This window comes from Collinsella sp. OM04-5, from assembly GCF_003439125.1.
In the GTDB taxonomy this organism is placed as follows: domain Bacteria; phylum Actinomycetota; class Coriobacteriia; order Coriobacteriales; family Coriobacteriaceae; genus Collinsella.
The window spans coordinates 134,621-222,627 of the sequence record NZ_QSUU01000002.1 but is presented as its reverse complement, the minus strand read 5'-3'; the positions used below and the strand labels follow the sequence as shown (position 1 = coordinate 222,627).

Sequence of the window (88,007 nt, the reverse complement as noted above, 5' to 3'; positions counted from 1 at the left end):
ATACGGGTGCATCATCGACGTCTTCAATACAGAAGATATCAGTGCGGAATGTTCCGGAGGGAAGCCCCCGTCACGCCCCCGGATTCCCTGCGTTTACGGCCTTGAGGTCGGCGTGGGCGGAGGACTTGGTTGTTGGGAATACGTGTCCCGGTCGCTGTTTCGCGGCTTTGCCGCGAAAGGCGCGCCGCTTTGGGGCGAGTGGAGGATGTGGTTGTTGCAGTGGCTTGTCCCCTTCGCTGTTTCGCGCTTTGCGCGAAAGGCGCGCTACTTTGGGATGGGTGGGGAACGTGGTTGTTGTGGCAACTGATCCCCACCACAAATTACCCTCGGCATACTTGCGCGAACGATTGCTCGTGCTACACTTGCAAGTGCTGTTTCAGGGCGGGGTGGAATTCCCCACTGGCGGTAAATCGGGCGGTGCCAAAGGGGTGCCGCGGAGCAGGCGAGGCGTCTGCGACCGAGCCGATGAGTCCGCGACCCGAGCGTGTGTTGGTTCGCATGCCGGCTGAACTGGTGAGATTCCAGTACCAACGGTTAGAGTCCGGATGAAAGAGGCAGGTGATCTTATGTCTGAACAGTCGCAGCATATCCATTTTGAGAACACGAATAGGTGGAGCACCAAACAGCTCGTTACCATGGCGCTGATGTGCGCCTTGGGCGCCCTGTTTATGTACGTGCAGCTGCCCATTCTTCCCTCGGCGCCGTTTTTGACGTATGACCCGTCGCTGGTGCCGGCGATGGTGTGCGGTTTTGCGTATAGCCCTGGCGCCGGCACTGCTGTTGCCGCCATGGCGATCGTTATCCATGCGCTCACCACGGGTGACTGGGTCGGCGCGCTTATGAACCTGGTTGCCACGCTGGGCTACATTCTGCCCGCGGCTATCGTCTACCAGAAGATGCATACCTATAAGGGTGCCGTGATTGGCCTAGCGCTCGGCGTCATTGCCGCTACGGCGTTGTCTATGGTCGCAAACCTTACCATTGGTGTTTGGTTCTGGTATGGCTCGGTCGATGTGATCGCCCCGCTCATGATTCCCGCCGTGCTGCCGTTCAACCTTATCAAGACTGTCCTTAACTCGGTATTGACGCTTGCAGTGTACAAGGCGGTCTCCAACCTCATCACGCCTAAAAAGGACCAGGTCAAAGGCCGCGCATGATTGAGTGTCGGGGCGTTTCCTTTAGCTATGACGGTGCCGTACCGGCACTCGACGGCGTCGATCTGAACATCGAGGACGGGGAGTTTTTCTGCATCCTCGGTGGCAATGGATCGGGCAAGTCGACGTTTGCCAAGCATCTGAATGCACTGTTGCAGCCCGATGCGGGCACGGTACGCATCAACGGCATGGATGCGTCCGACCCCGAGCTGGTCTACGACATTCGTTCGACCGCGGGCATGGTATTCCAAAATCCAGATGACCAGCTGGTGGCAACGCTTGTCGAAGATGACGTTGCGTTTGGTCCCGAAAACCTTGGCGTGCCATCGGCACAAATTGCGCAGCGGGTACGCGAGGCGCTGAAGGGCGTGGGCCTGGTGGGCTTTGAGCGCCACGAGACCCATGCGCTTTCGGGCGGTCAAAAGCAGCGTGTGGCGCTTGCCGGTGTGCTCGCCATGGAACCGCGCGTGCTCATATTGGACGAGGCTTCTTCAATGCTCGATCCGCGTGGACGCAAGGGCCTCATGAAGGCTTGCCACGCGTTGCACGATCGCGGCATGACCATCGTGATGATTACGCACTTTATGGAAGAGGCCGCCGAGGCCGATCGTGTCGCGGTATTTCGGGCGGGGCGCGTTGCCATGCTCGGTACGCCCGAGGAAATCTTGACACGGGCGGACGAACTTGCGCAGCTCAACTTGGATATGCCGGCGTCGTGCTGCTTGGGCACGGCGCTTCGTGCGAAGGGCGTGCCCGTTCATGCGCAGGTGCGCGAGGTGGATATGGTCGCCGAGATTGCGCAGGCATATGCCGACCGGAGTGGGGAAGACACCGCAGGGCGGCCTTCTGCATCCGATTCTCGTGTGCTCGACAACGCCTCCTCTGCAACCGACGGGACAGCCGCGTCGGAGCCCGTCATCGAGATTTCGCACCTCTCGCATAGTTACTCGCTGAGCGCCCGCGAGCGCCGCCGCTGGCATAAGCGCTCGGCCACTGCGGGCAAATCGAACAAACAGGCCCTCTGGGGAAACGACCCCAGCAGCCCGTGGGCGCTGCGCGATGTATCGCTGGCGGTGCGTCGCGGCGAGTTCCTGGGCTTGGCAGGTCATACCGGTTCGGGTAAGTCGACGCTGGTCCAGCATCTCAACGGTTTGATTCGCCCCCAGGAGGGATCCGTTCGCGCGCTGGGGCTCGATCTGTCAAACAAGAAAGACGCCGCTACGGTTAAGGCCAAGGTTGGCGTGGTGTTTCAGTATCCCGAGCGCCAGCTATTTGCCGAAACCGTGGCGCAGGACGTGGCGTTTGGTCCGCACAACCTTGGCCTGCCACAAGACGAGGTCGCACGCCGTGTCGCATCATCGCTTACGCGCGTGGGCCTCGATCTTTCCACGGTCGGCGACAAGAGTCCCTTTGAGCTTTCGGGCGGTCAGCAACGGCGTGTGGCATTCGCCGGCGTGCTCGCCATGGAGCCCGAAGTCCTGGTGCTCGATGAACCCATGGCGGGGCTCGATCCGGCTGCGCGCAGGGATTTCCTTGAGCTTATCGATCGACTTCACCGCGATGGCCTGACCGTTGTCATGGTTTCGCACAGCATGGATGACCTGGCCAATTGCTGCGACCGTATCGTCGTAATGAACGAAGGCGCGGTGTTTGCCGAGGGAACCCCCGCGCAGGTGTTTGCGCGTGCCGATGAGCTCAAGTCGATCGGCTTGGGCGTTCCCGCCGCCCAGCGTATGGCGCTGGCGCTTACGGAGGCGGGCGTGCCGCTGCGTCGCGGTGGGCTCTATACGGTTGAGTCGTTGGCCGACGAGTTGGCAGATTTGCTGATCGGTCGCTCAGACGGTCCTTCTAACGTCGCGGACATTGCTAAATCCAAGACGGTCGCGCGAGAGGAGGGCTGCTAATGGAGGCGTTTTCGTTTGGCAGCTACTATCCCGGCGATAGTGCGATCCACCGCCTGGACCCGCGAACTAAGTTGCTCTTGGGCTTTGTGTTTCTGATCACGACGCTCACGGTCAGCAGCTTCCGCGGACTGGCCCCGGTCGCAATCTTCGTTGTCCTGATCTATACCGTGTCCCGGGTGCCGTTGCGCCGGGTCCTATCATCGATGGCACCATTGCTGGCGATTGTCGTGGTGGTCGCAGTGCTCAACCTGTTTTCCGACCAGAGCGGGCGCATTCTGTGGCAGCTTGGCTTTTTGCAGATAAGCGAGGGCTCGCTGCATTCCGCCGCCTTTATGGCGTGCCGCCTGAGCTTGATGATGGCCGGCATGAGCGCCATTACGCTCACCACGCCTACGCTCGACCTCACCGCGGGCTTTGAGCGTCTGCTCGCACCGTTTGCGCGCGTGGGGCTCCCTGCGCATGAGCTCGGCATGATCATGGGCATCGCGTTGCGCTTTATGCCGCAGTTTGCCACCGAGATGAAGCAGACGGCGGACGCGCAGGCAAGCCGCGGTGCACGCGTAACGGGTGGCCCGCTCGGCGGCGTGCGTATGCTCGGCAGTGTGGCGATTCCACTGTTCACGGGCGTGTTCCGTCATGCCGAGACGTTGTCTGCCGCCATGGATGCACGCTGCTATCACGGCGAGCAGGGCCGCACGCGTCTGCATGCACTTGCATTTCGCCGCGGGGATGCGCTGGCTGCGGTTGTGACGATGCTGCTGTTTGCGTGTGTCATCGTCGTCAACCTTCAACTTGTTTAGGCGCGATTCGAGCGCAAGAAAGGGGTCCCTATGACCGACAACGACCGCACGGCTCAGCTTGAGCGCGCCTGTTCGTATCTCAGGCGCATTCCGGCGTGGTATCTGGCCACGACCGATGTGACCGACGGGCATCAGCCTCGCGTGAGGCCGTTTTCGTTTGCCATGGTCGATGACGGTAAGCTGTGGTTTTGCACGTCGCGCGACAAGGATGTGTGGGCGGAGCTGAGTGCGAATCCCAAGTTTGAGCTCTCGGGCTGGAAGCCGGGGGAATGTTGGATCGTGTTGACCGGCGAGGCCGCACTTGAGGACGACGCGGTTGCGAGCGACAAGGTGCGTCAAGCGGGTTTTAAGCACATGGTGGGCATCGGCGAGGAACACGAGAGTGCCAACGACGGCCGCCTTGCTTTCTTTTCGGTCCGCAACATTGCCGCGCGCTTCTGTGATATCGACGGCAGCGAGGAGCGCCTGGAGCTCTAGAGCGTCTCAAATTAACTACCCGTTCCGAATTAGCTAGCGCCAGGAGGACACATGGACGGATTGAATACGGTGTTGGAGTATCTGACGTCGGTGCCGGCATGGTATTTGGCGACGAGCGTTGACGGACAGCCTCATGTGCGTCCGTTTTCGTTTGCGCAGATCCAGGACGGCAAGCTGTGGTTTGTAACAGCGCGCACCAAAGATGTGTGGCAAGAGCTGCTGCAAAACCAGCGCTTTGAGGCCACGAGTTGGTGGCCGGGCCATGGCTGGCTCATCTTGCGCGGGCGTGCCGGCTTGGATGACCGGGCTTTAGGCGAAATGCGCGAAGCTGGGTGGAAGCATCTAGAGCGCCTGGGCGAGCACTATGAGGGGCCTAACGATCCCACGCTCGTCTTCTTTAGCGTGGAGGAACCCGAGGCCTTTATCTGCAACCATGACGAATGGGTGCCGGTCGAGCTCTAAACGAGTCTCTCAGCAAGCTTCGACAATTCAAATTCTCGCATGTAGCGGGCCCCACATTGCAACGTCACCGCAAGGCGCACTGGGCAATATGGGGTCCGTGTTTATTTGTCAACTCCTTTGAGTGAATGTGTCGTGACTGTTTCAATGCATGAATATGCAAAAGATTTGCGTATAAATGCATCTTCTGGTGCTAAAGTTTCAACCTACTTCATAACGACGGCTGCAGGATGCGTATTGGTGCATAACTGCAGACAAGGAGTCTGATATGTCTGTAAAGGTTGGAATCGTCGGTGCGGCTGGATATGCCGGCGCCGAGCTCATTCACCTCGTCCTCGGTCATCCCGAGTTTGAACTTGTTGCCATTACGTCCAACGCCGATGCCGGCCAGCCGCTGTCTGCGGTGTACCCGAGCTTCACCGGCGTAAGCGATCTTGCCTTTACGACGCATGATGCCCCCGAGCTCAAGAACTGCGACGCGGTCTTTTTGGCCGTGCCGCACACGGCCGCCATGGCACAGGTGCCCGCCTTGCTTGCCGCGGGAGTCTCCTGCATTGACCTCTCGGCCGACTATCGCCTGAGCGATCCGGCCACCTTTGAGGCCTGGTATGCCGCCGAGCACACGAGCCCCGAGCTACTCAAGAGCCGCGCCTTTGGTCTGCCCGAGCTATTCTGCCAGGATTTGGAGACCGCTGCATCCGACCACGCCGACGGCAAGCCCGTACTGGTCGCCTGCGCCGGTTGCTATCCCACCGCAACGAGCCTTGCCGCCGCGCCTGCCGTGCGCGCCGGCTGGGTTGCCCAGAGCGGACCCGTGATCGTTGACGCTATCAGCGGTGTAACGGGTGCCGGTAAGTCCTGCAACGCCCGTACGCGTTTTTGCAGTGCAGACGAGAACCTGGAGGCCTATGGCGCAGGAAAACATCGCCATACGCCCGAGATCGAGCAGATTCTTGGCCTAGCCGACCACATCGTTTTCACCCCGCACCTGGCACCGCTCAAGCGCGGTCTGCTCTCTACGGTGACGATGCCGCTTACGCCGCAGGCTATCGATACCTTGACCCTTGAGGATGTCGTCGACCATTACAGACAGTTCTACGCCGGTCGCACCTTTGTGCGCGTGCTCGATGCCGGCGAGCAGCCCAAGACGGCCTCGGTCGTCGGCACCAATGCTGCCCAGATCGGCCTTGCACTCAACAAGCGCGCGGGCGTGCTGGTGGCGACGGGAGCGATCGACAATCTGTGCAAGGGTGCTGCCGGTCAGGCGGTCCAGTGCGCCAACATCGTCTTTGGTTTTGACGAGCGACGAGGCTTGCCCACAGTGGCGTGCCCGGTGTAGCACATTCGATTGTTAACGATTTGGTAGTCGGGCATCGAGTGGGGCGCCACTCTTAAGCTGGTCTCATGATTGTGGCTGGCATGGCGCACCAACCGATGCCCTTTTTTGTTTGACATAAGGAGTCATAAAGACGATGAATACCGAGCTGTTTGATATCAAGATTCGCGCCGTCGAGGGTGGCGTTACGGCTGCGGCTGGTTTTAAAGCTGCAGGCATCCACGCTGGGTTCCGCAAGAATCCCGAGCGCCTGGATTACGCGCTCGTCGTGCCCGATAAACCCTGTCCCGGTGCCGGCGTGTTTACCACCAATCGCTTTTGCGCGGCGCCCGTGCAGGTGAGCCGTGCCCACCTGGGCGGTGCCGACAAGGGCTACGGTATCATCGCCGGCGTTTCGGTCAACTCTGGCAATGCCAACGCCGCCACGGGTGAGACCGGTCTTGCCTGCGCGCGCGAGACCTGCAACATCGCCTCGCAGGTCATCGGCTGCGAGCCCCAGCAGATTCTGATTGCCTCCACGGGTGTGATTGGCCAGATTCTGCCGATCGACACGTTTGAGACCGCCATTCCTGCTGCCTACGAGGCGCTCTCCGCCCACGGTGGCGCCGATGCCGCTCGCGCCATCATGACGACCGACACGCACTCCAAGGAGTACGCCGTGTCCTACGTCAGTGAGGCTGCGGGTCATGCGAGCAATGTCTATACGGTAGGCGGAATGTGCAAGGGCTCGGGTATGATCATGCCCAACATGGCCACCATGATCGCAGCTATCACCACCGATGCCCCCGTCGAGCCGGCGGCACTTCATGCCCTGCTGCTCTCGACCGTCAAGCAGACCTTTAACAAGGTAACGGTCGATTCCGACACCTCGACCAACGACACCTGCATCATGCTTGCCTCCGGTGCCGCTGCCGCAGATGCCGAGCCTATCGTCGAGGGCTCCGATGCTTTTGACGAGTTGGCATTTGCCGTGCACGAGGTGTGCGAGAGCCTGGCGCGCAATATTGCCGCCGATGGTGAGGGCGCATCCAAGCTTGTTACAGTCAACGTTACCGGCGCCGTGAACGACGAGGAGGCCGATATCGCCGCCCGTGCCGTTGCCAACTCGCCGCTCGTTAAGACCTGCATCGCCGGCCACGACTGCAACTGGGGCCGCGTTGCTATGGCGCTTGGCAAGTGCGGCGTGAAGTTTAATCAGGAAGACGTTTCCATCGACATGATGGGCATGCCTGTCTGTCGCGACGGTCTGACTGTTCCCTTTGACGAGGACGAGGCTCTACGACGTTTCGAGGCGCCCGAGATCGTGATCTCGGCCGACCTGGGCGCAGGCGACGCGGCAACGACCGTGTGGACCTGCGACCTCACGCATGAGTACATCTCCATCAACGGCGACTACCGTTCCTAGATTCCGGGCACGCTGCGCATCTTGCCGCGATTGCGGACAGCGGAGCACGGCGCGATAACGATATGAAAGACGAGGCAGATTATGAAATTCGCACGCGATTGTCGTTCGAGCGAATCCAACGAAGCAACCGCGCAGCTGCTGTTCGAAGCGCTGCCGTGGATTAAGAACCTGACCGGCAAGACGGTTGTTATCAAATATGGCGGAGCCGCCATGGTTGATGAGCAGCTGCGCCGCGACGTGATGAGCGACATCGTTTTGCTCAAGATCATCGGTATGCGCCCCGTCATCGTGCACGGCGGCGGCAAGGCTATTAACGAGGCGCTGAGCCATTACGATATTCCCGTCGAGTTTAAGAACGGCCAGCGCGTGACCACGCCGGCGACGATGGATATCGTGCGCGAGGTGCTGGGCGGCAAGGTTAACCAGGAGCTGGTTGCTGCCATCAACCACCACGGCAACCTGGCCGTGGGCGTGTCGGGCAGCGATGCCGGCACGCTCATCGCCGAGCCGCTCGACCCCGAACTCGGCCGCGTAGGCAAGGTCACGCACGTTAACACCGACTATATCGAGCGCCTGCTCGATAGCGAGTACATCCCCGTCATCGCTACCGTCGCGGCGGGGGAGGACGGCGGTTTCTTCAACATCAACGCCGATACCGCCGCCGGTGCCGTTGCGGCGGCGCTGCATGCGCATAAGGCGATCTTTTTGACCGACGTCGACGGCCTGTACAAGGACTTTAGCGATAAAGACTCACTCATCTCCAACCTAACGCTCGACGAGGTTAACGAAATGCTCTACGGCGGCGAGGTCGATAAGGGCATGATTCCCAAGCTGCGTGCGGCCGTCGATGCGCTTGCCGGCGGCGTATTTCGCGCTCACATCATCAACGGCACCACGCCGCATTCGCTGCTGCTGGAGCTGCTGACCGATGCCGGCGTCGGTACCGTGATCCATTCCACCGAGACGGCTTACGAGTTCGATACGCATCCGCATCCGCTTTCGACGTTTGCTGCGCGTCTGACCGAGAACCTCGACGAGGTCGAGAAGCTTCAGACGGTCTAACTGACTCGCAGCCGCCCCATTCCTGCACCCATAGGCCTGCGCCGTCTGGCGCCCAACGAAAGGCATCCCATGTCACTTGCAGCTCAGCAATCGCTTGAATCCCATTACGTTATGCATACCTTTGGCCGCTCTCCGGTCGAGTTTGTCGAGGGTCACGGCATGAAGCTCACCGGCGACGATGGTCGTGAGTACCTCGACTTTCTTGCCGGCATCGGCGTGTGCAGCCTAGGTCATGGCGACCCGGCTGTGCTCTCGGCGCTCGAGGCACAGACCAAAAAGCTCATGCATGTCTCCAATTACTTCTACATCGAGCAGCGTGGACAGGTCGCGGCGCTGCTGTCCAAGCTTGCCAACGACGACTTAGATGGTGCACGCGTGCTTGCCGATGCCATTGCCGCCGGCGATGAGACCACGGCAGCTGCTCTTGGTGCCCCGGCTGCGGATGAGCAGGTTTGGGAGACCTTCTTTGCCAACTCCGGCGCCGAGGCCAACGAGGGCTCGATGAAGCTCGCGCGCCTGTACGCCAAGCGTGCCGGTAACGGCGGCAACACTATCGTGTGCATGCGCGGCGGCTTCCACGGCCGTACGCTCGAGACCATTGCCGCCACCATGCAGGATTGGCTGCAGGATAGTTTCCGCCCGCTGCCGGGTGGCTTTGTGGCCTGCACGCCCAACGATATCGATGAACTGCGTGCGATCTTTAAGCAGCTGGGGAGCGAAATTTGTGCCGTGATGCTCGAGCCGATCCAGGGCGAGAGCGGTGTGCACCCCATGACCGAGGAGTTTATGGCGGCAGCGCGCGACCTGGCACACGAAGTGGGCGCCGTGCTTATCGCCGACGAGGTCCAGTGCGGCATCTTCCGCTCCGGCAAGCCGTTTGCATTCCAAGCCTATGGCGTGGAACCCGACATCATGAGCCTTGCCAAGGGCATTGCTGATGGCGTGCCCATGGGTGCCGTCGTGGCAAAGAAGGAGATTGCCGACGTGTTTAAGCCGGGCGACCACGGCTCGACGTTTGGCGGTAGCTGCTTGGCCATCGCGGCGTGTGCCGCGACGCTCTCCGCACTCGTGCGCGGCGATTATGCCGACCACGCTGCCAAGGTAGGCGCCTATATGGAGGCAAAGCTCGCCAAGCTGCCGAACGTGACCGAGGTGCGTGGCCGCGGCTTGATGCTCGGCTGCGATCTGGACGATACTGCGGGTGATGCACACGACGTTGTGGCCCGTGCATTGGGGGCTGGTGCCGTGATTAACGCTACGGGTGCCCATACGCTGCGTTTCCTGCCGCCGCTCGTCTGCGAGGAATCCGACGTGGACAGTCTGATCGAGATCCTGTCGGACGTTTTGGCCTAACACAGCGAAATAACTTAACTTTGACCGGGTTCCGGACTGCGGACGTGCCCTATGTGGCATGATTCAGCGGTCTGGAGCCCGTTTTGCCTTAGATTTGCTAAGGCGGGGAGACCTGCTGGTCAAAAAACATCAAATATGAGTACTGTTATCGATTTGGTAGCAGCAATTTTGGACTAATAAGGCCAGATAGCTAGTCGAAATGGCGATGAATGTACGATTTTGATCCAATTATTAGTCCTTATAATGGACATATGTTGCGTAACTTAAGCAAATACTATCTTTTGATATGTTGTAAGCAAGGTAGCAGTACTCATTTTTGCCATTTTCTGGCCACGGCCTTTGTGACAGACGTGCTGGCGGGTTCGAATCCCATGCACTGGGCACAAAAAAGAAAGGCCTCCATCGCTGGAGGCCTAACAATTCAGTGGTGGGCGATGAGGGATGTCCGCGTGCGGCCGGCGCCGCCCGCGCCCCGCTTCGCCGCTCCGCTCCTCGCGTGCTGCGCTGGAAAACGCTTGCGCGTTTCCTCAGCTCCGCACCCTGGCGGGTTCGAACCCCATGCGCTGGGCCCAAAAAAGAAAGGCCCCCATAGCTGGGAGCCTATCAAATCAGTGGTGGGCGATGAGGGATGTCGCGTGCGGCTGACGCCGCCCGCTTTCGCTTCGGGCCTGCGGCCCTCGCGTGCTGCGCTGGAAAACGTTTCGCGTTTCCTCAGCTTCGCACCCTGTCGGGTTCGAATCCCATGCGCTGGGCCCAAACAAAAACGGTCCCCTTGCGAGGACCGTTTCCAATTCAATGGTGGGCGATGAGGGATTCGAACCCCCAGCCTTGTGCGTGTAAAGCACCTGCGCTAACCGTTGCGCCAATCGCCCGTGCGGAGAGAGTATAGCAAAACAATCGCCTCATTCACCTCATATCCATTAAAGGTAACCGACGCGTGTCACAGCGGAGCTGATTCAGTTGAGATTGCCTGAACATTCCGCCCCTCTTTACGCCCTCGGGTATACTCAAAAGCTACTGATTCGATTTGATGCCCAGCAACAGCAGAGGGGATAGTATATGTGCGGTTTTGTCGGTTTTGTCGGTGGGACGGATAACCAATCCGAGGTGCTCACCAAGATGATGGACCGCATCGTCCATCGTGGTCCCGACATGGGCGGTCAGTTTATCGACGGCCGCGTTGCCCTCGGCTTCCGCCGCTTGTCGATCCTCGACCTGACCGAGGCTGGCGCCCAACCTATGGCCAACGAGGACGGTAGCGTCGTCATTGTCTTCAACGGCGAGATCTACAACTTCCAAGAACTCCGTTCCGAGCTCGAGGCCAAGGGCTACAAGTTCCACTGCGGCGCCGACACCGAGAGCCTTCTGCACGGCTACGAGGAGTGGGGCGAGGCAGTACTCGATCGCTTGCGCGGTATGTACGCCTTCGTCATCTGGGACAAGAAGAAGAACAAGCTTTTTGGCGCCCGTGATATCTTTGGCATCAAGCCGCTCTACTACTATCCCATGGCCGATGCGGGCGACGGCGCTCCGGGCGTGCTCTTTGGTTCCGAGATCAAGAGCTTCCTGGACTACCCGCACTTCCACAAGGCGGTCAACAAAAAGGCCCTGCGTCCGTACATGACGCTGCAGTATTCGGCGACTGAGGAGACCTTCTTCGAGGGTGTCTACAAGCTGCCGCCGGCGCACTACTTTACCGTCGATATTCCGACCGGCAAGATGAACATCGAGCGCTACTGGGATTGCGATTACTCTGCCGTCGAGAAGCCGTTCGAGGAGTACGTCGACGAGCTGGACGAGGTCGTGCACGAGAGCGTCGAGGCCCATCGCATCGCCGACGTCAAGGTCGCGTCGTTCCTCTCCGGCGGCGTCGACTCCAGCTACATCGCCGCTTGCCTCATGCCCGACAAGACCTTCTCGGTGGGCTTTGACTACAAGAACTTCAACGAGACCAACTACGCCAAGGAACTTTCTGACAAGCTCGGCGTCGAGAATGTCCGCAAGATGATAACCGCCGACGAGTTCTTCGGTGCGCTCGAGGACATCCAGTATCACATGGACGAGCCGCAGTCCAACCTGTCTTCCGTGCCGCTGTGGTTCTTGGCCGAGATGGCCCGCAAGGACGTCACCGTCGTGCTTTCGGGCGAAGGCGCCGACGAACTCTTTGGCGGCTACGCCTACTACGAGGACACGGTCCCAGTCCGCAAGTACAAAAAGATGGTGCCGCTGCCCATCCGTCGCGCGCTCGGTAACCTGGCGCTGCATATGCCGTACTTCAAGGGACATAACTTCCTGGTCAAGGGTGCCGAGATCCCCGAGAAGTCGTTCCTGGGACAGGCTCTGGTATGGCCGGAGCGCGAGGTCGACGGCGTGCTCAAGCCCGAGTACAACACCGGCGATGGCGCCTTCGAGCTTGCCGCTCCCATCTATGCGCGCGTGAAAGGTCAGCCCGAGCTGGTCAAGAAGCAGTACCTGGACATGAACATGTGGCTCCCGGGCGACATTCTGCTCAAGGCCGACAAGATGTGCATGGCGCACTCGCTGGAGCTGCGCGTGCCCTTCCTGGACCGCAAAGTCATGGAGTTCGCCGAGCATATTCCCGACCGCTACCGCATCAACGAGAACGGCAACAAACAGGTACTCCGCCACGCTGCCAACAAGTCGCTGCCCGATGAGTGGGCCACCCGTCCCAAGGTGGGCTTCCCGGTGCCGATTGTCTACTGGCTGCGCGAGCAAAAGTGGTACGACTATGTCAAGGAGTACTTCACCGCGCCGTGGGCAAGCGAGTTCTTCGATACCGACGAGCTCATGCACCTGCTCGATCTGCACTTTGCGGGCAAGGGCGATTTCCAGCGCAAGATCTATACGCCGCTCGTGTTCCTGGTGTGGTACAAGCGCTTCTTTATCGACGAGGACCAGCCCGCTGTTCAGGCTGCCTAGCCTCGGCTTACGAACGCCTGCGCGTAACGGCTCCTCCGGGAGCCGTTTTTGCGTGGGTGCGTTTCAGTTACTATAAAAACCGTCCCTGCCAAATGGCTGAGAAAGGTGAAAGATGCACCATTCGGATTCCGCGACCGTGACCACGGTCGATACGCTTGCCAAGCTTCTCGATGTGTGCGGTGAGCTGCGCGCATCAGAGCAGGTTGACGAGCGTGCCGTGACCGGCTGCTCGTTTGATTCGCGCGCGGTCTCGGCAGGTGACGTGTTCTTTTGCAAAGGTGCTGCCTTTAAGCCCGCGTTTTTGAGCATGGCGCTCGATGCGGGCGCCGTCGCATTTGTGTGCGAGGAGTCGCTGGTCGAGTCTCTGGAGCCGCTGGCGCAGGAGAGCGGTGCTGCGATGCTGGTTGTTGATAGCGTTCGCACGGCCATGGCCCTGTTGCCGCCGGAGGTCTACGACCGTCCCGACCACGACGTCAAGATCGTGGGCATCACCGGTACCAAGGGAAAGACCACGGCCGCTTTTATGCTCCAGTCGATTATTAAAGCGGCGGGCGAGTCCTGCGGCATGATCGGCTCGGTGAGTACCGACGATGGCATCGAGTGCTACGAGAGCACCAATACCACGCCAGAGGCCCCCGAGGTCTGGCGCCATATCGCCAACTGCCGTGAGTCCGGTCGCCAGTCCATGGTCATGGAGGTCTCGAGCCAGGCGCTCAAGTACCAACGCGTCGAGAATCTGCCGTTTGACGTGGCGTGCTTCCTCAACATCGGGCGTGACCACATCTCGCCGATCGAACACCCCACGTTTGAGGATTATTTTGAGAGCAAACTCAGGATCTTTGACCAGGCAAAGACCGCCGTGGTGAACCTGGGCACCGAAGAGGTTGACCGTGTGTTGGAGGCAGCGTCGACGGCCGAGCGCTTGGTGACCGTTGGCGTCGAGCATCCCGAGGCAAGCCTGTGGGCGAGCGATGTGCGCATGGTCGGCTTTAACATCGAGTTTAACCTGCATGGCCTGTGTGCCGACGAGTCCGAGGCGGGGGAGAAGGTCCTGCTGGGCATCGCGGGCGACTTTAACGTGGAAAACGCGCTGGTCGCTATCGCCGCTGCGCGCGAGATCGGCATCGGTATCGAGGCTATCAAGAAGGGCCTCTCCAAACTGCGTGTGCCGGGCCGTATGGAGGTCGTGGAGTCGAAGGACGGCCGCGTGATCTGCGTCGTTGACTACGCTCACAACCAGCTTTCGTTCCGGTCGCTTTTCTCGTCGGTCAAGCGCGCGTTTCCCGCCAGCCCGGTCATCGCAGTATTTGGCGCTGCCGGCGGCAAGGCGCAGGAGCGCCGCGAGCAGCTTCCGCGCGAGGCCGCACCATATTCCGACCTGATGATCTTTGCCAACGAGGACCCGGCTCACGAGGACCCGATGAAGGTCTGTCGCGAGCTTGCCGAACATGTTCCCGACGATACGCCGAACAAGATCATCCTCGATCGCGAAGCCGCTGTGCATGCGGCGTTCAAGGCGGCGCGCGAGGAGTACGTTAACCCCGATGTTCCCACTATTGTCTTGCTGCTGGCAAAGGGTGACGAGGAGCTCATGCACGTGGGTGACGAGTTCGTGCCCATCGAGAGCGACCTTTCGTTGGCCAATTGCCTGATCGATGTTACCCAGTTTGACTAATGAACCATGATGGCGGCGGCGCCCTGAGTGCGCTGTCGCCATAAGCGTGTTCCCTCAATCAAAACATGCCGTCCAAGTCCAAACCCTTCTACGTAAACGGAGTAACCATGTCCCACAACACCTTGCCGACCGTTGCCGAGCTTTCGGGCGAGATGCGCGAGCGCTTGGCCAAGGTCAAGTACGTCTTTACCGACCTGGATGCCACGATGCTCGCGCCCGGCTCGTGCGTGCTGCGCGACAACGACGGCAACCCTTCGACCAAACTCGTCGAGGCCGTCGTGGCGCTCGCTCGCGTTGGCATTCAGGTGGTTCCCACCTCGGGCCGCAACCGTACCATGATCCACGAGGACGCGCGCGTGCTCGGCCTCAACTCCTACATTGGTGAGATGGGCGGCCTGGTCATGTACGACCTCAAAGCCAACGATTGGGAGTATCTGACTGGCGACATGCCTTACGACCCCGCCTGCGGCCTTACTCCGCACCAGGTGATCGAGCAGACCGGCGTGTGCGAGAAGATTCTTGCCCGCTGGCCGCACAAGATCGAGTATCACAACGACATGTCGACCGGCTACAAGTACCGCGAGGTCACCGTCGGCATGCGCGGCGATGTGCCCGACAATGAGGTCCAGGCCATCCTGGACGAGGCCGGCTGCGGCCTGGTGTGGGCCTGTAACGGTCACCTGACGCATCTGTCCAAGCCGACGACGCTCGAGCTCGATCGCGTCGAGGACGGTCGCGCGTTTAACATCAATCCCGCCGGCCTCAACAAGGGCATTGCCATCGCGCGCTTCTGCGAGCACCTGGGGATCGAGCGCGAGGAGACGTTGGCGCTCGGCGATTCCGAGTCCGACTTCTACATGGCCGATCACGTGGGCACGTTCTGCCTGGTCGAGAATGGCCTGACGAGCGCCGGCGCGCCCGAGTTCCTGGCTGCTTGCGAGAACGCTTTCGTTACGCGCGGCAAAATTGTCGACGGTTGGGCGGCGACGGCAGAGCTGCTGGTCGCGGCGCGTTCGTAGCGCGGCGTCGCCGCACTTGGACATGTCTTTTCGAGAGAGACTGGTGAGGTAATGTCCGATATCAAGAATCTGGCCGGGGACACGCGCCCTATTGGCGTATTCGACTCGGGTCTTGGTGGTCTGACGGTTGCGCGCGCCATCGCGACGGCGCTGCCGCACGAGTCCGTCTACTACTTCGGCGACACAAAACGCTGCCCCTACGGCACGCGCACCGAGGATGAGGTGCGCTCGTTTGCGTTGCAGGCGGGCCGTTGGCTGTCGAAGCACGACGTCAAGATTATGGTCATCGCCTGCAACACGGCGACCGCTGCGGCCTTGCGTCTGGCCCAGCAGGTGCTCGACGTTCCCGTCATCGGTGTGATCGCACCGGGCGCACGCGCGGCAATCAACAGCACTCGCACGCGCCGGGTGGGCGTGCTCGCCACCAACCTCACCATTCGCTCGGGCGCCTACACGCGCGCCATCCAGGATCTGGATGCCGGCGTCGACGTATACGGCTGCCCCGCCTCGAGCTTTGTCGAGGTTGTCGAACACGAGCTCGCCTCGGGTGCACATCTGCAGGAACAGTGGCTTGAGAACGAGGACATCTTCGATACGCCTGCCGTGCGTGCGCTGGTGGGTGCCACGGTTGAGCCGCTGCGCGACCACGGTATCGATACCGTGGTGCTCGGCTGTACGCATTTTCCGCTGTTGGTGGGACCTATCCGTCATGCGCTGGGGCCTGGGGTGCGCGTCGTGAGTTCCGCCGAGGAGACCACGCGCGAGCTGACCGATATCCTCACGCGCCGCGAGCAGCTGGCGGGCGACGCCGCCGAGCCGCAGCATCGTTTTGCCACGACGGCCGATAACATTGCCGAGTTTGCGGTGGCGGGCAGCTTTATCTTTGGTCAGCCGCTCAAGAGCATTGAGCATATCGATATCGATGAGCTGAAATAGATGTAAGGCCGCCGCCAAAGCCTTCGCCACATTTTTTGCCGAAAGGATCTTTCTATGGAGTACATGCAGGTCAACCGCGCCAACGGCCGCGCCGCCAACGAGTTGCGTCCCGTTAAGCTCACCCGTGGCGTCATGAAGCACGCCCACGGTTCGTGCCTGGCCGAGTTCGGCGACACGCGCGTGCTGTGCGCCGCCACTATCGAGGAGGGCGTGCCGGGCTGGCGAAAGGGAGCTAAGGCCGGCTGGGTGACCGCGGAATACGCCATGCTGCCGACGTCGACCGGCAAGCGCTGCAAGCGCGAGCACGCCAACCGCAAGGGCCGCTCCATGGAGATCGAGCGCCTCATTGGCCGCAGCCTGCGTACCGTCGTCAACATGAAGGCGCTCGGCGAGTACACCGTCACCGTCGACTGCGATGTGATTCAGGCCGATGGCGGCACGCGTACAGCGAGCATCACCGGCGCCTGGGTGGCGCTGCACGACGCCCTCGCCATGTGGGTCGAGGCGGGCAAGATCGAGCGCATCCCGCTTACCGGCCAGGTGGCTGCAATCTCCATGGGCGTTGTCGACGGCAATACGCTGCTTGACCTCGATTATTCCGAGGACAGCCATGCCGAAGTCGACATGAACCTCGTTGCCACCGACACCGGTGAGATGATCGAGCTCCAGGGCACTGGCGAGCAGGCGCCCTTTGACCGTAAGCGCCTCAACGCCCTGCTCGACTTGGGCGACAAAGGCATCGCCGAGCTCATCGAGCTTCAGCGCCAAGCCATCGCCTAACCTGCCAAAAAGGGACAGGTTTATTTTGGCAGGTTATATCTGGGAAAACGTCGAAGCATAAGACTGCCGTTGATTGAGAGGGGAGAGGCGGAGGCCCTCGTCGCCCTCGGCGCGGCATTGCTATAGAGACAAGGAGACCACTCATGGCACTTGAGAAGATCGACATCGACACCCTCGACCCGGCGGCGACCATCGTCGTGGCAACCGGAAACGCTCATAAGCTCACCGAGATCGAGGCCATTTTGGGCAAGGTCATGCCCGAGGTGCGCTTTGTGGCGCTCGGCCAGCTGGGCGATTTTGAGGACCCCGAGGAAAACGGCACGACGTTTTTGGAGAACGCCATCATCAAGGCGCAGGCTGCGGTCGAGGAGACGGGCCTTATGGCCATTGCCGACGATTCTGGCTTGGTCGTTGATGCCCTGGACGGCGAGCCGGGCGTGTATAGCGCGCGCTATGCGGGCGTGCATGGCGACGATGCCGCCAACAACGCCAAGCTGCTCGTTAACCTGGAAGGCGTGGCCGACGAGGACCGCACCGCGCGTTTTATGAGCGTCGTCGCGCTTATCGACACGGACGGCCTGGTCACTTATGGCGAGGGCGCCTGCGAGGGCGCTATCGCACACGAGGGCCGCGGCGATCATGGCTTTGGCTACGACCCACTGTTCCTGCCGGTCGACACGCCGGGCAAGACCATGGCCGAGCTGACGGCGGACGAGAAGAACGCCATCAGCCATCGATTCCATGCGCTCGAGCATCTGTCCGCCAAACTGACGGGCGAGGAGTAAGCCGTGCGTGCGGTGGTGCAGCGCGTACTCAACGCCGGCGTGACGGTCGACGGCGAGTGCGTGGGTAAAATTGGGCGCGGCTATCTGGTGCTGCTGGGCGTGGGCCACGGCGACACGCGCGCCGAGGCCGATAAACTGTGGGGCAAGCTCCGGGGCTTGCGCATTAACGAGGACGAGAACGGCAAGACCAACCTGGCACTTGCCGATGTCGACGGCGAGGTTCTCGTAGTGTCGCAGTTCACGCTGTTCGCCGATTGCCGTCACGGCCGCCGCCCATCGTTTACGGATGCCGGCGCCCCCGATGTCGCCAACGAGCTCTACGAGTACTTCCTGACGCTCGTTCGCCAAGATGTCGAACACGTGGCGCACGGCATCTTTGGCGCCGATATGAAAGTCGACTTGGTCAACGACGGCCCATTCACCATCGTCTTGGACACGGACAACCTTTAGGTTACGCGGTTTTACCAAACCGCGTAACAACTGGTCATGCGAGGTTGTCGTCTGGTACGTATTTGGGACGGGGTTTATTTAGCTACTTGCGTATGGCGGCAGCAGGGTGCTATAGTATTAGAGTTTTGTCTATCTTAGGGGTATTATCCCCTTTTTGAATTGCACCTTCTGGAGGCCCTGTTCATGGAAGAGATGGAAGTCAATCACGTCGACGACATCCACGAGAAGCTGACCGATATGGTGGGCGATCGCGTTAAGGTGAAGGCCAACATGGGCCGCACCCGCGTCGTCGAGCGCATGGGCACCATCAAGAGCGTCCACCCCGCCGTCTTTATCGTCGAGGTTGACGAACGTCGCGGGCGCAAGTCGCGTCAGTCCTACCAGTATATCGATGTCCTCACCGGTCAGGTCGAGCTGTTCGACCCCGAGAGCGGCGAGCATATCTTTACCCCGCTCGGCAATCAGCTCGAGGAGCACTAGCGGTGACCGATCGGTCCCTGACTCTTTCCGCGCCGGCAAAGATTAACCTCTACTTGGGGGTTCATACCGAGCGCGATGACCGCGGCTACCACAGGGTCGATTCCCTGATGGCAGCTGTCGGTCTTTCCGATACCGTGACGGTTACGCCGGCACAGGCGCTGACCGTCCAGACGGTTCCGGCATCAGATTTTCCCATGCAAAAGAATACGGCGTATCGGGCTGCGGTTGCTATGGCCGAGCATTATGGTCGCGAGGCAAGCATCTGCGTGACGATTGAGAAGCGCATTCCATTGTGCGCCGGCTTGGGCGGTCCCTCGACGGATGCGGCCGCGGTCATTGTCGCCTTGGCGGAGCTCTGGGGAATTGATCGCTCCGACCCCGCGCTCGACGACATTGCGCGGGGCATTGGTGCTGACGTCCCGTTCTTTTTGCACGCGAGCCCTTCGTTCTACGTAGGTGGGGGAGACGTGCTGGCAACTGAGTATCCCGTGCTGCCCGCAACACCCGTCGTGTTGGTCAAGCCGCGCGAGGCAAGCGTTTCGACAATTGAAGCCTATCGACGTTTTGACGAGGCCCCGGTGCCTGCGGACAAGCCCGGCGCGATAGCTTCTGCCTTGCGTGCCGGTGATGCCGAGACGGCATATGCACTCATCCATAACAACCTGGGCGTCATTTCCGCACAGATGGAGCCGCAGATTCAAACGGTTCTCGATTGGCTGCGTAAACAGGACGGCACGGTTGCTGTAGATGTGTGTGGATCGGGCGCCTGCTCGTTTGCCATTTGCGACACCGCCGCCACGGTCGAAAGGCTTGCCGACGCTGCCCTGCAAAACGGCTGGTGGTCCTGCGCGACGGAGCTCATTCCCAACACGGTTCGCATCGAAGTGCCAAAGAAGTAAAAATTTCTCTAGCACGCGACGGAAATCTTTGTTACTATAGTCGAGCTAACGGGTTGTGGCTCAGTTTGGTAGAGCACTGCGTTCGGGACGCAGGGGTCGCTGGTTCAAATCCAGTCAACCCGACCAGAGCATGAGGAGGGACCGCTTCTTGCGGTCCCTTTTTTTAGCTATTGTTGTGATACCGCGATACCCGCGGTATACTCATTCGAGCTTGTCTCGCTGTATTGTGGAGGTCTACATGTTTGGACTGAGGGCTCCTGAGCTCATCATTATTCTCGTCGTTGTCCTGATTATCTTCGGGCCCAAGAACCTGCCGAAGCTCGGCAAGTCCCTCGGCTCTACCGTCAAGAATATCCGCGAGGGTATGGAGGGCGACGATAAGGCCGAGACCAAGCAGGCCGAGGAGGTCGTGGTCGAGCAGTCCGAGGAGGACAAGGAGATCGCTGAGCTCGAGGCCAAGCTCGCTGCTGCCAAGAAGAAGCAGGCAGAGGACAGCGACGCGGACGCAGAGTAGTCCCATCCCTTTGGGGTGAGCACCTGACCGGCTTGCCCGCAGGCTAGCCGGTCTTTTTCGTTTTGTTGACAGTTGATTGTTTGATCAGAGTTGGGGAGATATCCGTATGGACGCAAGCCAGATCGTACTGACCGCTGAGGGCCGCCAGAAGCTCGTCGAGGAGCTCGCTTGGCGTGAGGGCGATTACGCCAAGGAGATCGTCGAGGACATCAAGGAAGCCCGCGCGTTCGGCGACCTTTCGGAGAACTCCGAGTACGACGCCGCTAAGGACAAGCAGGCCCAGAACGCCGCTCGTATTGCCGAGATCCAGGCCATCCTTGCCAACGCTCAGGTTGCTGCCACCACAGGTGATCTGACCGTCTCCATCGGTTCCACCGTTTCTCTGATTGATCCCAACGGTGAGGTCATGGAAGTCACGCTCGTCGGTACCACCGAGACCAACTCGCTCGAGCACAAGATTTCCAACGAGTCTCCGGTCGGTCACGCCATCATCGGTCACGGCGAGGGCGACTCCGTCGAGGTCGTTACGCCTTCCGGCAAGACTCGCGTCTACACCATCGCCAAGATTGCACGCTAGACCACGGTCCCGCGTAAAGGTATGTTTTCGCTCCCTGGGACCGAATCCTGGGGAGCGTTTTAGTTTGAGGAGTTAACTTATGGCAGAGAACCAGAACGCCGCAGATCAGGCATCGACGCTCAACGACGAGCGCGCCACCCGCCTGGCCAAGCGCGCCGCCCTGTTCGAGGCGGGCCAGAACCCCTATCCCGAGCACTCTGAGCTTGAGGACTACGTTGCCGATATCGAGGCTAAGTACGCCGAGCTTGCCGATGGCGAGGACACCGAGGACGTCGTGAAGATCGCCGGCCGTGTGGTCGCCAAGCGCGGTCAGGGCAAGATCATGTTCATCGTCGTACGCGATGCGACTGCCGAGATTCAGCTGTTCTGCCGCATCAACGACATGGACGAGGCTGCCTGGAATACGCTCAAGTCCCTCGACCTGGGCGACATCCTGGGCGTGACCGGCGTGGTTGTGCGCACCCAGCGCGGCCAGCTTTCCGTTGCCCCTAAGAGCGCGACCCTGCTTGCCAAGGCCGTTCGTCCGCTGCCCGAGAAGTTCCACGGTCTTTCCGACAAGGAGACCCGCTATCGCCAGCGCTATGTTGACCTGATCGCCAACGACGACGTTCGCGAGACGTTCCGTAAGCGTTCGCAGATTCTCTCCACCTTCCGTCGCTTTATGGAGTCCGACGGCTACATGGAGGTCGAGACCCCCATCCTGCAGACCATCCAGGGCGGCGCTACTGCCAAGCCGTTCATCACGCACTTCAACGCGCTCGATCAGGAGTGCTACCTGCGCATTGCTACCGAGCTGCACCTCAAGCGCTGCATCGTCGGCGGTTTTGAGCGCGTGTTCGAGATCGGCCGTATCTTCCGTAACGAGGGCATGGACCTTACCCACAACCCCGAGTTCACCACGATGGAGGCCTATCGTGCCTTCTCCGACCTCGAGGGCATGAAGGCGCTCGCCCAGGGTGTCATTAAGGCGGCTAACAAGGCCATCGGCAACCCCGAGGTCATCGAGTACCAGGGCCAGACCATCGACCTTTCTGGTGAGTGGGCCAGCCGTCCCATGACCGACATCGTTTCCGACGTGCTCGGCAAGCAGGTCACCATCGACACGCCGGTCGAGGAGCTTGCTGCCGCCGCGCGCGAGAAGGGCCTGGAGATTAAGCCCGAGTGGACCGCCGGCAAGATTATCGCCGAGATCTATGACGAGCTGGGCGAGGACACCATCGTCAACCCCACCTTCGTGTGCGATTACCCCATCGAGGTTAGCCCGCTTGCCAAGCGCTTTGAGCATGATCCGCGCCTGACCCATCGCTTTGAGCTGGTCATCGCCGGTCACGAGTACGCGAACGCGTTCTCCGAGCTCAACGACCCGGTCGACCAGGCCGAGCGCTTCGCTGCCCAGATGGCCGAGAAGGCCGGCGGCGACGATGAGGCCATGGAGTACGATGAGGATTACGTGCGTGCCCTCGAGTACGGTATGCCTCCCGCGGGCGGCATCGGCATCGGTATCGACCGCGTGGTCATGCTGCTCACCAACCAGGCTTCCATCCGCGACGTGCTGCTGTTCCCGCACATGAAGCCCGAGAAGGGTTTCCAGTCCGGTGCCGCTGCTGCCAAGGCCGCCGAGGCCGGCAACGCCGCGAGCCCCTTCGTCAAGCCGCTTAAGCCCACGGTTGATTATTCCAAGATTGCCGTTGAGCCGCTGTTTGAGGAGTTCGTCGACTTTGATACCTTCTCCAAGAGCGACTTCCGCGCCGTGAAGGTCAAGGCATGCGAGGCCGTCAAGAAGTCCAAGAAGCTGCTGAACTTTACGCTCGATGACGGCACCGGCACCGACCGCACCATCCTCTCCGGCATTCACGATTATTACGAGCCCGAGGACCTGGTCGGCAAGACCCTGCTCGCCATCACCAACCTGCCTCCGCGCAAGATGATGGGCATCCCCAGCTGTGGCATGCTCATCAGCGCCATCCACGAGGAGGAGGGCGAGGAGCGCCTCAACCTGATTCAGCTCGACGCTTCCATCCCTGCCGGCGCAAAGATGTACTAACTAGTTACGCGGTTCTACGAACCGCGTAACGGCTCGACGCTGCGCGGGCCGCATTTGGGCAATCTGACGTTCAACTTCAAGGGCGCGACCAGAAGGTCAGCGCCCTTTCGTTTCACGCCACCTTGCCTCAAATGCGACCCGCTCGCTGACTTATGCTCAACCTGCGGCGCCATTTTGCTTGAAGGCACCTTGCTCGCTCTGGCGGGCTTTCGCTGTCCGTCCTCTACCTGCGGCGTTGCCCTGGTTGGCACTTAGGGACGTTCCTCTTGTGCCGGCACTTGGGGACGGTCCTAGCCGCCTGGGGTCTACCGGTGCATTGGGGGTTTACGCCTTCCGTGCATGACAGTCGTCTCTTTTATGTTTCCTTTAGCCGTCGCTGCCTAGGATGGGGGTTAGTCGGTAGGAAGGGAGCGTCTGTATGGACGACGCGAGCGATCGTGCAATCGAAGAGGACATGCTCAATCAGTTCAACTATTTTGATGATGAGGACGAGGAGCCGATCGACCGTCGCGAGCCGGCATCGCTTGACTCATTTGACCTAGTGGGTGAAGGGGCTGATGAGGTTGAGAATGAATCGACGGAGCCCCCACAGTCTTCGCGCCTTGACTCGCTGCTTTCGAGAGCCCCCATGCACCACGGTGTTCGTGCCGGCGCACTCCATATGAAAACAGACTGGCACCAGATCGTGACGGCAGGCGATGAGCTTGCCGTCGATGCGCCGCTCACCGATAAGTCATCCATCATCTGCCGCACCGGTATGCTTATGCTCGCGAGCGGAACGGGTGCCTGGCGTGTACGCGATACCATGAATCGCGTTGCCGCCGTACTCGGTGTCACCGTCCACATTGACTTAAGTCTTCTGTCGTTTGAGTGCACCTGCATCGAAGATGGCCACTGCTTTAACGAGGTTGTCAGCCTGCCCACAACGGGAGTCAATACCCATCGCATTTGGATGATGGAGAGCTTCCTAAAGGAAATCGAGACGTATGGGCGCCGGTTTACCGTGCACGAATACCACGAGATGCTCAAGACCGTTGAGAGTTCAAAACCCGATTACTCTCCCTGGCAACAGGGCCTTGCGGCAGCTTGTGCTTGCGGCGCCTTCGTCTTTTTGCTCGGCGGCGGCCCTATCGAGATGGCCTGCGCATTCGTAGGCGCTGGTGTTGGCAACTTTGCTCGCTCTCATATTCTCAAGCAGGGTCTTGGCCAGTTTAGCGCGCTGACGATTGGCGTTGCGCTCGCTTGCGTTTCGTATCTGCTGGCATTGCTCGGCCTTGGCCAGGTCGTACCGGGGGCAATGTCGCACCAAGAAGGCTATATCGGCGCCATGCTCTTTGTGATTCCCGGCTTTCCCCTCATTACGGCAGGCCTCGACATCGCTAAGCTCGATATGCGAAGCGGCATTGAGCGTCTTTCGTATGCCGTGTCGATTATTGTGATGGCGACCCTTGTGGGCTGGATGGTTGCCGAGTGTGTGGGGCTGGCACCGGATGATTTTGCCCCGCTCGGCCTTTCGCCGCTTGCCCTTACGCTCCTGCGCGTGGTGATGAGCTTTGTTGGCGTATTCGGCTTCTCGGTGATGTTCAACAGCCCGGTAAAGATGGCCGCGGCAGCTGGGCTGATCGGCGCCGTGTCCAATACCTTGCGCCTTACGCTCGTCGATGCGCCGATGCTGTTTCCCTTTCTGGGCCTGAGCGTAGGTATGCCTCCCGAGGCGGCAGCGTTTATCGGCGCGCTGGTATCGGGGCTGCTCGCGAGCTTAGCCGAAATCAAGCTCACCTACCCACGTATCGCCCTCACGGTGCCATCGATTGTCATTATGGTGCCGGGCTTGTATCTGTATCGCTCGATGTATTACATGTGCACCTTCGACACGGTCAATATGCTCGGCTGGTTTGTGCGTGCAGTGCTCATCGTGGCGTTTCTGCCCGTTGGCCTGGGCGTGGCGCGTACACTCACCGACCCTCGCTGGCGCCACACCAGCTAATTGGCGCAAGTGAAACTGATCCGCATAACATGAACGTGGATAATCTCCCGTTTTTGGCCTGTTTACGGGCTCAAAACGGGAGATTATCCACGTTCATGGAATGGGTGTCCGAAAATCCACGCTCGTTGGGCCGATGCAGAAGCACCTGGCGATTCCTTTTTTGTAGACGTTGTCGCGCGGCTACGGGCAGGAAAGGTCCCAACGGTTAACATATACTCCATATGGGTAAAGAGACCAAAGCGCTGCCGCGGGGCGGCGCTTTGCGTTTGAAAAAACTAGCTCGTCTAAGAGGAACTAGCATGTTAGACCGTTTTACCGATCGCGCGCGCAAGGTCATGTCCATGGCCAAGCAAGAGGCGCTCGATCTTCATTCAAATAAGGTGGGTACCGAGCACCTGCTGCTCGCGCTTGCCAAGGAGGACGAGGGCATTGCCGCCGAGGCACTGCGTTCGCTCGACATCTCCTACGATGACATCATGGATACTCTCAAAGAGGTCCAGACCACGGTTCCCGAGCCCAGTGAGGAGACCGAGGCCGCTAAGCTCGCCTTTACGCCGCTCGTCATTAGCGTGATGGAGCGTTCATTCCGCGTGGCGCGTGAGAACAACCAGACCTACGTGTCGACCGAGCACTTGCTCATCGGCATCGTCGAAGAGGGCAACGGCATGGCCATGGACATCCTCATGCGCTTGGGTGTGTCGTCCGCCTCCATCAAAAAGGCTATCGAGAAACTCACCGCCAAGGACCAGGACAAGAAGCGTCCGCTCGCCGGCGCCGGTGCTGGTCGTCCCGGTGCGGGCCTGCCGTTCTTTAGCGGCTCGGATGCCTCTCAGCAAAAGGGGAGTGGCACCGATACGCTTAAGCAGTTCGCGACCAACCTCACGCAGAAGGCGCGCGACGGCGAGCTCGACCCTGTAATTGGTCGCGAAAAGGAAGTCCAGCGTATGATGGAAATTCTTTCGCGCCGCACCAAGAACAACCCACTTATCCTGGGCGACCCCGGCGTGGGCAAGACGGCCATCGTCGAGGGCCTGGCACGGCAGATCGCTGCCGGCAATGTGCCCGAGAACCTTATGAACCAGAACATCTGGACGCTTGACCTGCCGGGTCTTGTCGCGGGCGCCAAGTATCGCGGTGAGTTTGAGGAGCGCCTCAAGAACGTGATCCAGGAGGCGACCGAGGCCGACGACGTCATTCTGTTTATCGACGAGATGCACACCATCATCGGTGCCGGTTCTGCCGAGGGATCCATCGATGCAAGCTCCATGCTCAAGCCCGTGCTCGCGCGTGGTGCCTTCCAGATTATCGGCGCCACCACGGCCGAGGAATTCCGCAAGTACCTCACCAAGGACCCAGCCTTCGAGCGTCGCTTCCAGACCATCGATGTCGAGGAGCCGAGCGTCGAGGACACGGTCAAGATCCTGACTGCGCTCAAGCCGCGCTACGAGGAGCACCACCACGTGCGTTACACGCAGGGTGCCATCGAGGCCGCTGCGAACCTCTCCAACCGCTACATTCAGGATCGCTTCCTGCCCGATAAGGCCATCGACCTCATTGACGAGGCCGGTGCCCGTGCTCGCATCGCCGCGAATCGCGCACCCGAGCCGGTGCGCGAGGCCGAGCATCGCATCGAGGAACTCAAGGCTGCCGCACAGGAGGCTACCGAGAGCGACGACATGAACAAGGCCGCCGAGATCACCGAGCAGCAGAAGGCCGCCGAGATTGAACTCGCCGAAGCCAAGGCCGCCTGGACCGCCGAGCTCGACGCCAGCCCGCTCACCATCGACGTGAGTCAGATTGCCGACATCGTGTCCGTGACCTCTGGCGTGCCGGTTTCCTCGCTCACCGAGAGCGAGAGCCGTCGCCTGCTGCAGACCGAAAGCGTGCTCAAGACCCGCATTATCGGCCAGGACGAGGCCGTCGAGGCCGTCGCCAAGGCCGTGCGCCGCAGCCGCTCGCCGCTCAAGGACCCGCGTCGCCCCGGCGGCAGCTTTATCTTCCTGGGCCCCACCGGCACAGGCAAGACCGAGCTCGCCAAGACGCTCGCCGAGTACCTCTTTGGCAGCAAGGACGCGCTCATCAGCTTCGACATGTCGGAGTTCGGCAGCGAGTTCGAGGTCTCCAAGCTTATCGGTAGCCCTCCGGGTTACGTGGGTCACGACGAGGGCGGTCAGCTTACCAAGGCCGTTCGTCGTCACCCGTATTCGGTCGTGCTGTTCGACGAGATCGAGAAGGCGCACCCCGACATCTTCAACATCCTGCTGCAGGTGCTGGAGGAGGGCCGCCTGACTGATAGCCAGGGCAAGACGGTCGACTTCCGCAATACCGTGATCATCATGACGTCCAACGTGGGCGCCCGCGAGATTGCGCAGGATGCGAGCGTGGGCTTTGGCACCACCGGCGAGCAGGGTCTCACGTCGAGTGAGATCCGCGGCCGCGCGATGGGCGAGCTCAAGCGCCTGTTCCGCCCCGAGCTGCTCAACCGCATCGACGACATCGTGGTGTTCCAGAAGCTCTCGGGCGAGAACCTGACCAAGATCGCTCACCTGCTGGTGGACGATCTGCGCCAGCGCCTGATTGCCAACGGCATGAACATCAAGCTCACCGATGCGGCCTATGACAAGATCGTGGCCGAGGGCACCGACCTCACCAACGGTGCGCGTCCGCTGCGCCGTGCTATTCAAAAGCTCATCGAGGACCCGCTGTCCGAGGAGCTTCTGGCCGGCGAGTGGGGTGAGGGCGATACCGTCCTGTGCGACGTGGCCGATGGCAAGTTTGTCTTTAGCCATGGCACGGGCGAGATCCCGGCACCGCGTCCGGCGGGCACGCTCGGTGGCGATACCGCCCCGGCGGCACCGCACACCGGCAACGCCGCGCCCGTGAGCGGCGGCGTGACCTCGGGCCCCGGCGGTATGATGCAAGCCGGCTCTGGTGCGCTGTAGGGATTAAACATACCTTGTATAACGGGGGCGTTTCCGATAAGGAAGCGCCCTCATTTCTATTGAAATGCGCTTCAATCTGCCGTGCTATACTAAAATCGAGATTTAGTATAGCAAAGGAGCTGATATGCCTACGTCAATACTCGACACGCGGCCAGTTCAGATGAACGTGCGTATAGATCGCCAGCTCAAAGAGGCGGGAGACGCCGTCCTGACTCATATTGGCATGACGCCGTCACAAGCCGTTCGGACACTTTGGGAGTATCTGGTCGTTAACGGACGCATGCCCTCGAAGGGAGACGCGGCGGCTCCGGTTTCTGACGGAGTGGAGCCCCGGCGCATGGAGTCAAGGGCCGCGCAAGGCAGCCATATCGTTCGCGATTCGTGCCTCAAATACGGCATCCCCATCCCTGAGTTCTCGGGAGACTATGACGACCTCTATGAGGAGGCCATGGCGGAGCGCTATCCCGAGTGGGTGGAACTATGAGCACAGAAGGCGTCCTCAAGCTGTTAATCGATACCAACGTATGGATGGATTATTTTTCTGGCAGGTCCGACCGTACGGCAAATGTCGTCCATCTGATCGAGATTGCCGACGCCTCGGAGCGGATTGCCCTGTTTGCCTCGTCGCTTTCGGTCAAAGACGTGTCATATCTTGTCTCGGCGGCAATCAAGCAGGAGTGCCGAAGAAAGACTGGCTCACTGAGCGCTAACGCCATTGCGGCGGCAGACGAAACGGCTTGGGCATGCGTTCGACAGATGCGCGAGCTAGCCCTCATCGCCCCGGTCGGTGCAGACGAGGTCTTCGACTCCTTTGTGTTCAAGTACCACCACAATGACTTTGAGGACGACCTGATGCTGGGCGTCGCCAATCGCATTGATGCCGATTACGTTGTGACGGAGGACAAGAATCTTATTAAACATACCAATGGTGTATGCATTAATGTTCAACAGGCGTTGAGGTTGGTTGAAGGGTCCAACGTTCCTTCGGCGCGGCCCGTCTAACCTGCTTTACCTTAATAAAGTGGCGTCTCCCCACCGTTAGCCGATGATGCGAGAACGCTCGGCGTTTTCGACTGGTTTATGCAAACGAAGTCTGGGAATATACAAGTCGCATGTCTTATTGTCTAACCAGTTGCGCCAAGGAGGCACCATGGACTACAAGATCACCGGCTACGAGCCCGCCCAGCTGTTCCATTTCTTTGAGGAGGTCAGCGCGATTCCCCGCGGGTCTGGCAACGAGAAGGGCATCAGCGATTTCTTGGTTGCGTTTGCCAAGGAGCGCGGCCTCGATGTGTACCAGGACGAGGTCTACAACGTCATCATTCGCAAGTCCGCATCTGCCGGTGCCGAGAATGCCCCGACCGTGATGCTGCAGGGCCATATCGACATGGTGTGCGACAAGCTGGGCTCCGTTGAGCACGACTTTACGACCGATGGTATCGACCTGGTCGTCAAGGACGGCGTCCTCACCGCTAACGGCACCACCCTGGGCGCCGACAACGGTATCGCCGTCGCGCTTATGCTTACCGTGCTCAACGACGATTCGATTGCTCATCCGGCCCTCGAGTGCGTATTCACCACCGACGAGGAGACTGGCCTGGTCGGCGCCGAGACGCTCGACAAGTCCCAGATTAGCGCCCGCACCATGATTAACCTTGACTCCGAGGAAGAGGGCGTTGCCACCGTCAGCTGCGCCGGCGGCGTCGTCGTTACCTACACCTGCCCGATCGCGCGCGAGCATAAGACCGGTAGCACCCTCACGCTTGACATCTCCGGCCTGCTGGGCGGTCACTCCGGCAGTGATATCCACCTGGAGCGCGGCAACGGCAACCTCATCATGGCCCGCATCATCGACCGCCTGATGGTTGCCGGCGAGCCCGCCATCGTTAGCTTTAACGGTGGCACCAAGGACAACGCCATCAACCGTGAGTGCAAGGCCGAGCTGGTCTACGCCGACCACGCTGCCGCCGAGGCCGCGGCCCAGATCGCAAAGGGCATCATCGCCGACGTCACCGCCGAGCTCGAGGTCTTCGACCCCGGCTTTACCTGCACCGTCGAGATTGCCGACGACACCGAGGTCGAGGCCATGGACCAGAAGTCTGCGCTTGCCCTCATCCGCGCCCTGCGTCTTGCCCCTAACGGCGTGATCCGCCGCAACGTCGCCACCGACGGCTCCGTCGAGGTTTCCTCCAACATCGGTGTGGTTGCCACCTCTGACGACCAGGTCAAGATCATGCTGTCCCCGCGCTCCTCGATCACCTCGCTGCAGAACGAGTTCAAGGACCGCCTGCAGACGCTGGCCGATGTCTTGGGCTTCGACGCCAAGTTTGAGTTCGAGTATCCCGGTTGGAGCTATGCCGAGCATTCGCCGGTCCGCGACGTCTTTGTCGAGAGCTATCGCGAGCTCTTTGGCTCCGAGCTGCGCATCGAGTCCATCCATGCCGGCCTTGAGTGCGGCCTGTTTGCCGAGGCCCTGCACGGCCTGGACGCCATCGCCGTGGGCCCGACGCTCTCCGATGTCCACACCCCGGACGAGAGCATGGAGCTCGCTTCTGCCGAGCGCTTCTATGAGCTGCTCATCGACGTTCTCAAGCGCCTCGCTGCGTAAAGATTGCGCTAGCAGCAGTCTGAGCTACGTGCTAGCGGATTGCAAATGACATTACGAGAGGGGGCATCCGAGCTTTTGCGACGGGTGCCCCCTCTCTTCTTTTAAGAAATGGGAAATTGATTGGCGTCTAGCCCATATCCGCCTTGATGAGGTCGAGGGTGCGCTGGCAGTTTTCGCGGACGGGGCCGAGCATATGCTCGCGCAGGTCCGCCATGCCGGGCAGGTCGGCGTATTCGTCCATGACCTCTTCCATGCAAATGGGTACCTCGTGGGCGAGGTCCATCATGGTTGCAAAGCAAAACTTCTCGGATAGCCCGGCATCGGTAAGCGCCGCCTCCAGCGCGGGGTCGCCCATACCGTGGTATCGGCGGATAGCGCCTGGACCGATGCGCCCCACACGATTTTCGCCGCCAACGCTCATGGCGAGGCGCGCCCGGCGGCGCATGCGCTCATACGCCAAACCCGACGCGACATCGTACATACGAGCCATCATGGCTGCGCCGTCGTTTCCAAGGAGCAGGGAATAGTTTTTCGCGTGCGCATCCGGTGCGCCGATAATGGCGTTGAAGAACAGTATCTGCGTAAACAGATACAGGTTAAGTTGATGGTGGCTCGTATTTACGAGGAGCTCCTGAATATCGCGTGTGGTCGGGCCGCCGTCTGCCGTGTACTTTTGGGCGGGCATCACCCCAAGTGCCTGACAGAGGTCTTCTTGATGTAGACGCCTGATCGTTCCGTCTTTGACTTTCACGCGGTCATAGCGCTCAACAATGAGGGCAGGTTCGTCCTCAAACATTCGATATTCGACGTTTGCCGTTGCGATACCGGCGCGCTGGGCGCTTTTCATGCAGACAAACTCATTGAGAGCCTCGAGTTTAAATCCGATAACGCCATTTTTTAAAATATGCGTCGTGGGCGAGGAGCCCATGCATTCGCACCAGCGGCCGTTTATGAACGCGAGCGCGAACTTGCCCTGGTTGCCTCCAAGTGACCAACTTTCATCTAGACCCATCCACGATGCATCGCGGTCATCTCTGATCGACTTGAGACGGAGAGCAATTTCGTGGTCGTCTATAGGGCGGTATTCGCCAACGCGATGCAGGACGGCGTCGGCATCTTCTTCGGCACAAAACTGCACGCCGCCCGGACAGTCGAGTCCGATATGGCTGAGCAACGCAACGGGATTGTTGGGCCTAACGTCGAATTCGGCGGCAATCGCTTTTCGTTGGTCTTCGCTGTCGGGTAGAAGGCCAAACAGGTACGGATTCATGACCTGTTGTCCGTATGTGCGATTCGATACGGGTATGTTGGTCGATAGGGCTGGCCCGTCATAGTCATGATCGTAGGTAAAGCTGATAAGACCGTTCTCATCTTGCGTGAGCGTTCCCGCAGGCACGCCGCAAATAATGGTCCGAAGTGATGTTCTGGCCATTGGCTATTTCCCTTCGGGCTTGGTTTGGCTAGATGCGTTTGCGGCAATCGAGACTCCGAGATTGGACATGGCGAAATCGGCGAAGACCTCGTCGTAGAGTGCGGATGTAAAGGGGACATCTGCAAGAGCCGGAATGGCGGTACTACGACGGTTGCGATGATGAGGACGTTGAGCGTGATGGCGCCTAGGGATGCTGCGAGGCAGCGGATTGGCATGCGGGGCGTCGACTGGTCGCTCGTTTTTCGCTTCGCCGATATCCCCTTGAGCGGCGAGTGCCAGTCCAAGAGCATTGAAAATCATCAGCAACTTATCGAGCCGAATACCCGTAGCGTCGCCCAGCTCGAGCGATGCGAGCAGGCGCTCCGAAACACCGGCTTTTTTAGCGAGGGCCGCACGGGTGATTCCCTGCGACTCGCGTGCCTGGCGCACGTAGATGCCAGCTTGGCGCGGTGTGGTGATGGGAAGGGTATCCACGGCGATCTCCTAACGTGCAGACTTTTGCATATCAGTATGACATGCAAAAGTCTGCACGAAAAGGCCTCATGCAAAACTCTGCATGAGGCCTTGCACGGACGTTTAGTTTTGAAGGGTGTTTTACAGCGCCAAAATCCCCAGATGTTCAAGCAGGATTTTAAGCCCGATGAGGATAAGCACGATGCCGCCCACGATGGTGGCAGGCTTTTCGTAGCGCGCACCAAAGGTGTGGCCAATCGCCACGCCGGCGACGGAGAAGATAAACGTTGTGATGCCTATAAGCGATACAGCGGGCACGATGTCGACCGAGAGCGCGGCAAATGAGATGCCCACGGCTAGGGCGTCGATTGAGGTGGCGATAGCGAGGATCAGGTACTCGCCCAGGTCAATCTTTTCGGCATCCTCGCCGTCGCCTTCATCCTCGTCCTCGGTAGAGGCCTCCCACAGCATTTTGCCGCCAATGAAGGCGAGCAGGATAAAGGCGATCCAGTGGTCGATGGGGCCGATGATGCCCATAAACTGGCTGCCAAGCGCCCATCCGATCACGGGCATGCCGGCCTGGAAGCCGCCAAAGAACAGGCCGAGCACTACGGCGACCTTAAGGTTGATCTTCTTCATGCCAAGGCCCTTGCAGATGGATACGGCAAAGGCGTCCATCGAAAGGCCAACGGCGAGCAGCACGAGCTCTGCGAGTCCCATAGTCTGGCTCCCTCTCTGCGGGCGGGCCCGCGTGTACCTCTTGGGGGAGCAACATAAAGACTATCCTTGGCAAATGGTTGAGTGGGTAGTCAAAAGAGCCCGTCCCAAATTAGCTATCTTAGCGGTGTTCGCTCATTCTGTAAGCATCGGATTTCGCGAGCGCCGCGGGGACAAACCGTGAGAAACTATTTAGCGTTTATGGAGCGTATACGATGGGAGCGATGCCTTGGATAAGAACGAGCTGCAAAAGCGTATGGAACAGGCCATCCGTCTGACGGCACCTGGTCAGCCGATCCGCACTGCCCTCGACATGATCATCGCCGGTCACCTGGGCGCCCTTATCTGCGTTGGCGACACCGAAAACGTGCTCGCTGCCGGTAACGACGGCTTCCCGCTCAACATTTCGTTCACCTCGAACCGTCTGTTCGAGCTCTCCAAGATGGACGGCGCCATCGTCATCGACGGCGACCTCACCCAGATCCTGCGCGCCAACTTCCATCTCAATCCCGATCCCTCGCTTGCCACGAGCGAGACGGGCATGCGTCATCGCACCGCCGCTCGCATGTCGGTGCTCACCGATGCCATTGTGATCTCGGTCTCGGCCCGTCGTGCCGTCGTCAACGTGTACGTTCACGGCAAGAGCTACGAGATCCAGCCCGTCACCACCATCATGAGCTCGGTCAACCAGCTCGTCGCCACGCTCCAGACTACCCGTCAGTCGCTCGACCGCTCCTTGCTGCGCCTGACGGCCCTCGAGCTCGACGACTACGTTACGCTCGCCGACATTACCGGTATTTTCTCGAGCTTCGAGATCATGCAGCAGGCAAAGACTGAGCTTAAGGATTGCATCGTCAAGTTGGGCAACCAGGGCAAGCTCGTGCAGATGCAGCTCGAGCAGCTCGCGGGCTCCAGCATGGATACCGAGTATGACCTGATGATCCGCGACTACGCAAGTGATTCTTCCGAGGCTAATGCCGAGAAGATTCGCGCCAACCTAAGCCGTATGACACCTAAGGACCTGTCCGACCCACAGCATGTGGCGGCGGTTCTGGGTTACGACGACCTGGACGAGGACTCCGTCATGACGCCGCTGGGCCTGCGTACGCTTTCGCGCGTGTCCGTCGTGCGCGACGGCGTGGCCGAGAAGATCGTCGACGAGTACGGCTCGCTGCAGGAGCTCATGGATGACATCAGCGAGGATCCGGAGCGCTTGGGCGACTTTGGCGTCAACAATCCTGCCATTCTTGCGGACTCGCTGTACCGCATGAAGGGCACCAAACAGGGGAACGCATAATGGCGCCCGTATGCGCCGTGGTCGTTGCCGGCGGTAGCGGCCAGCGCTTTGGAAATCCCGGCGGCAAGCAGCTCGTTAACGTGGCGGGCCGTCCGCTCATGAGCTGGTCCATCCGCGCGTTCGATCGTAGCGACAAGGTCGGCCACATCGTGGTGGTGTGTCCTGCCGAGCGCCGTGCCGAGATGCGCCGCCTGGCCATCGACCCGTTTGACTATGACACGCCCATCAGCTTCGCCGATGCCGGCGATACCCGTCAGGATTCCACCCGTGCCGGCGTGCATGCGGTTCCGGCGGGTTTCGAATATGTCGCCATCCACGACGGCGCCCGTCCGCTCATCACGACCGAGGCCGTCGATCATGCGATCGACGTGCTTGTGGGCGACCGCTCGCTCGACGGTGTCGTATGCGGTCAGCCCGCGATCGACACGCTCAAGATCGTCGACGGCGACAATATCGTCGAGACGCCGCCGCGTGAGCTCTACTGGGCCGCGCAGACACCGCAGATCTTTAGCGTCGACGCCATGAAGCGCGCCCACACCGCAGCTATCGCCGAGGGCTTTATCGGGACCGACGATTCTTCGCTGGTCGAGCGCATGGGCGGGCGTGTCCGCTGTGTCCAGAGCCCGCGCGATAACCTTAAGGTGACGGTGCCCGAGGACCTGCGTCCCGTAACCGCGATTCTGCTTGGCCGCATGGCCGAGGGAGAGGACCTTCCCCATGTTCAGTAACCTGCGCATTGGCCACGGCTACGACGTCCATCGTTTGGTGGAGGGGCGTCGATGTATCATCGGCGGGGTTGACATTCCCTACGAGCGCGGCCTGCTGGGCCACTCGGATGCCGATGTGCTCGCGCATGCCTTGGCCGACGCCATTCTGGGCGCCTGCCGCGGGGGAGACATCGGCAAGCTATTCCCCGACACCGATCCCGCCTACGAGGGTGCCGATTCGATGGTGCTGCTCGCTCGCGTGATGGACTATGCGCGCGAGCTGGGCTTTGAGTTTGTTGATGCCGATTGCACCATTGCCTGCCAGCAACCCAAGATCACCCCGCACCGCGATGCCATGCGCGCCAACCTTGCCCATGCCCTGGGCGTCGACGTCGAAAACGTGGGCGTCGCCGCCACTACGACCGAAAAGCTCGGTTGGGAAGGCCAGGGCGAGGGAATCGGCGCCTGGGCCGTCTGCCTGCTACAGAAAACCGTTAAGGAGTAACGAATGCGTATCTACAACAGCGCTACCCATAAAAAGGAAGAGTTCCAGCCCATCGAGTCCGGCAAGGTCCGCATGTACGTGTGCGGCCCCACGGTCTACGACAACATCCACATCGGCAATGCCCGCACGTTCATCAGCTTTGACGTGATTCGTCGCTGGCTCATCGCGAGCGGCTACGAGGTCACGTTCGCCCAGAACCTCACCGATGTCGACGACAAGATCATCAAGCGCGCCAACGAGCAGGGCCGCACGGCCGCCGAGGTCGCGACGGAGTTCTCCGACAAGTTCATCGGCGTCATGCGTGCCGCCAACGTGCTCGATCCCGATGTGCGCCCCCGCGCCACCAAAGAGATCGGCCCCATGATCGCCATGATCAAGACGCTCATCGAGCAGGGCCACGCCTACGCCGCCGATAACGGTGACGTGTACTTTGCCGTGCGCAGCGATTCCAACTATGGTCAGGTCTCGGGCCGCAACATCGACGACCTTATGGTTGGCGCGCGCATCGAGGAGAACGAGGACAAGAACGACCCGCTCGACTTTGCCCTGTGGAAGGCCGCCAAGCCCGGCGAGCCCAGCTGGCCGAGCCCCTGGGGCGAGGGCCGTCCCGGCTGGCACACCGAGTGCGCCGCCATGGTGCACCGCTACCTGGGCACCCCGATCGACATCCACGGCGGCGGCTCCGATCTTGCCTTCCCGCATCACGAGAACGAGTGCGCCCAGGCCACCTGCGCCTGGCACCAGGGCTTCTCCAACACCTGGATGCACACGGGCATGCTGCTGGTAGACGGCGAGAAGATGTCCAAGTCGCTCGGCAACTTCTTTACGCTGGCCGAGGTGCTCGAGCAGCACTCCGCTGCCGCCCTGCGCCTGCTGATGCTGCAGACGAGCTATCGCTCGCCGCTCGACTTTTCTTGGGAGCGCCTGGAGGGTGCCGAGAACTCGCTCACGCGTATCGCCGGTACGGTCGAGAACCTGCGCTGGGCCGCGAACCATGCGACGGCCGACGCCGATGAGGCAGCATCCGAGGCGTTTGCCTCCAAGGCCGCCGAGACCCGTGCCACCTTTAAGGAGTGCATGGACGACGACTTTAACACCGCCGGCGCCATGGGCGCCGTCTTTGGCTTTGTGACCGAGTGCAACCAGTACCTGGAGCAGGCGGGCGACGCTGCCGACAAGGCCGCCGCGCTTGCCGCCGCCGATACGCTGGTCGAGCTGCTCGACACATTTGGCGTTGAGCTTCCCGAGCCCAAGGTCGAGCTGCCGCTGGGCCTGCTGGGCGTTGCCGCCGGCCTAGTCGCCTACACGGGTGACGACGTGGACGAGGCCGCTGCCAAGATTCTCGAGGCCCGCGCCGAGGCCCGCGCCGCCAAGAACTGGGATCTGGCCGACGCCATCCGCGACCAGCTCAAGGACCTCGGGCTGACGATCGAGGATACTGCCGCTGGCACCCGTATTAAGAGTCTCTAGTATTTGTCGACCGTTCGAGGTGCGGCAGATTGCCTTGAAAGAGGAGGGCATAGACCTGGTGGTCATGCCCGACGATTGAAAGGCAAGGTGCCGTGGCTCGGACGGTCGATTCTTGTTCGTTATCTATTTAAGGAGGCCGTTATATGGCCGACAATCGCAAGCGTGCATCGCGTGGGGGCAAGCAGGCTGCTTCTGGCTCGCGTCCGATTCGCCGCAACGACCGCGCTGCCGCTCCCAAGGGCCAGCGCGAGCGTAGCCGCGATAACGTCCAGGTTCCCAAGGGCGAGTTTATCGAAGGTCGTCGTGCTGCCGCCGAGGCGCTGCGCACCGGTTTTCCCGTCAAGTGCGCGCTCATTGCCGAGGGCGGGGAGCGCGATGCCGCTCTGTCTCGTCTGGTCGACGACCTCAACGCCGCGGGCGTCCGCATTAAGTATGTGCAGCGCGCGCAGCTCGACGCACTGTCGAGCCATGGCGCTCACCAGGGCATCGCGCTCGAGGTTGGCAACTTCCCCTATGCCGATGTCGCCGATATTCTCGACCGCGCGGGCGACAGTCCGGCGCTCGTCATCGTGCTCGACCATGTGACCGATGACGGTAACTTTGGCGCCATCGTGCGCTCTGCCGAGGTCGTGGGCGCCGCGGGCGTCATCATCGCCAACAAGCGTGCCGCCGGCGTGACCGTGGGCAGCTACAAGACTTCAGCCGGCGCCGTCATGCATCTGCCTATCGCGCAGGTGCCCAACATCGCCCGTGCGCTCGACGATCTTAAGGCCGCTGGCTTTTGGGTGGGCGGCGCTTCCGAGCACGCCGAGGGCAGCTGCTGGGATGCTCCCTTCGAGGGCCGCGTGGCGCTCGTCATGGGCTCCGAGGGTGATGGCATCTCGCGTCTGGTGCTCGAGAAATGCGACTTTTTAACCAAGCTTCCCCAGCGCGGCATGACCGAGAGCCTCAACGTTGCCCAGGCGACCACGGCGCTGTGCTTTGAGTGGCTGCGTCGCAACGCCGGCGAGCTCATGGGGGAGGAGTAGCGCATGTCCAAGAAGAACCGCGCCAAGTCCAAGGCCAAGCGCTTTGGCGAGGGCTCGGCCAAGCCGATTGTTTCGGCCGCGACCTATGGCGTGGGCGGCAATGCGTTTGCGCAGGCCATCGCCGATCCGGTCTCGACGGTGCACTCCAACAAGCCCGAGCTGCTTGTGGTTGACGGTTACAACGTGATCCACTGCACGCCGCGCTACGAAAAGCTCGTGTACGACCATTCCGACGATCCATATTCCAGCGACGTTCACGATATGGCGCGCACCGCCCTCATCAACGACGTCGCCGCCTTTGCCCAGGGCCGCTACGAGGCCGTGATCGTGTTCGACGGTGCGGGCAATATCTCCAGCGAGCGCCCCAACCTGCCGGCCCGTGGCGTGCGCATCGAGTTTTCGCCGACGGGTGTCTCTGCCGATACCGTGGTGCAGAAGCTCTGCATTGAGGCGCGCGAGGAAGGTCGCGCGTGCTCCGTGGTGTCGAGCGACGGCACGATCCAGGCCGTCGTCATGGGCAAGGGAGTCACGCGCATCTCGAGCCGCATGCTGGTGGACGAGATCAAGCAGATCGATAACGACGTTCACGAGGCAGAGGAAGCTCCGCAGATCAAGATGACCCTGGGCAGCCGCCTGAGCCCCGATGCCCTGGCAAAGCTCAAGGCCCTCCGCGGGAGGTAGGGGAGCTGACGGTGCGACGCTGTCTCGCTAACTCCATTCAGCGATGTCGATCATTCTACGGAGGCGCCATGTAAGTGCCTCTTTTAGATATGGCAGCCTTGCCGTGAGCGCGTCGTTTCTGGACAGAATCTCGAGTGCCTCGTCAACGAAGCCTTCGAGTTTGTCGCCGTCAAACCAGCTCATATCCTCAACAAGCAGCATTTGTTTCGCGGGGCTTGAATGAAACTGCGCGCTGGTAAAACTGTGCTCTCCTGCCCGAAGCTCCTCAAGAGAAATGTTGCACCAGAGCGATGAGCCCGAATCGAAGATGGGGGCAGGTCTGCAGGTTAGCGTGTTGACGTTTCGTACAAGGCCAAAGTTACGCCAATGGCGGTCATAGTTGGCGATGATGTCGTCGCATACAATCATGCGGTCAAGGGCATCCTTGACGCCTGTCACCCCGAGCTCTTCGCAGTTTGCTACATATCGCTCGTAGTCGGTTAGCCGGTCGTCCGCATTTGCGTGCTGGTTTACATAGAACGCAGGGACATATTCTTCTTCGTCAGTTAAGAAGACATCGCATGTGCTCAGGGCAGAAGTACCTGCGCCTTCGAGCGAATAGGGTACATAATCGCAAGCGTTTAGGATGCGACGGTGAAGTGCAGTCGCCACCAGCTCGTTATAAGGTTCCTGGTTTAGATGTGCACCTGCTTTGTGGAGGATTCGACGGTCACCCTCGCACGTCCAATACTTTTGAAGATTGCCGTCCGAGGTGTTGTCGGGCTTTGCAGCAGCTGCCTTACCCTCTGGGGCGAAGGGCGCGATGGACAGAGAGACGTCGTCAAAAGCATTATTGAAGAAGTTAATATCTTTCCACGCGAGACCGGAGCCTTGGGGTCTAATCCAATACTGGTCGGATAAGGAGAGGCCAAGATTTCGCTGTACGAGTTCATCGGGAACATCAACTGCGGCTTCTGCAAGCAGGGAGGCTAGCCCAATGCGTGCGAGCGGGATACCGCGGCCGCGCCACCAGATGCGGAAGGAGTCGAGCGATACAGGTTTGCTGGGAGTAAAAACTCCAATAGGGGCGTGGGCACGATCGACGTCGGCGCCGATGTGGGTGAAGTCTTTCCGTGATCTGCTGTAGACCAGCTGGGCCACTTCGTGCGTGCGGTTCATGAGGGTAAATGCGATTTCGCTTTTCCCATGCCCGCGACGAGGCCGTCCCCCTCTTTTGGTTGCGGAGCGGAGTCGCGTGTCTACGCTGTCTTTGTCGATAAGCCACACGCCAGAAGCCTTGCGGGCGGTCAGCGCGCCGTTCTTAATGAGCTCCTGCACCCTGCGCGGGGTGATGCCGAGCAGCTCGGCTGCTTCCTTTGTAGTTAACATCGCGAAACCCTTCGCCAGAACGAATAGTTTTTCTATTCCATTGTAATTAAAACTATTCGTTCTGACGAATAGTTTTGAGATGTGATCGGTCGAAGGGTCTGTTGCGCCCCGTCCGTAATTCCTTTATTCTTAACTGGCTTCGCGCGAAAGCGCCAAGCGTGCCAGTGTGGCGCAACGGTAGCGCAACTGATTTGTAATCAGTGGGTTGCAGGTTCGATTCCTGTCACTGGCTCCATGAGAGTTTCGGGCTCTGTTCCCTTGTGGAGCAGAGCCCGTTTCTTATTTTGGTGAGTTATCGGGCTCGACGTCCGTCTCGTTCCCCAATTTGTCTCAATCTATAACGCCAAGACGGCTTAATCGTTTCTAGCTGTTACAGATCGAGACGAAAGGTCGAGGATCGGTCCATTTATCTTGATCTGTAACAGACAGGAGAGGGATATCGGTCTAGGTGTTACAGATTGAGATGAAAGTCGCACGCCAATCCCCATACTTGTGGTACCGCGCTGACCGAATAATTGACATCCCCGCAAGGCGTTTTGCATGTCTCGGTTTAGACTGATAGCTTAAGTGCCGATAAGGCTCGACAGCGATGCAAGAAGCGGCGCCGAGCATTTTGTTCCCAGACGCTGCATTCGAAAGGCGTTTTATGAACCTGAAGAGCTTTGATAACCAAAACGAGCTGCTTAAAGATGGTCTTATTGAAGCAATCAATAACGGTGACCGTATTTCGGTTGCCGCGGCACTGTTCTCGATTTATGGATATGGCGAGCTCAAGAAGCAGCTGGAGTCTTGCGATTCCTTTCGATTTATCTATACGGAGCCGACGTTCTTATCCGTCAAGGCCCAAAAGGAGCAGCGTGAATACTACATCCCGCGCATGGGCCGCGAGAGCAGCATCGGCGGCACGGACCTCGAGATCAAGCTCAAAAACGAACTCAGGCAGAAGGCCGTCGCTCGCGAATGTGCCGAGTGGATCAGGCAGAAGGCAGAGTTTCGCTCATACCGGGACGCCAATCGCGCGGCCGGTGGCTATCTCGTCGTTGACAGTGCCGAGCCTGCGGCGTTCCAGCCTATCGAGGGCCTGACGACGTCCGCCCTGGGCACAACGCCCAGCAAGCAGCTCACCATGACTATGGGTATCCCGGGGGACATGGCGCGCCAGTACCTGTGCCAGTTCAATGCCGCCTGGGATTCGGGCGAGCTTGAGGACGTTACCCAAGCGGTAATCGACTCCATCTCCACAATGTATCGCGAGAACCCGCCCGAGCTGGTCTACTACGCAGCGCTCTACCGTATCTTCAGTGAGTTCCTCGAGGACGTCTCGGTGGATGACCTTGCAAAAGAGGGGACCGGCTTCAAGGAGAGCAAAGTCTGGAACCTGCTCTACGATTTCCAGCAGGACGCAGCGCTTGCCATTATCAACAAGCTCCAGACCTACAACGGCTGCATCCTCGCAGACAGCGTCGGCTTGGGCAAGACGTTCACTGCCCTCGCGGTCATTAAGTACTATGAGCTGCTCAACCGCAACGTGCTCGTGCTCTGCCCCAAGCGCCTTTCCGACAACTGGCTCACATACAAAAAGAACTACGTCAACAACCCCATCGCCGCCGATCGCCTGCGCTACGACGTGCTCTACCACACCGATCTGTCCCGTGACAAGGGACTGACGGTCGAGGGCAACGACCTCGAGAAGTTCAACTGGGGCGCCTACGATCTCGTCGTCATCGACGAGTCCCATAACTTCCGCAACGGTGCAGACACCTCGTCCAAGGTCGAGGACGAGACGCAGGGCAATCGCTTTGAGAGGCTCCTCAACAAGGTCATCAAGGACGGAGTCGAGACGAAGGTCTTGATGCTTTCGGCCACTCCCGTCAACAACAGGTTCCGCGATCTGCACAACCAGCTCAAGCTCGCCTATCAGGGCGATTCTGATGCGTGGTCGAAGAAGCTCGGACTCGACAAGCCGGTCGATCAGGTATTCCGCGATGCGCAGGGGGCGTTTCGCGACTGGTCCGAGCTGCCCGCGGCCGATAGGACCACGACGGCGCTGACGGATCGGCTCGACTTCAACTTCTTCCAGATTCTCGACCGCGTTACCGTCGCGCGCTCGCGCAGACATGTGCAGCGCTACTACGATGTATCCGCGATCGGCCCGTTCCCCAAGAGGCTTAAGCCGGTATCGTTGCGGCCGAGTCTGGCCACCTCGGACGAGGCGGGCACCTACTCGCAGATAGCCGACACACTCGCCTCGCTCACGCTCGCGGTCTACCTGCCCACGGTCTATCTCCATCCCAGCGCGGCGCCCAAGTACGCCGATGAGCATGGTCGCCCTCCCACCAGCGGCCGCGAGCAGGGAATGGTCAAGCTCATGTCCTCCATTCTGCTCAAGCGCCTGGAGAGCTCCGTCTACGCCTTTGAGATCACGCTGGGCAAGATCATCGAGGTCATTAGGCACAATCTAAAGGTTATTGAGGGCTATCGCGCCGGCGCGTCCGGCGCGTCGGTCGAGGGCGTCGAGACCTTTGAGTATGAGGAGGGGGACACCGACTTCACGGTCGGCACCAAGAGCAGGTTCTCGCTCGAGGACATGGACTGGATCAGCTGGGAGCGCGATATGCTCAAGGACCTCGAGGCGCTCGAGGACATCCGCCAGCTCATCGTTCCCATCGATGCCGAGCATGACGCGAAACTGGCCGAGCTCAGGCGCGTTATTGCGGACAAGGTCGAGAACCCCATAAACCCGGGCAACAAGAAGCTGCTGATCTTTACGGCGTTCGCGGACACGGCGGATTACCTCTACGAGAACATCGGCGCCTATGTCGAGGATCGCTACGGGCTCGAGGTGGCGGAGGTCGCCGGCGGCTCGCAGAGCGCCCGCTGCTCGGTCGAGGGCGTCCGCAACGACATGAACGAAGTCATCACCTGCTTCAGTCCCGTGTCGAAGGACCGCGACGTCGCGTATCCGAGGCTCAAGGGCAAGGACATCGACGTGCTCATCGCGACCGACTGCATCTCCGAGGGCCAGAACCTGCAGGACTGCGACTGCGTCATCAACTACGACATCCACTGGAACCCGGTGCGCATCGTGCAGCGCTTTGGCCGTGTCGACCGCATCGGCTCCAAGAACGCCTGCATCCAGCTCATCAACTTCTGGCCCGATGTTGAGCTCGACGAGTACATCAACCTCAAGGCGCGCGTGGAGAACAAGATGCATGCGTTGGTTATGGCGTCGACGGGCGACGACGACTACATCAACGAGGACGAGAAGGGCGACCTGGAATACCGTCGCCAGCAGCTCGAGCGCATGAAGGACGAGGTCGTCGACCTTGAGGACGCGCAGAGTGGTATCTCCATCACCGACCTCGGCCTCAACGACTTCCGTATGGACTTGGTCGAGTACCGGAAGGAGCATCCCGATATCGAAAACGTCCCATACGGCATCGAGGCGGTCGCCGCCGGCGAAGAGCCGGGCACGATATTTGTGCTGCGCAACGCGAACGGCAACATCGATCGCCTTTCCGGCAATCCCATCCACCCCTTCTACCTGGTGTACGTTGGCGAGGATGGGTCGATTCTGCATGGCTACGCCACGCCCAAGGACATCCTGGACGAGATGAGGCGAATCTGCCGAGGCGTCAAGGAGCCGGTCGAAGACCTGTGCCGTGCCTACAATGCCCAGACCGAAGACGGGCGCGACATGGCCGCCCAAACAGATCTGCTGGCAAGTGCGATCGGCTCCATCGTCGAGGGCAAAAACGAGTCCGATATCGACAGCTTTTTCAGCGGCGGGACGACCGGCTTTTTGGAAAACGACATCGAGGGTATCGACGACTTTGAGCTGGTGTGCTTCCTGGTGGTGAAAAAACCATGCTAGGACTTCCGGCAACAACCGAGGTGGGCAGGCGTCTGCCCAAAGAGGCCTTCTACCGCCACATGGACGTCGATGCCGCCACCCGGCGCGACCTTACGGGCGGCGTGGCGGCGATTGTCGTCGCAAACTCCATCAAACCGGCAACGACCAATATCGCCGACGGCAAGGCGGTGCACGAGATACTCGTGCTAAGGATCGATCCCAAAGGCGAGCGGGTGCCCGAGCGCGCCGTGCGCCTGGTGAGCAACGCGACGCCCAACAAGGCAGTGATTGTCGACAGCGGATCCGGCGATATCGCGATTTGCGAGGAGGGCCGTCTGCTGGAGACACGGGATATCGAGCGTCTTGCCTTGAACGGTTTCGACCTCGACATGGTGTGGGATTCCATGCTCGCTCAAGTCGCTTTGGGAGAATTCGATGGTCACGACGTCTGGGCGAGAATTGATCGCCGTGAGAAAATAGACGGGCTGCGCGCTGAGGTCTTCGCGCTCGATACCAAGGTCCGCAGAGAACGTCAAATAGCTCGAAAGAACGAGCTGTTTGCACAGATGAAACGGAAACAGGCCGAGCTTAGACGGCTTGAGGAGGAGTAGCAGTCATGGATAAGATCAGTCAGGAGACTCCCGACCTCACGCAGGAGAACATCGCCAAGATCGCTGCGCTCTTCCCCGATGCGGTGACCGAAGCTATGGACGCAGACGGCAAGGTCACGCTTGCCGTCGATTTCGATGCCCTGCGCGATGACCTCTCCGGCGAGGTCGTTGACGGTCCGCGGGAACGCTACCAGTTCACCTGGCCCGGCAAGCGCGAGGCCAAGCTCGAAGCGCGCCGCCCCATCAAGAAGACCATGCGCCCCTGCCCCGAGAAGTCCAAGGACTGGGACACCACCGAGAACCTCTACATCGAGGGTGACAACCTCGAGGCCCTCAAGATCATGCGCGAGACCTACGCCGGCAAGGTGAAGCTGATCTACATCGACCCACCCTACAACACGGGCCACGACTTCGTCTACGACGACGACTTCTCCAAGACACGCGCGGAATACGATGCCGAGAGCGGCGAGTACGACGAGGAGGGCGGCCGCCTGGTGGCCAACCCTGAGTCAAACGGCCGCTTCCACTCCGACTGGTGCTCAATGATGTACCCCAGGTTGATGCTGGCCAGGGACCTGCTGAGCGATGATGGCGCGATCTTCATCTCGATTGATGACAACGAGGAGCAAAATCTGCTTAAGATAGGTAACGAACTGTTCGGCTCGGGCAATTATGTGGGAAAGCTGTATGTGCAGGTCAATCCTCGTGGTAGAAATCTTGACCGTTATATTGCTAAAACAATCGAGCCGGTCCTTATCTGGGTCAAAAACTATACATGTGGAAACTCGCTAAACCTAATCCCCAAAGATTCCAGGATGTTGTCTGAGTACGACCGAAAAGATGACAAGGGCTCATATAGGGCAATTGGTTTAAGAAATCGAAATCAAAGCTTTAATCCGCAAACACGTCCAAACCTCTACTTTCCTTTATGGATATCCCCGGCTGATGGCTCGGTTGCCCTTGAGAAAGATGAAGCTCACTCAGTAGAACGTCTCCCGCTTGCCGCAGACGGAACTCCAACTTGTTGGACTTGGTCAAAATCGAAAATTCAATCAGAGAATAACTATTTATTCGGCGAACCGTGTGGTAATGAGTGGCGTGTGTATCGTAAGGATTATCTTGAGGAAGGTTCTGCCGCCTTCACGATGGCAAAGTCACTTCAGGCTGATGCGGAGTTTAACAACGACTATGGAAAGAAGCGAATTAAAGAGCTATTTGGATCGAACGTTATGAGCTTTCCCAAGCCCCCTGCTCTCATGAACCGCATTCTTGAAATCGGCTCTTCAAAAGACTCCTTGGTAATGGACTTCTTTTCTGGTTCAGCGACTATGGCCGATGCCGTCATGTCTTTGAACGCTGCTGACGGTGGCAAGCGTCGGTTCATTATGGTCCAGCTTCCGGAGGTTGTTGATGAAGCAACCGAAGCAGGAAAGGAAGGTTACACCACGATCTGTAACGTCGGCGAGGAGCGCATCCGCCGCGCAGGCGAGAAGATCAGGGCCGAGGTCGATGAGGCCAGCAGGCAGCTTGAGCTTGGCGCCGAGCCCAAGCCCGTGCCCGACATCGGCTTCCGTGTGCTGCGCGTGGATGAGTCCTGCTTCAAGGACGAGTACGCCGCGCCGGGGCAGTACGAGCAAGCCGCGCTCGACCTCTTCACCGACAACTCCGCTGAGGACGCCCTGCCGCTTGACCTCCTCTTCCAGGTCCTGCCGGCGTTTCGCATCGAGTACTCCGCGAAGATCGTCGAGCGCGAAATCGGCGGCAAGGCGTGCTTCGACGTCAACGGCGGCCAGCTTATCGCCTGTTTTGACGAGGATGTCGATACCGTGGCATTGGAGGCCATCGCCAAGGAGCGCCCGCTCTACGCCGTCTTCCGCGACGCATGCTTTTCCAACGATGCCGCCGTGGCAAACCTCGAGGAGCTCTTCAAAACCTTCAGTCCCGACACCATCCGTAAGGTGATCTAGGAGATCCGGATGCAGTTCAAGTTTAAAATCCAGCCTTATCAGACTGAGGCTGCTCGTGCGGTGACCGATGTCTTCGCCGGTCAGCCTAACTCTGGCGCCTCGCCCTATCTGCGCGACCTTGGTCGCGCGGCGGACGGCGACGGCACCGAGGCGCTGCCGGGCTTTGAGACGCAGGTCCAGGCATCTGAAGGCTACGCGAATGCCCCCATCGCCCTTGGGTCCGCCACGTTGCTCGAGAACATTCACAAGGTACAGCGCCGCAATCGGATCGTCGAGTCTTCGTCGCTTGCCACTGGTCCCGCTCCGGTAAACCTTGACGTGGAGATGGAGACGGGCACGGGCAAGACCTACGTCTATACCAAGACCATGCTCGAGCTCAACCGTCTCTATGGCTGGACCAAGTTCATCATCGTGGTGCCGTCCGTTGCCATTCGCGAGGGCGTCTACAAGTCTCTCAAGAATACCGAGCAGCACTTTTTTGAGCAGTACGGCAAGGCCATCCGCTACTTTGTCTACAACAGCGCTCGCCTGGGCGACATCGACCGGTTCTCGGCGAGTTCCGATATCAACGTCATGGTCATCAACATGCAGGCGTTCAATACGTCCATGAAGGAGGGCGGGCGCTCCAAGGAGGCCCGTATCATGTATTCCGAGCGCGATGAGTTCGCGAGCCGTCGCCCCATCGACGTGATCGCCGCCAACAACCCCATCGTCATCCTGGACGAGCCGCAGAAGATGGGCGGCAATGCCACCCAGGCCGGCATCGCCCGTTTCCGTCCCATCGCGTGTCTCAACTATTCCGCCACCCACAAGGTTACCCATGATGCCGTTTACGTGCTGGATGCGCTTGACGCATTCAACCAGCGCCTGGTCAAGCGCATCGAGGTCAAGGGCTTCGAACTCAAGAACATGCGCGGAACCGACGGCTACCTGTATCTTCAGGACATCAAGATTTCCAAGAATAAGCCGCCCCAGGCGGTCATCGAGTTCAAGAAACTCAACGCCTCGGGGTCCATCTCCAAACGTGCGCAGGGCTTCTACGAGCAGGACGACATCTATCCCGCGTCCGGCGAGCTCGAGGCGTACCGCGACGGGTTCACCGTGTCCGAGATCGTCCCGGACAGCGATGTTCAGCTGGGCTACGTCAAGTTCCTCAACGGCATCGAGCTCTGCCGCGGCGACGTTTACGGCGATTCTTCCGATCGCGACATGCGCCGAGTGCAGATCCGCGAGACCATCAAAAGCCATCTGGAGAAGGAGGAGGCGCTGTTCGCGCGCGGCATCAAGTGCCTGTCGCTCTTCTTTATCGACGAGGTCGCCAAGTACCGTGTCTACGATGATGACGGCGAGGAGGGCCTGGGCGAGTACGGCCGAATCTTTGAGGAGGAGTACGCGCGCGCCATCGACGAGTACGGCCGCGGGCAGCAGAACCTTGACGCCTCGCTCGATGCGGGTCTCGGGAAGGCGCGCCGTCGCTATCTGGAATGGCTGCGCGGCATCGATGCACATGAGACCCATAAGGGATACTTCTCCATTGACAAGAGGAGTCGTCGCCTGATCGACTCCAAGCTCAAGCGCAACAGCGATGAGTCCGATGACGAGAGCGCCTACGATCTCATCCTCAAGGACAAGGAGCGCTTGCTGTCGTTCGATGAGCCCACGCGCTTTATCTTTAGCCACTCCGCCCTGCGCGAGGGCTGGGACAACCCCAACGTGTTCCAGATTTGCACGCTCAAGCATTCCGACTCCGAGACCGGTAAGCGCCAGGAGGTGGGCCGCGGCCTGCGCCTGTGCGTGAACCGGGAGGGCGAGCGACAGGACCTGGAGGCGCTGGGCGAGCAGGAGGTGCAGCGCGTCAACACGCTCACCGTCATCGCCAGCGAGAGCTACAGCGACTTCACGAAGTCCCTGCAGAAGGACATCAACGATGCCCTGCGTGAGCGTCCCAAGGCGGTCACGGAGGAGTTCCTCAAGGGCTTTGCCGTTCAGGCGGACGAGGAGAAGACTTATGCGCTCACGCAGGAAGACGCGCACGATGTCTACTTCGCGCTCGTACAGCACGGCCTCATCGATCGCGAGGGCGTGCCCACGCAAAAGTTCAAGGAATCGGGGCTCACGTCCGTTACCGATGACGACTTGCCCGAGCATCTCTATGCCTATCGCAAGGATATCGAAGCGCTGGTGATGAGCGTCTACGACGAGCATGCGCTCGACGACTACATCCGTAACGGCAACGAGCCCAAGGTTCGCGAAAACCCGCTCAACGCCAACTTCGCGCGGGCGGAGTTCCAGGAGCTGTGGAACAAGATCAACTCCAAACATTCCTACACCGTCGATTTCGATGATGAGGAGTTGCGCGCCAAGGCGATCGACCGCATTAACCGCGAACTGTTTGTGGCCAAGGCGTCCTACGTCATGACGACCGCCGCGCAGCGCTCGACCCAGACGCGGGAGAATCTTGAGCGCGGCGAATCGTTCGGCGATACCACGAGGCGCGACTACGAGGTGGGCGAGGACGCCTCTGGCGTGACGTACGACCTGCTGGGCGAAGTCGCGACCGCTGCGCGCATTACGCGCAGAAGCGCAGCGGCGATCCTGAAGGGCATCGCCCCCGTCAAGTTCCGCATGTTCCGCGATAACCCCGAGGAGTTTATCGCCAAGGTCTCCCGTTGCATCCTTGCCGAGAAGGCGACGATGGTGGTCGACCACCTTGCGTACCACAAGCTTGACGAGCGGTACGATTCCACCATCTTTGCCGAGCGCATGCCCGAGAACGTCGGCCGTGCGCTGGAGACGAGCCGCTGCATCCAGGACTACGTGTTCTGGGATTCCGAGGGTGAGCGCGATTTCGCACGAGATCTCGACTCTGCAGAGGGCAAGGTCGCGGTCTACGCCAAGCTCCCACGGTCTTTCAAGATTCCGACGCCGGTGGGCAACTACGCGCCCGACTGGGCCATCGCGTTCGAGAAGGGGAGCGTGCGCCACGTGTTCTTCGTCGCGGAGACCAAGGGCAGCATGGACAGCCTCACGCTGCGCGATATCGAGCGCGGAAAGATCGCCTGCGCCCGCAAGCTCTTCAATGAGTTCTCGGACGAGGACGTGCGTTATGACGTGGTGCACAGCTATGAGGATTTGCTGACCGTGATCCAGGGAACGGAGTAGCCCCAGATTCCAGTTGCTTTCTGATTGGGGCGTTGAGATGCCGACAATTATCGATATCGATCAGTTTCCGTCGACCGAAGAACGACGTTACGCGGTGGCGTGGCTGGATTCTCCGATGCCACATTACGGGAAGCTTGTCTTGGTGGGCAATTGGGTCCTCGAGACTGAGTGCCTGCATATCCGCTTCTCGGACCCAGATGATATCTCGAAGCGCCCTTTTATCGGTCTCGGCTGGGATGGGGTCGATATTCCGCTTGATGAGCTTTTTGCCGAGGATGTTATCCCTGTTCCCGTCAAGCGGCCGAGCGGGCGACGTGACATTTCGAGTCTCTTCGGCATGCTCGACCCCCAGGTCGAAAGCATTCTCGGTAGAGAGCGATATGAGGATGACGATGGAGAGTGGGCCGACGTGTCTTCCCAGATTGTTCGCTCGATGACTCCGGCTCGCGAAAAAAACTGGCGGGCAGAATCCGAGATGTGGTTGAATACACGTTTTGGCCATCGTCTCAGCAAGGAGGATTTCGAGGCTATCTTCGAGATTCGCGGATTGGAGCCAAATGAATGGACCGGTCGGTTCGTTGAAGATCTGCTGCCGGTCAAATCAAAATGGCGTCGCTGGTGAATCTTATCGCTCGGGAATTTGTTTGCCTGCGCAGCGGTCTGCCAGTCGTCGATTCGAGACTCAAGTTCGGTATGTTCAAGGCTCGGGCCTGTTTCTTTTAGGTCGATGCGCCTTCGGACTAGTCGTCCATCCCGTCTTTGGTTCATCTACATCTGTAACACCAAGGCGACCAATTCGCTCCCACCTGTTACGGATCGAGATGAAAGAATGGGCCCTGCCCATTTGTCTCAATCTGTAACAGGTAGAAGCAGAATACTGGCGTAGATGTTACAGATTGAGATATAGAGTCGGGTTAGCTGAGAAATGTCTCCATCTGTAACACGAAGGGGCGGAAAACCGTTCTTACTGTTACAGGATGAGACGCGAGCTGGGGTCTCTGCGTAATATCTCAATCTGTAACAGATAGGGGAGAAAATGTTCTCTAGATGTTACAGATCGAGACAAAGGCCGGACCGGCCTTAACCATCCACACCCGAATCTGCCGCGGAAGCCCGATCTCGACCTATATATAGGTGCAAATGAGTCGTTACCGAAGTAATATCCTGTAGGCTCACTCCACCGTGACAAAGTGTTCCCTCGGGAAATGTCACCGCTACATGTAAATCCACCGTCCTTCATATCTAAACTCAACAAAACCGCAGGTCAAAGGTATATAGATACGCCCGGAACCGTGTATCTAGAGGTTTTCGTTGACAGCCCCCAAGGTTGCATCGTATTATCTTTTTCGTTCGCGGGGGCGGCGGTCCAAAAGACCAAAGAACCTGCGGATACTTGAACGATTGGGAGTTTGCCCGAGTGGTTAATGGGGACGGGCTGTAAACCCGTTGGCTCTGCCTACATAGGTTCGAATCCTATAGCTCCCACCCGTCAAGTGCCTGTATAGCTCAGTCGGTAGAGCACTTCGTTGGTAACGAAGAGGTCACCAGTTCAAGTCTGGTTGCAGGCTCCATCCGGCGGTGTAGCTCAGTTGGTTAGAGCACACGGTTCATACCCGTGGCGTCACTGGTTCGAATCCAGTCACCGCTACCATAGGTAACACGGTGGCTTCTCAATAGTATGTTGAGAGGCCACTATGGTATAAAGGCAAAGTCCCGTCCGGGGACGACCTGTTAAGAGGAGGGCTTTATGGCCAAAGAGAAGTTTGAGCGCACTAAGCCGCATGTTAACATCGGCACCATTGGTCACGTCGACCACGGCAAGACCACGCTGACCGCTGCCATCACCAAGGTTCTCTCCGAGACCGAGGGCTGCAAGGCTGACTTCACTGCGTTCGAGAACATCGACAAGGCTCCCGAGGAGCGCGAGCGCGGCATTACGATCTCCGTCTCCCACGTCGAGTACGAGACTGCTGCCCGTCACTACGCTCACGTTGACTGCCCGGGCCACGCTGACTACGTCAAGAACATGATTTCCGGTGCTGCTCAGATGGACGGCGCTATCCTGGTCATCGCCGCTACCGACGGCCCCATGGCTCAGACTCGCGAGCACATCCTGCTCGCCCGTCAGGTCGGCGTTCCCTACATCGTCGTCTTCCTGAACAAGTGCGACATGGTTGACGATGACGAGCTCATCGACCTCGTCGAGATGGAGACCCGTGAGCTTCTCTCCGAGTACGATTTCCCCGGCGACGACATCCCCGTCATCCGTGGTTCCGCTCTGGGCGCTCTCGAGGGCGACGCCAAGTGGATGGACGCCATTCGCGAGCTCATGAACGCTGTCGACGAGTACATCCCGACGCCTGCTCGTAACAACGACCTCCCGTTCCTGATGGCCGTTGAGGACGTTATGACCATCTCCGGCCGTGGTACCGTTGCTACCGGCCGTGTCGAGCGCGGTGAGCTCAAGCTCAACGAGCCCGTCGAGATCGTCGGCATCAAGGATACCCAGAACACCGTTGTTACCGGTATCGAGATGTTCCGTAAGTCCATGGACTTCTGCGAGGCTGGCGACAACGTCGGTCTGCTGCTCCGCGGCATCAAGCGCGAGGACATCGAGCGCGGCCAGGTTCTCTGCAAGCCCGGTTCGGTTACCCCGCACACCAAGTTCACCGGCGAGATCTACGTTCTGACCAAGGAGGAGGGCGGCCGTCACACCCCGTTCTTCGATGGTTATCGTCCTCAGTTCTACTTCCGTACCACCGACGTTACCGGTACGGTCAAGCTCCCCGAGGGCACCGAGATGGCTATGCCTGGTGACCACATCACCATCGAGGGCGACCTCATCCACCCGATCGCCATGGAGGAGGGCCTGCGCTTCGCTATCCGTGAGGGTGGCCACACCGTCGGTTCGGGCATCGTCTCCACGATCATTGAGTAAATTAGCTCTTTGATATAGCTGACTTAGAGAACCCGGCACTTATATGGGTGCCGGGTTCTTTTCTGCGATGGATATTGAGCCGTTGCTGGTGTCGAGAGGATTGATAATGGTCCTGGATGCACCGTCGATTAGCTCTCGATGGCTTCATTGATGTGTTCCAAATATGAATGGATCCACCGAGAACCAATTGACTCGAGGTTTTCATTGACAGCACTTACGTGGAGCTGATAAAGTAACAACTCGTGCCCGTACGGGGCGGAAATGAAAGGTTCAGGATACATGCGTACTCTAGTTACTCTTGCGTGCACTGAGTGCAAGCGCCGCAACTATACGACCACCAAGAACAAGTCGACCATGCCTGATCGTATGGAGATCAAGAAGTATTGCCCCTGGTGCCGTCACCACACGCTGCACAAAGAGACTCGCTAGTCTCTAGTCACATACGCCAGTAGTTCAATTGGTAGAGCATCGGTCTCCAAAACCGAGTGTTGAGGGTTCGAGTCCTTCCTGGCGTGCCAGTCATTATTCCGTAAGCTCCCAATTGGGGGCTTACGGTTTACTCATGTATAAGCGCATTGCGCGGAGGTAACCCAAATGGCCAACAAGAAGAACAAGAAGAAGGCTCAGCAGCCGGCACCTGCCAACAACGCTGCCGCCAACTCCAAGGTTGAGGCCAAGAAGGCCGTTGCCAAGAAGAACGAGAAGGCTGCGAAGTCCAAGAAGAACGAGAAGCCTGGTTTCTTCGCCCGCACCAAGAAGTATTTCGCTTCGGTCAAGTCCGAGATGAAGCGTGTCACGTGGCCCGATAAGAAGGAGCTCGTGAACTACTCGGTCGTCGTTTGCGCTTCTCTGATCGTCGTCGGCGTCGTCATCGCTCTGCTCGATGCTGGCTTTGGCGAGGCTCTTGCTCTGTTCTCTGGATTGAGGGGCTAAACCATGTCTAAGCGTTGGTACGTCGTTCACACTTACTCTGGATACGAGAACCGTGTTAAGTCCGATCTCGAGCATCGCATCGAGACTATGGGCATGCAGGACCGTATCTTTGATATCGAGATTCCTATGGAGCGCGTCACCGAGATTAAAGAGGGTGGCAAGCGTGAGACCAAGGATTCCAAGATTTTCCCGGGTTATGTCCTGGTCCGCATGGAGATGGATGACGATGCTTGGACGTGCGTTCGTAACACGCCTGGCGTCACCGGTTTCCTGGGCGGCAACGGCAAGCCCGCTCCGCTTTCTCGCGACGAGTACAACAAGATGACTCGTCGTCCCGGTAAGGGCGATTCGCCCAAGCGCACCTCGGTTGATATTGAGGTCGGCACGTCCGTCCGCGTCACCGATGGCCCGCTTACCGACTTTGATGGCAAGGTCTCCGAGGTTAACACCGAGGCTGGCAAGCTCAAGGTCACGCTGATGATCTTTGGCCGCGAGACGCCGGTCGAGCTCGACTTTAACCAGGTCGCTGTCATCGCTTAAGTTTTCGTCCGTTCGCGCGAGCGTGCTTCTTCTGTGACTGCTCATCTCAGGAGTGCTTCTAACACGTGCGTGCTTACGATATAGCAAGTACTTCACACTCGTGATTCGAAAGGAATGACCATGGCTGAGAAGAAGGTTGCCAACGTCATTAAGCTCCAGATTCCTGCTGGAGCAGCTAACCCCGCTCCTCCCGTCGGTCCCGCCCTGGGCGCTGCTGGCGTGAACATCATGCAGTTCTGCCAGGCCTTTAACGCCGAGACGCAGGACAAGAAGGGCGACATCATCCCCGTTGAGATCTCTGTCTACGAGGATAAGTCCTTCTCCTTCATCACCAAGACCCCGCCGGCGGCTCACCTCATCAAGAAGGAGCTGAACCTTAAGTCTGGTTCCGCTAAGCCCCAGGCCGACAAGGTTGGTCAGCTCTCCCAGGAGCAGCTCACCAAGATCGCCGAGATCAAGATGCCGGACCTCAATGCCAACGACATTGATGCCGCCAAGAAGATCATCGCCGGTACCGCCCGCTCCATGGGCGTCACCATCGCTGAGTAGCGATTTCTTTAGGTAATGACGGGTGCTCCGACCGGGGCGCCCGTTATATGTGTGCAATAGGGCACACGATACGATGTGGGAGGGCTCACGCCCGTTTAACCACAGGAGGTAATGCACATGGCTAAGCATGGTAAGAGCTATAACGCCGCTGCCGAGAAGATCGACCGCGCCACGCTCTACACCCCCCTTCAGGCTGCCAAGCTCATCAAGGAGCTTGATACCGCCAAGTTCGACGAGACCGTCGAGGCCCACTTCCGTCTGGGCATCGATACTCGTAAGGCTGACCAGAACATCCGTGGTTCCATCTCCCTGCCCCACGGCACCGGCAAGACCGTTCGTGTTGCCGTCTTCGCCGAGGGCGAGAAGGCCCGCGAGGCCGAGGCTGCCGGCGCCGACATCATCGGTTCCGACGAGCTCGTCGCCCAGATCCAGAAGGGCGAGATCAATTTCGACGCCGCTATCGCCACGCCGAACATGATGGCCAAGGTTGGCCGCATCGGTAAGATTCTTGGTCCCCGTGGCCTCATGCCGAACCCCAAGCTCGGCACCGTGACCATGGACGTCGCCAAGATGGTCTCCGAGCTCAAGGCCGGCCGCGTTGAGTATCGTGCCGACCGTTACGGCATCTGCCACGTGCCCCTGGGCAAGAAGTCCTTCTCTGAGCAGCAGCTCGTCGAGAACTACGCCGCCCTGTACACCGAGATCCTGCGTGTCAAGCCCTCTTCTGCTAAGGGCAAGTACGTCAAGTCCATCTCCGTGTCTTCCACCATGGGCCCTGGCGTCAAGGTCGATCCCGCTGTCCAGCGTGACTTCCTGGCTGAGTAACTGCTAGTTACTGCCTGAACAAAGCAAGCATTGCTAAAGAAACCCGGTTCTGCCTCGCGCGGGACGGGGTTTCTTGCTTTTGAGTCAACGAAACCACCACGAAGGGGACAGACACCCTTGTGGTGGTTTTACTTGTGTTGTACTTTAGCGCGATGTAGTTCTACCCGAGGCCGAAGGGAGCCCAACATGTTTAAGAACACGCAACAGCTCCTAGGCCTAGCGCTACTAGATTGGATAGCGCGCTAGGGTTGTAATCTCGCTATAACGATTTGTTGTACCCGGGTGCGCTATCGTCTGCCGCTTTCAGGCGTGATGAGCGACATGGGTATTTTTCTATCTCTAGGCCTTCTCTCTCTCCTGAAAGCCATCTGTCATAAAACGGTCAATCAGGAGGAACATATAAGCCGCAAAATCACAATCTTTGACGCCACCCTGTGCGACGGTGAGCAGTCGCCGGGCGCCAGCATGAATACCGAGGAAAAGCTCTTCATCGCCCGCCAGCTGGTGCGCATGAACGTGGACGTTATCGAGGCGGGCTTTCCCATCTCGAGTCCTGGTGACTTTCGCTCCGTACAGGAGATTGGCAAGATTGCGGGCGACCGATGCACGGTATGCGGCCTGACGCGCGCTGTCGACAGGGATATCGAAGTGGCTGCAGAGGCGCTCAAAACGGCCCAGAGGCCCCGTATCCATACAGGGCTGGGTGTGAGCACCAGTCACCTGCGCGACAAGCTCCATATGACTGAGGAAAGGGCAATTGAGTGAGCGATCCATGCCGTCAAACATGCTCGCAAGTTCGTTGACGATGTTGAGTTTTATGCCGAGGATGCCGGCCGCTCCGATCAGGAGTTTCTGGTGCGCATTATCGAGGCGGCCGTAAAGGCCGGTGCCACGGTCGTGAACATCCCCGATACGATGGGCTACAACATGCCGTGGGACTTTGGCGCCCGCATCCGTGACCTGCGCGGGCGCTGCGGGTGCGGCCGGTCAGCGTGCGGTCGACGTGATGGAGTATCGCGAGTACGAGATTGAGCGCATTGCGCGCCAGGCATTTGAGGCGGCGCGCAAACGTCGCGGCAAGGTGACGAGCGTTGATAAGCGCAACGTGCTGGAGACGAGCCGCATGTGGCGCGAGATCGTGCATCGCGTGCAAGACGAGGAGTACTCCGACGTGGAGCTTGAGGACCTGCTCGTCGACAACGCCGCCATGCAGCTCATCAGTCGACCGGCAGACTTTGACGTCGTGGTGACGGAGAACATGTTCGGCGACATCCTGTCCGATGAGGCGGCTCAGATTACCGGATCGCTCGGTATGCTTGCCTCTGCCTCGCTGGATGATGGCGTATCGCTGTTTGGGCCGAGCGCTGGCAGCGCTCCTGACATCGCGGGGCTCGGCGTGGCCAATCCGCTGGCTCAAATCTTGTCGGTGGCGATGCTGCTGACCTACGCGCTCGACATGGGCGAGCAAGCCGCGTGGATCGAGAGCGCCGTGGCGCGCGTGCTCGACGAGGGCTGGCGCACCCGTGACATCGCCGATGTCAACACCCCGGCAGATAAGATCCTCGGCACCACGACGATGGGCGACAAGGTCGTCGCCGCGCTGTAGGCGATGCCGATTCAAGCTGTCAAATATCTCAATCTGTAACATCTAAGGGGCAAAATCGTTCCTACCTGTTACAGATTGAGATTTTCGGCCGAGCATCCGTGGTCTGTCTCGATCTGTAACAGCTAACCGATTATTTGGGCCCTACCTGTTACAGATTGAGACAAACCGTTGGGACAGGTCGGACGAGTCAGCAAAACCACCACAAAGGTGCCGGTCCCCTTCGTGGTGGTTTTTAGCGCAACGAGGTGTTCCCAGCCGACCATACGGGCGGCCTTGCGCTCACGCTGCTCGATGACAGCGCATCTTTAGACGCGAAGTGCGGAACCGGGTGCATATACGAGCCGCGTAGCGTTACGAATTCATGGGAATGACCGTATCGCCAATTTGTACGCTTGCAATCTTGTCTGTGTCACAAACTTGCGAGAACGGCCAGGTCTTGTGGACATCAGTGGTGCCGTTATCCAGTTTATTTGCGAAATAGCCGCTGTAGCTGGTTGCGTCCTCAACATGACCGTCTTTGAACGTCACGATGAGGGGTATGTTGCCAACGGCATCCATAGACTCCTCCATGTTTTGAGACATCTTGCCGCTGTTGTTGTCGTGTTCGATGGAACGATCTATGTTGTAGCGGACTGAAACGCCAACGCAGGATACGGTGGCCTCTTGAATCGTCGCCTTGGTGCCGTTAAAGTTGACCGATTTGGGCGCGGGAATCGTAACGGATGTATCTTCGTAATTCAGCTGGAACTTAAGATCCCATGGGCCCGTAAGTATTTTCTTATACTCGGGAAGCTCTTTGCCAGCACGTGGCACAACGAGAGAGTTGATATGCGTGCGGACGGTCCTGCCCATAAGGCCGGGTGATTCAACGCTGAACTGTGCAAAGTATTGAATGCTGGAGTCATTGGGGTTCTTGTCAATGAGCCATGATTGGCCTTGGCCGCCATGCTCGCCATCAACGTATACGTTTCCATCGACACTTCCGGCGATAGTTCCGTTCTCGCCCGGCTCGGAAAGCTTTTTCAGGGCAGCGGGATCGTCGAACGTAAGCGTATAGGCGATGGTAACCATATCCTTGTCGCCCATGATGGCGTCGGCGGTCACGGTGACTCCGTTGTTGGAGCAGCTAGCACCGACGGGCCGGCCAATACGGTCGATGATCTCGGTTTGAGAAGCAGGTCCGTCAAAGATGTCGGAAAGCATGTCAGAAGGAAGCGGCAGGACGCCTGTTGCCATAGCCGTGCCAGCGCCTCCAATGACGATAGCGAGGACTGCCGTTACAGCGGCAATGCGAGCGACTGTTCTTACGGGATGGCGGGCGATGCGCGGCTTGCGTCGCGTGCCATTAAAGTTGCTTTGAGCGGTCGCCGCATCGCTCGAGGCGACGGACTGAGCAATCGAGTTTGCCATGTGCTGCTTCGCATTATCGGTAAACGAAATGTGCTCCAGGGCGTGGCGATAGTCATTCGAATTCGTAGTCATTGTGGTCTCCTTTCAAGGAAAGCCGAAGTGACGCACGTCCGCGGCTAAGGTGCTGGGCGGTTGCAGCTGGCGTCGCGTGAACGGCGTCTGCGATTTCCCTGATGCTCATGCCTGCGTAGTAGTGCAAAAAGATGGCGATGCGCTGTGCTTGAGGCAGGGCCGTGACAGCGGAAAGAATGGCGCAGTCGCGTTGCGCGAATTCTTGCTCGGTATGTGTTACGGGTGCGCAGAAATCGGGGAGCGAATCGAGGTCGACAACCGGGTGATTCGCGTGCGTACGGCCGATATCGCGACATGCGTTCAGTGCGACTCGGATCACCCAAGCACGTTCGTGTTCGAGCGAGTCGAACGGTTGAGTGCGTTGGAGAATCTTGATCAGCGTGTCCTGGCAGATGTCTTGAGCGTCGTCAGCGGATCCAAGGGCCGAATAGCACAATCGAAGGATGAGGTCGGAATACGTGTCGACCAAGCGCTTTGCTTCCCGCTCGATCTGATCGGCATCGCATCGGAGCGTGCTATTGCGGTTACGGCGTGCAGGCATAGTGTCACCTCCAATTGGTCGTGGTGGATATAGGGAAGGCGTCTCGCGAGGTCCCTCTACATACAACACGGTCGAGACTGCATAAGTTGACAAAAAAAGACGGCACGTGAGCGCCGTCCTTACAAAACAATGAGTGTTCTCGTTAATTACACAAGCACCGTGATGGACAGGTCGGACGAGTCAGCAAAACCACCATAAAGGTGCCTATCCCCTTCGTGGTGGTTGTTGGCAGTTACCAGGGGGTTCTGGCGGTTGAAGACTCGATTGCTTCGTGGCGTTTGAGCTCGCGGCGCATGGTTTGCGAGTTGAGCCAGGCTGCCTGCCAGCCACGGATGGGGTAGCGCGCTTCATCCAGCTCAAACTGCGTATAGCCGCACGCGTTGATGATTGTTGTCCCGCATGCATGCTGGCGCTCACGCTGAAAGTCGCGACCATAGCATTGGTGCACATGCCCGTGCACCATGTAGTCGGCCCCCCAGGACTCAAGCGCTGTGTTAAAGCACTCAAACCCTCGATGCGGCAGGTCGTCCAGGTCGCCCATGCCTGCGACGGGTGCATGGGTAAGTAGAATATCGCATCCGTCTACCAGTGCGATTTTTCGCGATAGCTTGCGCATGCGTTTTGCCATCTCGCGCTCGGTATACATGTTCGCGCCGTCGCGGTAGCGCATGGAACCGCCCAGACCCGCAATGCGAATACCTCGGTACACATATACGCTGTCCTCAACACAAATGCACCCGCCCGGTGCATGGCGCGCGTAGCGGTCGTCGTGGTTGCCACGAACGTACACAAGCGGTTTGTTGATGACAGTGACCAAAAACTCAAGATAGTCCGGATCCAGGTCGCCTGCGGATAGAATCAGGTCAACGTCCTCAAAGCGCTCCTTGCGAAAACATTCCCACAGGCAGCGCTCCTCTACATCGGCAATGGCTAGGATATTCATAGGGCACGGACCTCCGGCTCGTTATCGAGCTGCGGAATCGAGCCTATAACGTTGTCAGCCAGCCAGTCCATCTCGACGATTTGCGTGCTCGGCAGCGGGGGAAAGCCCTCGATCTGCACCACGCCGTCTTGGCTATGGAGCTCGCCGCCAAATGGATTGATGGAGCCCTCGACGATGCCATTGCGGAGCAGCTGAACAAGCTTACGCGTCTGATAGGGCAGGCCCGGAGCGTAGCGAATGTCGATGACGCCCGAGCTCATACCATACCAGTAGTTGACGGCGCGAACCTGGCTGTTGTCACTGGTCTCATCCCAGGTGCCGTGCAGCAGACTTCGCACGATAAGCTCGTAGTATCGGCCCCAGTTCCATACCGGCATGGCGATGCCGGCGACCTTGCCATCGACCAGGCGGTGAAGTCCGTAGGCCGTAGGGTCTTCGAGCGACTTTGACATGTCAGCGCCGGTCATGACGCTCACGCCCTCGCGGCACATGGCCTCGGCAAGGCCTCCGGCGGGCACATCGCCCCAGGTCAGGATAATTTGCGCGCGGGGGTCGAGCAGCGAGGCGCCAATCGCAAAGGCGTTGATCTCGCTGAGCGCGCCCGAGGCGAAGACCGACGCGTGGTAGCCAATGCGGTGGTTGTCCGCCATGCTGGCGGCAAGGGCGCCCAGTAGGAACTTGGCCTCGTACATCTTTCCAAAGTACGAGCGGACGCTTTGGTGGGGAAGGCCGATTGAGCAGTTAAGGAACCGCACCTGGGGATACTCGACTGACGCCCTGAGCGTGTATTCCATGAGCCGGTGTGAGGTCGAGAAGATGACGTTCGCCCCGTGCTTTACGGCTGTCTCGACGGCGGCGTAGAACACGTCCGAATCGTGGCAGTCCTCGAACGCCTCGGTGCGCACGATGCCGCCAAAGTGCTCATCAAGATACCGGCGGCCCTGGTCGTGTAGGCTGTCCCAGCTCGACGTGGCACAGGGAAACTCGTGGATAAAGGCGATTCGCATGGGATTGGCAGTGGAGTAGACGGTCTTGCTCATAAAGAAGTTGAGCACGCCCGAGGTAGCTTTTGTCGGTGCGCCCTCTTTCTCGTTGGGCTGCGGCGCTTCGACAAGATCGACTTTGTCCTCGTCGCTTTTGCCGGCAATGACAAGCTCGCGCCAAATCTTGCACAGACGGTTGACGACGATATCCGTCGGCGTATCCAGCAGACGGTCCTGGTTGTAGACGTTGAGGTAGACGAGCATGGCATCGGCAGGCGTAATGTCCAAGTGGTCGCCGCCCGCGCGAAGATAGGCGCGCTTAAAGAGCAGGAAGGTGTGACGTAGGTAGTCGACCTTCTTTTGAGGCCATTTTTCGACAAGATCTTGGCCGAGCATTTTGGCAAGCATCTCGTAGCCGCCCTCGCGCGAAAACTCAATCTCGTACAGGGGGCATACGTACCAAAAGGCGCAAAACTCACCGTACAGGCGGCTCTCGACGGAATCCCACTTACCGGGGTACAGACGCGTCACCTTGGCCGAAACCGTCGGAGCGTCAAGGAATTTGAGGACGCTGACACGCTTGTTGCCCTCTTGGACGTAAAAGCGGTGCATGAACTCGGTGACGATGATGGGGTCGCGGTAGCCCTCGGAGATTTGGATATCGTAGAGGTTGGACCATTTGCGGGCGAATTCGGTATTCCAGGGGAGCAGCGGCATAAAGTTACACGAAAAGGCGGACTGGCGACCTTTGGTAACCGTGCCGACGACCATTTCGAGCGGAATGTCCCGCAGGCCGATGTTCTCGCGCTGCCCGCAGGGAAGCTGGGCGACCAAGCTGTCGAGGTCCGTAAGATATGGATGCTCGCTTTGGCTGATGGCGCGACGGCGTCCCTGTTCGCCGCGCTTGCGCGCTTGACGATAGGCCTCTTCCATGGTGTCTACTCCCTTAGTCGTTTAAACAACGATATGAACCATGGTACCACGATGCGAAACCACCACAATGGTGCCTGTCCCCTTTGCGGTGGTTTTAGGCGATGATGGGGGCGATGGCGCGGATGCAAGCGTCGGCTGCCGTGAAAGTGGTGCTGTCGTCGCTGACGATAAAGATGATTTTGCCCTTGACGCCAAAGTCGCCGATCTCGCTAAAGAGCACGTAGGGCTCCTTGTCAAAGCCAGAGATGGGAAGCACCGCGGCCTTGGTGGCGTCGGTAAGCTCATCTGCCAGCGCGTCCAACGAGGCCCACTTGGACGTGTCCTTTACGGCAACGGGCACGGCAACGCGCCCAAAGGGCATGAGGTGCACGAGCGTGTTCTTGGAGATATTTGAGTTGGGGACGATGATGGTCTGCCCGCAGGCGTCCTCGATGGTCGTATGGCGCCAGGTGATATCTTGGACCACGCCCGTCACGCCGCCGACCTCGATATTGTCGCCGGGTTTGATGATGCCCATAAAGGTCACCTGCATGCCACCGATAAGGTTTGACAGCGTGTCCTGAAAGCCGAGCGAGATGGCGATGCCGCCGACGCCAAGAGCGGCGACGAGGGCGTTTGCATTAATGCCAAAGCAGTTGTCGAGGATAAAGCTGCCGCCGATCATCCAAATGACGGCGCGCGCGATGTTGATGAAGATGCTTGATGAAGGGAGTGGGTTATCGTCGCGGTTGAGCAGGTGGTACAGGGTCTTGGACGCGACCTTGGCGGCAACGGCGGTGCCGATGGCCAAGATACCTGCCCAGATAATGTTGTGGACCCATCGTTGTGCAAAGAAATGAAGAATCGGCTCAAACAATTCCATGTAGAGAAACCTCCTAATGATCGTCCAACCATGATACCCATCAAGAAGCCCGTCCGATCAAATTCGGACGGGCTTCTGTGCTCGATATGGGGGTTAGCGAAAACCGCCGCAAGGGCGTCTGTCCCTTTGCGGCGGTTTTGACGTTTGCGCAGATAAAACCTGCCAAAATAAACCTGTCCCTTTTTGGTAGGTTTAGCTTAGCAGCATGCGGTCGTTGGCGAGCTCGCCGCCCGAGACCTCCTCGAACTTCTGCAGTAGGTCGGCGACGGTGAGCGACTTTTTCTCGTCGCCTGCCACATCGTAGATCACGTGGCCCTCGTGCATCATGATCAGACGGTTGCCCAGACGGATGGCGTCGTTCATGTTGTGTGTGACCATGAGTGTGGTCAAGTGGTTCTCGTCGACGATCTCCTCGGTCAGGTTGAGTACCTTCGATGCCGTCTTGGGGTCGAGGGCCGCCGTGTGCTCGTCGAGCAGCAGCAGGCGCGGCTTGGTGAGCGTGGCCATGAGCAAGGTGAGTGCCTGGCGCTGGCCGCCCGAGAGCAGACCGACCTTGGCGTTGAGGCGCGTGTCCAGACCGAGGTCCAGGCGCTTGAGCAGTTCAACGTACTCGTCCTTCTCGGCCTTGGTGACGCCCCACGAAAGACCGCGACGCTGGCCGCGGCGCTTGGCGAGGGCCAAGTTCTCGGCAATCTGCATGTCGGCTGCGGTGCCGCGCATGGGGTCCTGGAACACGCGGCCCAGGTACTTGGCGCGCTGCGACTCGCTCAGACGCGAGATGTCGGTGCCGTCGAGCTCGATAACGCCCGAATCGAGCGGATATACGCCGGCGATCATGTTGAGCAGCGTGGATTTGCCGGCGCCGTTACCGCCGATCACGGTTACAAAGTCGCCGTCGTTGAGGGTAAGGTCGACGCCGGTAAGAGCGCGCTTCTCGGTGACGGTGCCCTTGTTAAAGGTCTTCTTGACGTGTGAGAGCTTAAGCATCTACTTCATCCCCCTTCGTGTAGGAGCTGCGGAGCTTATAGCGCTCCCAAACCACGGGCACGCACAGGGCCACGGCGACGATTACGGCGGAGAGCAGCTTCATGTCGTTGGCGTCCATGCCCAACTGCAGCACGATGGCGCGGATAAGGAAGTACACCACGGAGCCAAAGATGGCGGAGGCAAGACGGACACTAAACTGAGTGAGACCGCCGGGCAGCAGGCGGCCGAGCACCTCGCCGATAACAATGGCAGCAAGACCGATAACGATGGCACCGGTGCCCATACCAATGTCGGCGTACTTCTGGCTCTGGCAGATGAGCGCGCCCGAAAGGCCGATGAGGGCGTTGGAGAGCACGAGGGCGATCATCTTGGTGGAGTTGGTGTTGACGCCCAGGGCGCGGATCATGTACTCGTTGTTGCCGGTGGCGCGTAGTGCCGAGCCGATCTCGGTGCCAAAGAACCAATACAGGATGGCAACGATAGCCACAGCGAGCAAGATGCCCAGGATGATGGCGACGGTGGACTGCGGCAGGCCCGTCATGTTGCTGACAGACGAGAAGATGGTGCCCTTGGCAAGGATGGGCGTATTGGATTTGCCCATGATGCGCAGGTTGATGGACCACAGGCTGATCTGGGTGAGGATTCCGGCGAGGATCGCGGGAATCTCAAAGACGGTGGTCAAAATGCCCGTGATGGCGCCCGCGATGGCACCGGCACACATGCCGGCCAAAACAGCGAGCAGCGGGTCGACATTATCATTGACGATGAGTACGGCGCAGACACAGCCGCCGAGGGCAAAGCTGCCGTCGCAGGTCATATCGGGGATGTCGAGCAGGCGGAACGTGATAAACACGCCAAGCACCATAATGCCCCAGAGGACGCCCTGCGAAACGGCGCCCTGCAATGCAATGAGCATGCTTCATACCTCCTAGGATAGGGTGGACACGTGATTTTCCATAATAGCGGTACCAATGCATAAAAGAGCTGCGGACGGATGTTTTGTCTCATCCGAAACAAGCAGGGCGAACGCCGGTCTTTAGCGTTCGCCCCAAGGACTCAGATATTGAATAACGCGGCTGTGGCGCGCGTGCGGGCCCTAGACGCGTTACCGCGCATGGTGCTACTCGTCCAGAGCGGAAAGGTCGATACCCAGAGCCTCGGCCATCTCGTCGTTCTTGACGACGACCAGGTCCTTGCTCGAGAGGTGCTTGATCGGCATATCCTCGGGCTTGGCCTCGCCCTTCAGGATCTTAACGGCCATCTCGCCTGCGGCGTAGCCCAGGTCCTTATAGTTGATGGAGAGGGTGAACAGGCCGCCGGCCATGCACATACCCTCCTCGCCGGTCACGAAGGGGAGCTTATTCTCCTTGCAGATCTGGCCGACCTGCGAAGCGCCCGCGGCGATGGTGTTGTCAGTGGGGGAGTACAGCGCGTCGACCTTGCCCACGGCAGACTCGACGACGGACTGAATCTCGTTGGAGCTCGAGACGGTGAAATCGGTGTACTCGAGGCCCAGCTTGTTGAGCTCCTTCTTGGCGGCTTTGATCTGGACGTCGGAGTTGGACTCGGCGGTGCAGTAGAGCAGGCCGACCTTTTTAACGTCGGGCAGGACCTTCTGCATCATCTCGAGCTGCTCGGCGACTGGGGTGAGGTCGGAAGCGCCCGTGACGTTGGTGCCGGGCTTGTCGTTGTCCTGGACCAGGCCGGAGGCGGCGTAGTCGGTGATGGCACAGCCCACGATGGGGATATCGGCCGTGGCGCCGGCGGCAGCCTGCGCGGCGGGCGTGGCGATGGCATAAATCAGGTTGACGTTGTCGCCCACAAACTTGTCGGCAATGGACTTACACGTGGACTGGTCGTTCTGGGCGTTCTTCTGGTCGATCTTGACCTTAAGGCCGCTCTCCTTGATGGCCTTGACAAAGCCGTCGTTGGCGGCATCGAGTGCGGAGTGCTCGGTGAGTTGCAGAACGCCGATGGTGTAGTCGGAACCGGCGGCAGCAGAGCCGGAACCAGAGTTGCCGCCGCATCCGGCGAGCGGGGCGAGCGCGAGCAGACCGGCGGAGACCAGAAGGCTCCTGCGGCTGATGGTGATGTCCTTCATATCATTACCCCCAGTATAAAAATGGCTGGAAACACTGCACTGGGACAAAGTGCAAGTGGAACTATAGTAGCGCTGATGTCCATTTTTACAACAGCCTGGCGGGTTTTTTAATACAGAATCGGATGGGCGGTACGGGTAGTCGAATGGGCGGCGGAGGGTCTTATGCGGCGGAGGAGGCATCGTCCTCGTCCAGGGCGGCGAAGAGCTTCTTGCCGTCGAGGAGACGTGTGGTGACGTTTCTCATTCGGCCGATCTCTACGGTACGCAACGTGTCATCGGCGCCTCGCGCGTCATAGACCGTTCCCAGCAAATACGAGATGCCGTCTCGTTGCTTGATGGCAAAGGGACGGAGTGTCATCCGTGCCACTTCGACCTCTCCGCGTGCCGTGACACTCGAAATATCAAAACTCACCGTGGTTCCGTGGTCGATGGCCTGCTCGATGAGCTCGCAGGCATCGATGCGCTTGACGGGCGTGCGTGTGGCCTTGGTGGATTTGCCGCCTGCGCTTGGAGCAGGCTCGGGTGCATCGAGGTAGCCGCGAACGTCGGCACTCGCCATGGCGACCAGGTGCTGCGCCATGCTTTTTCGAATGGCGATGGGCGTAGAGCGGTTGCGCATGACCATGCCGTGGAGTCGGATGATCTCTTCGTCGGTGAGCGGACGGGTCAAGAGCCGATACCCCACGCCGCGCTTGTACTCAATTTCGTATCCGGCATGGCGAAGTGCGGAGATGGCGGTGTAGATGCTGCGCCGCGCCGCCGAGATGGGCATGCGGGCGGGGTCGCCGGGATGGGCGAGGCGCCGGATCAACTCATCGGAAAGCATGGCCTTGTCCTCACCGGTGTTTTCGCTTAATAGTTGCAGGATGCGAACGGCGCGATAGGCTGCCATCGAGGCGGCGCCCCTCGTCGTGGTCTCGTAAGTTTCAACAGCGGTTTCGGTCATGGCGCCCACGTCCTTTCCGTTTTGGGTGGCGACGGTATGGAGCCTAGGACGCGGGGCTTTCCCAGGGGTGCAGGACGCCCTGGGCGGTCGGTAGCCGTCGGCAAGCGGCGGGTCGAGTTTTCAACAGCCCTGCCCAACTGACCAAAAACTTGCCAAAAGCTTGACGGATGCTGTTGAAAAAAGCGCCCCTCGGCTTGCCGAGAGGCGCTGGCGTGATGCGCTGGAACGCGTTTGGTGGCGCTGTGGCGATTAGAAGTCGGCGTTGCCCACGGTGCGCGGGTGCGGCAGGACGTCGCGGATGTTGCCCACGCCGGTCAGATACATGACCAAGCGCTCGAAGCCCAGACCGTAGCCGGCGTGCTTGCAGGAACCGTAGCGGCGCAGGTCAAGGTAGTACTTGTACTGCTCGGGATTCATGCCCAGGTCCTTGATGCGGGCCTCGAGCAGATCCAGGCGCTCCTCGCGCTGGGAGCCGCCGATAATCTCGCCGATACCGGGAACCAGACAGTCGGCGGCGGCGACGGTCTTGCCGTCCTCGTTCATGCGCATGTAGAAGGCCTTGATCTCGGCCGGGTAGTCGGTTACGAAGGTCGGGCGCTTAAAGTGCTCCTCGGTCAGGAAGCGCTCGTGCTCGGTCTGCAGGTCGATGCCCCAGCTCACGGGATAGTCAAACTTGTGACCGGCGGCGACTGCCTGCTCCAGGATCTCGACGGCCTCGGTGTAGGTAACGCGGGCAAAGTCGGAGTTTGCCACGTGGTCCAGGCGCTCGATCAGGCCCTTGTCCACAAACTTGTTGAGCATGTTGAGCTCGTCGGGGCAGGTAGCCATAACGTCCTTAAGGACGTACTTGAGCATGGCCTCGGCGTTATCCATGTAGTCGTTCAGGTCGGCAAAGGCCATCTCGGGCTCGATCATCCAAAACTCGGCGGCGTGGCGCGTGGTGTTGGAGTTTTCGGCGCGGAAGGTGGGGCCAAAGGTGTACACGTCGCCAAAGGCCATGGCAAAGTTCTCGGCATTGAGTTGGCCGGACACGGTGAGGCTCGCATGCTTGCCAAAGAAGTCCTGGCTCCAGTCGACCTCGCCGGACTCGGTGAGGGGCGGATTTTTGGGGTCGAGCGTGGTTACGCGGAACATCTCGCCGGCGCCCTCGCAGTCACTCGTGGTGATGATGGGGGTGTTGACGTAGACAAAGCCCTGCTCCTGGAAGAAGCGGTGGATGGCGGCAGCCGCGACAGAGCGGATGCGGAACACGGCGCGGAACAGGTTGGTGCGCGGACGCAGGTGCTGTTGGGTGCGCAGGAACTCGACGGTTGCGCGCTTCTTCTGCAGCGGGTAATCCGGGGCGCTGACGCCCTCGACCTCGATGGAGGTGGCAGAAAGCTCGAAAGGTTGGGGCGCATCGGGGGTCAGCTTGACGGTGCCGGTGCAAATGAGTGCGGCCGAGACGTTTTGATGGGCGATCTCGTCGTAGTTGTCGAGTGCCTCGCGGTTCATGACGACTTGCAGGTCGCGGAAGCAGCTGCCGTCGTTGAGCGTGACAAAGCCAAAGTTCTTCATGTCGCGGACGGACTTGACCCAGCCGGCGACGGTGACGGTCTGGCCGCCGAGCGACTCGGCGTGCGTATAGAGCTGCGCGATTTTGGTGCGGTTCACGTATCCTCCCATAACGGTTGAATGATAGTTATCCATACAGTTCGATATTCTAGCAGCTCGGCTCATTTGGGCTATACAGATAAGGCATTGGCGGGATGGTTTTTCAAACGAAAAGCGCCCGCGGCCAAATGGTCGCGGGCGCTTGACGAGGTGCCTTTTGGCTGTGTGGCGCGGGGCCTGGCTACTTGGTCTTGGCAACCAGCAGCGGATCGCCAAGCTTGACGAGCGGATTGCCGCCGATAAGCGTGCCAGACTCGCCGACGTGGTCGATGCTCTTGAGGCGGTCGAGCTCAGAGATGATGACGGTCACGATGTCCTCGTGACCGGCGGCCTTAATAGCGTCGCGGTCGAAGCTGATGAGCGGCTGGCCGGCCTTGACCGTGTCGCCCATCTCGACAAAGCGGGCAAAACCCTTGCCGTTCATTTCCACGGTGCCCAGGCCAACATGGATGAACACGCGAAGACCGTCCTCGGTGATCATGCCGATGGAGTGGTTGGTGACGGTGGTGGCGCCGATACGGCCGTTAGCGGGGGCGTAAATGGTGCCGGTAATGGGCTCGATGCCGTAGCCCTGGCCGAGCATGCCCGAGGCGATGGTCTCGTCGGGAACCTCACTCAGATTGACGAGCACGCCGTTGACAGGAGCGTAGATGACGCCTTCGCGGGTGGCGAAGCTTGCTGCGGGCGGAACGGACGCCTCGCCCGACGAAGTGAACGTGGACTTGAGCGAATCGAGCAGACCCATAGATGCCTCCAACGTATCAGGCGCGCATGTTGCACGCGTGTGGTTTGCCGGAAACGTTTCGTACGTGTTTCCCAGCACGGTCAGCGCTCCTATTTTACGCTGTCCAACGATACCTCTGAACAGCGATTTTGTGATATATCAGTTGAAGGCCAACTTATTGCGGGGGTGTTTCTGCGCCGCGGGCTCAAGTGGGGTACGCTAAGGTGCGAAAAACGAGTGCGCACGAATCGCACGGAGGGAGCACCTATGATTATTGAGAACCATGCGCTGTGGGGCGAGGAGCCGACCGAGGATTATCCGGCGACGTTTACGTATCTGGGTGCCGAGCCGCTGCCCGACAAGCCCAATGGCCGCCGCCCCGCGGTGATTATCTGCGGCGGAGGTGCGTTTACGCATATCGCTCCGCATGAGCAGGATCCCGTGGCGTTTGCGTTTTTGGATCACGGTTACCAGGCCTTTGTGCTCAACTATGTGACGAGCGGCACGGGTGACGTAAGTTTTCCGCACCCGCAGGCAGATCTTGCCAAGATGGTCGCCACGGTGCGTGCGAATGCCGACGAGTGGCATGTCGATCCCAAGCGCGTGTGCGTCGTGGGCTTTTCTGCGGGCGGTATGATCTGCGCCTCGCTGGCAACACAATGGAAGGCTGGTCCCTTCGCGGGCCTGGCAGGGGCGCGTCCGGACGACATTCGTCCCGATGCCGTAGTGCTGGGCTATCCGCTGCTCGACTTTGCCTATGTGCGCGACATGCAGACGCGCGACCCGCGCATCGACCTGCGCGTGCCCAAGACGGGTGGCAAGACGGGGCGCGATCTGCTCAACGACTACCTGTCGATGGTGACGGGTGGCGAGGCAACTGACGAGCATTTGGCCGATATCTGCCCCACCACACATGTTTCGCGTCAGATGCCGCCAACCTTTGTGTGGGGCGTGTCCGACGACAAGACGGCGCCGATCGCACAGGTCTACCCGTTTGCCCAGCGCATGGCCGAGGAGGGCGTCGTATGCGAGATGCACGTCTTTGACCAAGGTGGTCACGGCCTTTCGCTCGGCAACGCCAATACCGCGGTCGATAACGAGGACAAGCAGGTGGCGGTCCGTCCATGGATTCGCCTAGCCTTCCGCTTCCTGGAGCGCCACGGTTTCTAGACCGCGCAGCACGAGAGTGGATAATCTCCCATTTTTGGTCTGCTTTTCGACAAAAACGGGGGATTATCCACTCTCGTGAGATGGGCGTCTGATAGCTTTCCTTGTTGTATTTCTACCAAACGGTGAACTGGGCGTTTTCCGTGTTCCAATGGACATCGCGAACGTAGTCGCGCACGCCCGTCGCGTCTCGTGCTTCGAACAACTCAAGAATATGAGCATGTTCGTTGTTGGCTTTATTGAGCAGTTTGCAAGCCGTCTCTTGGTCAACAGTCTCGTAATCGCGCTTGATAAAGCAACGCTCGAGCTGCGAGATCATATCGCGCAGACGGTCGTTGCCACAGCGGTTGAAGTACGTAAGGTGAAAGTCTCGCTGAATGTCGTCATACTTACGGATGAGACCGCCTTGGATCGCGAGGTCCATGGAGCCGACGAGAAATTTCAGCTGCGTAATATCGTCGTCAGTTAGATTCGGACAGGCGAGATATGCGGCCTGCCCGTCGAGCGGCCCCATAATCTCAAAGACTTCAACGGCGTTTTGCTGATCGAACCCACGGACGCGGAATCCGCGGCGGGGGAGATTGTCCAGATAGCCGTCGCTTGCGAGCTGGATGAGCGCTTCGCGGACCGGCGTGCGCGACACGCCCATGGCATCGCAGATCGCCTGCTCGCTCAGCCGGTCGCCGGCCGAAAGCTCGCCGGCGTCAATACGGCTCGAAATATAGTCGTATACGTGGTCCTTCAGGGGCTTTCTGAGCGTTTCCATGAGCCTATGTTCCTTAACGGTATATTTCTAAAAGCAAATACGTTTCACTTGAATAGCTCAGTTGAATTATAGAACGACCAGCTAAATCATGCTACTTTGCGCCGATACGTAAGAATACGCTTACCGAAGAATACCTACCGTTCAGGATTGTATACAATATACAAAACAGGAAAACCGCCCTAAGATAAAGCCATCGAAAGGAAGGCGGGCGCGAAGAAGTCCCGCTCTCTGCTAAGAGATCCAAGGAGGATCATCATGACCAAGTTCAGCCACGTCATCATCCGCCGCCCCGGCAAGTCCCTGAGCAATGGCATCACGAGTGCCCCCGAGCTTGGCCAGCCCATCTACGAGCGCGCCATCGAGGAGCACTACGATTATGAGCATGCGCTCGAGCAGTGCGGCGTTGACGTGTCGGTGCTGCCGGCACTCGAGCAGTATCCCGACAGCTGCTTCGTCGAAGATCCGGCCGTTATCACTCGCTGCGGCGCCATCATTACCAACCCCGGCGCCGATAGCCGCAACGGCGAGAAGGACGAGATTGAGCCGGCCGTCCGTCGCTTCTTTGACGACGAGCATGTCAAGCACATCGTTTCTCCGGGCACGCTTGACGGCGGCGACGTCATGATGGTCGGTGACCATTTCTACGTCGGTCGCTCCGCTCGTACCAACGAAGAGGGCATTCGCCAGTTCTGTGAGATTCTCGAGGGCTGGGGCCTCGAGGGTTCTGAGGTTCCGCTGGAGGAGGTCCTGCACCTCAAGACGGGCGTCAACTACATCGAGGACAACAACATGCTCGTCTCTGGTGAGTTCATCGATAAGCCTGACTTTGCCCAGTACAACAAGATCGTCGTGCCCGAGGACGAGGCGTACGGCGCCAACTGCATCTGGGTCAACGGTACGGTCATCGTTGCCGAGGGCTATCCGACTGTGCTCAAGGCCGTGCAGGATCTGGGCTACAAGACACTCGTCGTCGACACCTCCGAGTATCGCAAGGTCGACGGCGGCCTTTCTTGCCTGTCGCTGCGCTTCTAACGCGATAGCTGTAACAGTCTGATGATCGCTTGACCGATGGCCCGGCACCCGATTCGGGACGTCCGGGCCATCTTTCGTTCGATCACATGATGAAGGGGGTGCACATACAATGGCCTCTAAAACTTCTAACGACGAGATTATCGACCCCAATGGTCTGGATCTCTTCCGTCTGACCATGATGGTCATCACTGCGAGCATCTGCGGCGGTATCTTTTCTCTTGCCGGCGATATGGCGGCAGGCGGAGCCAATACCGGTGCGGTTATCGTCTCGTGGGGAATTTGCTTTATTGGCGTCTTTGCGTTGATGATGGTGTTCAACGGTTTGTCTCAAGCCCGTCCCGACCTGACCGGTGGCATCTATGCATACGCTGCGGCCGGTTTTGGCGATTACATTGGATTCAACTCCGCCTGGGGCTACTGGATCAGCGCATGCCTTTCCAACGTGAGCTTTGCACTTTTGCTGTTTAGCGCGCTGGGCTATTTCTTCCCTGCGTTTGGCGCGGGCAACAACCTGCTTTCTATCGTCTGCGCCAGCGTGTTTTTGTGGTTCCTTACCGCCCTTGTGCTTCGTGGCGTTAAGGAGGCTGCGGGCATTAACACGATTGTCACCTTGGCGAAGCTGGTGCCGCTGGGACTCTTTGTGCTGAGCATTGTGCTCCTGGGCAAGTTCAACGTCGATATCTTTATGGACAACTTCTGGGGAGAGCCGGCTGGTCCTGGCTTTGGCGAGCAGGTTGTCTCGACCATGATTGCCCTTGTCTGGGTCTTCACGGGCATCGAGGGCGCCGTTGTCATCTCGGGCCGCGCAAAGTACGTGCGTGACGTCGGTCGCTCGACGGCGCTCGGATTTGCGGCGGTCTTTGTCCTGTATTTGATTATTTCTATGCTGTCGCTCGGCATTATGCCGCGAGAGGAGATGGCACAGCTTGCAACGCCCTCCATGGCGGGAATTCTCGAGTGCGCAATCGGTCCGGTTGGTGCTGCCATCGTAAACCTTGGCGTTATCCTTTCGTTGGTCGGCGCGCTGCTGGGCTATGTCATCATTGCGTCCGAGACGCCGTTCGAGGCGGCGCGCCAGGGATCCTTCCCGCTGGCGTTTGCCAAGACGAACAAGCACGACGCCCCGGTGGTAACGGTTCTCGTGAGCTCCGGCATTACGCAGCTCTTCTTGATCGTGTCGTATGTGGCGGCGAGCACCTACCAGTTCTTCTATAGCTGCGCAGTCAACACGATTCTGGTTCCGTATGTCTGCTCGGCTGCCTATTACATGGTGATTGGCTGGAAGAACGAGCATCTGGACGGGCCGCATGCGCCCAGCGTCGGCAAAGCCCGCTTCTTCGGTACGCTCGGCTTCATCTACACATTGTTCCTGGTGTGGTCGACGGGTCTTCAGGGCGTTATGATCACGACGATTCTTTTTGCTCCGGCCATTCCCGTTTATATGCTGGGCGAGCGAGGCCGCGGTAAACCGGTGCTTCCGCATCTGCACGACAAGCTGATCGCAGCGGTGGTCATTGTCGTGGCAATCATTTCGCTGTATCTGCACTTTGCCGGCATTGCGCCGATAGTCTAAGACTGCGGCAAGCTTCATCGCTTGGTAAGCCGACGGAGGCATCGCGTGCCGGTGCCGTTCGGTAATCCATAACTGACGTGGGCCTCTGTAACGTGCCTTTGTGAGCGCCCACCAAGCCCGCGCAGGTGACATTTGTTGCCAGCGCGGGCTTTTGTTGTTGCGGCGAAATGCTGCCGGCAGCTGGGGACGTTCCTATTGTGCCGGCACCCTGGGACACTCCTTGGATGTTCCGCATGCGACGGAGGGAACGGATCATTTTGTCGAGGGGCGGGCGGCTGCTTCGGTCCTCGGGGAAACCGCGTCCCGTTTCGAGAGCAGATTCCGGGCCGCAGTTTCCCCGAGGGCTCCATTGGGAAATTGCATCCCAGTCTGAGCGCCGATTCCGGGCTGCAGTTTCCGCTAGATGCCTCAACCGGAAAGCCCATCCCGTTTAGGTGTTCCGGAGTGGGATTCGGTTTCCGCAGCAGGCCCGTCTGGGAAGCAATGGCCCAGAATCCCCCCTGCACCGATCTGTTGATTGAACATCGTTGCATGTTCGCGCTATCATGCATGGTTAAAATTGGTTAGCCATGGCAAACGGTTAGCCATGGTGAACATAAATACAACGCCCTGTGGGCGCCGGGGGAGGAACACGGACGTGAAGCTCGATACACTCGAGATTGGAAAGGACGCCGTTGTCGCATCGGTGGCATCGGACGATCAGGCACTCCGACAGCATATTTTGGACATGGGCCTAACGCCGGGCACCGAAGTCACCATGATGAAGTACGCCCCCATGGGCGACCCGCTCGAGATTCGCTTGCGTGGCTACGAGCTCACGCTGCGCAAAGACGATGCCGCGCGCATCGAGCTCGTGGGCGTGCACGACACCGATACCGGCCCGCGCGTTAACGCCGCAATCGGTACGACGGAGCACCCGGCACTCGGCGAGGGGACGTATTCGCCCCGTGCGGCAAAGACGGCTGTGCCCGAGGGCGCACCGCTGCATTTTGCCCTCGCCGGCAACCAAAACTGCGGTAAGACCACGCTGTTCAACCAGCTGACGGGTTCCAACCAGCACGTCGGCAACTTTCCCGGCGTGACGGTCGACCGCAAAGACGGCGCCATCCGTAACCACCCCGAGGCGAGCGTCACCGACCTACCTGGTATTTATTCGCTGTCGCCATACACGGGCGAGGAAGTCGTCAGCCGTCAATTTATCCTGGATGAGCATCCCGACGCCATCATCGACATCATCGACGCTACCAACATCGAGCGCAATTTGTACCTGACGCTGCAGCTTATGGAGCTCGATCGCCCCATGGTCATCGCGCTCAACATGATGGACGAGGTGACGGCCAACGGCGGCGCCGTGGACGTCAACCTGCTCGAGAGCCTGTTGGGCGTGCCTGTTGTCCCCATTAGCGCTGCCCGCAACGAGGGCATCGGCGAGTTGGTTGATCATGCCTTGCACGTGGCGCGGTTCCGCGAGCGCCCCGGTCGCCTGGACTTCTGCGCGCCCGATGGCCCGGACGGCGGCGCGCTGCATCGCTGCATCCACGGCATCGCGAACCTTATCGAGGACCATGCCGCGACGGCGCATATTCCGGTGCGTTTTGCGGCGACCAAGCTGGTTGAGGGCGACGAGCTGGTAACCGAGGCACTTCACCTGGATCGCAACGAACTCGACGCCATCGAGCACATCATTACCCAGATGGAGGGCGAGGCCGGCACCGATCGCCTGTCCGCGCTGGCCGATATGCGCTTTAGCTTTATCGGCGACGTGTGCGGGCGTTGCGTCGTCAAGCCGCACGAGAGCCGCGAGCACGTGCGCTCCGTCAAGATCGACCGCATCCTGACGGGTCGCTATACGGCCATCCCGGCGTTCCTGGTGATCATGGGCCTCGTTTTTTGGCTGACGTTTGGCGTGATCGGCGCGGCGTTGCAGGGACTCATGGAGGACGGCATCGCTGCCATCATCGCCTCGGCCGATGCGGGTCTCAAAGCGTTCGGCACCAACGATGTGGTGCGCTCGCTGGCTGTCGACGGCGTGCTTACGGGCGTGGGCAGCGTGCTGGCCTTCCTGCCGATCATCGTCGTGCTCTTCTTGTTCCTCTCCATTCTGGAAGACTCCGGCTACATGGCGCGTGTGGCCTTTGTCATGGATAAGGTGCTGCGCCGCTTTGGTCTGTCGGGCCGCAGCTTCGTGCCCATGCTCGTTGGTTTTGGCTGCACCGTGCCGGCTATCATGTCGACCCGTACGCTCCCATCCGAGCACGACCGCAAGATGACGGTCATGCTCACGCCGTTCATGAGCTGCTCGGCCAAGTTGCCGGTCTACGGTCTGCTGTGCGGGGCGTTTTTCCCGCAGGCGACGGTACCCGCCATGGTCTCGCTCTATCTGATCGGCATCGCGGTCGGTTGCATCGCGGCTTTGGTGCTCAATCGCACGGCATTTAAGGGCGACCCGGTACCGTTTATCATGGAGCTTCCCAACTACCGCCTGCCGAGCGTCAAGACGACGGTGATGCTGGCATGGGATAAGGCAAAGGACTTTATCACCAAGGCCTTCACCATCATCTTTGCCGCTACCGTGGTCATCTGGTTCCTTCAGACGTTCGACATTCGCTTTAATGTGGTCGCCGATCAGTCGCAAAGCTTGCTTGCCGGTCTGGGTAGCATCATCGCGCCGGTGTTGGCCCCGCTCGGTTTTGGCGACTGGCGTGCATCCACGGCGCTCGTCACGGGACTTATTGCCAAAGAGAGCGTCATCTCGACGCTCACGGTGCTTTTGGGCGCAACCTCTCCCGCGGCACTGTCAGCCATGTTTTCGCCGTTTACCGCCTACGTGTTCTTGGTCTTTACGCTGCTGTACCCGCCTTGCGTGGCGTCCATCGGCGCCGTCAAGAGCGAGTTGGGCGCGCGCTATGCCGTTGCCGTGTTCGCGTTTCAGGTGACGGTCGCCTGGATCGTGGCGTTTGTCGTGCATTCGGCGGGCATATTGCTGGGGTTGGCTTAGGGGCGCGTTGATGCTCCGCGCTTTTGGGCGAGCAACAATTCAATAAATATGAGCCAAAATACCGGTAATTGTCGGCCTGCGGGGACTGTCCTACGCTGCAGGTTGCCGTTCGCTGCCTATTTGCTGCCGTTTACGGATTCGTAAATACTTGCAATCGTCGGTCGATTTAACCGCATTACGCGATGCCGATGCGCATTTTGTGTGCCCCTTTCTACAATCACTTTGTGTCTATTGCCGAACATGTCTTCCGTTTCGCCTGTGTGGGGACGTGGGGTGCAATAGTCGTTTGTAGAGGCTCATTGAGGAGGGAATTGATGAAAGAAAAATTCCAATCGTTCGGAAAGGCAATGCTCGTTCCGATTACGCTCATTGCCATTTCCGGTCTCTTTTTGGGTATCGGTAGCGTTTTTACGACCGAACTGACCCTTGTGTCCCTTGGCGTTAATTGGGACTGGTATGCCGCTTCGCCGCTCTTTACGTTCTTCTCGGTATTTAAGGGTCTCGGCGAGGTAATCATTGGAAACCTCGGTGTTTTGTTTGCCGTCGGCTGCGCCTTCTCCTTGTCTCGCAAAGAGAAGGGCTGGGCTGCCTTTTCTGCCCTTGTCTGCTATCTCACCATGCTCAAGACGGTTGAGATTCTGCTTGGAGCAGCTGGCTTGGCTGCCGACAATACAACGGTGGAAGCTCTTCAGAAGGTCGGCCTTACGTCCATTCAGGCGAGTGAGCAGTCCGCACTCTACACTACCTCGCTCGGCTTTTTTGGCTACAGCTCTGGTGTCTTTGGCGGCATTATCGTGGGCTGCCTGGTCGCCTGGATCACCGGCCGTTTTTACAAGACCAAGCTTCCAACGGCGCTGGCGTTTTTTGCGGGCAGTCGAACGGTTCCCATTGTATCGCTGGTCGCCGGTGGCGTCCTGGGCGGCATCATGTACTTCGTTTGGCCCGTCATCGGTGGATGCTTCTCGGGTATTGCGACGTTCGTGAAAGGCTCCGGTCTGGTCGGTACGTTTGTCTATCGCTGGGTGCTCGAGAGCCTTGTGCCGTTTGGCTTGCATCCGCTGCTCGAGACGCCCATGTATTGGACTGAGCTTGGCGGCTCCATGGTCGTCGACGGAACGCGCGTGGTGGGCAATAGCGCTATTCAGCTTGCACAGCTCGCTTCTCCCAGTAGCGACAAGCTCTTGGTTAGGGCCTTCATGGCTGGCTATGGCATTAACGATTACGCGTTGTTCCCGGGCATCGCCCTTGCTATGTGGTCTTGTGCCAAGCCCCAGAACCGCAAGAAGGTTGCTGGTCTTTTAATCCCCACAGTGATTTCGACTGTTTTCTTTGGCGTTACGGAGCCTATTCTCTTTACGTTCCTGTTTGCCGCCCCCTGGCTCTACTTTGGCGTTTACGCTCCGCTTTCCGGACTGGGTGAAGTTCTCTCGGAGGCAATGGGCGTTTCGGTGTACCAGGGAAATATCAAGGATCTGATCCCATTCTTATTCCGCCCCGAGAAGCTTAATCTGCTTCCGTACCTTATTCTGCTCCCCGCCTTTTTCCTGGCAGCTTTCTTCCTCTTCCGGTTCTTTATTACTAAGTTCGATATCAAGACGCCCGGTCGAGACGATGGTGACGATATTGAGTTGATCAACAGCAGAGCCGAGTTCGAGGCAAAGGCCGCTGAGGCAAAGGGCGAGTCTGATAGCACTCCCGAGAAGGCAGTCCAGGGCCGTGCGACCAAGGACAGCGCGCTTGCTGTTGGCATTGTCGAAGCGCTTGGTGGAGCCGACAACATTGATGATCTTGACAACTGCATCTCACGTCTTCGCGTGATTGTCAAGGATGGTTCTAAGGTTGCAGACGACGAGGTGTTCACCAAGAATCTTGAAGCTATGGGCGTTATCCGCCTGAGCGACAAGGCAATCCAGGTCATTTACGGTCCTCGTGTCGGCGAAGTCGCTTCTGAGGTGCACGAAGTTCTCGGTGACGAGTAAAACGCGCAAGTGGCTTTCAATTGCATAGCGCAATTCCAGGGCTTGGCTTCCTATCGCATGATTTAGGGAGCCAAGCCTTCTTGTTTTAGATTGTCAAGGCAGATACTCAATAGTTCTTCGAATGCGAGAATACAACTTCCGGTAAAGCAGTTAGGCTTAACGTTCTTAAGATCCATTGGGTGATCGTCATGTATCGTAAAGATCGCGTCTGCCGTCTTGGCGAGCTCGCTGTCTTCGTTGCCGGTAAACGCGAGGGTCGTAATGCCCGCGTCGTGGCATGCCCTTGCGGTTTCCAGGATGGCTTCTGTCTGGCCCGATTTGGATATGAGCATCATGCAGCTGAGCGTATTTCGGTTGGATTCGACAAACTGATCGGTTTCTAGGAAGTCCTGTATAACGGCCAAAAAGCCAAGTCCAACGAGCTTGGTCGCCATGTACTGCGCGACGATGCGTGAGAAGCCCTCTCCGTTTACTCCGATCATTCTGTTGCGATGCAGGGCGGCGATGAATACGTCTACATCTCCGGTGTGGCATACGAAGTGGACGCTACTGTCTTTGAGTGATTGATTCATTTCGCGGGAGACATGCTGAAGGTGCTTGAGATCGTACATCATTTCGCGGTAGCCACGGTAGCCGAGCTTTTTCGAAAGCCTGATGACTGTCGTCATGCTGGTAAAGCATGCCATGGCGACGGGTTTTATGCCAATATCATCGAGGGTGTCGATATTGTTGAGTAGGTATTCGAGTACGCTTTGCTCGGTTTCGGATAGCTTTGCGGCTGAGTAGAGCTTGGAAATCTGCTTTTTATCAACCATCGGTGCTCCCTTCCCGCCGGACGTGTGCGGCCGCTTCCGTTGCGTAAATAATAACTCCTTGGGGAATTCCTTTCCTGCCTTGCAGCCGGGGCGGGAAGCGGCCCTCCATGCTGGATACAATATCCATACACAGGCGAACCATGCAATATTGAATGTGCTAATTGGGGGTTTCGATATGAAACTTACGGTCATAGGGGGCGGTGGCGTCCGCTCCATGTTTTTGGCAAAGAGCATAGCCCAGCAGGCGTCATCGCTTGGAATCGATGAACTTGTGTTTATGGACAATGATCCCGAGAAGCTGCGCATCTACGGTGGCCTTGCCGCCCATGTCTCGGGCATGCTTTGCCCCACGCTTAATTTTTCACTGACGGGCGATGCAGTCGAGGCCGTTAAGGACGCCGATTACGTGATCACGACGATTCGCGTCGGTGGGGACCATATGCGCGTTCGCGATGAGCGCATTGCTCTTTCACATGGGGTTCTTGGCCAGGAGACGACTGGCGCAGCCGGCGTGTCTTTTGCCATGCGCTCCGTCCCTGCGCTTGCTTCGTATTGCGAGTTAATCAAGAAGTACGCAAAGCCGGGCGTCAAGGTGTTTAACTTTACTAATCCCGCTGGCGTCGTATCTCAGGCCCTACGCGATATGGGCTATGATTTTACTTATGGCATTTGCGATGCCCCCTCGGGCATGTTGCATCAGTTTGCCGAGTATAAAGGCGTTGATCCCGCATCGGTTCAGGGCGAGTGCTATGGACTCAACCACCTCTCGTTCTTCCGCAATGTGACGGTTGACGGCGAGGACATCATGCCCGACTTGATCCACGACGACGGGGCATATGCTCATACAGATCTTAGGTTCTTCGAGAAGGACCTCGTCCTAAATCGCGGATGCGTGCCAAATGAGTACCTATACTATTTCTACTATCGCGAGCGCGCCGTTGCCAACGTTCTCTCTTCGCCCCAGACGCGCGGCGAACTAATTGAAGAAATTAATCGAGAAATGACGAGCGAGCTTGCATCTATCGATATTGAGAACGACTTCGAAAAAGGCCTCGCGTGCTTTGAGAAGTGGTACGGAATGCGCGAAAACAATTACATGGCGGCCGAGACGGGTATTCATCGCGACAAGCCGTGGACGTTTGACGTGTACGGCAAAGATGCTGGCGGATACGCAGGTGTCGCGCTCCGTTTCATGGATATTGCTCGCTCTGGCAAGACGCAGCAGATGATCCTGTGCACCCCCAACAATGGCGCCATCCCCGGCCTTCTCGATACAGATGTCATTGAGTCAACGTGCGATATCTCCACCGATGGCTGTGTACCGCATCGCGTCGAAGCCGATTCTGTGCCCGCGGGAAACCTCGAATTGATTCGTCGCGTCAAGTACTACGAGCGCACCGTGGCGCGTGGCATCGTTAACCGATCGAAGCGCGACATTGTCGAGAGCCTCGCGATGCACCCGCTCGTTAATTCGTACTCCTTGGCGAAAGATATCGCCGCGCAGTACTTTGAGCTTAACCGCGACTACATCGACGGCTGGACAGACTAGTCTGGACGTTAAAACTAGAAATCATGGATGGGCGGACCGGCGTTTATATTGGCGCTCGTTCGCCCTGCCTAGTAAGAAAACGGGTATAGAGTGAACTTGCGAGAGAACTTCAATGTCTTTCTGGAATCGGGCGATCGGGCGAAGGGATGCCGGAGTGGCTGCACGATGGCGTTATATATCCCCTTGTTTGTTATGAGCGCGCTTCAAATTGGTGTATCAAACGTTGCAACTGAGCTCGCCTATATCAATCCGTCCATTACGCTTATTTGCACTGTGGTCGCGGCCTTTTTAAACCTGCTTCTATCGAATGTGGCTTTTTCATTATTTGCCGTCGACCGGTCCAAAGAGACGGTGCAACCTGCTCGAACCCCTCCGGTTTATCTCTTGGCCTCGACGGTTCCCCTCCAGATTTCTGGGGCGCTGCTAATTTATTTGGTTCACTTGATTTTATCGGCAATTGTAGTCTTTGCCTCGCTTGCGAGCAGCCAGCTCGGGGTGTTGTGCTCGCTTGTGGTGGCAGTAATCGTGACGCTTCTTTCCGCGTCGTTCGTATTCGTGTTAATTGAAGATGCGGACGTGGAGCAGAGGGGACTACGAGGCATTCGGTTTGCACCACGCTACATCATGCGTTCGGTCACGGTGCTTCGTTCCTCCTGCAGGGAAATCGCGCGTCCCGCAACGCTGCTGGTGGCATGGAACCTGGTTGCAAGTTGCGCTATCCAGGTTCTTGTTGGATGGGTAGTTTCGAGTGCGGCGCTGCCGTCGGCACTTTCAGTGACGGCGCTTGTACATGAGGGACTTTATTATGGGGCGTTTGCTTATATGCTGCTTTTGCTAGTTCATTGTGCGGTTGCGAGTTGGCTCGAAATTGACGTGCTCATGGGGGTGTCCTTGTGCGTATCCGAGCAGGCGCGATAGCCCGAAGATGAAGCCGCGTTTTCGACATTGAGTTTCTGCGTACCTTGCTTTCTAAGCAGAATTGGCGCGCCATCTGTTAACGATCGTTTTCCAAGAATTCTTTTGTTGCTCATTTTATAGACTTCTCATTGCTATAATCGCCCACCGCTCTAGATGATCGGAGAGGTTTTCCTATATGGCTCAAACAAAGCAAGGTGGTATCGCACTCAGGCAGTGGCTCCCGCTTATCGGGCTCGCCTGCTGCGCGTTCGTGTTCAACACGTCGGAGTTTATGCCCATCGGCCTTCTGACTGATATCGCCGCATCGTTCTCGCTCACCGAGGCCCAGGCAGGCATCATGATCTCGGTCTATGCTTGGGGCGTCATGCTGCTGTCGCTGCCGCTTATGGTGTTTGCCTCGCGCTTTGAGTTCAAGCGGATGCTGCTGGGCGTGCTTGCCGTGTTCTCGCTGGGCCAGTTCCTGTCCGCCGTGGCGCCGACCTATCCCATTCTGGTCTGCGCACGCCTGGTGGTTGCCTGCGCGCACGCCGTGTTCTGGTCGGTCGCCTCGATCATGGCGTCGCGTCTGGTTGACACGCGCCATGGGGCACTCGCCATCAGCATGATCGCCACGGGCTCTTCCATCGCACAGATCTTTGGCCTGCCCCTCGGCCGCGCCATTGGCCTGGCCGTGGGCTGGCGTATGACGTTTGCCGTGGTCGGGGCCTTCTCTGCTGCCGCGGTGGTGTACCAGGCAGCGGTGTTCCCGGCCATGCCGGCGGGTGAGCGCTTTACCGTTAAGCAGCTGCCCGAGCTGCTCAAGAACCCGTTCCTGATCGCGCTCTACGCGGTCACGGTCTTTATGGCGACCGGCTATTACGCAAGCTACAGCTATATCGAGCCCTTCCTGGCGCAGGTCGCGCACGTCGATGCGGGCGCCATCACCATGACGCTGACGGCGTTTGGCTTCTCCGGTCTGGTGGGCAGCTGGCTGTTTGGCCGCCTGTTCGACGGGCACCGGTTCCCATTCTTGGCTATTACGCTCTCCGGTGTGCCGGCGGCCCTGCTGCTCATGGGTCCGGCCGCATCGTCGCTCGCGGCGGTGCTTGCCGTCTGCGCGCTATGGGGCTGCTGCTCCACGGCCTTTAACGTGGCGTTCCAGGCCGAGCTCATCAAGTACACGCCGGCGGATTCGTCGGCCGTCGCCATGTCGATCTTCTCGGGCCTGTTCAATCTGGGTATCGGCACGGGCACCGCGATCGGCGGCGCCGTGGTGTCGGGCCCCGGTATCGCTTGGATTGGCTTCGCGGGCGGGGCGATTGCCGTCGTGGGCGTCATCCTCGCCATCACCGTGCTGCTCCCAGCCATCCGCCGTGCCAAGCCCGTCGCCTAATCACGTCCCCTCATCAGTTGCGGTGGAATAGTTCCTGTTTAAGGCCCCTGAAGGCCCAAGCAGGAACTATTTCACCGCAACTTATTTTGGGGAAGGGGATGCAAGCTGGGCATACAATGGGTAGCGTTGTGTTGAGCTTACTGGGAGGCTGTTATGTGGGCATACGAGACGACGTTCTATCAAATCTATCCGCTGGGCTTTTGCGGAGCTCCGCGCGAAAACGCCGCGCCCGTTGCCGAGGATGAGCTCGCCCAGGCTGCCAACGCCGCGCCCAACCCCGATGCGCCCATCATGAAGATCGCCCAATGGGCCGACTACCTGCAAAAACTCGGTATTGGCGCCGTGCTGATCAACCCGCCGCTCGAGTCTGATAGCCACGGCTACGACACGCGCAGCCTGCGCCACATCGACCGTCGCTTGGGCGGGGATGCCGACTTTGCCGCCGTATGCGGCACGCTGCATGCCCACGGCATCCGCGTGGTGCTCGACGCCGTCTTCAACCACGTCGGTCGTGGCTTTTGGGCCTTCCGCGATGTGCAGGAGCACAAGTGGGACTCGCCTTACAAGGATTGGTTCCACATCAGCTTTGACGGCGACTCGTGCTATGGCGACGGCTTTTGGTACGAGGGCTGGGAGGGCCATTTTGAGCTTGTGAAGCTCAATCTGCAAAATCCCGCTGTGGTCGATTACCTGCTCGAGTCCGTACGCCGCTGGGCCGAGGTCTTTGGCGTCGACGGTCTGCGCCTGGACGTCGCCTACATGCTCGACCGCGATTTCATGCGTCGTCTGCATAGCTTTGCCCGTGAGCTCAAGCCTGATTTCGTGCTGATCGGCGAGACACTCCACGGCGACTACAGCCAAATCGTCAACGACGAGATGCTCGACTCCTGCACCAACTACGAGTGCTACAAGGGCCTGTACTCCAGCTTTAACTCGGTCAACATGTTCGAGATCGCTCATTCGCTGCATCGCCAGTTTGGCGGCGATCCGTGGTGCATCTACCGTGGCAAACACCTGCTGTCGTTTGTCGACAACCACGACGTGCTGCGCCTGGCAAGCATCCTCACCGACAAGTCGTGCCTGCGTCCCGCCTATGGCATGCTCTTTGGCATGCCGGGCATCCCGTGCGTCTACTATGGCAGCGAGTGGGGAATCGCTGGCGGAAAGGGCGGCCCCGATGGCGACTGGGCGCTGCGGCCTGCGCTCGATGAGCCCGCGCCCAACGAGCTGACGGCGTTCATCACGCAGCTCGCGCACCTGCGCTCGGCCGACGATGCGGCGGCACGCGCTCTCAACTACGGCGCGTACCGCAACGTGGTGATTCAGAACAAGCAACTGTTGTTTGAGCGCGCCTGTGACGGCGCGACGGTGCTCGTGGCGGTGAACGCCGTGGACGAGCCTTACACCTTTGGCGCCGGCGAGCTCAACGGCTCCTTTGTCGATTTGCTTGCCGACGATGCACCCACGGTCGAGCTGGCTGGCTCCCTTGAGCTTGCGCCCTACGAGGTGCGTTATCTGTTGAGGGCCTAGGCCATGGCTGCTGCCGACGAGGGCTATCAACATATTGAGCATGGGTTTGAACCCATGTTTGACGAGCGCTCGCGCGTTTTGGTGCTGGGGTCGTTTCCCTCGGTGCTCTCGCGTGCAAATGTCTTTTATTACGGCAACCCTCAGAATCGCTTTTGGCGTGTGATGGCTGCGTGCCTCGGTGTGCCTGTGCCGCCCAACGAGGGCGATCCTTTGGCAAGCGGTGAGCCCGCGACGCTCGATGCCTCCATTGCCGCCAAGCGGGCCATGCTGCTGAACGGCGGCGTGGCCCTGTGGGATGCAATCGAGGGCTGCGACATTAAGGGCTCGAGCGACGCGAGCATTCGCAACGTTGTGCCGGCACATATCGAGCGCATTACCGATGCCGCGCCGATCGAGGTCGTTGTCTGTAACGGCGGTACGGCAGGGCGACTCTACAAACGCTACTTGCAAGATCGGACGGGGTTGCCCGCCGTCGTCCTGCCCTCGACAAGTCCTGCCAATGCCGCCTGGCGACTGGAGCGTCTTGTCGAGCGTTGGCACGAAGCCGTTGACTGGGCTGTTATTTAATTTAGATTTTTGTTTGAGCGTGGGCGCCCAGACGTTTCAGAACGCCTCGCCAGATCGGCGCGGGCACGGCTGGCTCGGCGCAAACCATGCCGTCGGCGTCGACGTTGGCGGCATTGCCGCCGCCAAGTCGCTGTGCATGCTCGACGGAGCAGCCCATGCGCACGGCGCCCACGAGCTTGTCCATGGCCTCCGAAAACGGTCGCCGCAAGAGTCCCATGCGCGGGGAATGGCGAAGCGCTGCGATGCCGCTGCCGGCGCAGATGGCAACGCCGCCACACCACAATTGGTCATGGCGCTCACATGCCTTGTGCAGGCGAACGGCGGTCCCACGCGCCTGCTCAGTGCCCTCTTGTGCGGCTCGAATCGCGGCATAGACGCGCGTTCCCGTACCGCCAAAGCGCTCAAGCGCCTGCTCGATAGCAGTCAACGTCTCATCGTCAGCCACATCTTCAATGGCCAGCACGATGCCATCGGCAACGCTGCCGGCGTCATTTGCCTTCAAGTCGACCGGGCGGGGGAGTGCGGTGCCGGAAAGTTGAGCATAGGCGGCGATGGCATCCTGCAGGTCCCAGAGCAAAAAATCAAGATCGGCGCTATTGGGAATACTGATATACGCAATGGTGTGCAGTGTTTTTGGTAAGTCGCCGCGCGCGGTCGTCTCCATGCCATCTCCTTTCCGACTCGTTTCCGTTTAGGTTACACCGTCTGGTGGCGCCCCGCCGCGCTATCCTAGTGCAACCCTTATGAAAGGAACGCCATGCGTCTGCCCATGAATACCTCGCTTGCTATGCTCAAGCCCTCCGGTATCCGCCGGATTAACGCGCTCGCCGCCCGGCATCCGGGGTGTATCGCGCTCGCGCTCGGCGAGCCCGATTTTCCCACGCCCGATGTGATTAGCGCCGAGGTGACCGCCGCGCTGGACCGCGGTGACACGCACTATCCGCCCAACAACGGTCGCCCCGCCCTGCGTGATGCACTGTCCAAATATATGGATGACGCGGGCCTGGCGTTTTCCGCCGATGAGGTCATCCTGACCGACGGCGCGACCGAGGCACTGTCGGCAACATTTATGGCTATGCTCAACCCCGGCGACGAGGTCATTATCCCCACGCCCGCCTTTGGCCTGTACGAGAGCATCGTCGTGGCCAACCACGCCAAGGCGGTCTTCTTGGATACGGAGCCTGCGCAATTCCAGATTGACGAGGACGCGCTTAGCGCCTGTGTGACCCCGGCGACCAAGGCCATCGTCATCTGCTCGCCCAACAATCCCACGGGTTGCATCCTCGACACGGCATCGCTCGACGCCGTGGCGCGCGTGGCAGAGCAGGCGGGCATATACGTAGTCTGCGACGACGTATACAACCGCCTCGTCTATGTGGACGGCTACGAGCGCTTCGCCCAGCGACACCCGGAGCTGCGCGAGCAGACGGTCGTCATCGAGAGCTTCTCCAAGCCCTGGGCCATGACCGGCTGGCGCCTGGGTTGGCTCGCGGCAGCGGCACCCGTCATCGCCGAGATCGCAAAAGCTCACCAATACCTAGTATCGAGCGCCGTCTCCTTCGAGATGGACGCCGCAGCCCGAGCCCTCACCGTCGACCCAACCCCCATGCTCAAAGTCTACCGAGCCCGCCGCGAGCGCGTACTCGCAGCCTTAGACGCCATGGATCTCGACGTAGTGGAACCAGCCGGCGCCTTCTACGCCTTCCCCAGCATTAAACAGTACGGCCTGACAAGCGAAGACTTCTGCATCAAAGCCATCAAAGAGGCCAACGTAGCCCTAGTCCCCGGAAACTGCTTCGGCACCGAAGGCTACATCCGCCTCAGCTACTGCGTCTCCGACAAAGATCTGGACGAAGGCCTCCGCCGCCTGTCCACCTTCGTTTCAACTCTGTAGCCCAACGGGACCCAAAATCATCAGCCCACCGACTTAAGGCTTATGAGTGGGGGTGCCGGCCAACGGGAAACCGGGCTGCCCCAAAGTCACCGCAGGCCGCGCCGCCGAAGGCCAGGCGCAAGGTTTTCGTAGATTCCGCACGAGCCGAAGAGCACTTAATGTGCTCTTCGTGCGAGCCCAGGACCTGACCGAGCGAAAACCTTGCGCCTGGCCTTCGGCGGCGCGGCCGGATGGTGGAATTGTGTGCAGCCCGGTTTCCCGTTGACCGACGCCGGGGTCCCCGCCATAATACTTTCGGTTCACGCACGAATCCGCTGCCAGAGACAGCCGGTGCAAACGGGCATCGCCCGCGAGCTTAATGGGATATCCCGCCAGCCGAGGTGGTCGAGTAGATATGTCTTCTCGCCCCCGTCGCTCATGCAGCGCGGGGGCTTTCTTTTTGGACATGCCCCCGTCACGTCCTT

General features: G+C 59.3%; 73 protein-coding genes, 7 tRNA genes, 1 pseudogene and 1 riboswitch. Of the genes and pseudogenes, 62 read left to right on the top strand and 19 right to left on the bottom strand.

The window, feature by feature from the left end; translation table 11 throughout:
• The first annotated feature begins 368 nt into the window (after positions 1 to 368).
• Positions 369 to 561, top strand: a riboswitch (FMN riboswitch).
• A gap of 5 nt (positions 562 to 566) precedes the next feature.
• The 9 genes from DXB53_RS02220 to DXB53_RS02180 all read left to right on the top strand — a co-directional run bounded on the left by DXB53_RS02220 (position 567) and on the right by DXB53_RS02180 (position 9,950).
• Positions 567 to 1,157, top strand: coding sequence for an ECF transporter S component (locus tag DXB53_RS02220; RefSeq protein WP_117583127.1), 591 nt, complete (start codon positions 567 to 569; stop codon positions 1,155 to 1,157).
• Positions 1,154 to 3,058, top strand: coding sequence for an energy-coupling factor transporter ATPase (locus DXB53_RS02215; RefSeq protein WP_117583126.1), 1,905 nt, complete (start codon positions 1,154 to 1,156; stop codon positions 3,056 to 3,058). Before DXB53_RS02220 ends, DXB53_RS02215 begins: the two co-directional genes overlap by 4 nt.
• Positions 3,058 to 3,858, top strand: a complete 801-nt coding sequence (locus DXB53_RS02210) for an energy-coupling factor transporter transmembrane protein EcfT (RefSeq protein ID WP_055252301.1) — start codon at positions 3,058 to 3,060, stop codon at positions 3,856 to 3,858. The genes DXB53_RS02215 and DXB53_RS02210 overlap by 1 nt, the downstream gene beginning before the upstream one ends.
• A gap of 30 nt (positions 3,859 to 3,888) precedes the next feature.
• Positions 3,889 to 4,335, top strand: a complete 447-nt coding sequence (locus DXB53_RS02205; RefSeq protein WP_117563813.1) for a pyridoxamine 5'-phosphate oxidase family protein — start codon at positions 3,889 to 3,891, stop codon at positions 4,333 to 4,335.
• A 51-nt stretch (positions 4,336 to 4,386) separates the two neighbouring features.
• Complete coding sequence (locus tag DXB53_RS02200; protein ID WP_117583125.1) at positions 4,387 to 4,797, top strand: pyridoxamine 5'-phosphate oxidase family protein; 411 nt, start codon at positions 4,387 to 4,389, stop codon at positions 4,795 to 4,797.
• A gap of 265 nt (positions 4,798 to 5,062) precedes the next feature.
• Positions 5,063 to 6,133 (top strand): N-acetyl-gamma-glutamyl-phosphate reductase, encoded by a 1,071-nt coding sequence (gene argC, locus DXB53_RS02195; RefSeq protein ID WP_117583124.1) that lies wholly within the window; start codon positions 5,063 to 5,065, stop codon positions 6,131 to 6,133.
• A 133-nt stretch (positions 6,134 to 6,266) separates the two neighbouring features.
• Positions 6,267 to 7,535 (top strand): bifunctional glutamate N-acetyltransferase/amino-acid acetyltransferase ArgJ, encoded by a 1,269-nt coding sequence (gene argJ / locus DXB53_RS02190; protein WP_199408861.1) that lies wholly within the window; start codon positions 6,267 to 6,269, stop codon positions 7,533 to 7,535.
• Between the two features lie 81 nt (positions 7,536 to 7,616).
• On the top strand, positions 7,617 to 8,597 hold the full coding sequence (gene argB, locus DXB53_RS02185; RefSeq protein ID WP_117583122.1) for an acetylglutamate kinase: 981 nt from the start codon (positions 7,617 to 7,619) through the stop codon (positions 8,595 to 8,597).
• A 69-nt stretch (positions 8,598 to 8,666) separates the two neighbouring features.
• Positions 8,667 to 9,950 carry an aminotransferase class III-fold pyridoxal phosphate-dependent enzyme gene (locus tag DXB53_RS02180; protein WP_117583121.1) on the top strand — a complete coding sequence of 428 codons (1,284 nt, stop codon included), beginning with the start codon at positions 8,667 to 8,669 and terminating at the stop codon, positions 9,948 to 9,950.
• A 796-nt stretch (positions 9,951 to 10,746) separates the two neighbouring features.
• Here the strand turns inward: DXB53_RS02180 and DXB53_RS02175 are convergent.
• A tRNA-Val gene (locus DXB53_RS02175) sits at positions 10,747 to 10,822 on the bottom strand.
• Positions 10,823 to 11,009: 187 nt separating this feature from the next.
• Between DXB53_RS02175 and asnB the strand changes: the two genes are divergently transcribed.
• The 18 genes from asnB (at position 11,010) to DXB53_RS02085 (ending at position 30,586) form a co-directional block, all read left to right on the top strand.
• The gene (gene asnB, locus DXB53_RS02170; RefSeq protein ID WP_117563808.1) at positions 11,010 to 12,890 is read left to right on the top strand and encodes an asparagine synthase (glutamine-hydrolyzing); all 1,881 of its coding nucleotides are present in this window, start codon (positions 11,010 to 11,012) and stop codon (positions 12,888 to 12,890) included.
• A 112-nt stretch (positions 12,891 to 13,002) separates the two neighbouring features.
• Positions 13,003 to 14,565 (top strand): Mur ligase family protein, encoded by a 1,563-nt coding sequence (locus tag DXB53_RS02165; RefSeq protein ID WP_117583120.1) that lies wholly within the window; start codon positions 13,003 to 13,005, stop codon positions 14,563 to 14,565.
• Between the two features lie 107 nt (positions 14,566 to 14,672).
• Positions 14,673 to 15,584, top strand: a complete 912-nt coding sequence (locus DXB53_RS02160) for an HAD family hydrolase (RefSeq protein ID WP_117583119.1) — start codon at positions 14,673 to 14,675, stop codon at positions 15,582 to 15,584.
• Between the two features lie 51 nt (positions 15,585 to 15,635).
• Complete coding sequence (murI, locus tag DXB53_RS02155; RefSeq protein WP_117583118.1) at positions 15,636 to 16,520, top strand: glutamate racemase; 885 nt, start codon at positions 15,636 to 15,638, stop codon at positions 16,518 to 16,520.
• Between the two features lie 54 nt (positions 16,521 to 16,574).
• Entirely contained in the window at positions 16,575 to 17,300 is a 726-nt protein-coding gene (rph, locus tag DXB53_RS02150) for a ribonuclease PH (RefSeq protein WP_117563804.1), read from the top strand.
• 143 nt (positions 17,301 to 17,443) lie between these two features.
• Positions 17,444 to 18,085 (top strand): RdgB/HAM1 family non-canonical purine NTP pyrophosphatase, encoded by a 642-nt coding sequence (rdgB, locus tag DXB53_RS02145; RefSeq protein WP_089572533.1) that lies wholly within the window; start codon positions 17,444 to 17,446, stop codon positions 18,083 to 18,085.
• Between the two features lie 3 nt (positions 18,086 to 18,088).
• Positions 18,089 to 18,535: a D-aminoacyl-tRNA deacylase gene (gene dtd / locus DXB53_RS02140; RefSeq protein ID WP_089572532.1), complete on the top strand. Its 447-nt coding sequence runs from the start codon at positions 18,089 to 18,091 to the stop codon at positions 18,533 to 18,535.
• A 183-nt stretch (positions 18,536 to 18,718) separates the two neighbouring features.
• Positions 18,719 to 19,015 (top strand): Veg family protein, encoded by a 297-nt coding sequence (locus tag DXB53_RS02135; protein WP_006234957.1) that lies wholly within the window; start codon positions 18,719 to 18,721, stop codon positions 19,013 to 19,015.
• A gap of 2 nt (positions 19,016 to 19,017) precedes the next feature.
• Entirely contained in the window at positions 19,018 to 19,914 is an 897-nt protein-coding gene (ispE, locus tag DXB53_RS02130; RefSeq protein ID WP_117583117.1) for a 4-(cytidine 5'-diphospho)-2-C-methyl-D-erythritol kinase, read from the top strand.
• 49 nt (positions 19,915 to 19,963) lie between these two features.
• Positions 19,964 to 20,040, top strand: a tRNA-Pro gene (locus tag DXB53_RS02125).
• 112 nt (positions 20,041 to 20,152) lie between these two features.
• The gene (gene tatA / locus DXB53_RS02120; RefSeq protein ID WP_022094895.1) at positions 20,153 to 20,428 is read left to right on the top strand and encodes a twin-arginine translocase TatA/TatE family subunit; all 276 of its coding nucleotides are present in this window, start codon (positions 20,153 to 20,155) and stop codon (positions 20,426 to 20,428) included.
• Positions 20,429 to 20,534: 106 nt separating this feature from the next.
• Positions 20,535 to 21,005 (top strand): transcription elongation factor GreA, encoded by a 471-nt coding sequence (gene greA, locus DXB53_RS02115; RefSeq protein WP_006234960.1) that lies wholly within the window; start codon positions 20,535 to 20,537, stop codon positions 21,003 to 21,005.
• A gap of 79 nt (positions 21,006 to 21,084) precedes the next feature.
• Complete coding sequence (lysS, locus tag DXB53_RS02110) at positions 21,085 to 23,049, top strand: lysine--tRNA ligase (RefSeq protein ID WP_117583116.1); 1,965 nt, start codon at positions 21,085 to 21,087, stop codon at positions 23,047 to 23,049.
• Between the two features lie 418 nt (positions 23,050 to 23,467).
• The gene (locus tag DXB53_RS02105; protein WP_199409663.1) at positions 23,468 to 25,036 is read left to right on the top strand and encodes a threonine/serine exporter ThrE family protein; all 1,569 of its coding nucleotides are present in this window, start codon (positions 23,468 to 23,470) and stop codon (positions 25,034 to 25,036) included.
• A 299-nt stretch (positions 25,037 to 25,335) separates the two neighbouring features.
• Positions 25,336 to 27,978, top strand: a complete 2,643-nt coding sequence (locus tag DXB53_RS02100; protein ID WP_117583115.1) for an ATP-dependent Clp protease ATP-binding subunit — start codon at positions 25,336 to 25,338, stop codon at positions 27,976 to 27,978.
• A 124-nt stretch (positions 27,979 to 28,102) separates the two neighbouring features.
• The gene (locus DXB53_RS02095) at positions 28,103 to 28,462 is read left to right on the top strand and encodes a type II toxin-antitoxin system RelB/DinJ family antitoxin (RefSeq protein ID WP_099432102.1); all 360 of its coding nucleotides are present in this window, start codon (positions 28,103 to 28,105) and stop codon (positions 28,460 to 28,462) included.
• Entirely contained in the window at positions 28,459 to 28,980 is a 522-nt protein-coding gene (locus DXB53_RS02090; RefSeq protein WP_117583114.1) for a PIN domain-containing protein, read from the top strand. Before DXB53_RS02095 ends, DXB53_RS02090 begins: the two co-directional genes overlap by 4 nt.
• Positions 28,981 to 29,128: 148 nt before the next feature.
• Positions 29,129 to 30,586, top strand: a complete 1,458-nt coding sequence (locus tag DXB53_RS02085) for an aminoacyl-histidine dipeptidase (RefSeq protein WP_117583113.1) — start codon at positions 29,129 to 29,131, stop codon at positions 30,584 to 30,586.
• Positions 30,587 to 30,713: 127 nt separating this feature from the next.
• Here the strand turns inward: DXB53_RS02085 and DXB53_RS02080 are convergent, their stop codons facing one another.
• From DXB53_RS02080 to DXB53_RS02070, 3 genes are all read right to left on the bottom strand, one after another.
• On the bottom strand, positions 30,714 to 32,018 hold the full coding sequence (locus tag DXB53_RS02080; protein WP_117583112.1) for a type II toxin-antitoxin system HipA family toxin: 1,305 nt from the start codon (positions 32,016 to 32,018) through the stop codon (positions 30,714 to 30,716).
• Between the two features lie 3 nt (positions 32,019 to 32,021).
• A complete protein-coding gene (locus DXB53_RS02075; protein ID WP_199409662.1) occupies positions 32,022 to 32,492 on the bottom strand; it encodes a helix-turn-helix transcriptional regulator in 471 nt (156 codons plus the stop codon).
• Between the two features lie 120 nt (positions 32,493 to 32,612).
• On the bottom strand, positions 32,613 to 33,191 hold the full coding sequence (locus DXB53_RS02070; protein ID WP_117583111.1) for a manganese efflux pump MntP family protein: 579 nt from the start codon (positions 33,189 to 33,191) through the stop codon (positions 32,613 to 32,615).
• 253 nt (positions 33,192 to 33,444) lie between these two features.
• On the opposite strand from DXB53_RS02070, the gene disA reads away from it, so the two are divergent.
• The 6 genes from disA (at position 33,445) to DXB53_RS02040 (ending at position 38,876) form a co-directional block, all read left to right on the top strand.
• Positions 33,445 to 34,485: a DNA integrity scanning diadenylate cyclase DisA gene (gene disA / locus DXB53_RS02065; RefSeq protein ID WP_369831362.1), complete on the top strand. Its 1,041-nt coding sequence runs from the start codon at positions 33,445 to 33,447 to the stop codon at positions 34,483 to 34,485.
• Positions 34,485 to 35,213, top strand: coding sequence for a 2-C-methyl-D-erythritol 4-phosphate cytidylyltransferase (gene ispD / locus DXB53_RS02060; RefSeq protein ID WP_117583110.1), 729 nt, complete (start codon positions 34,485 to 34,487; stop codon positions 35,211 to 35,213). The genes disA and ispD overlap by 1 nt, the downstream gene beginning before the upstream one ends.
• A complete protein-coding gene (gene ispF, locus DXB53_RS02055; RefSeq protein WP_006234975.1) occupies positions 35,203 to 35,697 on the top strand; it encodes a 2-C-methyl-D-erythritol 2,4-cyclodiphosphate synthase in 495 nt (164 codons plus the stop codon). The genes ispD and ispF overlap by 11 nt, the downstream gene beginning before the upstream one ends.
• A 3-nt stretch (positions 35,698 to 35,700) precedes the next feature.
• Positions 35,701 to 37,167 (top strand): cysteine--tRNA ligase, encoded by a 1,467-nt coding sequence (gene cysS / locus DXB53_RS02050; protein ID WP_117583109.1) that lies wholly within the window; start codon positions 35,701 to 35,703, stop codon positions 37,165 to 37,167.
• Positions 37,168 to 37,310: 143 nt separating this feature from the next.
• Positions 37,311 to 38,195: a 23S rRNA (guanosine(2251)-2'-O)-methyltransferase RlmB gene (rlmB, locus tag DXB53_RS02045; RefSeq protein ID WP_117583108.1), complete on the top strand. Its 885-nt coding sequence runs from the start codon at positions 37,311 to 37,313 to the stop codon at positions 38,193 to 38,195.
• Between the two features lie 3 nt (positions 38,196 to 38,198).
• Positions 38,199 to 38,876 (top strand): NYN domain-containing protein, encoded by a 678-nt coding sequence (locus DXB53_RS02040; RefSeq protein WP_006234978.1) that lies wholly within the window; start codon positions 38,199 to 38,201, stop codon positions 38,874 to 38,876.
• A 27-nt stretch (positions 38,877 to 38,903) separates the two neighbouring features.
• Here the strand turns inward: DXB53_RS02040 and DXB53_RS02035 are convergent, their stop codons facing one another.
• The gene (locus DXB53_RS02035) at positions 38,904 to 40,244 is read right to left on the bottom strand and encodes a DNA-binding protein (protein ID WP_117583107.1); all 1,341 of its coding nucleotides are present in this window, start codon (positions 40,242 to 40,244) and stop codon (positions 38,904 to 38,906) included.
• Between the two features lie 160 nt (positions 40,245 to 40,404).
• Between DXB53_RS02035 and DXB53_RS02030 the strand changes: the two genes are divergently transcribed.
• The 18 genes and pseudogenes from DXB53_RS02030 (at position 40,405) to DXB53_RS01945 (ending at position 57,228) form a co-directional block, all read left to right on the top strand.
• Positions 40,405 to 40,479, top strand: a tRNA-Thr gene (locus tag DXB53_RS02030).
• Positions 40,480 to 40,890: 411 nt separating this feature from the next.
• Positions 40,891 to 44,118: a helicase-related protein gene (locus DXB53_RS02025; RefSeq protein WP_199408858.1), complete on the top strand. Its 3,228-nt coding sequence runs from the start codon at positions 40,891 to 40,893 to the stop codon at positions 44,116 to 44,118.
• Positions 44,112 to 44,708 (top strand): DUF4391 domain-containing protein, encoded by a 597-nt coding sequence (locus DXB53_RS02020; protein WP_117583106.1) that lies wholly within the window; start codon positions 44,112 to 44,114, stop codon positions 44,706 to 44,708. The genes DXB53_RS02025 and DXB53_RS02020 overlap by 7 nt, the downstream gene beginning before the upstream one ends.
• 5 nt (positions 44,709 to 44,713) lie before the next feature.
• Positions 44,714 to 46,675 carry a site-specific DNA-methyltransferase gene (locus tag DXB53_RS02015; protein ID WP_117583105.1) on the top strand — a complete coding sequence of 654 codons (1,962 nt, stop codon included), beginning with the start codon at positions 44,714 to 44,716 and terminating at the stop codon, positions 46,673 to 46,675.
• Between the two features lie 9 nt (positions 46,676 to 46,684).
• Positions 46,685 to 49,837, top strand: a complete 3,153-nt coding sequence (locus DXB53_RS02010; protein WP_117583104.1) for a type III restriction-modification system endonuclease — start codon at positions 46,685 to 46,687, stop codon at positions 49,835 to 49,837.
• A 37-nt stretch (positions 49,838 to 49,874) separates the two neighbouring features.
• Positions 49,875 to 50,459 carry a hypothetical protein gene (locus tag DXB53_RS02005; RefSeq protein WP_117583103.1) on the top strand — a complete coding sequence of 195 codons (585 nt, stop codon included), beginning with the start codon at positions 49,875 to 49,877 and terminating at the stop codon, positions 50,457 to 50,459.
• 781 nt (positions 50,460 to 51,240) lie between these two features.
• Positions 51,241 to 51,322 (top strand) — tRNA-Tyr (locus DXB53_RS02000).
• Between the two features lie 10 nt (positions 51,323 to 51,332).
• A tRNA-Thr gene (locus DXB53_RS01995) sits at positions 51,333 to 51,408 on the top strand.
• Positions 51,409 to 51,411: 3 nt separating this feature from the next.
• A tRNA-Met gene (locus tag DXB53_RS01990) sits at positions 51,412 to 51,488 on the top strand.
• Positions 51,489 to 51,584: 96 nt separating this feature from the next.
• Positions 51,585 to 52,775 carry an elongation factor Tu gene (gene tuf / locus DXB53_RS01985; RefSeq protein ID WP_117563790.1) on the top strand — a complete coding sequence of 397 codons (1,191 nt, stop codon included), beginning with the start codon at positions 51,585 to 51,587 and terminating at the stop codon, positions 52,773 to 52,775.
• 279 nt (positions 52,776 to 53,054) lie between these two features.
• Positions 53,055 to 53,204 carry a 50S ribosomal protein L33 gene (rpmG, locus tag DXB53_RS01980; protein ID WP_022093895.1) on the top strand — a complete coding sequence of 50 codons (150 nt, stop codon included), beginning with the start codon at positions 53,055 to 53,057 and terminating at the stop codon, positions 53,202 to 53,204.
• A gap of 13 nt (positions 53,205 to 53,217) precedes the next feature.
• Positions 53,218 to 53,293, top strand: a tRNA-Trp gene (locus DXB53_RS01975).
• Positions 53,294 to 53,369: 76 nt separating this feature from the next.
• The gene (gene secE, locus DXB53_RS01970) at positions 53,370 to 53,708 is read left to right on the top strand and encodes a preprotein translocase subunit SecE (RefSeq protein WP_117583102.1); all 339 of its coding nucleotides are present in this window, start codon (positions 53,370 to 53,372) and stop codon (positions 53,706 to 53,708) included.
• Positions 53,709 to 53,711: 3 nt separating this feature from the next.
• Positions 53,712 to 54,248 (top strand): transcription termination/antitermination protein NusG, encoded by a 537-nt coding sequence (gene nusG / locus DXB53_RS01965; protein WP_099432095.1) that lies wholly within the window; start codon positions 53,712 to 53,714, stop codon positions 54,246 to 54,248.
• A 120-nt stretch (positions 54,249 to 54,368) separates the two neighbouring features.
• Entirely contained in the window at positions 54,369 to 54,797 is a 429-nt protein-coding gene (gene rplK / locus DXB53_RS01960; RefSeq protein WP_022093893.1) for a 50S ribosomal protein L11, read from the top strand.
• A gap of 117 nt (positions 54,798 to 54,914) precedes the next feature.
• Positions 54,915 to 55,622 (top strand): 50S ribosomal protein L1, encoded by a 708-nt coding sequence (rplA, locus tag DXB53_RS01955; RefSeq protein ID WP_022093892.1) that lies wholly within the window; start codon positions 54,915 to 54,917, stop codon positions 55,620 to 55,622.
• Between the two features lie 312 nt (positions 55,623 to 55,934).
• Positions 55,935 to 56,654, top strand: a pseudogene (locus DXB53_RS01950) (hypothetical protein).
• The gene (locus DXB53_RS01945) at positions 56,563 to 57,228 is read left to right on the top strand and encodes an isocitrate/isopropylmalate family dehydrogenase (RefSeq protein ID WP_226790685.1); all 666 of its coding nucleotides are present in this window, start codon (positions 56,563 to 56,565) and stop codon (positions 57,226 to 57,228) included. Before DXB53_RS01950 ends, DXB53_RS01945 begins: the two are co-directional and overlap by 92 nt.
• Before the next feature lie 351 nt (positions 57,229 to 57,579).
• Here DXB53_RS01945 and DXB53_RS01940 read toward each other — a convergent pair whose 3' ends face one another.
• The 11 genes from DXB53_RS01940 to DXB53_RS01890 all read right to left on the bottom strand — a co-directional run bounded on the left by DXB53_RS01940 (position 57,580) and on the right by DXB53_RS01890 (position 69,404).
• On the bottom strand, positions 57,580 to 58,710 hold the full coding sequence (locus DXB53_RS01940; RefSeq protein WP_117583100.1) for a DUF4179 domain-containing protein: 1,131 nt from the start codon (positions 58,708 to 58,710) through the stop codon (positions 57,580 to 57,582).
• Positions 58,691 to 59,251 carry an RNA polymerase sigma factor gene (locus DXB53_RS01935; RefSeq protein WP_117583099.1) on the bottom strand — a complete coding sequence of 187 codons (561 nt, stop codon included), beginning with the start codon at positions 59,249 to 59,251 and terminating at the stop codon, positions 58,691 to 58,693. Before DXB53_RS01935 ends, DXB53_RS01940 begins: the two co-directional genes overlap by 20 nt.
• A 232-nt stretch (positions 59,252 to 59,483) precedes the next feature.
• Complete coding sequence (locus tag DXB53_RS01930; protein WP_117583098.1) at positions 59,484 to 60,194, bottom strand: metallophosphoesterase; 711 nt, start codon at positions 60,192 to 60,194, stop codon at positions 59,484 to 59,486.
• Positions 60,191 to 62,110: a BMP family ABC transporter substrate-binding protein gene (locus tag DXB53_RS01925; RefSeq protein WP_117583097.1), complete on the bottom strand. Its 1,920-nt coding sequence runs from the start codon at positions 62,108 to 62,110 to the stop codon at positions 60,191 to 60,193. The genes DXB53_RS01930 and DXB53_RS01925 overlap by 4 nt, the downstream gene beginning before the upstream one ends.
• Positions 62,111 to 62,204: 94 nt before the next feature.
• Positions 62,205 to 62,972 (bottom strand): mechanosensitive ion channel family protein, encoded by a 768-nt coding sequence (locus DXB53_RS01920; protein ID WP_089572515.1) that lies wholly within the window; start codon positions 62,970 to 62,972, stop codon positions 62,205 to 62,207.
• Positions 62,973 to 63,164: 192 nt separating this feature from the next.
• Entirely contained in the window at positions 63,165 to 63,959 is a 795-nt protein-coding gene (locus tag DXB53_RS01915) for an ABC transporter ATP-binding protein (protein ID WP_022093887.1), read from the bottom strand.
• On the bottom strand, positions 63,952 to 64,875 hold the full coding sequence (locus DXB53_RS01910; RefSeq protein ID WP_117583096.1) for an ABC transporter permease: 924 nt from the start codon (positions 64,873 to 64,875) through the stop codon (positions 63,952 to 63,954). Before DXB53_RS01910 ends, DXB53_RS01915 begins: the two co-directional genes overlap by 8 nt.
• Before the next feature lie 204 nt (positions 64,876 to 65,079).
• Positions 65,080 to 66,060: an ABC transporter substrate-binding protein gene (locus tag DXB53_RS01905; RefSeq protein ID WP_117583095.1), complete on the bottom strand. Its 981-nt coding sequence runs from the start codon at positions 66,058 to 66,060 to the stop codon at positions 65,080 to 65,082.
• A gap of 160 nt (positions 66,061 to 66,220) precedes the next feature.
• Entirely contained in the window at positions 66,221 to 67,006 is a 786-nt protein-coding gene (locus DXB53_RS01900; RefSeq protein ID WP_117583094.1) for a hypothetical protein, read from the bottom strand.
• 249 nt (positions 67,007 to 67,255) lie between these two features.
• On the bottom strand, positions 67,256 to 68,659 hold the full coding sequence (gene asnS / locus DXB53_RS01895) for an asparagine--tRNA ligase (RefSeq protein WP_117583093.1): 1,404 nt from the start codon (positions 68,657 to 68,659) through the stop codon (positions 67,256 to 67,258).
• 181 nt (positions 68,660 to 68,840) lie between these two features.
• A complete protein-coding gene (locus DXB53_RS01890; RefSeq protein WP_117583092.1) occupies positions 68,841 to 69,404 on the bottom strand; it encodes a PTS glucose transporter subunit IIA in 564 nt (187 codons plus the stop codon).
• Between the two features lie 246 nt (positions 69,405 to 69,650).
• Here DXB53_RS01890 and DXB53_RS01885 point away from each other — a divergent pair, with 246 nt between their 5' ends.
• Positions 69,651 to 70,553, top strand: coding sequence for an alpha/beta hydrolase (locus tag DXB53_RS01885; RefSeq protein WP_117583091.1), 903 nt, complete (start codon positions 69,651 to 69,653; stop codon positions 70,551 to 70,553).
• Positions 70,554 to 70,665: 112 nt separating this feature from the next.
• Here the strand turns inward: DXB53_RS01885 and DXB53_RS01880 are convergent, their stop codons facing one another.
• A complete protein-coding gene (locus DXB53_RS01880) occupies positions 70,666 to 71,316 on the bottom strand; it encodes a GntR family transcriptional regulator (RefSeq protein WP_117583090.1) in 651 nt (216 codons plus the stop codon).
• Positions 71,317 to 71,571: 255 nt separating this feature from the next.
• Here DXB53_RS01880 and DXB53_RS01875 point away from each other — a divergent pair, with 255 nt between their 5' ends.
• The 4 genes from DXB53_RS01875 (at position 71,572) to DXB53_RS01860 (ending at position 78,898) form a co-directional block, all read left to right on the top strand.
• Positions 71,572 to 72,348 carry a dimethylarginine dimethylaminohydrolase family protein gene (locus tag DXB53_RS01875; RefSeq protein ID WP_117583089.1) on the top strand — a complete coding sequence of 259 codons (777 nt, stop codon included), beginning with the start codon at positions 71,572 to 71,574 and terminating at the stop codon, positions 72,346 to 72,348.
• 109 nt (positions 72,349 to 72,457) lie between these two features.
• Complete coding sequence (locus tag DXB53_RS01870) at positions 72,458 to 73,921, top strand: basic amino acid/polyamine antiporter (protein ID WP_117583088.1); 1,464 nt, start codon at positions 72,458 to 72,460, stop codon at positions 73,919 to 73,921.
• A gap of 586 nt (positions 73,922 to 74,507) precedes the next feature.
• The gene (gene feoB, locus DXB53_RS01865) at positions 74,508 to 76,919 is read left to right on the top strand and encodes a ferrous iron transport protein B (protein WP_117583087.1); all 2,412 of its coding nucleotides are present in this window, start codon (positions 74,508 to 74,510) and stop codon (positions 76,917 to 76,919) included.
• 314 nt (positions 76,920 to 77,233) lie between these two features.
• Positions 77,234 to 78,898, top strand: coding sequence for a PTS transporter subunit EIIC (locus DXB53_RS01860; RefSeq protein WP_158551292.1), 1,665 nt, complete (start codon positions 77,234 to 77,236; stop codon positions 78,896 to 78,898).
• Positions 78,899 to 78,960: 62 nt separating this feature from the next.
• Here the strand turns inward: DXB53_RS01860 and DXB53_RS01855 are convergent, their stop codons facing one another.
• A complete protein-coding gene (locus DXB53_RS01855; RefSeq protein ID WP_158550125.1) occupies positions 78,961 to 79,713 on the bottom strand; it encodes a MurR/RpiR family transcriptional regulator in 753 nt (250 codons plus the stop codon).
• Positions 79,714 to 79,888: 175 nt separating this feature from the next.
• Here DXB53_RS01855 and DXB53_RS01850 point away from each other — a divergent pair, with 175 nt between their 5' ends.
• From DXB53_RS01850 to DXB53_RS01830, 5 genes are all read left to right on the top strand, one after another.
• Positions 79,889 to 81,262 carry a 6-phospho-beta-glucosidase gene (locus DXB53_RS01850; protein WP_117583084.1) on the top strand — a complete coding sequence of 458 codons (1,374 nt, stop codon included), beginning with the start codon at positions 79,889 to 79,891 and terminating at the stop codon, positions 81,260 to 81,262.
• 165 nt (positions 81,263 to 81,427) lie between these two features.
• Entirely contained in the window at positions 81,428 to 82,180 is a 753-nt protein-coding gene (locus DXB53_RS01845; protein ID WP_117583083.1) for a hypothetical protein, read from the top strand.
• 175 nt (positions 82,181 to 82,355) lie between these two features.
• Positions 82,356 to 83,552: an MFS transporter gene (locus DXB53_RS01840; protein WP_117583082.1), complete on the top strand. Its 1,197-nt coding sequence runs from the start codon at positions 82,356 to 82,358 to the stop codon at positions 83,550 to 83,552.
• A gap of 153 nt (positions 83,553 to 83,705) precedes the next feature.
• Complete coding sequence (locus DXB53_RS01835; RefSeq protein WP_117583081.1) at positions 83,706 to 85,082, top strand: alpha-amylase family glycosyl hydrolase; 1,377 nt, start codon at positions 83,706 to 83,708, stop codon at positions 85,080 to 85,082.
• A gap of 3 nt (positions 85,083 to 85,085) precedes the next feature.
• Entirely contained in the window at positions 85,086 to 85,649 is a 564-nt protein-coding gene (locus DXB53_RS01830; RefSeq protein WP_117583080.1) for a uracil-DNA glycosylase family protein, read from the top strand.
• Position 85,650: 1 nt separating this feature from the next.
• Here DXB53_RS01830 and DXB53_RS01825 read toward each other — a convergent pair whose 3' ends face one another.
• Complete coding sequence (locus DXB53_RS01825; protein ID WP_117563775.1) at positions 85,651 to 86,313, bottom strand: hypothetical protein; 663 nt, start codon at positions 86,311 to 86,313, stop codon at positions 85,651 to 85,653.
• 93 nt (positions 86,314 to 86,406) lie between these two features.
• Between DXB53_RS01825 and DXB53_RS01820 the strand changes: the two genes are divergently transcribed.
• Positions 86,407 to 87,543, top strand: coding sequence for a pyridoxal phosphate-dependent aminotransferase (locus tag DXB53_RS01820; protein WP_117583079.1), 1,137 nt, complete (start codon positions 86,407 to 86,409; stop codon positions 87,541 to 87,543).
• Positions 87,544 to 88,007: the final 464 nt, after the last annotated feature.

Bases quoted from the DNA above. Each gene is read 5' to 3' on its own strand.
- rplA (WP_022093892.1), top strand. From the start codon at position 54,915: ATGGCTAAGCATGGTAAGAGCTATAACGCCGCTGCCGAGAAGATCGAC.
- DXB53_RS02210 (WP_055252301.1), top strand. From the start codon at position 3,058: ATGGAGGCGTTTTCGTTTGGCAGCTACTATCCCGGCGATAGTGCGATC.
- DXB53_RS02095 (WP_099432102.1), top strand. From the start codon at position 28,103: ATGCCTACGTCAATACTCGACACGCGGCCAGTTCAGATGAACGTGCGT.
- DXB53_RS01850 (WP_117583084.1), top strand. From the start codon at position 79,889: ATGAAACTTACGGTCATAGGGGGCGGTGGCGTCCGCTCCATGTTTTTG.
- nusG (WP_099432095.1), top strand. From the start codon at position 53,712: ATGTCTAAGCGTTGGTACGTCGTTCACACTTACTCTGGATACGAGAAC.
- DXB53_RS01880 (WP_117583090.1), bottom strand. From the start codon at position 71,316: ATGGAAACGCTCAGAAAGCCCCTGAAGGACCACGTATACGACTATATT.
- argB (WP_117583122.1), top strand. From the start codon at position 7,617: ATGAAATTCGCACGCGATTGTCGTTCGAGCGAATCCAACGAAGCAACC.
- DXB53_RS02180 (WP_117583121.1), top strand. From the start codon at position 8,667: ATGTCACTTGCAGCTCAGCAATCGCTTGAATCCCATTACGTTATGCAT.
- ispD (WP_117583110.1), top strand. From the start codon at position 34,485: ATGGCGCCCGTATGCGCCGTGGTCGTTGCCGGCGGTAGCGGCCAGCGC.
- DXB53_RS01875 (WP_117583089.1), top strand. From the start codon at position 71,572: ATGACCAAGTTCAGCCACGTCATCATCCGCCGCCCCGGCAAGTCCCTG.
- DXB53_RS01905 (WP_117583095.1), bottom strand. From the start codon at position 66,060: ATGAAGGACATCACCATCAGCCGCAGGAGCCTTCTGGTCTCCGCCGGT.
- DXB53_RS02015 (WP_117583105.1), top strand. From the start codon at position 44,714: ATGGATAAGATCAGTCAGGAGACTCCCGACCTCACGCAGGAGAACATC.
- argJ (WP_199408861.1), top strand. From the start codon at position 6,267: ATGAATACCGAGCTGTTTGATATCAAGATTCGCGCCGTCGAGGGTGGC.
- DXB53_RS01930 (WP_117583098.1), bottom strand. From the start codon at position 60,194: ATGAATATCCTAGCCATTGCCGATGTAGAGGAGCGCTGCCTGTGGGAA.
- cysS (WP_117583109.1), top strand. From the start codon at position 35,701: ATGCGTATCTACAACAGCGCTACCCATAAAAAGGAAGAGTTCCAGCCC.
- DXB53_RS02035 (WP_117583107.1), bottom strand. From the start codon at position 40,244: ATGTTAACTACAAAGGAAGCAGCCGAGCTGCTCGGCATCACCCCGCGC.
- DXB53_RS01935 (WP_117583099.1), bottom strand. From the start codon at position 59,251: ATGCCTGCACGCCGTAACCGCAATAGCACGCTCCGATGCGATGCCGAT.
- DXB53_RS02135 (WP_006234957.1), top strand. From the start codon at position 18,719: ATGGAAGAGATGGAAGTCAATCACGTCGACGACATCCACGAGAAGCTG.
- rdgB (WP_089572533.1), top strand. From the start codon at position 17,444: ATGGCACTTGAGAAGATCGACATCGACACCCTCGACCCGGCGGCGACC.
- DXB53_RS02090 (WP_117583114.1), top strand. From the start codon at position 28,459: ATGAGCACAGAAGGCGTCCTCAAGCTGTTAATCGATACCAACGTATGG.
- DXB53_RS01835 (WP_117583081.1), top strand. From the start codon at position 83,706: ATGTGGGCATACGAGACGACGTTCTATCAAATCTATCCGCTGGGCTTT.
- DXB53_RS01870 (WP_117583088.1), top strand. From the start codon at position 72,458: ATGGCCTCTAAAACTTCTAACGACGAGATTATCGACCCCAATGGTCTG.
- DXB53_RS01910 (WP_117583096.1), bottom strand. From the start codon at position 64,875: ATGCTCATTGCATTGCAGGGCGCCGTTTCGCAGGGCGTCCTCTGGGGC.
- DXB53_RS02100 (WP_117583115.1), top strand. From the start codon at position 25,336: ATGTTAGACCGTTTTACCGATCGCGCGCGCAAGGTCATGTCCATGGCC.
- DXB53_RS01925 (WP_117583097.1), bottom strand. From the start codon at position 62,110: ATGGAAGAGGCCTATCGTCAAGCGCGCAAGCGCGGCGAACAGGGACGC.
- DXB53_RS02025 (WP_199408858.1), top strand. From the start codon at position 40,891: ATGAACCTGAAGAGCTTTGATAACCAAAACGAGCTGCTTAAAGATGGT.
- DXB53_RS02010 (WP_117583104.1), top strand. From the start codon at position 46,685: ATGCAGTTCAAGTTTAAAATCCAGCCTTATCAGACTGAGGCTGCTCGT.
- DXB53_RS01840 (WP_117583082.1), top strand. From the start codon at position 82,356: ATGGCTCAAACAAAGCAAGGTGGTATCGCACTCAGGCAGTGGCTCCCG.
- DXB53_RS02080 (WP_117583112.1), bottom strand. From the start codon at position 32,018: ATGGCCAGAACATCACTTCGGACCATTATTTGCGGCGTGCCTGCGGGA.
- DXB53_RS02220 (WP_117583127.1), top strand. From the start codon at position 567: ATGTCTGAACAGTCGCAGCATATCCATTTTGAGAACACGAATAGGTGG.
- rplK (WP_022093893.1), top strand. From the start codon at position 54,369: ATGGCTGAGAAGAAGGTTGCCAACGTCATTAAGCTCCAGATTCCTGCT.
- disA (WP_369831362.1), top strand. From the start codon at position 33,445: ATGGAACAGGCCATCCGTCTGACGGCACCTGGTCAGCCGATCCGCACT.
- asnB (WP_117563808.1), top strand. From the start codon at position 11,010: ATGTGCGGTTTTGTCGGTTTTGTCGGTGGGACGGATAACCAATCCGAG.
- DXB53_RS02070 (WP_117583111.1), bottom strand. From the start codon at position 33,191: ATGGGACTCGCAGAGCTCGTGCTGCTCGCCGTTGGCCTTTCGATGGAC.
- DXB53_RS01885 (WP_117583091.1), top strand. From the start codon at position 69,651: ATGATTATTGAGAACCATGCGCTGTGGGGCGAGGAGCCGACCGAGGAT.
- rph (WP_117563804.1), top strand. From the start codon at position 16,575: ATGGAGTACATGCAGGTCAACCGCGCCAACGGCCGCGCCGCCAACGAG.
- tuf (WP_117563790.1), top strand. From the start codon at position 51,585: ATGGCCAAAGAGAAGTTTGAGCGCACTAAGCCGCATGTTAACATCGGC.
- ispF (WP_006234975.1), top strand. From the start codon at position 35,203: ATGTTCAGTAACCTGCGCATTGGCCACGGCTACGACGTCCATCGTTTG.
- DXB53_RS02165 (WP_117583120.1), top strand. From the start codon at position 13,003: ATGCACCATTCGGATTCCGCGACCGTGACCACGGTCGATACGCTTGCC.
- lysS (WP_117583116.1), top strand. From the start codon at position 21,085: ATGGCAGAGAACCAGAACGCCGCAGATCAGGCATCGACGCTCAACGAC.
- DXB53_RS01845 (WP_117583083.1), top strand. From the start codon at position 81,428: ATGGCGTTATATATCCCCTTGTTTGTTATGAGCGCGCTTCAAATTGGT.
- feoB (WP_117583087.1), top strand. From the start codon at position 74,508: ATGGTGAACATAAATACAACGCCCTGTGGGCGCCGGGGGAGGAACACG.
- DXB53_RS02085 (WP_117583113.1), top strand. From the start codon at position 29,129: ATGGACTACAAGATCACCGGCTACGAGCCCGCCCAGCTGTTCCATTTC.
- DXB53_RS02160 (WP_117583119.1), top strand. From the start codon at position 14,673: ATGTCCCACAACACCTTGCCGACCGTTGCCGAGCTTTCGGGCGAGATG.
- DXB53_RS02005 (WP_117583103.1), top strand. From the start codon at position 49,875: ATGCCGACAATTATCGATATCGATCAGTTTCCGTCGACCGAAGAACGA.
- DXB53_RS02205 (WP_117563813.1), top strand. From the start codon at position 3,889: ATGACCGACAACGACCGCACGGCTCAGCTTGAGCGCGCCTGTTCGTAT.
- DXB53_RS01915 (WP_022093887.1), bottom strand. From the start codon at position 63,959: ATGCTTAAGCTCTCACACGTCAAGAAGACCTTTAACAAGGGCACCGTC.
- DXB53_RS01825 (WP_117563775.1), bottom strand. From the start codon at position 86,313: ATGGAGACGACCGCGCGCGGCGACTTACCAAAAACACTGCACACCATT.
- DXB53_RS01830 (WP_117583080.1), top strand. From the start codon at position 85,086: ATGGCTGCTGCCGACGAGGGCTATCAACATATTGAGCATGGGTTTGAA.
- DXB53_RS01920 (WP_089572515.1), bottom strand. From the start codon at position 62,972: ATGGAATTGTTTGAGCCGATTCTTCATTTCTTTGCACAACGATGGGTC.
- DXB53_RS02020 (WP_117583106.1), top strand. From the start codon at position 44,112: ATGCTAGGACTTCCGGCAACAACCGAGGTGGGCAGGCGTCTGCCCAAA.
- DXB53_RS02215 (WP_117583126.1), top strand. From the start codon at position 1,154: ATGATTGAGTGTCGGGGCGTTTCCTTTAGCTATGACGGTGCCGTACCG.
- argC (WP_117583124.1), top strand. From the start codon at position 5,063: ATGTCTGTAAAGGTTGGAATCGTCGGTGCGGCTGGATATGCCGGCGCC.
- rlmB (WP_117583108.1), top strand. From the start codon at position 37,311: ATGGCCGACAATCGCAAGCGTGCATCGCGTGGGGGCAAGCAGGCTGCT.
- DXB53_RS01820 (WP_117583079.1), top strand. From the start codon at position 86,407: ATGCGTCTGCCCATGAATACCTCGCTTGCTATGCTCAAGCCCTCCGGT.
- DXB53_RS02200 (WP_117583125.1), top strand. From the start codon at position 4,387: ATGGACGGATTGAATACGGTGTTGGAGTATCTGACGTCGGTGCCGGCA.
- secE (WP_117583102.1), top strand. From the start codon at position 53,370: ATGGCCAACAAGAAGAACAAGAAGAAGGCTCAGCAGCCGGCACCTGCC.
- DXB53_RS02040 (WP_006234978.1), top strand. From the start codon at position 38,199: ATGTCCAAGAAGAACCGCGCCAAGTCCAAGGCCAAGCGCTTTGGCGAG.
- DXB53_RS01940 (WP_117583100.1), bottom strand. From the start codon at position 58,710: ATGACTACGAATTCGAATGACTATCGCCACGCCCTGGAGCACATTTCG.
- DXB53_RS01890 (WP_117583092.1), bottom strand. From the start codon at position 69,404: ATGGGTCTGCTCGATTCGCTCAAGTCCACGTTCACTTCGTCGGGCGAG.
- DXB53_RS02105 (WP_199409663.1), top strand. From the start codon at position 23,468: ATGGACGACGCGAGCGATCGTGCAATCGAAGAGGACATGCTCAATCAG.
- tatA (WP_022094895.1), top strand. From the start codon at position 20,153: ATGTTTGGACTGAGGGCTCCTGAGCTCATCATTATTCTCGTCGTTGTC.
- DXB53_RS01860 (WP_158551292.1), top strand. From the start codon at position 77,234: ATGAAAGAAAAATTCCAATCGTTCGGAAAGGCAATGCTCGTTCCGATT.
- greA (WP_006234960.1), top strand. From the start codon at position 20,535: ATGGACGCAAGCCAGATCGTACTGACCGCTGAGGGCCGCCAGAAGCTC.
- rpmG (WP_022093895.1), top strand. From the start codon at position 53,055: ATGCGTACTCTAGTTACTCTTGCGTGCACTGAGTGCAAGCGCCGCAAC.
- DXB53_RS01855 (WP_158550125.1), bottom strand. From the start codon at position 79,713: ATGGTTGATAAAAAGCAGATTTCCAAGCTCTACTCAGCCGCAAAGCTA.
- DXB53_RS01900 (WP_117583094.1), bottom strand. From the start codon at position 67,006: ATGACCGAAACCGCTGTTGAAACTTACGAGACCACGACGAGGGGCGCC.
- murI (WP_117583118.1), top strand. From the start codon at position 15,636: ATGTCCGATATCAAGAATCTGGCCGGGGACACGCGCCCTATTGGCGTA.